This is a genomic window from Acidobacteriota bacterium, assembly GCA_026707545.1.
GTDB lineage: Bacteria > Acidobacteriota > Thermoanaerobaculia > Multivoradales > Multivoraceae > Multivorans.
On sequence record JAPOWR010000003.1, the window covers coordinates 1 to 115,343 of the forward strand.

Here is a 115,343-nt window from a genome sequence, read left to right on the forward strand (position 1 = left end):
GGCGTTGGTGCTGGTGGGGTCGTCGGCGGTGGAGTCGGCGGAGGCGCCGGCGAAGTCGGAGGCGAAGAGGAGCGGGGGGCCTTGGGTGAGTTCGACGGGTGCGGGGGTGGTGGCGAAGGTTGCCGGGGGGTCGAAGTCGGTTGTGTAGACGAGGCCGCGGCTGACGCGGAACTCGTCGAGGAGGCCGGTGAGGCGGTGGTTCCAGAGGGCATCGGTGCCCAGGGCGAAGTAGGCCTCTTCGCCTTCGGGGAGGGCTACGAGGGTGGTGGGTGGTGGGAGCGGCTGGAGGGTGCCGTCGACGTAGTGGCGGAGCTGGTCGGCGGTGGCGTTGTACGTGAAGGCGTAGTGGTGCCAGGTGGGGGTGGCGTCGGCGGTGGTGGCGGTCGGGATGTCGATGGAGGCGCCGGCGGGTTGGTTGACGAGGATGAAGTGCGAGCGGTCGGCGGACCAGGTGAGTCGGGTAACGACGTCGTTCTCGCCGCGCGGGCCGGTGCCGATCTCGAAGACCACGGCTTCGCCTGCGGTCGGGACGTCGGCCGCCGTGTCGGTGCGCCGGCCTTCTGGCCGGCTCCCGCCGAAGGCGGCATCGCCCGGCGAGTGCCAGAACTCCACCGTCCAATCGAAGTCGCCAAGGTTGAGCGCACTGGTCGTCGGGTTCTTGTGGCCGACCTGCTTGCGAAGGTGATTCTCGCCCGAGGTCATCAGCGCCGCGAAGTGGGCCGTGAACCAGCTCAGGGGCTCGACGGTGCGGCCTTCCGGCACCGGCAGCCGGGCGAGCCCGAACTCGCCGGGCTTCTCTTCGGCCGGCGGCACGTCGAGCGGCGGGTCGAGCGGAGCAAGGAGGAGCGCATTGCCGTAGCGGCCGGGTGCGACCTGGGCGCCGAGGCCGAGGGTGAGGACCATGTCGTTGTCCGACATGTCGTCGAGCGTGTGGCTCGGATAGAGGCCGGCAGGTTCGTCGAAGAGCCAGAGGGCTGTGGTTTGGATCGCGTCGGCGCCCGGAGCGGTGGTGGGGTCCGTGCACCCCGCTAGCGCAAAGACAAAGAGGGTTGCAGTAAAGAAACCCGCCAAGGCGCCGGCCGTTCTCTGGGTGCGCGGACCTTCTGGTCCGCTCTCGGGTGAAGCCGCGAAGCGGCGCAGCCCGGACAAAGCAGCCGCCGGCCAAAGGCCGGCGACGATCTTCCCGCCGCCTGCGGCGGCAGCGGACCAGAAGGTCCGCGCACCCAGAGAATGGGCGTTGCCTAAGGCGCCGTTCTTTGCTGGTATCGGTACGTCCACGGGCTAACTCCCCACCCTGAGGTCGGAGTGCGGAATCACCAGAGTCTCAATCAACTCATCATCAATCGAGTAGATCTCGTAAGTCACCCGCGGCTCCTCCACCGCCGTCTCAAACGTCAGCAGACCAAACGAGTCCTTCAGGTTGTAGCTGAACAGCGCACCCGGTTCCACCGGGTGCGTGTGAATGTTCGTCAACTGCCCGCTCAGGAGGTCGTGAAACGCGTACCCGCTGTCACGCTCGATCGCCCACGCTTCCGATCGGTGACGGTCGGACGAGAGCAGCACCACACCGGTGACGTCGTTCTCCTCAACGAACCGGAAGATCTCCTCCCGCTCCTCCGGGAAGCCCGACCAGGTGTCGCGGCTCCCCGGCTTGGCGCCGTCGGCCCAGGCCACCGGGCTGGCGATCACCTTGAACGTAGCCTCGGAAGCGCTTAGCCCGTCGAGCAGCCAGGCCTTCTGCATCGGGCCCAGCATGGTGCGCTCTTCGACGAAGGGGTTCGTCCGGTAGGTGCGGCCGTCGAGCAGGAAGAAGTCGACGTCCCCGAGGGAGAACCGGAACCAGACGCCAGGGTGGGACGCGGAGCCGTAGGCCGGGTTGTTCCAGTTGCGGCGGAAGTGCTCCACCATCGGTTGCTTCCAGGCCGGGCGGTCGACGTAGGGGCCGAGCCAGATGTCGTCGAAGGCCGCGTCGTGGTCGTCCCAGACGGCGTAGACCGGGGTCGCGCTCACCAGGCGCCGGAACTCGGGGCGCGACTGGCGCTGGTAGTAGGTGTAGTCGTGGAACAGGCCGGGCTGCTCAGGCAGATCGATGTAGACGTTGTCGCCGAGCAGGAGCAGCGCCTGCGGGGAGTGGGCGGCGATCGTGTCCCACATGCGTTCGTTGGCGGGCGTGTAGCCGGCGCAGCCGCCGAAGGCGATGGTGACGGTGCCTGGGGTTCCGGGGGGAGGCGCGGTGCGGAGGGTGTAGCTGGGTGCCTGGGACGGCGGCTGCGAGTGCGGCTGGGGCCCTGGCGCCGTGCCGGCGCCGACGAGGATCCGGTAGCTGTAGGTGGTGTCCGGCGAGAGGCCGGCGAGGGTGGCCGTGCCGGTGTAGTCCTGATCGACGGTCGTGGTGCCGGAGGCGCTGTAGCGGTCGCCGCCGGCTGTGGCGACGACTTCGAAGCCGGTCGCGTCGGCGGTGCGGACCCAGACGCTGGCCGTCGTGCCGGTGACGGCGCCGAGCATCGGGCCGTGGACGATCTCGTTGTTCGGGCTCGCCACGTGCAGCGCGAAGGTCGCAGTTGCGGCGAGCGGGGCGAGTAGATCCCGCGGGCCGGCCAGGAAACGGCCGAAGGGCATGCCGGCGTCGAGGGCCGCTTGCATGGCGGCTTCGGCTTCGTCGATCTGGTCGAGTCGGGTCAGAGCCACGGCGCGGATGAAGTGCGATTCAGCGTCGGCGGGGTCGGCGGCTAGGCGGGCGTCGGCGAGTTCGAGCGCCCGGGTTGGGTTGCCGTCCAGGATCTCGAGGAGCTGCCGCTGGCCGCGGCGCTTGTAGTAGAGGTCGGCCGAGCGCTCGTCGAACATGCGGCGGCTCCACTCGTTCTCGGCGCCGTAGAACGGGTGCGGGGAGTCGCCTTCGTAGGCGTCCGGCGGACCGAACTCGCCGTAGTTCTCGCCGCCGGGGTTGCCGGCTTCGCGGGCGGCTAGTTCGTCGGTGCGGTCGTCGGTTCGTTCGGCGGTGGGCGCGGCACAGCCGACCAGTGCCAGCAGGGCAGTCAAGAACGCAACGCCCGTTCTCTGGGTGCGCGGACCTTCTGGTCCGCTCCCGGGCGAAGCCGCGAAGCGGCGCAGCCCGAAGAAAGCGGCCGCCGGCCGAAGGCCGGCGACGTTGTTTCCGCCGCCTTCGGCGGCAGCGGACCAGAAGGTCCGCGCACCCAGAGCACCGCTACGGCGTGGCCGCTTCTCTACAAGCAGATGGCATGACGCACCCACCAATCACCGATCCACGAACGCGCCATCTTCCGTCGTCAGGGTGCTCCAGTTCTTCGGCTCGTAGGGGAACTTCGCGGCGACTTCCTCGTCGAGGTCGATGCCGAGGCCGGGGCGGCTGGGGAGCTTCGCGAAGCCGCGGTCGTAGGAGAAGTGGCCGCCGTGGAAGAGGTCCTGCCAGAAGGGGTCCTGGCCGCTGCCGATCTCGAGGATGGTGCAGTTCGGGGTGCAGGCGCAGACGTGCATGGAGGCGAGCGTGCTGACCTCGCTCTGCGGGTTGTGCGGCGACACGTCGACGCGGAAGCCCTCCGCCATGATCGCGATCTTGCGCAGCTCGGAGATGCCGCCGACGTGGACGACGTCCGGCATGATCACGTCGACGAGCCGCTCCGAGCACAGCGGCACGAAGTGGTAGCGCGAGGTGAGTCGCTCGCCGGTGGCCAGCGGCACGCGGGTCTGGGCGCGGATCTGGCGGACCTCCTCGATCACCTCGTGCTCGAGCTGGGTGACCTCCTCGACCCAGAACGGCCGGTACTCCTCCACCCGGTTGCAGAACTCGACGGCGGAGAGCGGCGTCGGCTTGCCGTGCGCCTCGACGATGATGTCGAAGTCCGGCCCGACGATCTCGCGCACCCGGGCGAGGTGCTCGAGGCCGCGCCGGATCGACACGCGGTGGTTGATCGGCCGGCCGCCCGGGTAGAAGCCGCCCTTGACGCAGGTCCAGCCGGCTTCCTTCTTCTGGCGCCAGAGGTCGAGCTCCTCCTCGTAGTCGGCGGCGCGGCGCTTCTGGCGATGGCTGATCCGTTCGAGGTAGCCCTCGTGGCAGTAGAGCCGCACCCTGTCGCGGGCCTTGCCGCCGAGGAGCTGCCAGATCGGCTGGCCGAGGGCCTGGCCGAGGATGTCCCACATGGCGATCTCGACTGCGGAAAGCGCCGACATGAGCACCGGGCCGCCGCGGTAGCGCGGGCCGATGAACATGCCGCGCCAGTGCCGCTCGATCTCGGTCGGGTCCTTGCCGACGAGGTAGCGCTTGTGGTTCTCGATCGCGGCGGCGACGACTTCGCCCTTGTTGGCGAGGGTGCCTTCGCCGAGGCCGGTGATCCCCTGGTTCGTGTAGAGCTTGACGAAGACGAAATTCTCGTCGTTGCCGGCGTCGACGAGGAAGGTCTTGAGGTCAGTGATGCGGAGGTTGAGGGGTTTGGCGTATTCGAACGTGCGTTCGAGGGGGCCGGGTTGTTGTTGCGCGCGCAGGGGGCGGGCGGCGGCTCCCGCGGCGAGGCCGAGGGCGGCGAGGAGGGCGTCTCTGCGGCTGAGGCGTTTCGTTGGCTCGCGCTCGCCGCTTCGCGGCATCGCGTCTGATGCCGGCCAGAAGGCCGGCGCACCGACACTTCCCCGCTTCATCTTGCGTCGCCTCCGTGTTCGTCGACGAAGCGCCAGTCGTGGCGGGCCTTCTCGTAGCCGGGGTTGACGGTCATTTCGCCGGCGCCGATCTCCTGGCGCCAGGCGGCGAGCTGCTGGAGGAGGCTGTCGGCTAGCTCGGGCTTGTCGGTGGCTAGATCGGTCGTTTCGCCCGGGTCGTCCACGAGGTTGAAGAGGCTGACGGCGGGGCCGATGCCGGCGATCGTGCCTTCGAACCACTCGATCAGTTTGTGGTCGCCCTGGCGGATGGCGCCAGCCGGCATGTAGCCGAGGTGGTGGTAGTGCGGGTAGTGGAAGTAGAGCGTGTCGCGGTCGAGCGCGCCGCTTCCGTCGAGCACCGGCAGGAGGCTCAGGCCGTCGATGTCGGCGGGGAGTTCCTCGACGCCGAGGATGCCGGCGATTGTCGGGAAGAAGTCGTCCGAGGTGATCAGGTCGTCGCTGGCGCTGCCGGGCTCGACGACGCCCGGCCACTTGACGGCCAGCGGCACGCGAATGCCGCCTTCCCAGATCATCGCCTTGCCGCCGCGGAACGGGTCCTGCGCCTGGAGCTGCTCGAAGCCGCCGTTGTCGGAGTAGAAGATGACGATCGTGCGCTCGGTCAGGCCGTGCTCCTCGATCCGGTCGAGGATCTGCCCGAAGCCGGTGTCCATCGTCTCGATCATCGCGCCCATGATCGGGTTGTTCACGGGGTCGTCGGCGTCTGGCTTCGCCTCGTACTTGGCGATCAGCTTCGGGTCCTCGAGCAGCGGGCGGTGGACGACGTGGTGGGTGACGTAGAGGAAGAACGGGTTGTCCCGGTTCGCGTCGAGGAAGGCGAGCGACCGATCGGTGATCTCGCGGGCGTGGTGGGCGTCGGCCAGTGGGTCGTCCTCGTACTCGGGCTTGACGGTTGTCAGGACGTCGTCGAAGCCCTGGGAGGCCGGGTCCATCGGCCGGCCGGGGACGTACTCCTTGTCGACGTTCAGGTGCCACTTGCCGAAGTGGCCGGTCGCGTAGCCCTGGGACTTGAACAGCTCGGCGAGCGTGACCTCTTCGAGCGGTAGTCCCGGGACTTCCGCGGGTCTGAGGAGCCGGGCGTAAGGGTACGGGCTGCCGGGGATGTAGTCGGTGATCTGGAGGCGCGCGGGGTTCTTGCCGGTCATCAGGCTGGCGCGGGTGGGCGAGCAGACGGGGTTCGCCGAGTAGGCGTTGGAGAACGTCATGCCGGCCGCGGCGACGGCGTCGATGGTCGGGGTCTCGTAGAACGTCGTTCCGTGGTAGCCGACCTGGTTCCAGGCGAGGTCGTCGGCGAGAAAGAGGACTACGTTCCAGGGGGTTTGGGGAGTGGTGACGGTCGCTGTGTCTTCGGTGGTTTCCGGAGCCGCGCCGCAGGCTGCCAGTAGGAGGGCCGCTACGACTGCAGTAGAGAAACCGGCCACGCCGACGCCCGTTCTCTGGGTGCGCGGACCTTCTGGTCCGCTCTCGGGCGGAGCCGCGGAGCGGCGTAGCCCGAAGAACATGGTCGCCGGCTTCGCCGGCGGCGATTCTGAAGCCGCCTTCGGCGGCAAGCGGACCGGAAGGTCCGCGCACCCAGAGAACGGGCGGTGCAGGCGGCTCGCTTCTCTACGCAACTCAAAGGTCATCGTCTGTTCGCCTCCTTACCCCGCACTCCGCTTTCGGTCCTTCCAACCAGCATAGGTCAGGTTCCTGTCCACGTCCCGCGCGGGGAAGAAGTAGCTCGCCGCCCAGGCGACGCCGAACAGGACGATGTGGCTGTAGACGCCGAGCATGTAGTTGTGCTGCGTGTAGTTGAGCGGGCCCAGATCGAGCCAGATGCGCGCCTCGCCGCCGAGGCTGAACTCGGTCGAGGTGAGCAGGGCCGCGGCGGTGAACAGCACGCAGACGCCGATGCCGACGTAGAGCCCCTCCTTGTTGACGCGCGGCACGAAGATGCCGAGCAGGAACATCCCGGCGATGCCGCCCGAGAAGATCGCGTAGAGCGCGAACACGGTCGCCAGCACGCCGGCGTCGCCGGCGGCGACGTAGATCAGCGCGACGACGATCGAGCCGAGACCCGACAGCGTGACGACGATCTTCCCCACGCGCACCCGCTGGAGCTCGGTGCTCCGCGGCCGCAGCTTCTTGTAGTAGTCGTCGACGGCGACCGCGGCCAGGCAGTTGAGGTCCGAGTCGAGCGACGAGATCGCGGCGGCGAGCAGCGCCGCGATGATCAGTCCGATGACGCCCACCGGCATCTCGTTCAGGATGAAGTGCGGGAACACCGCGTCGGCGCGCAGGCCGTCGGGCAGCGACGCCTGGCCCTGGTAGAAGGCGTAGAGCGCCGTGCCGATGAACATGAACAGCACCCACACCGGCACGACCATCAGCACGCCGCCGATCGACGCCCGGATCGCCTCCCGGTCCGACCTGGCCGTCAGGTAGCGCTGCACCATCGTCTGGTCCGTGCCGTACTTCTGGACGGCGTAGAAGATGCCGTTGATCGCCATCACCCAGAACGTCAGCTCGACCAGGTTCCAGTCGAACGAACCGAGGCTCACCTTGTTCTCGGCCGCCGCGATCGTGAACACCTGGCCGAGCCCGCCGTCGATCTTGACCGCGATGACGAGCAGGGTGACGAGTCCGCCCAGGATGAGGAGCACGCCCTGGATCACGTCGAGCCAGATGACCGCCTCCATGCCGCCCACCAAGGTCACGACGGTCACCACCAGGCCGAGCACCAGGATCACCGTGACGACGCCGATGCCGGTCATGCTGGAGACCGCCAGCGCCAGCAGGAAGAACACCGAGCCCATGCCGGCGAACTGCGCCAGCACGAACGCGAGCGAGGCGTAGAGCCGGGCGAGGTAGCCGAAGCGGCGCTCGAAGTACTCGTAGGCGCTCAAGCCGATGACCTTCCGGTACATCGGCACGATGAAGCCGATCCCTAGCAGCACGACGATCGGCACCATCAGCCCCTGCACCAGGCGCACCCAGTTGCCGGCGAAGCCGTCGCCCGGGTAGGCCAGGAAGGTGATGCTGCTGATCAGCGTCGCGAAGATCGACAGGCCGATCGCCCACACCGGCACGTTGCGACCGGCCGCGAAGTACTTCGATGTTGTGGACTGGGCCTTCGCGAAGCGGACGCCGACCCCGACCGACAGGACGAGGCTCGCCCCGATGATCAGGTAGTCGAGTAGGTGGAGGGACGGGGTGTCCATGGGCTAGGCGGAGGTCAGCGGAGCCGGCCGAAGGCCGGCGACCTTCTTCCACCCCCCAACCAACACGCCGCAGCTACCTCAGAACGCCCACCTCATGCCGACGTTGAAGGTCCGGCCGGTGATGTCCTGCTGGGAAGCCCGGCTTGCGATGCCCCGGTAGAGATAGACGATCTCTTCCGTCAGGTTGTTGGCCTGCAGGAACAACTCGAGACCACTGTCGAAGAGATAGGTGAACGAGTAGTCGAGGTACATCGCCGAGTCGGCCCATTCGTCCGTGCCGGCCTCGTCGCCGACCTCGCTCAGCCACCGGTCGCTCAGGTTTAGGGCGAGCCGGGTCAGGACCCGGTTCTTCTCGTAGATGAGCGCGAGGTTGCCCACGTTCTCTCTCTGTTCGGGCAGCACGTTGATGTCGTCCCGGTCGGTCTGTTCGCCCAGGTCGATGCTCATCACATTGGTGTACGTGTAGTTCGCGTAGATGCCGAAACCCGAATCCCAGTGCTGCTGCCAGGCGACCTCGATGCCCATCAGGTCCGCGTTGCCGCCGTTGACCGGTTCCTCCACGTCGTAGCCGTCGAACTCGCCGCCGCGCTGAGTCGTCGCGGTGACGAAGTTGAAGTCGTCGACGCTCTTGAAGAACACGCCGCCGGAGATGATGCCGACGTTGTCCAGGAACCGTTCGACCAGGAAGTCGAGGTTGTTGGCCAGCGCCGGATCGAGATACGGATTGCCGCGGATGATCTCCTCGTCGTCCGTGTGGGTGTACGAGAACGGCATCGAATCCCAGAAGTTGGGCCGCGCCATGCTGCGCGTGAACGCGGCTCGCACGAGAGTCTCGTCCGACACGGCGTAGCGGAACTGCAGGTTGGGATAGACGAAGTCGTAGGACCGCGACACGCTTTCCTGCGTGTTTCTGAGCACGTCGTCGTCGTTGACCACGAGGTTCGCTGCCGAGTAGTCGAGGTCGTTGAACTCGGCCCGCACGCCCAGCAGCATCGTCAGCTTTCCGTACTCCTGGGTGGTCATCGCGTAGACGCTGTTGATGTCCTCCTCGGCGTTGTACGGCTCGCCCAGGTTGACGTCGTTGCGCACTTCCTCGACGAACCCGTTCGGGCCCTGGTTGCCGTAGAAGAAGGAGCGGAAACCCGAGCGGTTGTACTGCTGGCCGAGGTTGTAGCCGCCCTCGGTCATGTTCGTACCCCCGGCCTCGAACTGGTCGAGGAACAGGTTGTCGCCCTTCCACTTCCACTTCGAGCGGAGGTCGGCGCGATCCTTCTGCAGCGCGCGGACCTTCACGCCCAGCTTGAACTCGCCGGTATCGCTGCCCCACTGCATCGGCCGGGTCAGATCGACCTTGGCGGTGTCGATCGTGCTGGTCGTGTTCTCGAACTTCTCGTCCACGGCGTCGAACTCGAAGATGCCGCTGTTGTGAATGTCCTGCCTGGTCGAATCCCAACCCGGCGCCTTGCTACCGATGTTGGTCACGTTCAGGTCGAACCCGCGGGCCTGGAACTCCGGCTTGAGCTGCCCTTCCGGCTTCTTGGTGAAGGCGGAACTCGTGGACAGGCTGAAGTCGAGCACGGACAGCCCCAACCGATGCTCCCCGCTGACGCTGTAGGCCGTGATCTCCTGCTCCTCGAGCCGGTCGTGCAGGGACTTCACCAGCCGCAGGCCCTCGACCTCCGTCGGGCTGAGGTACTTGCCCTTGTCCCAGCGAATCCGCGTGATCTGACGGTCCTGGTCGTCTTCGCGGTAGTTCTGCACCACGGCGAAGTCCAGCTTGTGGTTGTCGTTGATCCGCACCTCGAGGCGCGCGTTGGCGCCGTAGCGGTCGCGCTCGTTGGCCGAGAACTGCGCCTCCGTGTTGGTCAGCGCGTAGGGGATCTCGACGCCGCCGACGGTGTCCTCGCTCCCCCACTTGTGCTCGTTGTTGTGGCGTTCGGCCGCGGTGCGCGCGAAGTTCACGCCGATCGAGAACCCGAGGTTGTCGTTCGCGCCCCCCACGGTCGAGTAGTTGAACGCCGAGCGCGAGTGCGTGCCGTCGGCGATCGAGTTGTCGCCGAAGCCCAAGGTGAAGTTGGTCACGCCGTCCGGCTGGTCGAACGCGCTGCGCGTCTTCAGGTTGACCGCTCCGCCGACCGAGTCGGCGTCCATGTCCGGCGTCAGGACCTTCGTCACCTCGATGCCGGTCAACTGGGCGGCCGAGATGACGTCGAGCTCGACCATGCGATTCGCACTGTTCGAGTACGCCACCTGCTGGCCGTTGATCGTGATGTTCGTCATCGCCGACGGCGTGCCGCGCATGGAGACAAACCGGCCTTCACCGTTGTCCCGCTGAATGGCGACGCCGCTGACGCGCTGCAGGACTTCCGCCGTGTTCAGATCCGGGAAGCTCTGGATCTGCTCTTCGGACAGAACGGTCTTGATGTTGATCGCCTGCTTCTGCTCGTTGAGCGCCTTGCTCTGCCCGAACCGGACCGCCTGAACGACGATCTCCTCGGCGAACTCGTAGCGGGCGTCCAGCTCGATCGCCAGGGAGACCGTCTCCCCGGCCGCGACCGTGACGCTGGCCTCGAAGTCCTCGAACCCGACGTAGTTCACGTCGAGCGTGTAGTCGCCGGCCGGCACGCCGTCGAGCCGGTAGCGGCCGTCACTGCCCGACAGGGTGCGGTGGGGAGTGTCTCGTAGCGACACCTCCGCGCCCGGGAGCAGGGCTCCGGATTCCTTCTCGGTGATCGTCCCCTGGACGGACGGTCCGTTCTGCGCCCAGGCGGCCCCGGCGCAGACGAGGACAGCCAGGGCCGCGACACCGGTGTACGTCAAGCGAACCGTGGATCTCTGTCTCATGGCGCAATCTCCCTCCGAGATGGTGAAAAGAACACTCACCCGCGCTCGAAAGCGGGGTGCTAGCTGTTAGGACGCCGTAACGTCTAACGCTGTTCCAACAAGCTAGCACAAGCACCCGTCCCGGGAGCCGGGAAGGCGATGGGATCCAAGGGGTTGGATGCTGGGTGGTGTACTTTGAAAGCGGCGCTCTGCGCCGGATGCCGGCCAGAACCCGGCTGGCGCGTCCTCGCGCCAGCCGCGTCACAGTCCGAGCGCCCGTCATCGGGCGGTCGGATGTCAGGCCGGCGCACCCAGTGGCAGAAGCCGGCGTGCCCAGTCAGGGAGCGAGCGACCTCGCGACGCGGAAGCCGATGAAGTAGCTGCGGAACTGGGAGTAGATCTTGAGCCGCATCGCGGAGCGCAGGTAGGCGGGGCCACCGTTGTAGGCACCGCCGCGGGTGACGCGGCCGACGCAGTCGCCGTCGAGCCAGGCGCTGCCGTCCGCCGGGGCTCCGTCGTAGCTGTCGTTCCAGCAGTCGGCGGTCCACTCCCAGACGTTGCCGTGCGCGTCATGCAGCCCGAACGGGTTCGGCGCGAACGACCCGGTCGGCGCCGTGTAGCGGTGGCCGTCGTCGGGCCAGCCGTGGTCCTGCTCCCCGTTGGCATGCGCGGCGCTCGGTTCGTCGCCCCAGCTATAGCGGGTCGAGGTCCCCGCGCGGGCCGCGTACTCCCACTCGGCCTCGCTGGGCAGGCGGTAGGCCTCGCCGGTGACGGCGGTCAGCCAGAAGACGTAGGCCCGGGCATTGTCCCAGTTCGCGTTGAGCACCGGCCGGCCGCCGCGGCCGCGGCCCTCGTCGCCGGCATCGTAGCCCTCGCAGCCGCCCGCCGCGACGCAAGCGTCCCATTCCTCGAAGGTCACCTCGCGGACGCCGATGGCGAAGGGTGCGGCGATCGTCACCTCGTGCGCCGGGCCTTCGTCCTCGTAGCGGCCGGGTTCGTCCGCCGGCGAGCCCATGACGAAGGAGCCAGCCGGCACGACGACCATCTCGGGGCAGACGTCGCAGTCGCGGAAGGTGGTGCCGGGGTCGGGTTGGGCCTGGGCTGTGACCATTGGACAGCCTGCGGTCAACGCCGCTGCCACAAACAGAAGGTTACCAATTGACTTAGTCATGGACTTAGTCTATCTTCCCTCGTCATGAAGCAGGTGACCGTACACGCAGCGAAGACGCACCTCTCGCGGCTTCTCCGGGAAGTAGCCGCCGGCCAGGACGTTGTGATCACGCGCTCCGGTCAACCGGTCGCGAAGCTCGTCAGCATGGAGGAAGAGCGGCCGATCTTCGGCATCGACAAGGGTCGGTTCGTCGTGCCGGACGACTTCGACGCCCCTCTCGATGAGGACCTGCTGCGCGCGTTCGAAGGCCGGAGCTAAGGCGCCACCAAGTCGCCAGTGAACTACCTCCTCGACACACACTGCTGGCTCTGGATGCAGACCGAACCGGAGCGCTTCGACGCCCACCTCCTCGCCGCCTTGGAGTCGTCCGCGTCGTCGAAGTTCCTGTCTGCCGCCAGCGCATGGGAGATCGCCATCAAGTACGCAATCGGAAGGCTACCTCTGCCAGAACCGCCGGCTGAGTACGTACCGGAGCGAATGCGTCTGAACCAGGTGAGAGCTCTCCCCATCACGCCATCTCATGCCTTGGCGGTAGCCGCGCTTCCAATGCACTACAGGGATCCGTTCGACCGCATCCTCGTGGCCCAGGCTCGAATCGAGGGCCTGACGCTGATTACCGCCGACAGGGTCCTCGAACAGTACGACGCGCCCGTTCTTCGCGTCGGAGCTTGAACATGTCGATCAAGTCCTTCGCCTCGAAGCAGTTCTCCACCCATCTCCTCGACGAGCGCAGGCGCGACAAGGCCAGGGCGCGCGCGGAGCGGGAACGCAGGCGCAAGGGGGAGCCACACCGGATCGAGTTCTTCCACCAGGTCGACGATCCGTACTCGCATCTGCTGGCGCAGGCGCTGGTGAAGGTCCAGGACCGCTACGACGTGGAGGTGGTGACCTGGTTGGTCGAGCCGCCGGAGGACTGGGCGGCGCCGGCGCGGGCGCTGCTGGAGTCGTATTCGCTCGTGGACGCGCGGCGGTTGGCTGAGAAGGCGGGGTTTCATGCGACGTCGGAGACACCGCCGAGGTCTGAGAAGGTGCTGGAGGTTCAGCGGGAACTGGCCGCGACGCTGCCGGCGCCGGGGGAGCCGGGAGCGCGGGCGACGCTGGAAGCGGCTGTGATGTTGGCCAAGGGGCTGTGGGAGATGGCGTCGGCCGCTAGCGATTCGCTGGGACCTGATGCGGCCGCCTCTGGCGACCCGTCCGGAAGCCGGCCAGAAGGCCGGCGCACCCAGTGGGTCGAGGATGCGACGACCGACGCGGCACTCCAGGTCGCGCTTCGCGCCGGCACGGAACGGCGCGCGGAACTCGGCCACTACCTCGGCGGCACCTGCTTCTACGGTGGTGAGTGGACCTGGGGGATCGATCGGCTTGCGTACCTGGAGGAGCGGCTTGCCGATCTGGGGGCGCGGCGGTCAGCAGGCGACCCGGATGCCGGTACCGCGGGCCAGAAGGCCCGCGCCACGGCCGGCGCACCAACAGCAGTCGCGCCGATCTACGAGCAGCCGCGGCTGCTCGAGGAGCCGGTTCCGGTCGACGGTCTCGAAGCAGCGAACCTTCCCGACCTCCACTTCTTCGCTTCCTTCCGGAGCCCGTACACCTGGATCTCGACCGAGCGTGTGATTCGCCTGGCCGAGGCATTCGGCGTCAACCTGCGGATCCGCTTCGTCCTGCCGATGGTCATGCGCGGCCTGCCGGTGAAGCGGTCGAAGCGCGTCTACATCCTGCTCGACGCGGCGCGCGAGGCGCGGCGGAACGGCGTTCCGTTCGGTCCCATCTCCGATCCGGTCGGCAAGCCGGTGGAGCGCGGCTACTCGCTGCTGCCCTGGGCGATCGAGCAGGGGAAGGGCATCGAGTACTTCCGGTCGTTCATGACGCTGGCGTTCTCACAGGCGGTCGATGCGGGGTCGGACCGGGGGTTGCGGCGGATCGTTGAAGAGGCCGGGCTGGACTGGAGCGAGGGCCGCGGCTACCTGGACGATCCGGCGTGGCGGGAGGAGGCGGAGCGGAACCGGGAGGAGTTGTTCGATCTTGGGCTGTGGGGTGTGCCGTCGTTTCGGGTGGGGTCGGTAGCGGCCTGGGGGCAGGATCGGTTGTGGGTGCTGGAGGACGAGTATCGGCGGCTCGCGCTTCGCCGCGAGTAGTGGAGGCTCGCGCTCGCCGCTTCGCGGCATCGCGCTTGATGCGGACCAGAAGGTCCGCGCACCCAGAGTAACGGGCGTGGGGTTCTGCGGGATGCCCTGCTGCAGTTGGGTTGCGCCCGCAGCGGCGTCATGTCAACCGCATGTAGAGAAGCGAGCCACACCGAAGCGGCTCTCTGGGTGCGCGGACCTTCTGGTCCGCTTGCCGCCGAAGGCGGCCAGAACACGCCGCCGGCCAACGGCCGGCGACCGCTACCGCCCCCACCTGTAGTTCAACCGGGCGTAGTAGTACCCGCCGCTGAGGCCCCACGGGGTCACCGGGCTGTACCGCGAACCCAGCACGTCGACCAGCGGTGCCGGCGCGGACGCCAGGACATCGAACATGTTCTGAGCGCCGACGGAAACAGTCGTGTCCGCGACGACCGGGATCGTGGCCTCGAAGTCGAAGATGAAGGCCGAATCCTGGACCGGCGGCGCCGCGTCGGCCCATAGCCGCGTGTAGTAGTAGTCGATCCAGGAGCCGTAGTAGCTCAGCCGTCCCAGCAGGCCGACCGGGCCCACCTGCTGGCCCACCGCGACGTTCCAGCGCAGGCGCGGCACGCCGCGTTCGATGGAGACCACGTCGGCGGGGCTCAGCAGGTCGGAGTCCTTCGTGACCTCGGTGTCGGTGTAGTTCAGGGTGAAGCTGACCTCGGTGTCGCCGTCGAAGGCGACCGGAATCCAGGTCGAGACGAGGTCGATGCCCTGCGTGCGGGTCGAGAAGTCGTTGATGAAGAAGCGGAAGAAGGACAGGTTGCGCGCCGAGGTGATGCTCTGCGAGAGCAGCAGTTCGCGCTCGTCCTCGGTGAGCGTGAGGACCTGCGAGAGCGACAGCCGGTCGTCGATGTCGACGTTGAACAGGTCGGCGGTCAGTGTGAACGGCCCGTTGTCGATCACCAGGCCGGCCGTCGCGTGGACCGACTCCTCGGGCTCGAGCGGCTTGCCTCCGCGCAGTTCCGCCGCGATGAAGGTGGAGGGCACCGTGGCGCTGTCGACGAGTTCCAGGGTCACCGAGTCGATCGTCGTCTGCACGTTGAGCGCGTTCTGCTGCCCCGGCGTCGGCGCGCGGAAGCCGGTGCTGACGCCGCCGCGGATCGCGGCTGTCTCGCTCAGTTCCCGGCGAAACGAGAGCTTGCCGTTCGTCGTGTTGCCGAAGACGTCGTAGTCCTCGACCCGGAGAGCTGCGCCCAGGCCCCACTGGTCGTCCTCGCCGTGCAGCTCGACGTCGCCGTAGACGGCCACGTTCTCGCGGCTCCAGGTCCCGGCCGTGTAGTCGGGGAAACCGGGAAAGCCGTTCGAAGCGGGAATGAAGCCCTGCTCCGCGTAGGGACCGACCTCCCAGGACGGCCTCCCCCCGGCGCCGACGGTGAAGCTCTCGTCGCGCCACTCGGCGCCGGCGGCGACGCTGAGCCGGTGCGACACGGAGTAGGAGACGTCGAAGTTCAGGTTGACGTCTTCCTGCTCGTACAGGCCGGGGTCGAAGTCGCGCGGCGTGTCCGGGCCGAGCGACGCGTTGACGGTGTTCATGAAGAAGAAGTCGGACTCGTGCGAGCCGAGGCTGGCGGACAGGTCCCAGGTGAAGCCGTTGTCCAGCTCCTTCCGGAAGCCCGCGACGATCGAACGGTCGGTGATCCAGCCGCCGAACTGCGGGGTGAAGCCGCCCGGGGCGATCTCCTGGAAGGAGAAGCAGTTCGGGTCGGCGAAGACCTGGGCGAGAGCGGCCGGGTCGGGCACGTTGTTCGTCACCGTGACCGTCGGGCAGTTCGCCGAGCCCATGCCGTTGGCGCGGAGGACGTCGCCGATCAGCAGCGTCTCGCCGCCGTCGAGGCTGTAGATGCTCTGCCGCGAGTTCGGATTGCGGAAGAAGAAGCCCTCCGTCATCTTCTTCTCCGCGTAGTTGGCGAAGCCGTAGAACTCCAGGCCGCCGTCGGAGCGGTGGCCGATGTTGGCGAACAGCTTCACGTCGTCCTCGATCTCGGGGTTGCCCCAGATCTGCACCGGCTGCAGGACGTCGTGGTTGCCGGCGGCGATCAGCGCGGCCGCATCCTGGCGCTGCACGCTGCGGCTGGTCGGGTCCGCCTCGCCGTACTCGAAGCTCAGGTTGGCGAAGCCGTTCTCACCCATCGGCAATCCGAAGTTGCCCGCCACGCTGTAGCCCGCGCCGTCGCCGGCGATGTAGCTGCCGCTGTTCAGTTCGATGCCGCCGCCCGAGGCGTCGTCCTTGAGCAGGAAGTTGATGACGCCCGCGATCGCGTCCGAGCCGTACTGGGCCGACGCGCCGTCGCGCAGCACCTCGACCCGCTGCAGGGCGATCGCCGGGATCGTCGAGATGTCGGGCCCCTGGGCACCGTCCGTCACGCCGCCGAACCAGGCGACGACGGACGACCGGTGGCGCCGCTTGCCGTTGACCAGGATCAGCGTGTGGTCGTGGGCCAGGTTGCGCAGGCTGGACGGCCGCACGAGCGTCGCCGCGTCGCTGATCGGGTGGGTCGCGACGTTGAAGGAGGGAATCAGGTTCCGCAACTGGTAGTCGAGCGCGGCGGCGCCCTGGCGCGTGATGTCCTCGACCGGGATCGCGTCGATGGGGACCTGCGATTCGGTCACCGAGCGGGCGTGCGCGCGGCTGCCGAGGACGACGATCTCTTCGTCGAACTCGTGCTCGTGGGCGTGCTCGTCTTCCTCCGCGTGAGCGTGTTCCTCTTCGGCGGCTTCCGCCTCCTGGGCCGTCGCGGCGGCTGGTGCGAGCAGTAGTGACGTGGCGGCAACGGCCGCCGCCAGCGGCCAGTGTCTCGTCGTCCGGGTCATGGACGCTCCTTTCGTGGGATCGCTCGCGGTTACAGAGCGGCGTTCATCAGCGCCTTAGTGTACGGCTCGCGCGGCGCGTCGAAGAGCTGGCCGGCCGGCCCCTGCTCGACGATGCGGCCGTCCTTCATGACGGCGATCTCGTCGCACAGGGCGCGCACGACCTTCAGGTCGTGGCTGATGAAGAGGTAGGTGAGCCCCTGGCGTTGCTGGAGGTCGAGCAACAGCTCCACGATCTGCGCCTGGACCGTCATGTCGAGCGAAGACGTCGGCTCGTCCAGCACGACGAAGCGCGGTCGGAGGATCATCGCGCGGGCGACGGCGATCCGCTGGCGCTGGCCGCCGGAGAACTCGTGCGGGTAGCGGCGCCCGATCTCCGGATCGAGGCCGACTTCGGTCAGGACTTCGGCGACCCGGTCGCGGCGCTCGCCCGCGCTCATGCCCGGTTCGTGGATCGCCAGCCCCTCGGAGACGATCTCCTCGACGGTCAGGCGGGGCGACAGGCTGCCGTACGGGTCCTGGAAGACGATCTGCATCGACCGGCGGAGCGGCTTGAGCTGCCTGAAGCCCAGCTCGTGGATCGCTTCGCCGTCGAAGAGGATCCCGCCGCGGCTCGAGATCAGGCGCACCATCGCCATCGCCAGGGTCGTCTTGCCGCTGCCTGATTCGCCGACGACGCCGAGGCTGTGTCCCCGCCGCACGCTGAGGCACACGTCGTCGACGGCCACCAGGGTCTTCTTCCGCGGCCAGCCCCGCAGCGGGAACTCCACGGTCAGGTTCTTCGTTTCGACCAGGGCCGACGCGTCGTCCTCGGCGATCGGGGAGACGCTTCGCGGCTCGGCGTCGATCAGCTTGCGCGTGTAGGCATGCCGCGGTCGCTCGAAGACCTCGGCCGTCGGGCCGTCCTCTACGACGCGGCCCCGCTCCATCACGTACACCCGATCCGCCATGAAGCGGACGATCCCGAGGTCGTGGGTGATCAGCAGCAGCGCCATCCCGAGCCGCTCCTGCAGCTCCTTGATCAGGGCCAGCATCTGGGCCTGGACGGTGACGTCGAGCGCCGTCGTCGGCTCGTCGGCGATGAGCAGGTCCGGGTCGCCCGCGATCGCCATCGCGATCATCACCCGCTGCCGCTGGCCGCCGGAGAGCTGGTGCGGGTAGGAGTCCAGCCGCTCGCGTGCTTCCTGCAGGCCCACGAGTTCGAGCAGTTCCACGGTGCGTTCCCTAGCGGCGGGTCCGCTCAGACCCGCATGCACCGCCAGCACCTCCTCGACCTGCTTCCTGATCGTGTGGAGCGGATTCAGCGAGGTCATCGGCTCCTGGAAGACCATGGAGATCCGGCCGGCGCGGAGTGGACGCATGTCCTTCTCGTCGGCACCGACGACTTCTTCGCCGTCCACGAGGATCGAGCCGGTCGGATGCGAGGCGCGGGGATAGGAAAGCAGTTGAAGGACCGACAGCGCCGTGACCGACTTGCCAGAGCCGGACTCGCCGACCAGGGCGACGGACTCGCCCCGGTCGAGCCGCAGGTCGAGCCCGTGGACGACCTCAACGCCGTCGAAGGCGACGGCGAGGTCGGCGATCTCGAGAAACGGAGGCGCCGTCACGACTGCATCCCGGTCCGGCGCGGGTCGAAGGCGTCGCGCAGCGCTTCGCCGATGAAGATGACCAGCGTCAAGAGCGTGGCCAGGGTGAAGAAGGACATGACGCCCAGCCACGGGGCGTGCAGGTTGGCGCGTCCCTGGGCGAGCAGCCGGCCGAGCGAAGGCGCGTCGGCGGGCAGGCCGAAGCCGAGGAAGTCGAGCGACGTCAGGAGCGTGATCGACCCGGTGAGGATGAACGGCAGGAAGGTGAAGGTCGCGACCATCGCGTTGGGCAGGACATGCCGGCGGACGATCCGCCGATCCCCCGCTCCCAGGGCCCGCGCGGCCGTCACGTACTGGAAGTTCCGCGCCCGCAGAACCTCGGCCCGCACCACGCCCACGAGCGCCATCCAACTGAACGCGACCAGGATGCCGAGAAGCCAGAACACGTTCGACTCGACGATGCTGGAGAGAATGATCAGGACGAAGAGGATCGGGAGACCGGCCCAGATCTCGATCAGGCGCTGGCCGAACAGATCCACCTTGCCTCCCAGGTAGCCCTGGACGGCGCCCGCCAGCACGCCGATGATCGAGCTCAGGGCCGTGAGCACGAGCCCGAACAGGAAGGACAGCCGGATGCCGTAGATGAGGCCCGCGAGCACGTCCTTGCCGACGTCGTCCGTGCCCAGCCAGTGCCGGGCGGACGGCGGATAGGGGGCCGGGCCGGGCAGCTCGTAGTCGATCGTGTCGTGCGCGTAGGGAATCGGCGGCCAGATCATCCAGCCGCCGCCGTCCCGCACGAGGTCCTTGACGAACTCCTCGCGGTAGTCGGCCTCCGTCTCGAACACGCCGCCGAACTCGGTCTCGGCATACGTCGCGACGATCGGAAAGTAGAACCGGCCCTCGTGACGAACGACCAGGGGCTTGTCGTCGGCGAGCACCTCGGCGAACAGCGTGGCGCCGAAGATGACGAGGAAGATCCGGAGCGACCAGTAGCCGCGCCGGTTCGCCTTGAAAGCGGCCCATCTCCTCTGCGCCAAGCTGCTCACACGTCCCGCCTCTCGAAGTCGATCCGCGGATCCGTCAACGTGTACGTCACGTCCGTCAGGAGTTGCAGCACGAGCGCCAGCAGGGTCGAGATGTAGAGCGTCCCGAAGATGATCGGGTAGTCCCGGGTGACGATCGCCTCGAAGCCGAGGAGGCCCAGTCCGTCGAGCGAGAAGATGATCTCGGCGAGGAGCACGCCGGTGAACAGCGCCCCGACCAGGGCCCTCGGGAACCCGGCGATGACGATCAGCATCGCGTTGCGGAACACGTGGCCGTAGAGCACTCGGCGCGTCCGCAGACCCTTCGCCTTGGCCGTCAGCACGTACTGCTTGTGGATCTCGTCCAGGAACGAGTTCTTGGTCAGCATCGTGAGGGTCGCGAAGCTCCCGGCGACCAGGGCCGAGATCGGCAGCACCAGGTGCCAGAAGTAGTCCTTCACCTGGGCCCAGAGACCCAGATCACCGAAGTCCTCGGACACCAGGCCGCGCAGCGGGAAGTACTCGATCATCCCGCCGCGCGCGAACAGGACGATCAGCAGCACGGCGAGGATGAAGGCGGGGATCGCGTAGCCGACCAGGATCACGACGCTCGTCCAGATGTCGAACGGGGAACCGTCGGCGGTCGCCTTGCGGATGCCGAGAGGAATCGACACCGAGTAGACGATAAGCAGGGTCCAGAGGCCCAGCGACATCGACACGGGAAGCCGGTCCAGGACGAGGTCGATGACCGGCACATCCTGGTAGAAGCTCTCGCCCAGGTCGAAGCGCAGGTAGTCGCGCAGCATGATGCCGAAACGCACGTGCGCCGGCCTGTCGAAGCCGAACTGGCGCTCGAGCTCCTCGATCAGCGCCGGGTCGATGCCGCCGGTGGCGGTGAGCTCGGTCTCCAGGGTCGCGCCCGCCCCGCCGCCGAGGAGCCCGACCCCCGCGTCGAGGCCGGTGCCCTGGAGCCGGGCGATCGCCTGGTCCACCGGTCCCCCGGGCGCCGCCTGGATGATGACGAAGTTGATCAGCAGCACGCCGACCAGCGTCGGCACCATGAGGAGGATGCGGCGCAGGACGTAGAGGAGCATGCGGGGCGTCCGGCGGCGTTGACGACCCGGGCCCTAGCGGGTCTCGCCCAGGGCGGCGTCGACCCGGGCGCTCTTCTCCGCGTCGAACCACCAGAGGTGCGGGAAGCCGGTCCAGTTCATGTGCTCGCGCCCGAGCGGCGGATGGCCGAAGCGATCCCAGTAGAGGAGGTGGCGACCCTTGGGAGCGCCCTCCGGGATGACGTAGAAGCTCCACAGGAGCACCCGGTCGAGCGCCCGCCCCGCGATGTTCATCTCCTCCTCGGTCTCGGCCCCGATCACCCTCTCCACCAGGGCGTCCACGGCCGGACTGTCGATCCCCGCGTAGTTGAGCAGGTTCGGTAGCTCGGCGCCGTCCGACCGCATGAGGTTGCGCATGAGCGTCGGCCGCGGGACTCGGTGCGTGTAGATCTTCTGCATCGTCATGTCGAACTCGTAGCGCCGCGCACGATTCGTGTGGATGTTCGCCTCGACGCGGCGGACGGTCGCCTGGATGCCTAGCCGTTTCAGGTTCTCCACGTACGGCACGAGCATGCGCTCGTGCTCCCTCAACTGGACCATGATCTCGAACCGGAGCCGCTCTCCCGTCGCCTCGTTGACGCGCCGGAAGTCGCGCACGACCCAGCCGGCCTCGTCCAGCAACTCCCCGGCACGCAGGAGCGCCTCCCGGTTGCGGCCGTAGCCGTCGGTCTCGGGAAGGACGAACTCCTGCGTGAACACGCGCTCGGGGACGTGCTCGCGCAGCGGTTCGAGCAGCGCCAGCTCTTCGGGCGACGGCAGACCGCACGACGCCATCCCCGAACCCAGGAAGAACGTGCTGTTTCGCCGCAGGGCGCCGTACTGAAGGGTCCGGTTGCCCCAGTCGAAGTTGTAGGCGAGGGTCAGCGCCTCGCGGACGCGGATGTCCGCGAACAGCGGCAGGCGGGAGTTGAAGACGACCGACCAGTGCATCCCGTAGGTCTCCGCCATCCGGTAGGTCTCCTTGTTGAAGAGCCCCGTGTCGACCTCAGCAAAGTCGTAGGCCGTGGCGAACTCGCGCTCGTCCTGGTCGCGGTAGTAATCGACAACGCGGGCCTTGAGCGCCTGGATGCCCGCCTTGATGTCACGGAAGTAGAGGACGCCGAAGCGATCGAAGTTGTGGTACCCGCGCTTGAAGTTCAGGTCCTTCGCCCAGTAGTCGGGGACGCGCTCGAAGACGATCCGCCGGCCGGTGTCGACCTCGCCGATGCGGTAGGCGCCGTTGCCGAGCGGCGGCTCCATGGTGGTCGCCGTGAAGTCCCGGTCCTGCCAGTAGTGCTTCGGCATCGGGAAGAAGGCGGCGGCCTCCATCACCGATCTGCGGTTCCTCCTGTCGGCGGCGAAGAGGAAGCGAAACGAGCGCTCCCCCAACGCCTCGATGCCCTCCACGTGACGCCAGGTGGCCTTGAAGCTGACCGTACCGTCGGTCTTGAGCGTCTCGAAGGTCCACACGACATCGTCCACCGTGACCGGCATGCCGTCGTGCCATCGCGCCTCGGGCCGGAGTGTGAAGGCCACCCAACTGTAGTCCTCCGCGATCTCGACCGTCGCGCACAGCAGGCAGTAGAGGCTCGAGAGCTCGTCCTCGGACTGCATCATCAGCCGATCGAGGGTGATCGTCGAGCGCCGCCACCAGTTGAAGAGCTCGGGGCGGCCCTTGTCCGAGTACGGGTGCAGGTTGTTGAACGTGCCCGGGAGAAAGAGCCGCACTTCGCCGCCCTTGGGCGCATCCGGGTTGACGTAATCGAAGTGGGGAACGTCCGCGGCGTACTTCGGTTCGCCGAAGTAGGCGATCGCGTGAGTCGGGCCTTCCTGGGCCAGAAGCACGGCGGTGCCCAGGAACCCAAGGGCCCCGAGAAGCGCCATCGCGACCGGACCCGCGGCGGCGACGCGAGTCCGTGAGCCGGTCGAGGCGGAACAGGCTCCGTGCACGGCTCGCCACGATAGCGAAGCCAGTCCACGCGCCGGCGCCGCGCGGGTCAACGCCGTTCGAGGAGGAGGGCGAGCAGGGCGTCGCGGACTTCGTTGCGGAAGTCGAGTTCGTTCTGATTGAACTGGACCGCGACCGCGATACCGGAGGCCGGGTGGTAGTACATCGTGGAGCGCCAGCCGGGAAACCAGCCGCCGTGGCCGATGAGTTCGCCGTGCGGACTGTCAGCCCGGTAGACGCCGAGGCCGTAGGTTGAGCCCGCGTCTTCGCCGCGGTAGCCGGAGTTCAGCATCTCCTCCAGGTACGGTCCCTCGAGGGCGCGTTCTTCATAGAGGATCTTCGCCCAGCGGGCCAGGTCGCGTGAGTTGGACACGTAGCCGCCGCCGGTCCACTCCGTTTGAGGGCTGAAGGCCATCACGTCGCCCTCGGCGGTCCTGGCCGGAAGCGAGAAGGGGTTGTCCTCGCCGACGTGGCCGGGGGCAAGGTCGGGGAACGTGCGGCCGATCTGCTCCACCGTGCGAGGGAGATCGTGACGGTCGAGCACGCGGCGCCTGGCCTCGTCGTGATACGCGCCGCCGGAGGCCGCCTCCATGATGAGGCCCGCGACGATGTAGCCGGTGTCGGTGTAGGCGTAGCCCTCGCCGGCCGGGAACAGGGGTTCCTTGTCGAGGACGTACTGGACCAGATCCCGCGGCTCGAACCAGGCGTCGGGGTCGCCGGCCGGGCCGCGCCGGGACCGCGCCTCGCGGCGCCAGGCCTCGTCGTAGACGTGGTCGGTGAGCCCGCTCGAGTGGCTGAGCAGGTGGCGGAGGGTCATCGTCTCGTGGTTGGGCAGGCGGGTCCACCACGGTTCGTCGCCGAGCCAGCGCGAGGCCAGATCGTCGAGGCCGAGCAGGCCCTCGTTCACCATGCTGAGCGCCGTGGTGGCGGCGATCGTCTTGCCGATGCTGCCTCCCGGCATGCGGTGCGCAGGATCCATCGGCAGGTTGTTCTCCGGGTCAGCGTAGCCAGTCGCGGCGACGCCTTCGCTGCCGTCCGGGAGGACGAAGGCGGCGGTGGCGCCGATGAAGCCGAGTTCCGCGCGGAGTTCGTCGAGGCGCTGCTGGAAGAGCTGCTCGGTTTCGGTCAACGTCATGTCGGGGGCCGGTGGCGCGGCGCAGGCCGCGGCCAGGAGGGCCGCGGCGAGGACGCCGCTAGTCCCAGCCGTAGGCGGCGCGGATTCTGGTCGGCAGCTCGATGAAGATGACCGGGTTGGCAACACTGCCGCTGGCCAGGATGACATAGCCGTTACCTCCTTCGAGCGAACCGACGAAGTTGCCGCGGAAGCCCCAGTTGCCGCCGGTGTGTCCGAAGAAGCGGTCCGCTTCTCCGGGCGGCGCGGGACGATGCGGAGTCTCCGAGCCGGTGGTGAAGCCGAGAGCGTAGTGGCCCACGCCTCCGGGTGTCACCATCCTGCGGGTGAACTCGGGGGTGAGGATGCGGTTCGAGCGCCCCTCCAGGGAAAGCTGCACCTCGATCAGGAACTTCGCCAGGTCCGACGGCGTCGTCCAGAGCCCGGCGGCGTAGAGCTCCGGGTAGACGTGCCAGGGCGCGCGGGGCTTGCGGTCGTTCGCGGCACTGCCGGTCGTCGACCCACCGGCCCGCGCCGCGTGGCCGTGGAGTGCCTCCGGCAGGGGCTGGCAGAAGCAACTACGGGTCATGCCAAGCGGGTCGAGGACGGTCTCCTGGAGGATCTGCTCAAACGGCTTGGCCCGAACGTCGCTCAGGGCGAGCTGCAGGATCGTGGAACCGCCTCCCGAGTACTGGTAGCGGGTTCCGGGCTGCCAGCCGACGACGACCGGGTCGGTGTTCGCTGGCGTGTCCTCGCCCTTGCGCCCGAGGACCTCGGGAACGGTCGGCAGTTCGACGCCGGGCTTGTAGCCGGGGAATCCCGAAACTGTGGTGCCGGCCGTCATGCTCAGCAGCATCCGCGGCGTCACCGGGGTCTCGGCTAGCAGCTCGGCATCCTCCTCCAGTCGCCAGGAACGGAGGATCGAGTTGATGTCGTCGTCCAGGCCGAAGAGTCCGTCCTGCACCGCCCGGAGCACCGCCATCGCCGACACCGGCTTGCTGATCGAGGCGGCCTGGAAGAGCGTGTCCGTTTCGGCGAGCGCGCCGGTCGATTCGTCCGCGACGCCCCAGGCCCTGGCCCAGTGCAGCCGGTAGTCCTCGACGACGGCGACGCTGAGCGCGGAGATGCCGTGCTTCTCCATCAGCTCGGCGAGGCTCTTGCCGGCGTCGTCGCTCGACTCAGCCTCGCGCGGCGCCTCGATCCTCGCGATCAGCTCCGCCGGGGCGTCCGTCGCCGCGCCGGGCGGCTGCGCCTGGAGGGGTACGGCGAGAAGGCAAGCCAGCAGGAGGCCGGCGTCCCAACCGGGTAGAACGCGATTCACACGCGGCAGGTTAGCTAAACCGGGCGCCGCAGAGGTCCGGAAGCCGGCCAGAGGGCCGGCGCGCCGACAGATCCCAAATTGAGACACTGTTACAAGTTCGGTACACTGGCGGCCGGAACGAGGGAGGATCGGATGGAGCTTCGAGCGATCTCACGGTCGGCCCTGGCGGCTGCGCTGCTCGCGACGACGGCGCAGTCCGCGGCGGTGGCTCAGGACGCCTGCATCCCCGGCGGCAAGGCGCAGACGATGCCGGAGACGGCGTCCGAGTACGCCGCGATGTGCCTGCCGCACGTCGGCGTGCCGCCGACGGTCGACTGCGGCACGGGCGTGCGCATCCCGATCCACGTCGACGGGGTCGAGGTCTTCGAGAGCCCTGGCTACCGCCAGTGCGACACACCTGACTTCAAGGGCAACTGCAACGTCGGCTCGCGGATCGGCAGGGCGCAGGGAAAGGCGGCCGACGGCAGCCCGCTGGAAGACGTCGTCTGGGCCTGGTTCTGCCGCTCGGCCGGCCGGGAGCTCTTCGAGAGGGGCATCTCCTCCGTCCAGATGATCGGACACAACAAGACGACGGGCGCGACCTGCTTCTTCGAGTCGCCGGACGGGAAGGGCGACCTCATACAGGCCAGGGAGTACCTTCACATGGACGACCGGGGCCTGCTGGCCGGGAAACTGCCCGGTCCCGAGGACGACGACTTCGACCGTGCCTGGATTCCGCCGCCGCCCGGCGTCCAATGCGCCCAGTGCCACCAGAACAACGCCTTCCTGCACGACCCCTGGATCGACGGCGCCAGGCTGCCGTCCAACCCCAGCGAAACCGTCCTCCCCGGATGGGTGGATCCTGACGCGCCCTACTGGGTGGTCGGCGGAACGCACTGGGACCTGCGGACGCCCTACATCGAAGGCAACGCCTGTCTCGACTGCCACCGGGCGCCGACCAGGACGGCCCGCCTGCTGGAGGGCGGCCAGGTCCACGTGAACGGCTTCATGCCGCCGCGCCGGCCAGGCAGCCTGAAGGACGACTACGCGGCGCTGCTCGCCTGCCACGACGACGGCCCAGGGAACACGCCCGGCTGCGACTGGCTGATCCCGCCGGGCGGGGGCTGCGAAGCGCGCATCGTTCCCGGAACGCCCGGAGACGGCGCGGGCGGCGGCATCACGACCGGGAGAGTGAAGGAATGACCAAGCTCGACCTGACGGATCGCGTCGCTATCGTCACCGGCGGCGCCGGCGGCATCGGCACCTGTATCGCCAAGATCTACGCCGAGGCGGGGGCGAGGGTCGTCGTCGCGTCGCGCAAGAAGGAGAACCTGGACGGCGTCGTCGGCGAGATCGAGTCGGCCGGCGGAACCGCCATGGCCGTCGGCTGCGACATCACGGTCCCTGACCAGGTCGACGCGTTGATCGCGGAGACCGTCGGCGCCTTCGGGCGGCTCGACGTCATGGTCAACAACGCCGGCGGGGGCGCCACGCCGCGCATGCCCGAGGACACGCCCTACGACGAGTGGCAGCGCATCGTCGACCTGAACCTGACCGGCACCTGGCTCTGCTGCATCGCCGCCGGCAAGCAGATGATCGAGCAGCAAAGCGGCAACATCATCAACATCTCGTCCGTGGCCGGCACCAAGGGCCACCCCGGCATGCTCCACTACTCGGCGGCCAAGGCGGGCGTGATCAGCCTGAGCAACAACCTGGCCTTCCAGTGGGCGAAGCACAACATCCGCGTCAACTGCGTGGCGCCCGGGTTGATCGCGACGCCCGCGATGGTGAAGTGGGGCGTCATCCAGCCGGCCGAGAAGGAAGACGGCACGCCCGTGCCCCGCCTCGAGCGACCGCCCGACCCCGAAGACGTCGCCGACCTCTGTCTCTTCCTGGCCTCGCCGGCCTCGGACCTGCTCACCGGCGAGGTGATCCCGATCCGGTCCTGGACGCGGCTGGACCGCTTCTGGAACTGAGATCGATGGACCAGCTCTCCGCCACGGCCGCATCCTTCGTCCGGCCGCTCGACACCTGCGACGACGACCTCGACCTCCTGGGCGGCAAGGGCCGCTCGCTGGCGCGGGCGGCGAACGCCGGCTTCGCGGTGCCGGGCGGCTTCCAGGTCACGACAGCCGCGTACCGGGAATTTGTCGCGGCGAACGGTCTGCAGCAACGGATCGTCGAGTTGGCCAAGCCCGAACTCGTGAACGGCGCCGTCTCGTTCGACCGGGCGTCGGCGGCGATCCAGGAACTCCTGGCCTCGCCGGCCCTCTCCGACCTCGCGGCCGCCGAGATCGCCGCCGCCTACCGAGGTCTGGGAGCTTGCGCCGCAGAACGCAGCGAAGCGAGTTCGCGGCGAAAGCTCCCGGGCCAGGACGGGATGGGCCGAAACACCGAGCCTGCGAGGGATTTCGGGGCGCTCAAGCCCGCGAACCCGCCGGTCGCGGTGCGCTCGTCCGCCAACGCCGAGGACCTGCCGGAGGCGTCCTTCGCCGGCCAGCAGGACACCTACCTCAACGTGCGCGGCGAGGACGCCGTCGTCCAGGCGGTGCGCGACTGCTGGGCGTCGCTGTGGACCCCCCGCGCGATCGCCTACCGCCACCAGATGGGCATCGACCAGGGCAAGGTGGCGATGGCGGTCGTCGTCCAGATCATGGTGCCGTCGGAGGTCTCGGGCATCCTGTTCACGGCGAATCCGGCTACGGGCGAGCGCTCCGAGGCGATCGTCAACGCCAGCTTCGGCCTCGGCGAGGCGGTCGTCGGCGGACAGGTGACGCCCGACACCTACGTCGTCGACCGCGCGAGCGGCGAAGCCACCGAGACGATCATCGGCACCAAGGAACTGCGGATCGTCCAGGACGGCGACCAGGGAACGCGTCTCGAAGAGATCGACGAGGCCGACCGCGGTCGTTCGTCCTTGTCGCCGGACGCCATCCGCGAACTGGTCGAGCTGGGCGGCCAGGTAGAGGCGCGGTTCGACGGCGTGCCCCAGGACATCGAGTGGGCGATCTCCGGCGGCACGCTCTATCTGCTGCAGTCGCGGCCGATCACGAACCTGCCGCCGCAGCCGATCGAGGTCGAATGGGAGCCGACTCCTCCGGCCCGCATCCTGACGCGCCGCCAGATCGTCGAGAACATGCCGGACCCGATCTGTCCGCTGTTCGAGGAGCTCTACCTGACTGTGGGTCTCGAGAAGGCCCGCGGCGGCAAGAGCATGATGGTGGGCGGCGGTCCGGTGTTCGTCACGATGCACGGATTCGCCTACCAGCGCGGGGACTGGCAAATGCTCTTCCCGGACGGCGACAACACGGAGATCAGGAAGCCGACCGAGGACGAGCTGGAGGCCGCCGAACGCGCCATGGCCGAGCGGCGCAAGGACTCCCCCGCGGAGAACCTCGAGATGGCGGAGCACGACCTGAAGCTGTTTCGGGATGCGCTCGGCGACGAGGACAGCCGCGCCTTCGACGCCTGGGCAGCCTCAGCCGAACTCGGCGAGTCCCTGGCGCAGCGGGTGACCATGCCCGAGAGCCGGAACCCGACCTACGTCGCCTTCAATCGCACCCAGTGGAACGAGGGCGTGCTCAGGAAGTGGAGGGAGAAGACGATGCCGCGCCTGGTCCGGATCACCGGCGAATGGCGCCAGGTCGATCCGGCCACCGCCTCCGACGAGACCCTGCTCCAGGGCATCGTCGACCTGGGCGTGGCCGAGGGCGACTACTGGTCGAACGACACCGGCCACACCTTCGGCGTCGCCAAGTCGACCGACGACCAGCTCCAGTGCTTCCTGCGCGAGACGCTGCCGGACCACCACTTCACGAGCGGCCAGTTCCTGAGCGGCTTCAAGTCGAAGACGATGGAAGCGAACGACGCGATCTTCGAGGTCGCCAGGCGCATCCGGGCCGACGAGTCGCTGTGGGAACTCGTGATGGTGACCCCGGCCTCACGCCTCATGGCCGCGCTCGAGGAGCATCCGGCGAGCGGCCCGGCGCTCGAGGCGATCGACGACTACCTCCAGACCTTCGGGCACCAGGGCTACACGCTCGACTTCGTGGAGCCGCCGCAGAGCGAGGATCCGACCGCCTTCTTCGCCACGCTGAAGACGATGGTCGCCAACCGCGACTACAGCCCGGAGCGGCACGACATCGATGCGCGCCGCAAGAAGGAAGAGGCGCTCGCCCGGATCGAAGAGCTGCTCGACGGCCTGGAGTACTGGCAGTTCCGCTTCCGCCTCTGGTTTACCTACCTCTTCTACCCGATCCGCGAGGAGACGATGTTCTACCTCGGCAGCGCCTGGCCCGTGCTGCGCCCGCTGGCGGCGGAGCTGGGGCGGCGCCTGGTCGAGGCCGGTACCTTCACGCGGCCGGACGACATCTACTTCTGCGTCACGGACGAGATCCGCGAGGCGATCGAGGCCCGCGCGCGCAGCGAAGCCAGGCCCGATCTCGGCGCGCTCGCCGCCGAACGCCGGGAGCTTCGGGAAGCGCGTAAGCGTCTTCACCCGCCGGGCACCGTGCCGCCGGAGGCGAGCGAGCATCCGTCGATCGCCTTCAAGGAGACCCAGGCCCGCAACGACCCGAACAGCTCCACGCTGCGCGGCGTCCCCGTGAGTCCCGGCACCGTCACCGCGCCGGCGAGCCTGATCAAGTCGCCGCCCGAGTTCGACCGGATGCGATCCGGCTCCATCCTCGTGTGCCCGATGACGAACCCCGCCTGGACGCCGCTGTTCGCTCACGCCTCGGGCCTGGTCACCGACATCGGCGGCATTCTGGGGCATGGCTCGATCGTCGCGCGGGAGTACGGCATTCCTGCGGTTGTGGGGACGGGCAACATCACCCAGCGGGTGGCACCTGGGCAGGAGATCAGCGTCGATGGCGATGCGGGGGTCGTGACGCTGCACGAGGAGAGCTGAGGGTCTAGAGCGGTCGCCGCTTCGAAGCTGTGCCCGCGCCTCAAGGCGGTGCCGGCCTTTGGCCGGCCGATCTTTCTGGCCGCCTTCGGCGGCGAGCGGACCAGAAGGTCCGCGCACCCAGAGAGCCGCCCCGATCTCGTGGACTTCTCTACATGCGGATGACATGGCGTCACTGCGAACAATGGGCCTGCAGTAGAGAGTCCCCCACCGGGCAAGGCCGTGCTCTGGGTGCGCGGACCTTCTGGTCCGCTTCCGAGAGACACTGCCGCCGGCCAAAGGCCGGCGACGACCCAGCGATACGCTTCGCCGGATGAAACGTCCTGCCACCCTCGGCGTGCTCTTCCTGCTGCTCTCCGCGAACGGCGCCGCCCACGCACGACAGGAACCCGCGCCAGACACCTTCGCCGAGACGATCGACGTGCGCGTCGTCAACGTCGACGTGTGGGTGTCCGATCGCGACGGCAATCCGGTGACGGGCCTGACGGCCGACGACTTCGAGGTGCGGGAGGACGGCCGCCCGGTGGAACTGTCGAACTTCTTCGAGTTCACGGACGGCCTGGACGCGACCGCGCGGGAGCGGGCGGCGGCCACCTCCCGGGACCGCCGGCCCCGGGAGAGCGACCTGGACCGCTTCATCCCGGCCGAGCCACCGCCGCCGGAGCACCGGCTGAGCCTGATGGTCTACGTCGACAACAACAACCTGACGCCGACGGACCGCAACCGGCTGCTGCCCTTCCTGCGCAACTTCCTGAGCGTCCAGCTCAGCCCGTACGACCGCGCGATGCTCGCCGTCTACGACGCGGGCAGGTTCGAGGTCGCGCTCCCCTTCACCACCGAGGCCTGGCGCGTTGCAGAGGCGACCCACGAGGTCGCGAGGGTCGTCGGCAGCCGCGACCGCATCGAATCGCAGCGCCTGGACATCCTGCGCGAACTCAACCGGGACGACAAGGTTCCGCCCCGCTACAGCGCGGTGGTGGAGCTGATCCGCGACTTCGCCGCGATGATCAGAAGCGAGGTCGACGCCTCGATCGTGAACCTGGAGAACGCAATCCGGACGATGGCGGGCCTGCCGGGGCGCAAGGCCATCCTGTACATCAGCAACGGACTGCCCATGCGGCCGGCGGAGGATCTGTTCCGGGCGCTCGAGGAGAGGTTCGACGATCGGCGCGGGCGTTGGCGCTCCACCAACCAGTCGCCCTTCCGAGACGTCGATCTGTATAGGGACACAAGAGGCATTGACGCCGCGAACGCCTCCCTCGAGGCCTACCAGTACGACCTCTCCCGGCGATTCGACGAACTCGCCTCGCTCGCCAACGCCAACGGCGTGACCTTCCACAGCGTGGCCGCCGCCGGGGCGCGCGTCAGCGGCATGAACACCGCGGATCTCCGCTTCTCCACCAGCATCGAGTTCACGCGTGCCAACAATCTCGAGGAGCCGCTGCTCCGCCTGGCCGATCGCACCGGTGGCCGGGCGATCGTCAACACGCGGAACTTCGCGGGCGGCTTCGACCGCATCGCCAGCGACCTCCAGAACCGCTATTCGCTCGGCTACTCGCCGACCCACATCGAGCGGGGCCGCACCCACCGCGTTGAGGTCCAACTGACCGACGAGGCGAAGCGGCGCTACCGCGGGCGCCTGTCGATTCGCCACCGCGACAGCTACGTCGACAAGCCCATCTCAGCCGAGATGGCGGACCTGACGCTGGCGGCCCTCTCAATGGGAGAGGCCGCCAATCCCATGGCGGTCCGGATCACGCAGGTCCGCCGCCCGGGTAGCGAAGTCCTCCTCGACGGCGGCGACGTTCAGTCGCGGATGCTGGTCACGATCCCGATCGGCCCGCTGACCCTGGCCCCGGTCGCCGACGGTCACGAAGCCCGGGTCCGCCTGTGGGTCCAGGTGATCGACGGAGAGGGCCGCTTTTCCGAGGTGACGGAGCATCCCGTGCCCGTCCTGGTGAAGGAGGGGGAGATCGAAGGGGCGCGGCAACTCTCCTGGCCGTTCGCGGTCGACGTGGTCACGGCGCCCGGGCCGCATCGCGTCGCGGTCGGCGTGCGCGACGACCTCGCCGCCACGACCTCCGTCGTCACGTTCGACCTGGACGCCGGCAACGCCCTGACCGTGGCAGAGGCCGAGGACGACTTCCGCCGCGCGATCGCGGTCATGGACGACGAGGAGTCGCTTGCGCCGCGCTACCGCCTCGCCAGGTTCCTGGTCGACTCCGGCCGCTCGGAAGAGGGCGTCGCCGAGGCCAGGAGCATCCTGGCGATCTCGCCGGAAGGGCCGATCCCGGACCGGGCGAGGATCCTCGTCTGCCACTCGCGCGGTGCGGCAGGGGAGGAGGCCACGAACCCGGCCGAGGACGCCGCGGCCAACTCAGGCCGCAGGCCGGGCGAGATGATCTACCAGGTCGCCCACAAGTACACCGACGACGCGATCCAGGCGGGCGTCGAGGGCGTGGTTGGCCTCGGGGTCAGCATCGACGAGGAAGGTTGCGTCGTCGACGTCGAGGTGCTGGAACGGTTGCCCCACGGTCTCACCGAGAACGCCGTCGCGGCGATGCGACGAGCGGTTTTCCGGCCGGCGATGGAGAACGGCGAACCGGTGGGGTCTATGTACAGGACGGCGGTGCGCTTCGCCCTAGATGCCGAGGAGCTCTAGGAAGCGCCGCTTCTGCTCCTCGCTCATCGCCTCGAAATCCGGCACCGCCATGTCGGTCGTGGGAAAGTCCGCGAACTCCGGGGAGGACATCTGGAGGCTGGCGGCGATGTTGTGCAGGCCGCCGCCTTCCTCCATGCCCTTGCCGAGCGCCATGCCGACTTCCCGGGGCCAGACATGCTTGGGGCCGCCTCCCAGCCCGAGGGGATTCGGCCGCCCGACGAACTCCTCGATCTGCTGGAACATGACCTTCTCCTGGGCCGACCGCCGCATCTGACCCTCGCGGCCGTACCTGGTGCGCGACTGGTTGCAGATCGAGGCCCAGGGGAGCTTGACGTGGAATCCCGGCAGCTCCCGGCACTCCTCCGGGGCGCCGTCGCCACCGGTGATCCGGCCGTCCTTGACCATCAGGTAGTACGCCGCCATCTCGCGGCCATTCTCCAGCAACCGCTCCGGCGCATGGGTGTAGATCTCGGTGGTCGCCGTATCATTAAAAAAAAAAAGATCGCCGTCTTCGAGGAGCTGCACGCCGTACCTGGCGCAGGCCTCGCACCAGGCTTTCGAGCCGAACTCCCCGACCGGCTTCAGTTCGGCTGCGTTGATATCGGTCACTCTCGTTCTCCCTGGCTTCCCGCCGCCACCGCGGCAAACTTGAAACAGTGTAACGTGTTCGGGTGCGCCGACAGACGCGCGTATCATCTCCGGAACTGCCAAGACATGACGAACCCTGAAGCCAAGAATCCCCGGGCCGGCGCAACCATGGGCCGGCGCGAGGCCAACGTAGCGGCGCGCCGCCAGCGCATCCTGGAGTCCGCCCGCTCCCTCCTTCAGGAAGCGGGACCCGAGGGCCTGTCCATGCGCAAGCTGGCCCGTCAGGCCGGACTGAGCGTGACCACCCTCTACAACCTCCTGGGATCCCGCGAGCAGATCCTGCAGGCGTTGATCAAGGACTCGGTGCAGCGTCTCGAGGAACCTGCTCCCGATGCTCGCGCTACGCGCGACCCCCTGCGACGCGCCGTGAGGGCCATGGAGGGCATTCTCCAGTACGTCATCGACAACGGTGACCTGCTGCGGCCGCTCATCGTGGCCGACTTCAGGACCGGCTCCTGGTCGAGACTCGCCCAGCAGGACGAGGCAGCGCACTTCAAGTCGTCCAAGGAAGCGGTCCGCGCCGCGATCACCGAGGCGCTGCACAACGGTCAACTACGGAACGTGGTTGGCCTGGAGTTCCTCGAGGTGCAGCTCCACGTGGGCTGGGAACTGGCCCTCGATCTGTGGGCATTCGGCGTTCTCGACGACGAGGCCTTCCGGCTCAAGAGCCTCAGCGGCTTCTACGTGACCCTGCTCGCCTTCGCCGAGCCGCATGTGCGCCCTGGCATCGAGAAAGAGCTTCGTCGTCTCGAACGCAAGCACTCCTCGGTGGGCGCGCGCCGCAAGCCCGGCGAGTAGCCAGGTTGCCGGGTAGACAGGTTTGAAAGGCCGCCTGGACGTCGTCGGCCTATGGAAGAAGAACTGTTCCTGCGGCGGATACGGGAGGAGTTCCCCGACGTCACCTGGACGTCGCACCGCTGCCTGACGCACGGCTGGGACCATACCGTCCTCGTCCTCGACGAGGCGCTTGTCTTTCGGTCGCCCAAGGCCCAGGCGTACCGGGATGCGCTGGCGAACGAAATCAGGCTCCTTCGCTACCTCCGGCCGGGGGTCGACGTCGGCATTCCCGACTACGTCTACGAGTCCGCGGACGGCTCCTTCGCCGGCTACCCGCTTCTCGCCGGCCGCGAGCTCGACGTCGACACCTTCGGCGGCCTCTCCGACACGGAGAGAGAACGGATAGCGGAACAGCTCGCCACGTTCCTCACCGCGCTCCACGAGACCCCGAAGTCGGTCGTCCGCGAGTGTGGCGTGTCCCTGCAGGACCCGCAGAAGGACCTCGAAGACCTCCGTCGCGACACCGAGGCGCTCGTGCTACCGCGCCTTGCGCCGCGCGAAGTCCGAGTCGTCAGAGCATTCCTCGCCGAACTGGCCGGCGAACTGCGGTCAACGCCTCCGACGTGCCTCGTCCATGGAGACCTGAGCGGAGAACACATTCTCTGGGACGCGGAGAGCCAGCAGGTCAACATCATCGACTTCAGCGACCGCTCCATCGGGGACCACGCCCTCGATTTCGTTGGACCGATGGGGTACGGGCACGACTTCGCCGGACGCGTGCTGGAGCTGTATCGCGGGCGGAAGGACGACGGGTTGCTGAGAAGAGCGCACCTGTACTTCCGCCGCGGGCCACTGGAGACGATGGCTGACGCACTTCAGGGCTATCCGTGCACGTTCGACGAGGGCTACGCGGAGTTCAGGGCGCGGTTCAACATGGAAGACTGACCCCCCTTGTCGAAGGAGGAGTCGCGGGCGAGGAGCTGCAGCTACACGTAGCCCTCTCGCGCAAACCGTGTCCACGGCTCCCGCTCACCGATCCCGTAGCCGCCGAGCAACGCCTTCTTCAGCCACTCCCGGAACTCCGGAAACCCGTCGAGCGGCCGAATGTCGGCGAGCGCTTCGAGCCACGGGCCCGGGTCGTAGTCCACCTGGCAGTGCCGGAAGACGCCGTCCTCGATCAACCCGTAGCAGGCCACCCGCCGGCCGCAGCGCGGCTGGCCGACGCTGCCGGGGTTGATGAACTCCTGGCCACCGATCGACCGGCAGAACTGGATGTGGGAGTGACCGAAGAGCACCATCGGGCAATCCGTGCCCCCTGCCAGGGCGCCCAACCGCTCGTCGGGGGTGTCGGGCAGCGCCTGCCGGGGCTCGTCGGGTAGCACGCCGTGGTGCAGGAACACCCGTTGGCCGCCGACTTCGTACTCACCCTCGGACTTCAGACCACGGAGCAGCTCCCAACCCGCCGGTTCCAGCGTGTCGAGAATCCAGTTCGTGTAGGCCCGCCAAGGAGCCGGCCAGCCCTCGAAGCGCTCCGGCCCGAACATCTCCACGTCGTGATTGCCCTCGATGAGGATCCCGTCGAGATCCGCGAGCAGCGCCATCGTCTCGTTCGGCTGCGGGCCTGAGAGCACGGTGTCGCCGAGGAAGATCGTCGCGTCAACGTCGCTTTCCTTCTCGAGCACCGCCGCGAGCGCCTCGGCGTTCCCGTGCACGTCGGCGAAGACCAGGATCTTCAGGGGCGGTACCAGATCGGCGACGACCAGGCCCGCTCCTGGATCGTGGACGGCATGTCCCGGCGCGGCTCGACGCCCTCTCGCAGCGCATCCCAGGTCGACCAGCGGCAGGTCGGGTTCTCGAGCACCCGCACATAGTAGAAGGCCCGGTGCGCCGGGTTGAAGTCGGGGTCGGTCCACACGCCCCTGAGTTCGTTGGCCCCGACGTCCGCGCTGATGGCGCAGGTGGCGAGATCGACGCTCGCCCCGTTGTCCGGGCAGCGGTGGGTGGCGGGGTCGACGGCCGCGCCGTCCGAACAGGCGACGTCGTAGACCATCTCCTCGCTGTTGCCATCCTCCGACCATCCCTTGATGATCTGCAGCCGGTCGAGCGGAGCGGCGAGAGGATCGCGCAGCGCCCAGGCCGCGAAGGTTGGTGCGGCCCCGTTCGGGGTGGACAGGTCGCCACCCATCGGTACGCCTTCCGCGTAGGCCTTGGGAAGGAAGTCGGGATCCTCGAGATCGGCGCTCGTGGTCCCCGCCCGGGAGAAGAAGCGCACCCGAATGCGCGGACCCGATGTGGCGAAGACCTCCTTGCGCCGAAGGGCCTGGAAGATCGCCTCGCGCGTGTTCTCCTCCGCCCAGACGCCGGCGAGGCCCGATGCGCCCCAGGTGTGGTAGTAGGTGTCGCGGTAGGTCCGGCCGGAGCCGTCGCTGGTGCGCGTGGAGGATCCGGACCGCTCCGAGGGATCGCCGTAGCTGGCGATCACGCCCGTGCCCGGCACCGAACCGCGCAACCGCGGCGTGGCGTCCAGAATGCCCGTCTTGGACCAGTAGTTGTCCTCCTCGAAGGAGCCCCCCGCGACATGGCTGTCGCTCGACCCGATCAGGCCGAATTCGTACGGGTTCGCGACGCCGCCGTCCGCGATCGCAAGGCCCCGTCGATAGGCGTCACGCACGTAGCTGCCTTCCAGCGGCAGACTGAGGACCACGGACCCGATCCTGTACGGCATGATCTCGAATTCGGCCCACTCATCATTGCGCGACAGCGCCGGATGGGTGTCGGAGGTTCCCTTGACCTGGGTGATCTCGACCACCGGCTCGTTGCGCGAGCGCAACTCCGAGTAGGCATCGTCGATCGCACCACCGTCGTAGTACTCGAGCTCGAACATGCGACCCCCTGAGGCGTTCGAGTTGTGCGGAATGGCCAGCGAGTCGATGCCCCGGGCGCGCCACCCGTCCATTGCGGCCCAGAGATCTTCAGGGTTGGAGGAGTCGACGCGGTTGAAGGGAAGTACGGGAGCCGCGGCGCCGCGGAAGATCACGTTGCGGTGCAGGTTGTTTCCCCCTTCGCCGGCAGAGGTGTACTCGTAGCCGATGAAGGCGGTGAAGGTCCCCGGATCGTTGTGCCGGTTGGCGGCCGCCTGGATCTCCTCCCAGGCGTCGCGCACGATCTCCATGTTCAGGTGCTCTTCGGTGCCCGGTTCCGCGTTCCAGTAGGGGCCTACGGCCATGAAGTTGCCGCGTCTCTCATCGGCGGAGCGTGCATTGCGCACGCCCTCGGCGATGGGGTGATCGTAGGCAGGTGAAGAGGGATCGGTCATCGCCGCGAGCATGCCGAGATACCAGCCGTGATCGGCCACGGCCTGAAAGTCGAGTGGCCGGTCGAGTTTCATCTCGAAGCCAGCCGGATGCAGGATCGCGCCGCCCTTGGCGAACTCGTAGGCCGCGTTGGGATCCGCCGTGGTGCCGAAGATGAAGCCGTCGAGGGAGTAGCGCGTGTGGACGTGGAGATCGCCGAAGTAGGCGTTCCGCGTCGGATTGGGTGTCGGGGCTGCGGCGTCGGGCGTGGAGTCCGCCGCCGGCGCCTCGGCTGCCGGCTCCTCGCCGGGGCCGCAGCCGATGAGTAGAAGGGCCGCCGTCAGCAGACCCAACATGCATCTCATGGCCACCCCTGGATTCGTCAGTACCCCAGTTTCTTGTCGATCACGTTACGCAGCGGACGGCCGTTGACGAAACGCTCGATGTTGTCGCGGAAGAGAATGACCCGCCGCTCGATCGAGTGATCGGACACCGTCGCAATGTGTGGCGTGATGACCACGTTGGGCATCGACCAGAGGGGATGACCGTCGGGCAGGGGCTCGGGGTCGGTCACGTCGAGACCCGCCCCACGCACCTTGCCGGAGCGGAGCGCCGCCACGAGAGCGTCGGTGTCGACGATCGCGCCGCGTGACACGTTGACGATGTAGACCCCGTCCTTCATCAGCGCGAACTGCTCCTTGCCGAGCATGCCGCGGGAGGCCGGCGTGTGCGGAACGCTGCTGAAGACGACGTCGGCCTCCGGCAGGAGCTCGTCGAGCTGGTCCGGCGTACCGACATAGTCAAGATCCCGGCCCATGGGAATGTCCTTCGGATCGACCGCGATGACGCGCATCTCGAAGGCCGCCGCGCGCTGCGCGATCTGGCTACCGATGCCCCCCAGGCCGATGATCAGAGCCGTCTTGCCCCGCAGCTCGATGATGGGAAGAGGGTTTGCGCGGTTCCATGTCTCCTGCTTGTTGAAGAAGCGGATGTCGCGAGTGAGAGTCAGGAGCAGGGCAAAGGCGTGATCGGCGATCTCAGGCCCCTGGAGGATCTTTGTGTTCGTCAACACGATGTCCGAAGCCACGAGCTCCTCGAAGCGCACCAGTCTCTCGACCCCGGCGCTCGCGGTCTGCAGCCAGCGCAGGCGCGACCCGGCACGGAGAACCTCGTCGAGGCCGGTTGGTGCCATGGCGATGACGGCATCGCACTGCGCCACTCTCTCCACGAGCTCCGCGTGATCACCGAAACGAATCATGTGCGCGCCGTCCTGCTGCGCGACCACATCGGCCACCTGATCAGCGAATCGCTCGGAAATGCAGAGTCCGATGTCTTGCGCGAGGGCGGGCGTCTGCACACAGAACCCGAGTGCAACAAGGCAGAGGCCTACGGACCTCACGGTCGGAAACACGTTCATCGTTGCTCTCCTCCTCATTGTTGCTCTCCTCCTCATTGACCCCCTGCGCCTTGTTGGGCAGACACTCTGCGCTCAGGCAGAGCGAAGACGAAGAGGGTGTTGCTCGAGCTCGGGCGCAGCTCGGGGGTGAGCGGCGAGCCAAGCGCCGCCGACCCAGGGCCGGTCGAAGCGACGACATACTGCCGTCCGTCGACCCCATAGCTGATCGGAAAGCCGGAGACCGCCGAGCCGAGATTGATCTCCCACAGGACGTCGCCGGTTTCCTGGTCCAGAGCCTTGAAACGCCCGTTCGCATCGCCCACGAAGACCAGTCCGCCGCCGCTCGCGAACAGCGCCTGGGTTCCGGCCCGCTGCTCGTGAGTCCAGACGATCTTTCCGGTCTTCACCGAAACGGCGTAGACGCTACCCAGTTGGTCGGTGCCGGGGGCGATCTGGTCATCCACGTTCAGAGCGTAGAGGGCGAGACGTTCCTCCAGGCTGGCGGTCATCTGCGCGCAGGTGTTGCGCAGGGGGAAGAACATGTTGCCGGTCAGCGGGCTGTAGGCGCCGGCCTGCCAATCCCTGCCGCCGAAGTAGCTCGGACAGACGAGGATGGTCTGGCCGAGCTCGGTGAACACCGTCTCGACGTTCTCGGTCACCTCTCCGGTGGCGCCGTCGATGTCGCTGATCACGTTCTGCGTCACGGTGGGAGTGGCCCAGAGAAACTCTCCGGTCTCGCGGTCGAGGGTGTAGACCACGCCGGTCTTGCCTGGAATCCCGGTCGTCACCTTGCGCACTTCTCCCGGCTCGAGACGGGGGTTGATCCACGGCACCTCGCTCGGGTCGGGCGCGACCGCCGTGTCGACCAGGATGCGTTCGAAGGGATGGTCGAGATCCCAGTGGTCGATGAGATGCTGGTAGTACCAGGCGATCTCGCCGGTGGCCACCTCGAGCGCCAGGGTGGAGTTGTGGTAGAGGTGCCTGTTCTTCGCGCCGCCGAGGAGGAACTTCGGCGCCGGCGAGGTCACCGACGTTCCGATGTAGAGGAGCTCGAGGGCGGGATCGTAGCTCGGCACCATCCAGGTGCCGACGTGCCTGCGATCCGCGAAGGGCACCCCACCCCAGCTCTCGTCTCCCGGCTCGCCGGGCGCGGGAATCGTGCGCCGGCGCCACAGTTCTCTGCCGGTGTGCGGATCGTGGGCGGTGACGACACACGCCTCAGGCCCGGCGAGTCGCCGGCAACTGCGCCCGGAGATCACCTTGCCGTCGGCGATGATGGGACCGGAACCCTGGATCGCCGGATGCGTCCGGTAGTCGAGGATCTCCGTGTCCCAGACCAACTCGCCCGTCGTCGCGTCGAGGGCGAAGATGTGCTCGTCGTAACTGGTATCGATGATCAACCTGTCGTAGATGGCCAGATTGCGGTTGTTGGCGCCGAGGCTGCCGACGTAGCTGGCAACGTCGTCGGGAAGGTCGCGGCGATGCTCCCAGATCAGGTCGCCGCTCACCGCATCGATCGCCTGAATGACGTCCTTCGGGTTGGGCAGGTAGATCACTCCGTCGTAGACCAGCGGAGTCCCCTGCTGGCGACCCTCGCTCATCCCGCGTGACCAGACGAGGCGCAGCTCGTTCACATTCTGGCGGTCGATCTGGTCGAGCGGGCTGTAGCCCCAGCCGTCCAGGGTCCGGCGCCACATGAGCCAGTCGTCATCGCTGGGGTCCTGCAGCATCTCGTCGGTGACGGCGATGAACTCGTCCGCCGCCCGGACCTGGGCGGTGACGGACAAGAACCCCACCAGGAGGAGCGAAACTGTGGCTAACTTGCTGGCCTGTCCAGCACCGCGCTGACTACAGCCGGATGTCCAGGACATCGTTGAGGTATTGGACGTTGTGGTCCACGTAGTCGGCCACGCTTCCTTCCTCTGGGCGTGGTCTGCCGTAGTCGAGGCTCACCCAGCCACTGAACTTCTTTTCCCGAAGGATCTTCGTGAACGCCACGAAATCCACACCGCCCGCACCCATCCTCTTGTAGAGGCCGACCCGGCGGTGCTCCTCGCGAGAAGGTGAGGGACCCTGGTACCCGTGGTACTTCGCCGGTATGTCCTTGAAGTGGATGGCCGCTACGCGGTCATAGTGCTCGCTGAGGAACTTGACCGGGTCCATACCGGCAAGTGTCAGATGCGCCGTATCCGCGGTCAGGTAGACGTATCGCGGGTCCGTCAGCTCCAGGACGCGATCGACCTCCTCCTGCCGTTCAAAGGGTGACCAGAGGTGAGGGTGAGGGGCCAGCCTGACTCCAACCTCGGCGGTGCGCTTGCCCAGCTCGTTCAGGGCCTTCGCCATCGTCCGCAGTTGCTCGTCGCCGATCGTCCCTCCCTCACGTTGGGGACCCACGTTGATCTTGAAATGCGAACAACCGAAGTGGGCAAGGAAATCACGCGCAAACGTGGCGTGTGCGGCGATCGTCTCCTCCACCTTGGAAGGATCGGTGAAGTTGTCGGCCATCGATGCGCCGCCATTGGAGCATGTCGCCATGCGAATGCCGGCCGCATCCAGCAGCTCCGTGAGGGCCTGCGGCCGGTCGACGTACTTGACGATGCTGCCCATGTAGGGCTCGATGCCCTCGAAGCCCAGGCGACCGCACTCGCGTATCGCTTCCTCAACGCTGTCGGGCCAGATGTTTCCAACGTGGGCGACGCGGAACGTTCTCCCCGAGTCTGGGCGAGCAAGCACCCTTCCCGGTGCGGAGTGGAGAACCGTCGCCGCCAGGCCCGAGGCCAGGAACTCTCTTCGGTTCATCATGTTGGCGCCTCCCCTTAGTCGGAATCGCCGGCGGGGCTCTCGCCCACCCAAAAGGGGCTCGACCACGCCATCGCGCCGTCAACCTGGCGCACCCGCACATAGTAGTAGTCGCCGGCCTGCGGATTGTCAAGATCCGCGTATCGAAAGTCCTGATCGAAGTCGCCCTGGTCGCTGACCACCTGGACCGAGAGGGCATCGGTGTGATCCAGCACTCGAAGCTCCCGTCGGTCGACCTGACCGCCGAGGCTTCCGAGCCGAAAGGCCTCGACCCGGGCGGGAATCCGCTGCGGCTCGCGCTGGTCGCTTCCCGTTCCGCGCAACTCCTGCGTCGACTCCATGTCCACGATCACGCGCGTGTCGGCGTCGGCGGCGCGCAGCCGAAGCAGAATCGCCGTACTGCGCCCTCGGGTGAGCATTCTGAACCGGATCTCGTTTCCCGTCCGCTCCGTGGCGTAGGAACCCGGATGGCGGAACCAGGGGTCCCGGTGACCGATGACCTCCGCGCCCTCGACGCGAATGACGCCTAGCCACGGCCGACCGCCCCGAGGGCCCCGGCGCTCGCCCACGACCTCTGTCGACGCCTCGAAGCTCACCTGCACGACCGCGGCGCTCGTCACATCAGCTTCGAGGTACCGCCGCGAATACACGATGCGGCCGTTCTTGACCACATCGATGGCGTCGATCGGAGCCGTGCCGTACACCCGGCATTCCAGCTCTCTCCGGTTCGTGGCGGGTTGCTCCTGTCCCATGGGGACTCCATTGAGCCACGCGTCAAGGACGATGCGTTCGCCGGTGGTCGCATACGTCGCCCGACTGCGCAGCGCGTTGAAGATCGCTTCACCCGTGTTCTCCGCCGCCAGGACCGCGGCGAGCCCCCCCAGTTGCGTACCCGAAGACTGTCCGGGCCCGCCCATGAAGCCGTAGCCCGGATGGCCGGTGTGGTTGTCCGACGCGCCGACGAACCCGATCCGGAACCCGTTCTGCAGGTACCGGTTTCCGAACCAGTCGAATGTGCCGTGGCTGGACTGGATCTCGACCAGCTTCTGCATCTCGGCGTCGCTGCGGGTCCAGTCGCCCGGCTGGTGGGCGTGCGGAATGATCAGCACGTCGTCACTCCGGTTCGCCGCTCGCAGTTCCGCGTAGAGCTCGTCGAGCAGAGGCTTTTCCTGCGTGCCGACGCGTCGTCGTCCAGGCACGTCGCGGAAGAAGACGTTGTGGTGTCCGCCGTCGGCCATCTGATTCGTCCACTCGAACCCGAGAATCGGCGTGAATCGCCCTGGCGCGCGGTATTCCTCGGCAAGCTCCTGCAGCGTCCGCCATTCGCCGTCGTCGAGCCAGCGGTCGTGCTCGGACAATGTGAGAAAGTCGAGCCGGGCCGCGTCACGCCCGAAGCGGAAGTAGCCTTCGGCGGAACCCTGTCCCTCCGCCATCCCGGTGTGACCGTGCGTCTCTCCCCAGTAGATGCGCCGAGCCGGATTCCTCTCGACGAGGACGGGGTTGCTGACCCCCTGCAAGGTCCCGTCGGCGGTGCGCACCGCGAACCGATGGACGCCCTCGGAGCGGATGGCGACGTTCTCGATCTGCATCAGCGCTTCCGACTCGGCCGAGAGTGTCCGGAAGGGCTCGCCGTCCAGCAGCACCTCCAGTTCGCCCGGACCGGCTGACGCAACGTTGCGAAAGCGGTCCTCGGCGCGAATCGTCAGGGTGAATTCCTCGCCCGGTTTGACCACCGACGGCACAATCGCGTTAAGAGAGCTCGCTCTCTCCTCTCCGACGACCTCGAACGACGGCCAGTCGGGCCAGAGGAGCACGCCGTCTCCGTCCAGATCCACCAGGAACGGAAGGGGGACTTCGTCGTTGGACCATTCCTGCAGCTTCATGCCCGGCCCGCCGCCGGATCGATCCCCGTACGTCACGGTCACCGTGTCGTCCTCTTGCAGCGCGACGCCGCTTAGACGGAATCCGATCGAGGTTCCGGTGAGTCCAACCGGGTAGGGCGTCCAGGGCTCGACGGCGGAGAACCGGGCGTTCGGATTCGAAGAGCGGACGGTGACGAAGTCGGCGTCCGTGGCGCGCGTGGACAAGGCGCCGTTCCGCCGCCCCTTGCCAAGGATCAGCCCGCCGCCTTCGGCGATCGGCCGGTCCCCGACGGTGTAGGTCTGCGTGACCGTGGCGTACCCTCCCGCTGAAAAGGGCCCCTCGGAAGAGATCGTCAGGCTGCCCAAGGCTCCAGGGGCCTCGTCCAGGACCTGGAGTTGCCGGACCATGTAGCCGATGAGATCCGAAACGCGGTCGACCGGGATGGGTTGACCGGCACGCCCACGCAAGGCCGGGTTCAGGTAGGACGCGTTCTGAGGGAAGTCATCAGGGATGCGGCCGCGCTCTCGCGCGTATGCGTTCCCCCATTCCCAGAGAGTCCGGAACCTGGAGGTCAGTTCGTCGATGTCGCCGGTCGGAACAGAGGCCTCTTCCACCAGCGCGTCCACTCGGGCGCGTAGCTCTTGCGACAGGTAGTCGCCCGAGCCGCGCCGATCCTGAGCCGCTACGACCCCGGCAAGAAGAGCCAGAACGGTGATGGACGCGACGCGAACGAATCTCATGAGCGCTGACTGCTCCGATAGGGTACTAGCTGAAAGCCAGCCAACTCCGCCCATCTGGAGGATCTCAGATGAGCCACCAAGCCGAGACCAGGATCGCCCCGCTCCTCGTGGTCGTCGTGGCCGCGGTTGGGGTCGCCTCCGCGAGCGAGATCCCTCGAACCGCCAGCGGCAAGCCCGATCTGTCGGGGAACTACGACATCGGCACCCTGACGCCGCTGCAGAGGAGTCCCGAATTCGGAAACCGCCTCTTTCTCACCCCCGCCGAGGCCGAAGAGATCAGACGGAGCGCGGCCGAGAGAACGGCTCAGCGCTCTCGCCCCAGCGATCCGAATCGCCCACCCCCGCCTTTCACCGGCCGGCTAGGCGGCTACAACGAGTTCTTTCATGATCGCGGCACCGAGGCGGTTGCGGTCCACGGCAAGTACCGCACATCGCTCCTTACCGATCCGCCCGACGGCCGCCTTCCACCCCTCACCGAGAGGGGGCGCGAGCGTCGCGAGGGCCTCTACGTACGTCGGAGTCTGGCGGACAGGAACGCGAGCCCCGCCTGGTGGCGCGATCTCCAGGCCGGCCCCTACGACGGGCCTGAGTCACTGTCGATCGCCGATCGCTGCATCTTCACGCTCGAGGCAACGATCCCGGTGCTGCCGAAGAACTACAACAACCTCAAGACGATCGTGCAGACCGAGAATCACGTGATGATCCTCATCGAGTGGATGCACGAAGCGCGCGTCATTCGACTCAGCCCTTCGCGGGCCGAAGCCAGGCATCTGCCGCCGGAGATTCGCTCACGCAGCGGCGATTCGGTCGGCTGGTGGGAGGGTGACACGCTGGTCGTAGAGACGACCAACTTCCTGGAGGAGAACTGGGGGACGGTCACCCTCTTCGGCGAGCCCTCCCCCCCGCACGATCAGCACGTCGTCGAGCGCTTCTCTCTCACCGACGAGAACACTCTTCTCTACGAATTCACCGTGAAGAGCGGTGACTGGGAGACGCCCTACAGCGGCGAGTACACCTGGCCCGCCACGAACGACAAGCTGTACGAGTTCGCCTGCCACGAAGCCAACTACTCGATGGGCAACACTCTCCGCGGCGCCCGCTTCCAGGAGAGGGAGGTCGCGGCGCAGACGAGAGCCAGCCGGTAGCGTCCGCAGCCTGGCTGCGGGCCAGAATCCGCGCGGGGTCTGGCCCGACTCTCCAACAAGGATTGAAGATCAAACAGGATTGGCGCTACACTGCTAGTTGCGCGGGGCCTCTGACAGCGCCCGCGGAGACCGAGGAGGAGAGACAGACCAAGGAGGGACCAGCCCTGACCACCAGCACTTCCAGGACCTGCATCTGGATTCTCGCCGTGAGCCTGTGTGCTCCGTTGCCGCTATGGGCCGACGGCCCGCAGACGGGGACGATCGACGGCCGCGTTCTCGACGCCGAGGGGGAGGGCCTGCCCGGGGCCACGGTGACCCTCGAGGGTCCTCAGAGAACGACGACCACCATCTCCGATGCCGAGGGGCGCTATCGCTTCGCGCTGCTGCAGGCGGGTGACTTCACCGTCAGCGCCGTGCTCGAGGGGCTGGGAACGGCCGAGCTTGCGACAACGCTCAATCCGGGTGAGCGCCGGGGAGTCGACCTGACCCTGCAAGGGGGCACCGTGGAAGAGATCACGGTCCTCGGCGAGGCGCCGCTGGTGTCGAAGTACGAGACCGGCGCGATCAGCGCCCTCAAGTCGGAAGTGGTCGAGAACGCCGCCTTCGCCACCCGCGCCTACAATGCCACCATCCGCGCGCTGCCGGGAGTGGTGAACATCGGTCAGTTCGACACTTCTCCCGCGATCAACGGCGGCATTCAGAACGAGACGCAGGTCCTGGTCGATGGCGTGGACACCTCGAACACCAGGCGGCTTGGGGAGGCGCGCCTGATCATGCCGGCGTCGGCGTTGTCGGAGACCAGTGTCGAATCGATGGGCTTCGGCGCCGAGTACGGCCGGGCCTCCGGCGGCATCATCAACTCGACCGTCAAAACCGGCACCAACGAGTTTCACGGCGATGCTCTCTACGTCGGCCAGAATCCGAAGTGGAGAGCGGTGAACCAGTTCGGGCTGGAGCGGCCGGACGAGCAGATCCCCAGCTACGAGGCGTCGCTGGGCGGGCCCATTTTCCGCGAAAAGGCGTGGTTCTTCGCCGCTCACGCCGAGCTGAGCGACAACCTGCTGGACCAACTGGCGAGCGGCGAAATAGCCGACATCAGTCGCACATCGGTGCCGCGCATCCTCAAGCTCAACTACCAGCCCAACGATCGGCACCAGTTGGCGGGGACGTGGATCGATTCGCGCGGCGAGGGCATCGCGGCACCTTTTCGCACCGGTGACCTCAGAGCCATCACGAACCGTCCCCTCTACGCCAACGTACTGACTGCGAGCTGGAGCTTCGCCGCGACGAGCTCGACCTTCATCGAGGTCAAGGTGTCCGAGCGCAAGGATCTCTTCCCTCGCACTCTCAAGTACCCCAAGGATCCGGACGACCTCTGCCCCGAATGCTCCGACAATCCGGTCGACAACAACTTCCGCTACCGCGATCTGGCGCATGCTCGCGCCGCTCGCTTCAATGGCGTGACGAGCGGGAACGGAATCGGCTTCAACGACTTCCCTCGCGACACGGCCCATGGCTCGGCGACTCTTTTCAAGGGGCGCAACGAGATCAAGTTCGGCATCGACATCCAGGACATCGCGTTCACCAACTACGGCAACGTGGGCAAGGAGTATCGAGGCCGGAACTTCTGTCTTGAGTGCCCCGGAGGCTACGTGACACCGCAGCGCGTGCGGATCTTCCAGGAGTCCCTGCCGTCCCACAGCGAGGGTGTCGAGAGCTCGGCCTATGTGCAGGACCGGCTCGACGTCGGTGATCGCTGGAGCCTCCACATGGGCGTGCGCTACGACGCCGAGACAATCGACAACGACGTCAGCACGCGGGTCCACGATTCCGACAACCTGGCGCCGCGTCTGACGGTGGTCTACGACGTCAATGCCGACGGCACGCTGCTGGTTCGCGGCAGCGTCGGACGCTACTACCAGAACATCGGCCTGGACTTCGCCTTTCGCGAGTTCAGTGTGCTACCCACCGGGCAGCAGAGCTTCGACGAGTACAACTGGAATCCCGCCACCCAGCGCTACGACCGCTTCCGCCTGAGCAGGAGGCCGGCGGGCGAGACCCAGACCCTGCAGCCGGTCGACCACCCGTACAAGGATCAGGTTGCGTTGGGCGTGGACTGGCAGATCTCGAGCAACTGGGTCTTCAAGTCGAACGTGGTGATGCACGAGACCAAGGACATCTTCTTTGGCAACGACCAGTTCACCGCTGACGGCATGGACGTCGTGCGCGTGGTGCGCAACTGGCCCGGCGCCTTCCGCGAATACGAAGCCCTCAGTCTCGAGCTCAATCGCAGATTCCGCAACGGTTGGGCGCTTCGCTCCAACCTGACCATCGGCGAGGCCACAGGAAACGCGGCAAACGCAAACTCCGCCAACAACCTCTTCGAGGGCCTCGGCGGTATCGAGCTGCCGAATCAAGAGGTGCAGGACGCGGGTATCCCACCTGGCGGAACCGACGTCACCACCAGATTCCGGGATGGGCGGCTGAGTCACGATGTCGATCGGATGAACATCGTCGCCATGAAACGCCTGGATTTCGGCAATCACGCCCTGACACTGGGTGGCTTCCTGGCAACGACCACCGGCAGGTACTTCGGCCGGTCTGCTTCCACTACCGTTGCGCATCCGGTGACCGGTGTCGAGATCGACACCGTGACATTCACCACGCCGCGGGACGGCCAGCAGTTGGGGGACATCTTTACTCTCGACCTGTCGGCCATGTGGTCTTTCCCGATTCGTGGCCAATGGGAAGGGCAGCTCGGCTTCGAGGTCGCCAACGTCACCGACGAGCAGAAGGTGCTCGAGATCGATACGAATACCCTCGAGCCCATCAACTCGCTCGCGGCCTGGCAGTTGCCGCGCGAGCTTCGAGTCAAGGTGGGGTTCCGCTTCTGAGCGCGTCGAGGGACAGTGGGCTTCGTTGAGATTCCCAGACACCGGCGGCCCAGCCGCCGGTGTCTTTCTTTTGGACAAGTGCTTTCTCGACGAGAAGTGCTCAAGCGCCTGGGGCTCGGCGCCCTGGCCGCGGGCTGTGCAGGCGGTGAAGAGCCGCGTCCTGGAGGCCCGAACGTCCTCATGATCTCGATCGACGACCTGAACGACTGGATCGGCGTCCTCGACGGTCACCCGCAGACGCTCACGCCGAACATCGACGCGCTCGCCGGGCGCGGCGTCACCTTCCGGCGAGCCTACTGCCAGGCGCCCGTCTGCAACCCCTCCCGGGCGAGTCTGATGACCGGCAGGCGCCCGACGACATCGGGGTGTTATCGCAACGGAGACGTCTGGCGCGACGCCATGCCGCGGGCCGTGACTCTGCCGCAGCACTTCATGCAGCACGGCTACGAAGCGATCGGCGGGGGCAAGACGTTTCACCAATCGCAGAATGACGCCGCGTCGTGGCACTACTACAACAGCTTCCGTGGCTTTCTGTGGGCCCCCGGCTACCCCGTGAGCGGGCTCGACCGCCTCAACCTCGACTGGGGCGCCCTCGACGTCGACGACGAAGAGACGACCGATACCCAGCTCGCCAACTGGGCGGCTGAGTACCTGTCGAGAGATCACTCCAGGCCGTTCTTCCTCGCCTGCGGTTTCTATCGCCCGCACCTGCCGTTCTACGCGCCAAGGAAGTACTTCGACAAGTTCCCCGAGGCCGAGATCGAGCTGCCGCCCTATCTCGAGAACGACCTCGACGACGTGCCTGAGTCCGCGCCCTCGGAACTCGGATTGGGCCACCACGAACTGGTGACGGCGGCCGGGCAGTGGAAGCGCGCCGTGGCGGCCTATCTGGCGTGCATCAACTACGCCGACGCGAACGTGGGGCGCGTGCTGAAGGCGCTCGACGAAGGGCCGCACGCCGAGAACACGGTCATCGTCCTGTGGACCGACCACGGCTGGCAGCTCGGCGAGAAGAACCACTGGAGCAAGTTCACACTATGGGAGCGCTCCTGCCGGGTGCCGATCATCTTCGCCGGCCCCGGGGTCGAGGCCAGGGGAGAATTCTGCGACCGGACCGCCGAGCTGCTGGACATCTACCCCACCCTGGCGGATCTCGCCGGGCTGCCCGAACGCGAGGAGCTGGACGGCGAGAGCCTGCGGCCGCTGCTCGAGGATCCCGAAGCGGAGCGGGATCGCCCCGCGATCACCTCCGAGGCGCCGGACAGGAGCTCGATTCGCACCGAGCGCTGGCGCTACACCACTTATCCCGACGGTGAAGAGCTCTACGACCACGACCACGATCCGAACGAGTGGCGCAATCTGGCGAACGTCCCCGAGCACGCCGGCACGAAGCAGCGGCTGCGGGCCATGCTGCCGCGGAACCCTTCCCGCAAGAAGGTGCTGCAGGTCGTCGACCTGCCCGAGGAGCAGCGTCGCTTCACCGAACTCCTGCCGGGTCGCCTCGACAGGCTCCCGGGTCGCTCCCAAAGGGCAGGCGCGGCGAACGACGTCGGGCTCGAACCCGCGCCGCCCTAGCGCGGCAGGAAACTGGGTGCGCCGGCCTAACATCCGACCGCCCGAAGACGGGCGCTCGGACTGTGACGCGGCTGGCGCGAGGACGCGCCAGCCGGGTTCTGGCCGGCATTCGGCGCACCGCGCCGGCTTCTGGACTCCTGCCGCGCCGCCCTAGCGCGGCTTGCCTGGTCTAGCCGACGTCGGCGGCGCAGCGAAAGCCCATGTGTCCCGCCGCGCTGTCGGGCGTGTTGTGGGTGCGGGCCGACAGGCGGTAGCGACTGCAGTAGGAGACATGGCAGAGGTACGACCCGCCCCGGGTGACGCGTGCCGTGCCGGCAGCAGGACCTCGCGGATTGCGAGTGCCCGGCGCGGCGGAACTGGGGCTCCACCAGTCGGCGCACCAGTCCCAGACGTTGCCGCAGACGTTGTAGAGACCGAAGCCGTTGGGCTCGAACGCATCGACCGGGCAGGTGCCGCGATGGCCGTCGAGCCCGAGATCGCGTTTCGGAAAGCTGCCCTGCCAGACGTTGCAGCGATGCTCGCCATCGGGCTCGAGCTCGTCGCCCCAGGGCTGAGCGGTCTGCTCCACTCCTCCGCGAGCCGCGAACTCCCACTCCGCCTCGGTCGGGAGCCGGCATCCCGCCCACGCGCAGTACGCCACAGCGTCGTGATGCGACACCTGGACGACGGGATGGTCCTGACGCCGGGCGATCGACGATCCCGGTCCCTCGGGATGACGCCAGTCGGCGCCGCTGATCTTGCACCACCAGCCGGCGCCCGGCAGACGGTCCTCGATCGCCGTGCGTCGGAGCCTGCGCGACAGGCGACCCTCGAAGACGAAGGACCAGCCCAGCCGCTCGCTGTCGGTCCGGTAGCCGGTCGCGTCGACGAAGGCGGCGAAGTCGGCGTTGGAGACGGCGCAGGCGTCGATGCGGAACGGATCGACGAAGATCTCGCGGACCGGGGTCTCGCCGTCGCCCGGTATGGCATCGGCCGAGTCGGTGCCCATGAGGAACCGGCCGCCGTCGAGACGGACCATGTCGCGGCCGTTCGGTCCCGCGGTCGGCGCCGGTCCCGAGGCCGGCGCCGCGCCGCGGGCCGGCCGCTCGGAATCACGCGACGGAGCGCAGCAGGTCATGGAGCCCGCACGATTCGGAGCTCCCTCAACCAGCGTAGAGGCGCTCGGCGACGGCGGTCAGCTCCCTGACGATGCCCGAGTTGCCGGTGTCGTCGATCACGTTGTGGAACTCTCCCGGATCGGCCTCGAGGTCGTACAACTCCGAGCGCGCCCAGCTCAGGTAGTTGAGCTTCCACTTGCCGGTGCGCACCATCAGGATAGGCGGCTTGCCGACGTAGCGGTCGTCCTCCGTGAAGCTGCGATGGCAGAAGTAGTACTCCGAGTAGGCGTGCTCACGCGGCGTGTACGCCCCGCCCTGGACCAGGGACGCGAAGCTCCGGCCGTCGATCCCGGAGGAGGGGCTCCCCAGCCCGCACAGCTCCGTGAGGGTCGGGAGCAGATCGGTGTGCTCGATGAGCTGAGTGCGGGCCGTTCCGGCTTCCATCCGGTCCGGCATCCGCACGATCAGCGGCACGCTGACGCTCTGCTCGTACATGTTGTGCTTGGTCCACGTGCGGTGCGCGCCGGCCATCTCACCGTGGTCCGAGGTGTAGACGACCACCGTGTTCTTGTCGAGCCCCAGCTCGCGCAACGTGTCGAACACCCGCCCGACGTTGGCGTCCGTCTGGGAAATGTTGCCGTAGTAGCCGCGGATCGCGTCACGCAGGTCGTCGTCCTTTTGGTCGTACCAGCCACGCTGCCTGGAGCGAATCAGGTGCCCCTCGAAGCCGTCCTCCAGCTCCCGGTCCGAACGCTCCGGCAGACTGAGAGTGATTCCGTCGTACATGTCCCAGTACTGCTTCGCCGGAACCAAGGGCGTATGCGGCATGTAGAACGACGTCCACAGGCAGAAGGGGCGGTCCTTGTTCTCGCGCAGGAAGGCGACCGACTCCTCGGCGAAGAAGGTGTCGGGGAAGTACCGCTCCGGCAGGGTCGAGGCGGAGCCGCTCAGCCCGGTCGCGTACCCGCCGTCCGCGGGGTAGCCCACGTATTGATCATCTCGAAACGCCTGCTGCTCGGCCTGGGTAAGCCGTTTGTCGTGATCGGGGCGATGGAGCCTGTGGTCGAAGCCGTGCCGCCGGGTCTCGTCGACGAAGTGCATCTTGCCGATCGCGCCGGTGACGTAGCCGTGATCCTTGAAGTAGTGGGCGACCGTGCGCGCCTCGTTGGGCAGCGGGTCCCGCAGGATCCTCGCCCCGTGCCTGCAGGGGTGAAGACCGGTGACGATCGACCCGCGGGAGGGGACGCAGACGGGCGCGTTGCAGTAGGCGCGGTCGAAGCGGACGCCGTCCGAGGCGATCTCGTCGATGTGGGGCGTCTGCGCTTCGCCGCTGCCGTAGCAGCCGGTCGCGGCGGTCTGGTGCTGATCGGAGCACAGGAAAAGCAGATTCGCCCGGTTCGTCTTCGCGAAGCTGAAGGCGGCCCCCACGGCGGACCCCACCGACGCTGCGGCGACGCTCTTGACTGCCTGTCGTCGTGTGATCATGATGGTCAGAATCCTAACGCAGATGGAGAAACGGGCCATGACGACGCACCGCTTCGGGACCGCCGCCCTCGCTGTCGCCCTGGGAGCGCTGACGTCGCTTCCGGTGCAGGCAGCGGAGCCGCCGAACATCCTCTGGATCATCGTCGACGACATGTCGGCCAATCTCTCTTCCTACGGAGAGACGGCGATCGAGACGCCGCATCTCGATCGCCTGGCAAGCCGGGGAGTGCGATTCACGAATGCGTACGTCACGGCGCCGGTCTGTTCGCCCAACCGCTCGGCGTTCATTACCGGGATGTACCAGACTTCCATCGGCGCTCATCACCACAACAGCAGCCAGGGGGAGCTGAAGATCCACCTGCCTCCCGGCATCCGGCCGATCCCCGAGCTGTTCCAGGAAGCCGGCTACTACACCGCGATCACCGGCTGGCCCAACACGGATCGAGCCACCATAGGAAAGACGCACTACAACTTCGAGTGGGACCCGGCCATCTACGACGGTCCCGACTGGAGTCAGCGTCAACCCGGCCAGCCCTTCTTCGCCCAGGTTCACCTCCCCGGCGGAAAACACCGCGGCCGATCGCTCGAGTCGTTCCGGCAGATCAGCGATCGGGTCGAGAAGCTGCTGGGGAGCAGGACCGATCCCTCCATGGTGGAGCTTCCCCCGTACTACCCGAACGATCCGGTCCTGCTGGCGGACTGGGCGGCCTACCTCGACTCGGTTCGGCTGACGGACAAGTTCGTCGGCGACGTCATCGAACGGCTCGAAGACGAGGGCGACCTCGAGGACACGGTCGTTCTCTTCATGACCGACCACGGAATCAGCCATGCCAGGGGGAAGCAGTTCCTCTACGACGAAGGGCTGCACGTGCCCCTGGTCATCGCCGGACCGACGATCGAGCCCGGGCAGGTTCGCGACGACCTCGTGGAGCACATCGACATCGCGGCCCTTTCGCTCGCACTCGCCGGAATCGAGATTCCCGACCACATGCACGCGCGCGACATCCTCGCCCGGGACTACCAGAAGCGGACAGCGATCTTCGCCGCCCGCGACCGCTGCGACGAGACGGTCGACTACATCAGAGCGCTGCGGACGACGCGCTTCAAGTACATCCGCAACTTCCTGCCCAACCGCCCCCATCTGCAACCCAACCTCTACAAGGACGGAAAGAGCATTGTCATCGCGCTGCGGGAGGCTCATGCTGCCGGGACGTTGAACGAGACGCAGCAGCTTCTCTTCGCTCCCACTCGTCCCGCGGAGGAGCTCTATGACCTGTCGGACGACCCGTTCGAAGTCCGGAACCTGGCCGGCGATCCGAAGCACCAGGCGCAACTGAAGAAACTCAGGAAGCGCATGGACGATTGGATCGAGCGCACGAACGACCATGGCGCGGAATCAGCAGCCATGTACGACAGCGAAATGGCCGCGTACTCCGCGCGCGTGAGCGCGAACCCCGAATCGGCTGCCATCCTCAGCCGCAACATCGCCCTGATGAAGCGCTGGGCGGCCGAGGGCAGGTAACTCAGTCGAACAGGCCGCTGGGCGAAGTCTTCGCGCCCGTGAAGTCCGGCCCTTCTTCACGCCAGCCGTTGAAGATCTTCTCTCCCATCAGGCGGGCAAACCGGGGCTCGTCGGCATAGCGCTCGAACACCTCGGGATACCGGGTATCGCCGCGTCGCTCCTGTGTCGAGAGGTGAGGCCGGCAGAAATAGGCTGCGAGATTGATCCGCGCGCCAGGCAACTCGCGTCGCCAGCCGCCGTGCCACGAGTTGCCATGCCAGATCGCGGCATCTCCCGGATTGAGGTCCATGGTTACGGCGCCTCGCGGCACCGTCCACTCGAGGGCGTCCAGCTCTTCCCGATCGAGCTTCTTCGCCATGATCGCCGGAACGGTCTCATTGCCCGCCATCCAGTTCTCGTGAGCCGTGGGCTGGCGCTGCTTTCGATGGCTGCCCGGGAAGAGCACCAGCGCGCCCGCTTCCCGGCTGTAGGGCGTCAGCGCGTAGTTGCAGTTGGCGACCAGGGACGTCTCGGTCATGCCGACCCGAACCCCATCGGCGTGCACCGACAAAGGCATGCCGCCGGGCCCACGAAAGTGACTCCCCATGGAAGACAACACGCAACTCTCACCAAGCAGATACGTGATCATCGCGAGCGGCTTCGGCTCCAGCAGGATCTCGGGGAAGACCGGATCCTCGAAGATCAGGTAGTGCTGATACGCCATGCCGCTGAAGTCGTCGGACGTGGCCGTGTCGGGATCGATTCTCTTGCCCGTCGTCCTTTCGACGCGCCGCAGGATGGCCGCCTTGGCGCGCTCGATCCGGTCTTCGGACAGCACGCCAGGGAGCACCGTGTACCCCTTGGTCTCGAGCTCGAGCAGGTTCTCGTTGAGACCGAGCTCCGCGATGTTTGCCAGCACGCGCTCGCGTGCCTCGTCGTCCTTGCCGGTCATATGGGCGACTCTACAACTGCTACGGTGTGAAGGAGGAGGAGCCAATGAGAGAGAAGTTCGTAGCCCTTCTGCTCGCCACTGTCGTGTCCTCCCCGGCAGTCTCGGAATCCCCCAACATCGTCATCCTGCTCGCCGACGACCTCGGCTGGACGGGGACCTCGGTGCAGATGGACGAGCGCGTCCCCGGCTCGAAGAGCGACCTCTACCGCACACCCAATCTCGAGCGCCTGGCGTCGCAGGGCATGCGTTTCTCCAACGCCTACTCTCCGGCGCCGAACTGCTCGCCGACCCGCATGTCGATTCAAACGGGGAAGACCGCTGCACGGCTCGGAGCCACCGACATCATCGACGTCGTGCCCGACGAGACCGGGCGCGCGGTGTACCAGTTCTTCTACGACGACTTCTACCGCAACAAGCCGATGCACGTGCCGCTCCCGATCTCCGATCTGGCCGATGAGGAGCTGACGATCGCAGAGTTTCTCAAGCAACAGGACTCGCGTTACGTCGCAGGCCACATCGGCAAGTGGCACATGGGCGGCGGCTCGCCGGCTCGTCATGGCTACGACGAGCACGACGGCCTCACGACGAACGCGCCCGGAAGGCAGGGCATGCCCGACCCCAAGCGCACCGGTGAGATCACCGAACGATCTCTCGCCTTTCTGGAGAAGCACGGGGCGTCTGGGCACCCTTTTCTACTGCAGATCTCCTACTACGCTGTCCACACGCCCGTCCTGGCGAAGCCGGAGACGGTTTCGCGCTATCACGGCTATTCGAGCGTCATTCACTCGAACAACACCTACGGCGCAATGACGGACGAGCTGGACCAGAGCGTCGGCAGGATCCTCGACAGGATCGAAGCTCTCGGCATCGCCGACGATACCTATGTCATCTTCACCTCCGACAACGGCGGCGAATCCGACCGCCCCGTGACCAGCAACGTGCCGCTGTCGATGGGCAAGACGCATGTGTGGGAAGGCGGCATTCGAGTACCGCTCATCGTGCGGGGTCCCGGTATCGCCGCGGGTAGCCAGAGTCACGTGCCGGCCATCGGCTACGACTTCCTGCCGACGATCGCCGAGTGGCTGGGTGCGGGAGATCGGCTTCCCGACCAGCTCGATGGCGGCAGTCTGGCCGGCGTGCTGGCAAACGAAGGAGTCGGCGAGGTCGATCGGCGTACGGAGCCTCTCATCTGGTACTACGGCGCCTATCGCAACATGAAGCACGTCACGCCTCAGACAGCGATCCGTCTCGACCAACACAAGCTGATCCGCGAGCTGGAGTCCGGGCGCGAGGTCCTCTACGACCTCGATCTGGATCTCGCGGAGACCACCGACCTCAGCCGGTTTCGTCCCGAGGTCGCCCGCCGGCTCTCCCGCTTGCTCGACGACTATCTCGCCAGCGTGGATCTCGAGCTGCCAACGCCGAATCCCGAGTACGATCCAGCCAGGGACACGGGACTGATCTCGGTTGGCGGGACCGGCTCGCCTTGAGCGGCGAGCGGCTCTCGCGACGGGAACTGCTCGGGGGCCTGGGGCTCGGCGCCCTGGCCGCGGGCTGCGCGGGCAGTCGAGAGCCGCGCGCCGCTGGCCCGAACGTCCTGATGATCTCGATCGACGATCTGAACGACTGGATCGGCATTCTCGACGGACACCCGCAGACGCTCACGCCGAACATCGACGCGCTCGCCGGGCGCGGCGTCACCTTCCGGCGGGCCTACTGCCAGACGCCCGCCTGCAACCCCTCCCGGGCGAGCCTGATGACCGGCCGGCGCCCGACCACCTCGGGCTGCTACGGCAACGGGGACGTCTGGCGCGACGCCATGCCGCTGGCCGTCACCCTGCCGCAGCACTTCATGCAGCACGGCTACGAAGCGATCGGCGGCGGCAAGACGTTTCACCAGAGCCAGAACGAGACCGCGTCGTGGCACTACTACCACAGCTTCCGCGGCTTCCTGTGGGCCTCCGGCTACCCCGTGAACGAGCTCGACCGCGGTGGCTTCGACTGGGGTTCCCTCGACGTCGACGACGAAGAGACGACCGACACCCAACTCGCCAACTGGGCGGCTGAGTACCTGTCGAGAGATCATTCCAGGCCGTTCTTCCTGGCCTGCGGCTTCTATCGCCCGCACCTGCCGTTCTACGCCCCGAAGAAGTACTTCGACAAGTTCCCCGAGGCCGAGATCGAGCTGCCGCCTTACCTCGCGAACGACCTCGACGACGTGCCGGAGTCCGCGCCCACGGAGCGCGGTCTGGAAGACCACGAGCTGGTGACGGCGACGGGGCAGTGGCGGCGCGCCGTGGCGGCCTATCTCGCGTGCATCAACTTCGCCGATGCGAACGTGGGGCGGGTGCTGAAAGCACTCGACGAGGGGCCGCACGCCGGGAACACGGTCATCGTCCTGTGGACCGACCACGGCTGGCAGCTAGGCGAGAAGAACCAGTGGCGCAAGTACACGCTCTGGGAGCGCTCCTGCCGCGTGCCGATCATCTTCGCCGGCCCCGGGATCGAGACGAAGGGAGAATTCTGCGACCGGACCGCCGAGCTGCTCGACATCTACCCCACCCTGGCGGACCTCGCCGGGCTCCCCGGGCGCGAGGACCTCGACGGCGAGAGCCTGCGGCCACTGCTCGAGAATCCCGAGGCCGTGTGGGATCACCCCGCGATCACCTCCGACGCGCCGGACAGAAGCTCGATCCGCACCGAGCGCTGGCGTTACACCACCTATCCCGACGGCGAAGAGCTCTACGACCACGACAGCGATCCGAACGAGTGGCGCAACCTGGCGAACCTCCCGGAGCACGCCGAAACGAAGCAGCGGCTACGGGCCATGCTGCCGCGGAACCCTTCGCGCAAGGAGGTGCTGCAGGTCTCCGATCAGCCCGAGGAAGAGCGCCGCCTCACCGAGCTCCTGCCGGGCCGCTCCCACCGGGCCGGCGCGGCGAACGACGTCGGGCTCGATCCGGCCCCGCCCTACTAGCGCGGCAGGAACTGGGTGCGCCGGCCTGACATCCGACCGCCCGAAGACGAGCGCTCCTGCCCCTGGGCAGGTGACAGCGGCGCTACCGCGGTGAGAGTCCCCAGGATCGCCGGGAGAAGGAGTCGAGGAGGTCGCACGGTCACTCGTAGTCTGCCTGGTTCAACGACACGGAGATCATCTCCTCGTCGTTTCTGATGTAGATGTGCTTGTTGGCGTAGGCCGGGTGAACCCAGCTCACGTAACGCAGTTCCCGCCGGTTGCCGGGTCTCGACGTGGGGGTGATGAGGTGCGTTCGGCTGATCTCTTCGTAGCCGGCAGGGCTCAGTCTGGCGATGATCAGGTCGCCGCGATCGTTGTTGATGAAGACCCGGTCGCCGTTCTGGACGAGGAACCCGGAGACCCAGCGCCGTCGTTCTCCGGTCGCTTCCTGCGTTTCCCAGAGACGCTCGCCGGTCTCGGCGTTCAGGCCGCGCAACTGGCCGTAGCTGCAGATACCGTAGATGGTCCCTCCATCGATGATCGGCGTCGCCAGCACGGCGTGCAACCCGTCGGTCTGAATCTCGCTGTTGCTCGAGCCCTTCCAGGCGACGGTGGCGCCGGGCCTGTCCTGGTCGAGCGTCAGCATCAGGGGTCCGTCGTAAAACGTTGTGAAGAACAGTTGAGACCCGACCTGCACCGGTGTCGCGACGGTCATCGCGCCGCCGACCGTGTAGGGCTGCCGCCAGTAGAACTCGCCGTTGGTCGGATCGAGGGAGACGACTTCTTCCGGGTTCCAGACGATGAGCTGACGCGCTCCGCCGGCCTCGACGATGATCGGTTGCGCGACGCCAAGGTCCGCTTCGCTGTCCAGCGCGCGCCAGAGCTCCTCACCGGTCATCTTGTCGAACGCGACGACCCGCGCGTTCTCCGGGCCGCCGACGAAGCAGATGAGCCGCGGGCCATCGACCAGCGGCGCGCTGGCGAAGCCCCAGTCGAACCCCCACTGCAAGCGGTCGACGCCGTAGTCCTCGGCGTAGTCCTTTCGCCAGAGGAGCGCGCCGGTTTCGACGTCGAACGCCGACAGGACGCCCGTGCGCCCCAGGGTGTAGACGCGGTCTCCATCGACCGTCGGGGTCGCGCCGGGGCCTGTTTCCCACTGGATCCCCGCGTAGTCGGCCTCCCATGCTTGACTCCACAGGATGCGACCGGTCGCCTCATCGAGCGCGAGCGCCCGCTCGGTTCCGCGCATGCCGTGCGTGGCTTCGAAGTCGGTGATGAAGACGCGGCCGTCGGCCACGGCGGGGCCCGCGAACCCTGCCTTGATCGGGGTCCGCCAGAGCGCCTTCAGGCCATCGGCGGGGAACTCATCCAGGATCCCGGTCTCGTGCCAGACGCCGAGGCGGCCCTTGCCTCGGAACTCCGGCCAGTCGTCGGCACGTAGCTCCGTCGCACCCACCAGGATGGATGCGACGCACGCAAGCGCGACCGTGAGTCTTCTGGCCATACGCGGCTCCCTACCTGTTCGCCAGTTCGTCATAGATCGCTTCGACGTTCGCTCTCGCGTGTTCCATGCCGTAGTCCTTGTAGCGCTCAGGCAACTCGAGGGTCGCCGCCGCTTCCTCGACGCTCAGGCCGGCTCGGAATGCTCTTTCCGCCGCCGCCAGAAAGTCGCGGTTGAAGTCGGCGTACTCCTTGAGATCGTCCCACGTCATGAACCCCGCCCAGGGACGGTTCACACCTGTCTCCCGGCGACCCCGCCCGGCGTACGTCACGGGAGGCTGGCCGTGGCCGGTGATCACGATCCTCACGCCCGGGATCCCGGCGACCGCCTTCGCCAACGTGTCGGGAAAGGCCACGCCGCTCCCGCCGTTCTGCGTATCGATGACCGGCGTCGCTTTCGAAGGAAACAGGCCTCCCAGGTACGCCACTCCCTTGGCGGGGAAGACGACGATGACATCGCCATCGGTGTGGGCCGGGCCGAAGTGGTACAGCTCGATGCGATCGATGTCCTCGAGCAGCGAGAACCGGTCGGTGAACGTCTTTGTGGGCAACCCCGCCGCGTCCGCACTCGAGTAGAGGTCCATCCGGGCCATGTTCGCCCGGGTGTTCTCGTGCGCCACGATCAAGGCGGCGGCCCCGAACTCGCCGTTGCTGCCGGCGTGATCCGGATGCGCGTGGGTGTTGATGATCGTCGTCACCGGGAGATCCGTCACCCCGTCGAGGGCGTCGCGCACCGGCTGGCCCCAGCCCGGGGGCTTCGTGTCGATCAACACCACGCCGCCGTTGATCTCATCGATGAGCGCCAGCGAGTTGGCGCCGCCGCCCGACAGGTGGTAGAGGGTGTCCATCACGCCCAGGGTGTCGATCCGGACCGTCTTCGGCTCCTGCGCCCTACCGGCCCCTGGGACTGCCGCAAGTGCCGCCAGTGACAGAGCCACGAGCCTCACGTCCCGTCTCACGCACCGTTTCATCAGCTTCCTCCCCAGGGTAGGTGTGGCAAGGTAGCAAATGATGTCCACAGACAGCTCGATGGATCGGCGCCGCTTCCTGGAAGGAGCGGTGGTGACGGCGGGCGCTTGCCTGGGAGTGGGTTCGGCGCGGGCGGCGACAGGCGCCGACATCGTGTCGCCCTCCGACTTCGCCCACCTGGCGGTGAGAGTCGGCGACCTGAAGGAGGCAGTGGCCTTCTACGACACCGTCCTTCGTTGCCGTCCCCACCACGTCGCCAGCCGGCCGGACGCGCCTTCGCGCGGCGGCGCCTGGTGCTCCTACGACATCGAGCACCATCGCGTCTCGATCTTCGGGCGAGGCGGCAAGCCCGTGCCCGAAACCGGTCTTCTCGGCTGGGACCGCTTCACCTTCAGCTACGACTCCCTCACCGAACTCGGCGCGAACTACCACGCGCTGAAGGCAGGGGGAATCGAGCCACGCGCGGCCAGACGCTACGGCGACAGCGTTTCACTCCTCTACACCGACCCCAGCGGCAATCGCATCGAGATGCTCCTCGACCGATTCGATCGAATCGAGGACCTCGAGCCCTACCTGGGGGAAGCGGCAGGTCCGGAGAAAGCCGCCGGAGTCGACTTCGATCCGGCCAGTCTGCCGGCTCCGGGCGGTGCGGCGTCCGCGGAGACCGAAACCGTCGCACCCTCCGAACTTGTCCACACCGTCATTCGCACCAGGCAACTGGAGCCCATGGTCGACTGGTACGTGCGGGCGCTCGGCTGCGAGGTCGCCGAACGCAGCGAGACGCTGGCCCTGCTCCGCTTCGACCACCGCCTTCTGCGCATCCTGCTCGTCGAAGACAGGAAGCGAGAGCGCGGCGCCGGCAACCAGGGCTACGACCACTTCGCCTTCGAGTACAGAACCATGGACGAACTCGTCGTGCGTACCTATGCCCGACTCAAAGAGAGTGGCGTCAAACCCTACTGGTGCACCAACCACGGCATGACCACCTCGATCTACTACACCGACCCCGACGGCAACAGGGTCGAGACGCAGGTGGACAACTTCCCCACGAAGGCAGAGGGGCTGGCCTACATCAGGGGCCCCGACTTCGCCCGCAACCCGGTCGGCATCGACTTCGACCCCGACGAGATGGTCGACAAGGTACGCGGCGGCGCGTCCTACGAAGAGATGCACCATCGCGTCGAAGGACCACGCACGACCCCGCCGCCGCGTCCCCAAGAGGGCGTGCACTACTAGGAGCCAGCCCAGAAACGTGCGCGCCCTAGGTCAGGATTGCAGCGAGACGCGCCAGGACCTCATCCATGGTCTGCTCGGGGACGGATTCGAGGCGTTTCCCGTTCCGGGCGGCGAGATCCAGGGTGCGCGGCTGGTCGCAACGGATCACTCCGACCGTTCGTGTACCCGCGTCGTCGAGCGAGACCGCAAAGCCGCGCTGGCGCGCGAAGTTCCCACCTGTAGTGATCGGAAGAACGACCGGCGTCCTGGTCAGCGCGTTGAAGCGCGCGGGCGACACGATCAGAACCGGTCTCGTCCCCCGCTGTTCATGCCCCGCGGTGGGATCCAGGCTGACGAGCCAGATCTCACCGCGGCGCATTACAACAGTTCATTGCCGACAGGCGAGCCATCAAGCCACGCGCGATCTCCATCGTCGACCGGAGCGGTCTCGTCGCACATCGCCAGCAACTCGTCGAGCGAGTAGCTTGGGCGGCTCCGGGGCGCAACGATCAGGCGGTCGCCCTCGACACCGATGTCCACCTTGGCCCCAACAGCCAGGTTCAGGAGATCGAGAAGCACCGGCGGTACTGCGAGCATGACCGAGCCGCCTACCTTGCGGAGATTCGTGGTGTGCATATCCGCGAGTTATACCACGATATAACCTTGGGCGGAACACGTCGCTGTTGCCCCGATGCGGCAGAATCGGCCGGGATCTCCAACAGGGAGGGAGCATATGCAGGCTACACACCTGAGGCTCGGCATCGCATGCACACTGCTGATCGGCGCTTGCGCAACCGCCCCGGAAGGCGGGACTGAGCCTGGATCTGAAACAGAAACGGCTTCGGCAGCGGAACCCGTTCCAAGCTACTCGCCCGAGTCGCGCGATCTCGCCCAGGCGGACATCGAGCGCATGATGGAGGAGCTCTCCAACTGGGGCCGCTGGGGCGACGACGACCAGCTCGGGGCGGCCAACCTGATCACCCGCGAGAAGCGCCTCGAAGCGCTGGCCCTGGCGACGGAGGGCATCTCCGTCTCACTCGCCCATCCGCTGATCATCGAGCAGGCCGTCGACGTGCCACTGCCGTTCGAGCGCGCGATCCTGGCGCTTCCCGATCCCGACGAGGAGCCCGCGTTCCGCGGCGGCGTCAGCGATCGCTACGAGATCAGCTACCACGGCTACTCGCACAGCCACATCGACGCCCTGTGTCACATCCTCTACAAGGGGAAGATGTACAACGGCTACTCGCAGGACACGGTCACCGAGGAGGGCTGCACGCGGTCTTCGATCTTCAACCTCCGGGGCGGCATCGTCACGAGGGGCATCGTGTTCGACATCCCCCGCCTGAAGGGCGTGCCGTATCTCGAGCCGGGGACGCCGATCTACACCGAAGACCTCGAAGCTTTCGAGGAGATGGCCGGGCTCCGCGTCCGTGCCGGCGACGCCGTCTTCATCCGCACCGGCCGCTGGGCACGGCGCGCCGAACTCGGACCCTGGGCCGTGTCGCAGAACGCGGCCGGCCTCCATGCCTCGACGATGCCCTGGGTTCGCTCGCGCGACATCTCCTTCATCGGCTCCGATGCCGCGCTCGACGTCGTCCCATCGCAGGTGGAGGGCGTCGACCTTCCGGTTCACACCCTCACGATCGTCGCCATGGGCATCGACATCTTCGACAACCAGGACCTCGAGGCCGTCGCCGAAACGGCGGCCGAGCTGGGTCGCTGGGAGTTTCTGCTCGTGGCGGGGCCGCTGGCCGTCGAGACCGGAACCGGCTCGCCGCTCAACGCACTGGCGATCTTTTGACCACAGGAAGGAAAGAGGAAAGACGATGATCGATTTCGAGATTCCAGCAGAGACCAAGGCGGTGCGCGCCAAGGTGCGCGACTTCGTTCAGAACGAGTGCATCCCGGCCGAAGGGGGATGCACTCCCGAGAACTTCGACGAAGTGCTGGCCGAGCTGCGCAAGAAGGCGAGGTCGCAGGGGCTGTGGTGCCCCTTCATTCCGGAGGAACACGGCGGCATGGGTCTGAAGCCGCTGGCCAATGCGCTGGTCCAGATGGAGCTCGGCGAGAGCTTCCTCGGAGCGCTCTCCCTCAACACGCAGGGTCCCGACGATGCGACCATGCTGACGTTGCTCGAGAACGGCACCGAGGACCAGAAGGAGCGCTTCCTGAAGCCGCTGTTGGCGGGCGAGAAGCGCATCTGCTACTCGATGACCGAGCGAGCCGCCGGCGCGGACGCCACGGGCATGCAGACCTCGGCCGTACTCGACGGTGACAACTATGTGCTGAACGGCGAGAAGTGGTTCAGCTCCTCCGCGAGCGTCGCCGACGTCGCCCTGGTCATGGCGAAGACCGATCCCGACGTCGCCCGCCACCGGCAGTTCTCGACCTTTCTCGTCGAGCTGCCGAACCCCGGCTACAGGATCATCCGCGACATCGAGACGATGCAGCCGCACACCGAACTCGGCCTGAAACTCGGAGGCTCGCACTCGGAGATCCGCATCGAGAACCTGATCGTCCCGAAGGAGAACCTCCTCGGTGGCCGCGGCCAGGGCTTCGCGATGGGCCAGCATCGCCTCGCCTACGGGCGGCTGCGACACGGCATGCACAACGTGGCGAGGGCGCAGCGCGCACTCGATCTCGCCGTCGGCCACGCCGTGAAGCGGGTGACCTTCGGCAAGCGCCTCGCCGACCGCCAGGGGGTTCGCTGGATGCTCGCCGACTGCGCCGCCGAGCTCTACAAGGCCCGGCTCATGCTGCTCCACATCGCCTACAAGGCGGAGAACGGCATGGACCTGCGCAACGAGAACGGCATCGCCAAGGTCTTCCTCGCCAACATGGTGCACCAGGTGGTCGACACCGCGCTCCAGCTCCACGGCGCCCTGGGCTACAGCATGGACACGCCGCTGGCCGGCTGGTATCGCGCCGTCCGCGCGCAGCGTCTGGTCGACGGGCCGGACGAGGTCCATCGCTGGCGCACCGGCAAGAACGTCGTGCAGGCGTTCGAGGCGCACGGCACCTGCGCTTCGGCCTGCGGCGGCGATCTGCTTTGATCCTGACCGCTCTTGCCCTCTCGTCACTCGCCTGGGCGGAGACCACCGAGTGGTCGCGATTCCGGGGGCCGAACGGCGGGGGCGCCATCGAGGCGGGCGCCCTGCCGGTCGAAGTGGGCCCCGACCGCAACCTCCTCTGGCGGACCGAACTCCCGGCCGGCGACTCGTCGCCGGTCCTGAGCGCGGACCGGATCTTCCTGACCGCCGCGGAAGGCGAAGCGCTCTACACGATCGCCCTCGACCGCGAGACCGGATCGGAGCTCTGGCGGCGCGAGGCGCCGAGGCCGCGGACCGAGACGCTCGACAACCGCAACGGACCGGCGTCGCCGTCGCCCGTCACGGACGGCGAGCGCGTCTGGGTCTTCTTCGGCGACTTCGGCCTGCTCTGCTACACGGTCGACGGCGAAGAGCTCTGGCGCCATCCTCTCGGTCCCTTCGACAACATCTACGGCATGGGCGCCTCTCCGATCCTCGCCGCGGGCAACGTGGTCCTCGTGGTCGACCAGCAGCAGGGCTCCCACGTCCTGGCCGTGAACGCCGGGTCCGGCGAACTGGCATGGCGCACCGAGCGGCCTGCCGCCACAAGCGGCCATTCGACGCCCGTCCTCCACCATCCCGACGGCGGCGAACTCCAGGTCGTCGTGCCGGGTTCGTTCTTTCTCACCAGCTATTCGGCCGAGACGGGCGAGCGGCTCTGGTGGGTGCGCGGTCTCTCGTTCGAGATGAAATCGACCCCGGCGATCGAGGATGGCGTCCTCTTCATCAACGGCTACGCCATGCCCCTGAACGAAGAAGGGCGTCACGTCCAACTCGAGCCCTTCCCGGACATCGTCGCCGCGCACGACGGCGACGGGGACGGGATGATCTCCAGGGAGGAGGCGCCGGAGGGCCTGGTTCGCAGCTCCCTCTCCTTCTTCGATCTGGGGCGCGACGGCCGCCTCGACGAAGACGACTGGACGTACTTCCAGGCGGCGCTCGACAGCCGCAACGGAATCCTCGCCGTCGAGCTACCGAAGGCTGGCCTGCGAGGGGATCTCACGGCCAGTCACGTACGGTGGACCTATCACCGCAAGATCCCCCAGCTCCCGTCGCCCATCGTCGACGACGGAGTTCTCCTCATGGTCGACGACAGTGGCATCACGACGACGCTCCGCTCCGCGACGGGAGAGGTGATCGAGCAGAGCCGCCTCAAGGGAGCCGTTGACAGCTTCTACGCCTCGCCGATCGTGGCCGACGACAAGTTCTACCTGCTGTCGAGATCTGGCAAGCTCGTCGTGCTGCCGAACGATGGCTCTCTCGAGCCGCTGGCCGTCTCGGATCTCGACGACCTGGCGACGGCAACGCCGGCGATCGACGGAACGACGATGTACCTCCGCACACGGAGCGCACTATGGGCCTTTCAAGCGACTCAGTAGCGGCGCCGACTCGGGCGCAACACGCGGCCGGCATGGCGGCATACCAGGAAGAGGGGCTGCGCCTCGCCGCCGAGATCGGCAACCGCGGGCCGATTCGGCTGACCGACGGCGGCAGGCTCCATCCGGACATCCTGGGGGCGTTCTGGAAGCACGGATTCTACGTCTTCGAAGGAGTCATCGACGGCGACGAGTTGGCCGAGCTGCGCCGCGACGCCAACGAGATGCTGGAGCGCGCGCCGGTGGGTCCGGACGCGGAAGTGGACGCGCGAGGGCGTCCGGCCTTGGGGCTCGACTACGCCCGCCGGCCGTATCTCTTCACCAAGCCTCTGGCCGACCCCTGGGGCGGCACCGAGCTTCTCGGTGGACGCCACCCGACGCAGATGACACAGCCCCGACCTGCGGAGGACGCACCCGCGGAGGTGGTCTTCCTGATGGGTTCCATGTGCCAGGCGATGCCCTCCGGGCTGCGGCTCTATGGCCACCCGCACCTCCTCGCCATCGCCGCGGCGATCAACGGCGACGACTTCGTGCCCTTCAACGATGCGATCTTCGTCAAGCAGCCGGGTCTCGGCGGTTCCGTGTCGTGGCACCAGGACGGCGTCACCCACTGGGGTTCTCCGGACTGGGACGAAGGCATCCACGGCTTCAACTTCCAGGTGCAGCTCTATCCCACGACTCCGGCGAGCTGTCTCTGGATCGTGCCCGGCACGCACAAGCTCGGGAAGATCGACATCAAGGCGCGGGTCGAAGCGAACGGACGAAGCGAGAAGCTCCCCGGCGCCCTTCCGCTCGTCTGCAGCGCCGGCGACGTCACGATCGTCAACCGCCAGATGCTCCACGCCTCGTTCGCCAACACTTCGGCGGACCTCCGCATCTCGCTCACCTTCGGCTTCCACCGCCGCAAGTCGGTCGAGGGGCAGAAGGGCGCTCTCGGCGTCGAGGCCGACGAGGTCGTCTACGACGCCCAGCGCATCTTCGATCGCTCGTCGGTCATCGCCGTGGCGATCGACGCCCGCCGCCAGCACCGGCCCGGGGAGCCGTCGTTCGTCTACGAGCCGTTCGCCGGTCTCGAGGACGACTTCCGCTTCAACGACGAGACGTTCGAGCGGGTGATCCGCGACTACAATCTGAACGATCTGGCGATCTAGGGAGGAGGAAGCGATGTCGAAGACGATCGTGATCTACGTTGTGGGATGCGTACTGCTGCTAGGCGGCGTAGCACTCATGGTGGGAACGGGCTACATTGCCGTATCACTGGGAGTGGAGAGCCCCGTACCGGCGATCGGTGCGACCGATTTGACAGCCTTCATGGAGTTCTTCCGGCAGCTTACGTTCATTCGCATGTTCGCAGTAGCCGCGATCGGCTTCTCGGCCATCTGCTTCTGGGCCGGAAGTCAGCTCACGCCGACTCAGCAGACTTCTTTCCTGGGCCTCCTGGTTGGGGTCTTCGCGGTGATGGGCGCGATGGCGGTCGCGCAGCAGGTCGCCATCTGGAATCGTGGAACTGGATGGGCCCTCGTGGGAGTCCTGTGTGCTCTGCTGCTCACGAGCCTTGCCGCTGTCGTCTACGAGAAGGCCACGAGGCGCCGTCTAGCAAGCGCCTGAACCAACCGGCGATCTAGCCGTCCGCCGCGACGTAGTCGACGAGGCCGTTCAGCATCTCGTCGGTGGACTCCAAGCCCCAGGTGACATCGACCGTCGGGTCGGGGTTCTCGGGGTTGCCGGCCGAGTTGTCGAAGGAGGCCTTCACACGGACTCGCGTCCCGGCCGGTAGCCGGATCGGCTCGGCCAACTGGTAGGTCGTCTGCCAGTGGAAGTCGTAGTGGCTGACCCCGAGCAGGTCCCTGGTGCTGCCGTCAGGAAGCTCCGCGCTGAAGAACATGGACTTTCCGCGGTAGTGCATGTGCGGCGTGAACGCGTGAAGCAGGACGTCTTCCTCGAAAACACGGCTCGCCTCCGCTTCGTAGTTCGGGTCGCCCGCCGGGATGTTGATGCCGGCGTTCCAGACCGGCAGCGTGACCAGTTCCTTCTCGACTTCCTCGGGTTCGGCGAACCAAAGACCGATGCGGGTCCTGTCGGTCGCCGCCTCGCCCCTCGGGTGGTAGTGGAAGTCGCCGATCATCTTGCGGTCCTTCTGCAGCAGGCGGGCGGACCCCGCCGGGAACTGGTAGGGCTTGGCGCCCGCCGTCCAGGCCGCCATCCAGCTTTCCTGGTAGGCCGCGCCTTCGGCGGCCCGCCAGAGAATGAAGTGATGGAGCACCTTGCGGTCTCCCGGCTGAATCTCGATCGCGCGGATCCAGCGATCCTCCTCGAAGCCGGTCGTGATGGGCACGTCCCGAAACTCGTCCTGTCCGGCCGGCGCCACCTCGTAGGGATCGAACTCAAGCACCCAGTCCGGTTCGCCGAACGTCCACTCACCCGCGGCCTTCGGCTGCTCGTAGGCCGGTTCGTCGCCCTCGCCGCGGGGCGCGCCGTTCGTTGCCCATCGGGTGATCGCCGCGATCTCGTCGTCGCTCAGGCTGATGTCGTTGGACCACGGCCCGTAACCCGGGTCGGCGTCCCAGGGCGGCATGTCCCGGCTCTCGACCGCGCGGGCGATGGACCGGGCCCACGGCCGAACCTCGCGGTACGTGCGCAGCGACATCGGCCCGATCTCGTCGGGCTGGTGGCAGGAGACGCACCTGGCGTGGAGGATCGGCGCCACGTCGTCGACGAAGGTGGGCTGATCGATGTTGGGGCCGGCCGCGACGGCCGGCGCCACGAAGAGAATGGCGGCCGCAGCCGCCACGAGGCGGACCACGCGCGTGGCTTGGTGCATCAAGCGCTCTCCGAAGGTGTTCGGAAGGGTGGAGCTTGGGAGTGCTCAGGACAATCCTACCCCGGGGCGCGCGCCCACGCTGCTCCTGGCCTGCAGTCAGCGATACGACTTGACCGGGGGCAGCCGCGCCCCCGTCTCGCCCGGCGGCTTCTCGCCGGCGACGACCACACTTCCGCCGACGTTGCTTCGTAGTACAGTGTTTGAGACTTCCAACAGGGTTTTCCGTGCCCTCCGCTCCCGATCAAGGCGAGAGCGCACGTTTGGCCTAGCAGTTTCCATCACGCGGCCCGGCGGCGGCCCTAACAGGAAACGCCGATCAACGGGTCGCAGACTCTGGAGGGGAGAATCGTGAGAGCCACCGCCATCAGGTCCTCCATCTGGACCTTCGCCATCGCCATCTGCACATGGCCGCTTCTGGCCGACGGACCGCAGACATCGACCATCGACGGCACGATAACCGACGCCCAGGGTGACGGCCTGCCCGGTGTCACCGTGACCCTGACCGGCCCTCAGAACACGAGGAGCGAGATCACCGATGCCAACGGCGACTATCGCTTCGCCCTTCTCCAGTCGGGTAGCTACATGGTCACCGCCGACCTCGAGGGCCTGGGCTCGGTCGAGCGCGCCGTCGTCCTCGAGCTGGGGAAGCGCGAGGACGTCGACCTCACTCTCGGGGCCACGGCGGAGGAGATCACCGTCACCTCAGAGGCGGCGCTGGTCACGAAGTACGACACCGGCGCCGTCACCGCCCTCGGGGAAGAGGCGCTCGAGCACATCCCCCAAGCCACGCGGAATTACTGGTCGAACATGAAGCTGATGGCCGGTGTCGTGTCTTACAGGCAGGAGTTCGATCAGGGACCCGGGGTCAACGGCGGCATCGCCCAGGAGAACGTCGTCTTCATCGACGGCGTCGACATCTCCCACAATCGGCGCGGCGGCGAAATGAGCTTCTACATGCCGTCGACCGTGATCACCGAGAACCGCATGGAGTCCGCCGGGTTCAGCGCCGAGTACGGCCGGGGGGTCAGCGGGGTGATGAACACGACGATCAAGACCGGCACCAACGAATTCCACGGCGACTTCCTCTACATCGGCCAGAACCCGGCGTGGCGCGCCGAGAACTGGCTCGAGATCGAGCGCCCGGACTCCATGATCAGCAGCTACGAGAGCGGTCTCGGCGGGCCGCTCTTCCGGAACAAGGCCTGGTTCTACGGATCCCTCAGCGAGATGAACGACAACGCGCTCGACCGGACTCGCGAGGGCGATCTGGTCGACGTCAACCGCGAGGCGAAGCCGCTCGTTGCCAAGGTCAACACCCAGCCCAACGACCGCCACCAGCTTGCGTTGACCTGGATCGACTCCCCGTCAGGCCGCCTCAACCCGCCCGGCACCGCGGCCGACGTCTACTCGATCACCAGGAACAGTTGGAACAACAGAATCCAGACCCTGACCTGGAGCTTCGCCCTGACCGGCTCGGCATTCCTCGAGGTCAAGGCCGCCAACCGCGAGCTCACGACCGCGCGCATCGGTTCCCCGCCGGCCCCGATCCTTCCCGACGCGCTTCCCGACGATCCCGACGGCAACGACTTTCGCTACCGCGACCTTGCCGACGGTCTGCGCTACAACGCTCCCGTGCAGCGCCTGGGCGCTGGAGGAAACGACTTCCCGCGCGATCAGGCGAATGCCTCGCTGACCTTCTTCAGAGGCAAGCACGAGTTCAAGGCCGGCATCGACGTCCAGGACGTCACCTTTGCGACGATCACGAGTATCGGCACGGAGTACCGCGGCCGCGGCTACAGCCGTTCGTTGCCGGGCGGCTACGCGACCCCGATCAACAAGCGGGTCTTCGACTGCCCCGTTCCCTGCAACACCGCTTTCACCAGCGGCATAGGTGCCGCCTATGTCCAGGACCGGATCACGGTCGGTGACCACCTCACCGTCAGCCTCGGCCTGCGCCAGGACACCCAGGACATCAACAACAACCTCGACCAGGAAGTCATGGACTACCAGAAGGTGGCGCCCCGCCTGTCGGCGGTCTACGACCTCAACGCCGACGGCAGGATGCTGGTCAAGGCATCCGCCGGCCGCTACTACGACTACATCGGCCTCGGTGTCGTCTTCACGGAGTTCACGGCCGGCGCCAATGGTGAGAACGCCTACACGCAGTACGGGTGGAATCCGGAGACGGGGCTCTACGACGTCTTCCAGCGCCGCGTCGAGCCCCGTGACCCCCTGGCCTCCTCCGTCGAGCCCTACTACAAGGACGAGATCTCGGTGGGCTTCGACTGGCAGTTCTCGAACAACTGGGTCTTCAAGTCGCGCGTGACCTCGTGGGAGATGGAGAACATGTTCCACAGCACTCTGCAGTTCGACGAGCAGGGCGCGGTCGTTCGCGACCTGAGAAACTGGCCGCAGAACAGACGCCAGTACGAGGGCATCCTGCTCCAGCTCAACCGCGCGTTTCGCAACGACTGGTCGTTGCAGATGAACTACGCGAGGGACTGGAACGAAGGTAACAACGAGTCCCGCAACGACAACGACGACCACCTGGAAGGCTTTGGCGGCATTGAGGTTTCAACCGGGATTCTCAATCCCACCAGTGGCCCCAACTGGTTCGGACCCATCAGCTACCAGCGGGACTACCTCGTCAACGTCATTGGCATGAAGGTCTGGAGGTTCGGCCGCCATGACCTGATGACCAGTCTCAGCGCGCACCTGGCCGACGGCGAGCCGTGGGGATTGCAGCCCGCCACCCAGGTCAGGCACCCGGTGTCCGGCCAGACGATCACCACGACGACCCTCCGCGAGACGAGGGGCACGAACAAGCTCGACGACTTCTTCACGCTCAACGTGAACGCCACCTACCAGTTCCCGATCCGGGGTGGAGTGCAAGGCATCATCGGCGGCGAGGTTGCCAACGTCACGAACGAGCAGGCTCTCGTTCTGATCAACACGAGGAACGGGCGGCCCCACACCAGCCTCTCCACCTACCAGTTGACGCGGGAGTTCCGCCTCAAGGTCGGCGTCCGCTTCTAGGCAGGCGGTCGGCCGGAAACAAGAATAGAGAACTGTCGATCCGGGTCGTTCTGGGGAACGGCCCGGTAGCCGCCGGCGCTCCCGTCAGGCTCCATGCGGCGCGCCCCGTCGGGGGCGAGCTGAACGATGTAGGCCTTCCGGACCTCGGAGGTGAGATTCGGCCCGGTGGCATGCGGAGTGAGTGAGGAGAAGACGACGATGCTGCCGGCTCTCGCCGGCGCGGCGAGCCCTTCGGCGTCCTCGTCCGCGCAGCAGTAGCCGAGGTCGGTGGTCCAGTGCTCGAGGGTGCCGTGGCGATGCAGTCCCGGGAGCACCCGGGGGCAGCCGTTGCTGGTGGTGGCATCGGTCAGTGCGATCCAGCAGGTGAGATAGGCCTGCGGATCGAGGAAGCCGTAGCCGTTGTCCTGGTGCCACGGAAAGGGGGCTGGAACGCTCGGCTTCTTGTAGACCGCCTGGTCCCAGTAGAGCCGGACGTCGGGGCCCACGAGGTCCCATCCGAGATCGCGAAAGAGAGGCCCGGCACAGAAGTCGCGCAGGAGAGTCGAGCGCAGCACGAGGTGGACGGTGAAGGTGATCTCGTCGGCGCGAGCGATGAAGCGACGCCCCTGCGGCAGCTCGCGCAGCGCCGCTTCGGCTTTGGCCTCCCAGGGGTCGATCTCGGCGATCAGGCGCTCGAGCGTGGCGGGCTCGACCGCGTCCTCGAGCACGAAGAAGCCCTGCTCGCTCCACTGGCGGGCCTGCGCGGAGGAGATGCGCCTGTAGGGACCGTCTCTGGGCTCCCAGCGAAAGTCCTCGTTGAGCGGATGGAGCTTCGGCGTCATGTGGCCGCCACGATCAGACCGCGAAGAGGAGGGCTTTCATTGGCACATGAAGGCTACTCCGAGGCTCAGGAGCTGCGCCGGGGCGTGCGTTCCCGAAGTGTACTCCGAGATAGTTCAACTATTTCGGAGTACACTCCGAGATCGGAGGCCAACCGTGTACGCCCGCGAACTCAAGATCGAACTGCCTCCCGGCCAGTCGGCCTTCCTCTGGGGAGCCAGGAAGACCGGAAAGTCCACGCTGATCCAGCGGCAGTTCCCGGAGTCGATTTGCTTCGACCTGCTCGACACGCGCCTGATGCTCGAGTTCACCCGCGCGCCCTGGACCCTCGGTGAACGCATAGCGGCGGCAGAGGGCGCGAGACGCGAACTGCCGATCCTGATCGACGAGGTCCAAAAGGCACCTGCCCTCCTCGACGAAGTGCATCGCCTCATCGAGGCGGAGCGCCTCAGCTTCGTGCTGTGCAGCTCCAGCGCCCGCAAGCTGAAGCGCGGGAGCGCGAACCTGCTCGGCGGCCGCGCTTGGCGCTTCGCGCTTCATCCGCTGACCTGGTGTGAGATTCCCGACTTCGACCTGCTGACCGCCCTGAACCGCGGGCTCGTCCCCGAGCACTACGACTCGGCGCATCATCGCCGCGCGCTGGCCGGGTACGTGGACGACTACCTCAAGGAGGAAGTGTTCGACGAGGGACTGACCCGCAACGCCCCGGCCTTCTCGCGGTTCTTCGAGGCGCTCGCGTTCTGCAACGGCGAAATGCTGAACTACAGCAACGTCGCCCGGGACTGCGGCGTCAGTTCCAAGACCGTCAAGGAGTACTTCCAGATCCTGGTCGACACCCTGCTCGGCGTCCTGGTCGAGCCCTTCAGCCAGCGGCCTTCGCGATCCGTGATCACCGCCGCGCCGAAGTTCTACCTGTTCGACGTGGGCGTAGCGAACCACATCGCGGGCCGGCGCATCGAAAGGGCCGCAGGACCCGAGTTCGGGCGCGCCCTGGAGCACTTCGTCCTGATGGAGCTGCTGGCCTACCGCTCCTACCGCGAGCGCGACTTCCTCATCCGGTTCTGGCGCACGAGGTCCGGCCGCGAGTGCGACTTCGTCCTGGGCCGCGACGGGGACGTGGCGCTCGAAGTGAAGGGTGCCAGCCGGGTACGGCGCACGGACCTCAAGGGCCTGCGAGCGTTCGTCGAGGAGCACGGCCCACGGACGGCCATCGTCGTCTGCAACGAGGACTCGGTCAGACGGACGGACGACGGGATCTGGATTCTGCCGTGGGAGCGTTTCCTGGAGCGCCTCTGGGAGGACGAGGTGGTCGGCGGAGGCGACTTCGTCTCCTCCATGCGCCTCCTGAACTCGTAGATTGACCGGTAGTCAGCCAGCCTTGTAAGCCCTTACGGGCAGCTCTTGAGTCTCCAGGGTCGCCAGCTCAAGGCGTTCGGCGGCATGATCGATGTCAAAGCCGACGACGTTGCCGCTCGCGTCGAAATCCACGTTGAGACCGTCAGCGATCTCCCGGGTTTCCACGCTCGGTTCGCGCCTGAACTCCACGTAGAGGCTGTCCGTGTCGGGGTAGTAGTGCAACTTCATTGCCTGTCCTCACGGTAGCTGCGATCGAGAAACGCGTTGTGGATGGTCTCACCGTCCTCCAAGGTCACGACGCGGAGAATTCGGTCAGCGACCTCGCCGGACAGCCTGATTCTGCCCCAGAAGCGTATGCGGCCGTCCTCCTGGCGTTCGCTCCGCAGCGGGGAGGCGACCACGGCACGGCACAAGTCCACGTCGACGTAGGGGCGCTTGCGCGACACCTGTTCGTCGAAGTAGCGAGTCGTCTTCATCGAAGCTACCCCTGCTGCTCGATCCACCAGTCGATGTGCTCTTCCAGCACCACCATCGGCATGGCGCCGCTGCCGATGACGGCGGCGTGGAAGGCCTTGATGTCGAAGCGGTCGCCGAGTGCCTCCTCGGCCTTCCGGCGCAGGCGGAGGATCTCCAGGTTGCCGATCCGGTAGGCCAGCGCCTGGCCGTGGATGTCGGCTGAGTAGCGCAGGAGTTCCGTGGCGACCTCCACGTCGGAGTAGACGACCCGCGCGCTCATGTACTCGCGGGCGCGCTCCAGGTCCCACCCGAAGTAGTTCATGCCGGTGTCGAGCACCAGGCGGCAGGAGATGAACATCTCCATGACCAGGCGGCCGTAGAGGTCGTAGGCGTTCTCGTACACGCCCATCTCCTTGCCCAGGTTGGCGGCGTACTCGGCCCAGCCCTCGGTGAAGGCGCCGTAGCCGATCGTCTCGCGGCGGAAGCGGGGCAGGTCCTCGCGCTCGTTGGCCAGCGCGAGCTGGAAATGATGGCCCGGGATCAGCTCGTGGTAGATCAGCCCCTGGGCCGAGAACAGGGACCGGTTCTCGAGGTCGGAACCGTTGTAGCGGTACTCGCCCCGCGGGTTGACGGACGTCGGAAGCTGGTAGACGCCGAAGGTCATCGTCGCCTCGGACGTCGGATCGAGACGGCGGACGCCGTACGGCGCCTCCGGCAGCACGTCGAAGTAGTCGGCGATGTGGGGCTCGATCTTCTCGATGTAGCCCATGTAGCGCTCCTCGACCTCTTCGGGCGACGCAGCGATGAAGCGCGGGTCGGCGCGGACCTGGTCCAGGAACTCCTTCATCGCGGTCTCTTCGGACGCGGCCTCGAAACCGATCTCCTCGCGCAGCGCGGCGAGTTCCGCTTCGATCTGCGCCACCTGGTCCAGGCCGAGCTCGTGGATCTCCTCGGGCGTGAGGTCGGTCGTCGTGTGCAGCCGCACCCGGTGGACGTAGAGGTCGCGGCCGCCGGGCACCGTGCCGAGCCCGACCTGCTCCGGCGCCGCCTCCAGGTAGTCGTCGCCGAGCTCGGCGACCAGGCGGGCGAACTGTGCGTCAATTCCCGTCCCGACCGCCTCGCGGACCTGGTCCAGGAAGTCGCCGGCCCCGTCGCCGGCGCGCTCGGCGGCCGGCACGAAGAGCTCTTCGAGGCGACCCCGGTAGCCCTCGAACATCCCGACCACGGCCGGGACCTGGGCCTTGGGCAGGTAGATGCCCCGCTCCTTCTGGCCGGCGACCTTGTCGGCGAGTTGCCCGATTCCCTGGGCGTACTCGTCGAGCAGATGGAGATAGTGGGCGCGCTCCTCATCGCTTCCGACCGGAGCGGCGCCGAGCACCTGGTGGAGGATGTTCAGGCTGAAGCCACCGGCCGCGTAGGGCGTGATGTTGAAGTCCGCCCAGTAGTGCTCCGGCGCCTCGACCAGCATGCCGAGGTTCCAGCGCAGCAGCCGGAGGGAGATCCAGTCCTCGTGGTCGACCGCCTCCTCGGCGACCCCAGCCAGCCGGTCGAGCAGGTCCTGGCCGAAGGCCGCGTCCGCCTCGGCTGCTTCGAGCGTCCAGTCCGGGAAGTCCTCCACCTTCTCCCCGCGCCGGAACTTGAGGTACGGGTCGCGGGCGGCGACGAACTCGAGGTACTCGTCGCCGGCGGCGGCGATGAGGTCCGCGTCGGAGGCGCCGTCGACGGTGATCTCGACGTTGCAGGCGGCGAGCAGGGGGAGGACGAGGACGGCGGCGGCCAGGCGACTCATGACCGTCTAGCGTAGAGCACCGGCACCACGACGAGGTTCAGGAACGTCGACGTCAACAGTCCGCCGAGGATGACCTGGGCCATCGGGCTCAGGATCTCGTTGCCCGGCTCGCCCGCGCCGAGCACCAGCGGCACCAGCGCCAGCCCGGCCGTCAGCGCGGTCATCAGGATCGGCGCCATCCGCTCCTCCGAACCGCGCCGCACGGCTTCCTGAAGCGGCAGCCCCTCGCCGAGCAGCCGTCGATAGTTGCTGACCAGCAGGACCCCGTTGCGGGTCGCGATCCCGAACAGGGTGACGAAGCCGACCACGGTCGCCAGCGACAGGACGCCGCCTCCCAGCGCCACCGCGACGACGCCGCCGACTAGGGCCAGCGGCACGTTGACGAGCATCGCCAGGGTGTCGCGGTGGCTGCCGAACTCGATGTAGAGCAGGCCGTACATCCCGACCAGGATCAGCACGACCAGCAGGCCCATCGTGTAGACGCGGCGGCCGGCCTCCTCGAACTGCCCGCCGAAGGTCACCAGGTAGCCGGCCGGCAGGTCGACTTCGGCGGCGACCGCGGCCTCGGCCCGCTCCACCGTGCCAACGAGGTCGGCGCCTTCCACGTTGGCGGTCACCATCGCCACCCGCTGGGCGTTCTCCCGCCGGATGAGGGACGGACCGAGCGCGTGCCGCACCTCGGCGACCGCGCCAAGTCGAATCAGATCCCCGGCCGGCGTCGAGACCGGCAGGGCGGCGACCCGGTCCGCTTCGGCCCGCAGGCCCGGCGGCAGCCGGACGGCGACGTCGGACGCCAGGCCCTCCTCCACGATCTCGCCGACGACGACGCCCTGAAACAGCGCCTCCACCGCCTCGCCGACGTCCGCGAGGCTCAAACCGTACCGGGCCATCGCCGTGCGATCGAAGTCGACGACCATCTGGGGCACCGGCGACTGCTCCTGGTTCGACAGGTCGACGATGCCGGTCACGGCCGCGAGGACCTGTTCGATCCGTGCGGCCAGCGTCCGCAACACCGCCAGATCGGGTCCTTCGACCTTCACCGCCAGGTTGGTTCGGGAGCCCGAGATCATGTGGTCGATCCGGTGGCTGATCGGCTGCCCGAAGGAGACGGTGACCGCGGGTATCCCGGCCACCGCGCGGCGCATCCCGGCGACCAGCTCGTCCTTCGAGCGGCCGTCTTCGAGCGGCGCCAGCACGACCTCCATCTCGGAGGCGTTGACCCCCTGGACGTGCTCGTCCTTCTCGGCGCGGCCCGTCCGCCGGCTGGTCGAGACGACCTCCGGGAAGGCGAGCAGCGCCTCCTCGACCCGGCTGCCCAGCCGATCGCTCTCGGCGAGCGGGATGCCGGGCGGGCTGACCACGGACACGGTGAGCGACCCCTCGTTGAAGGCCGGCAGGAAGCTGCGGCCCAGGCCAGGCAGAAGCGCCGCCGCGACGACCACCAGCAGGGCCGCCGAAGACAGCACTACCCAGCGATGCGAGAAGCACCAGTCGAGGGTCGGCGAGTAGGCCCACTGGAAGGCGCGCAGCAGCCAAGGCGGGCGCGACCTCAGCGCCCGCGCCCGGCCCAGGAACAGCACGGCGAGCACTGGCGTGACGGTCAGCGCCACCACCAGCGAGGCGGCGAGCGCCGCGATGAAGGCGAGGCCGAGCGGCCGCAGCAGGCGGCCCTCCAGCCCCGGCAGGAAGAAGATCGGCACGAAGACGAGGACGACGATCAGGGTGGCCAGGAGGATCGGGCTCAGCACCTCCCGGGTGGCGGCCGCGACGACCTCTTCGGACGGCCGGCGCTCGCCCTCCGGCAGGCGTCGCTCGTCCCTCATCCGGCGGAAGATGTTCTCGATCGCGATGATCGCGTCGTCCACCAGCAGGCCGATGGCGATCGACAGGCCGCCCAGCGTCATCGTGTCGATCTGCAGGCCGAAGGCCGCGATCACGAGAATCCCGGTGACCAGGGAGAGCGGGATCGCGAACGCTGAAATGAACGTGGTGCGGACGCTGCCGAGGAAGAGCGCCAGGATGACGATGACGAGGATCGCCCCGTCGCGAAGCGCCTCGGCGACGTTGCCGATCGCCACCTCGATGAAGTCCGCCTGGCGGAAGTTCTCGCTTTCGAGCACCACGCCCCGCGGCAGCACCGGCTGCAGCCGGGCGAGCGTGTCATCGATGGCGCGGGTCAGGTCCAGCGTGTTCGCGCCCGGCTGCTTCTGCACGGAGAGGATGACCGCCGGCCGGTTGCGGTAGGAGCCGGTCCCGCGCGCCGGCGCCGGCCCCCACTCGACCTCCGCCACGTCGCCGACCCGCAGCGGGATCCCGCCGTCGACCCGCACGACGGCCGCGGCCACTTCGTCCGGAGTGCGGGCCCGGCTGCGCACGCGGACGATGTGCTCCTCGCCGGCCTCCACGTGAAAGCCGGCCGCCAGGCCGCGGCTGGACTTCGCCACGGCGTCGACGACATCGGCGAGCGGGAGGCCGTTCTGTGCCAAGGCGGTCGGCCGCACCGTGACCTGAAGCTGCCGCCGTTCGCCGCCGATGGGGACCACCTGGGACACGCCCGGGATCGACAGGAGGTTGCGGCGGATGACCGTTTCGGCGACTCGCCGCAACTCCATGGCGCTGACGCCGCCTTCCTCCACCGGCGCGGTCGTCATCGCGATGAACGTGATCTCGCCCATGATCGAGGAGATCGGCCCGAGTTCCGGCCTCTCCGCCTGCGCCGGGAGGTCGACGCGCTGCAGCCGCTCGCTGACGACCTGACGGGCGCGGTAGATGTCCGTGCCCCACTCGAACTCGACCCAGGCCACCGAGATCCCGTCGGCCGAGATCGAACGCAGCCGCCGCACGCCCGGCGACCCGTTGATCGCGGACTCGACCGCGTACGTCACCAGGAGCTCGACCTCCTCCGCGGCCATCCCCGGGGCCTCCGTGATCACGGTCACGGTGGGCGCCGAGAGATCGGGGAAGATGTCGACCGGCAGGTTCAGGATCCACGCCGCACCGACCACGGTCAGGAGCGCGGCCCCCGCGACCACCAGCAGGCGGTGCCGCAGGGAGAACCGAAGCAGTCGTTCGAGGGGTCCCACTCCGCCGCCTTCAGTGCACGTGGCCGTGAGCTTCGCCGCTCGCCATGAGGGACGAGCGACGGATGGCGTCCCCGCCGCGGGTCACCAGGCGCTGGCCGGGGGCCAGACCGCTCACCAGCACCCGGTCCCCCTGCCGGCCGAGCACGGTCACCGTCTGCCGCTGGAAGTCCTCGCCCGACAGTTGCAGGAAGACGACCGGCACGCCGCCGTCGTCGACCAGGGCCGAGGCGGGCACGACGATGCCGCTCTCCTCGCCCGCCATCAGCACCTGCGCCGCGGCCGTCGATCCAAGGGCGAAGCCGGTGCCGGCGATGCCCGGGGCCTCGATCAGAACGGTGACGGTGCCGGTGCGCGGCGAGAGTTCCGGCGAGATCGAGACGAGGGAGAGGTCGCCTTCGACCCGCACCGGGCCGCTCTCCGGGTCGTCGAGCACCAGGCCGCGCAGGCCCGCGTCCATGAGCCGCCGTGCATCCTGCGGGGGCAGGGCGATCTCGATCCACACGACGTCCGTCCGCACGAGCCGGGCGAGAGAGTCCCCGGCGGAGACCGTCGCCCCGGGCGTCGTCGTCACGGCGGCTATCCGGCCGGAGAACGGGGCCCGCGGCGAGATGCCGGCGCTGTCCGCCCCGCCTTCGCGCGAGGTACGGGCCGACTCGAGGTCCCGTTCCGCCGCCCGGTGCCGCGCCTCGAGCGTTCGGGCGCGGACGCCCGCCTCCTCTACCTCCCGCTCGCTGACCGCTTCGAGAGCCAGGAGTTCCCGGAGCCGCGAGTTGCGCGACCGCGCGCTTTCCAACTCCGTCGCCAGCGCCTCAAGCTCCCCTTCGAGGGTCGCCAGACTGCGCTCGGACGCGACCAGCGGTACGACGCGAAACAGGGCATCGTTCCGGTCGACGCGGCGGCCGACGAACGGCCAGGACCGGGCTCCCGCTGGTGGCTGGACGACCCCGTCCACCTGCGCGGTGATCGTGCTCTCGCCGCCGGCCGGTGGGCGGAAGGAGGCGACGCCGGCGACGCTCCGGGCGAGGCGGCCCTCCCGCACCCAGGCGGCCGCGAAGCTGCCCTGCCACTGCTGTTCCTTGCCGAACGAGACGGGCTCGCCCCCGTCGGACCCGGCGGGGAGCGATGGCGTCCGCACGAGGCCTTCCGGGTGGTCTGCCGTGCCGACGAGGACACGGCCTCCCGGGATCTCCTCGACCCCGTTGCCGTCGTCGATCCGGAAGAGCAGGTCCGCCTCGCCGGCACGTTGCGGCGTCAGCTCGATGTCGAAGACCCCGGGAGCGGCGGGCTGGTCCGCGCGGAAGACCTGCTCTCCGGACCCATCGACAAGGACGATCTCGACGGCTCCCTGTACCAGTGGTGCGAAGTCGGTCAGGCGCGTGACATGAGTGTGGGCCGTCGCCGTGTGGCCTTCCGCCAGAGCGTCGATCTCCGGGAAGACCTCGAACCGTTCGCCGAGAGCCGTGACCGTCCAGCTCTCGTGGGAATGACCGTGCTCCTCGACCGGCGGAGCACTGACACACCCCACGAGCAACAGCACCGCCACACACTGGGTCCGCCGGCGTCCTCGCCGGCTGGTCGGGGTGAGACGCTCTCGTCTGCAGTAAAGAGTCACCCCACGGCAACGCCGTCTCTCTGGGTGCGCGGACCCTCTGGTCCGCTGCCGCCGAAGGCGGCCAGCAGTATCGCCGCCGGCCTCCGGCCGGCGTCCGCTTCGTCCGAGACCCCGCCTCATGACCCCGGCCCTCCCTCTCCGCTAGCCGCCAGCCGTTCCAGCTCCCGGTGCGCCGCCAGCGCCGCCTCGTGCAGGTCGAGCACCGCCAGTTCCGCCTCGGTCACGGAACGGTGAGTCTCGAGCAAGTCGGTCAGCCCGGCCTCGCCCTGGCGGAACGCCGCCTCCGCGCCGTCCAGCATCAGCTCCGTGGCGCCGAGTTCTTCGCGGGCCTCGGCGAGGGCGGCTGCGAACCGGGCGAAGTTCGTGCTTGCCGCGTTCCGCGCGGCCGCGGATTCGCGCTCCGCGAGTTCAAGCCTCGCCCCGGCGGCCGCCAGGGCCGCGCCGGCGTTCTGCCGCGCCGCCTGCCGGCGGTCGAAGAGCGGGACGGACCAGGCGACACCGAAGATCGGCCCGTCGACGGCGCCAGGCGTCAGGTCCTGCCGCCGCCAGCCCAGTGTGACTTCGGGCGAGGCCACGATCGGCCGGGTCGCAAGCCGGGCCAGTTCGGCCGCCGCCAGGTCCGCCTCCGCGGCGCGCACGCGGCTGTCCACACCATCCAGCGACGGCGCGTTCGGAAGTTCAGGCAGAACCGGCCGCGCGTCCGCCGGCAGGCCTGGGTGCCAGGCTGCCGCCTCAGCCTTCGCCCGCTCGCTCGCCCCATCCGCGAGGACAACGCGGGACCGGAGCGTGGCGGCGGCCAGGCGGAGCCGGCGGGCCTCGAGACCCGAGGCTTCGCCCCTCTCCGCGCGGGCCGCCTCACGCTGCGCAAGCGACCCGACCCGCTCAGCCTGGAGCGTCAGTCGTTGCTGCCGCGCGTCGGCCACAGCCCAACCGGCGTAGGCCTCCCTCATCGCCAGGCGATAGCCCAGCAGGTCGTACGCCAGGCGACCACGGGCAGCGCCGATCTCGCCTTCGCGGGCCTCGATCTCCGGGGCGCGCGCGGCGTCCGGCATCTTCCAGGAAACGAGAACGTCCGTCTGGCCGATCGGACCGGCAGGGTCCTCGCGCACAGCCTCGACGACGGGATTGTCGAACGTCCGGGCCGCCACCAACCGAGCCTCCGCGGACGCCACGGCCCCGGCGCTCTCACGAACGGCGGGGTGCGTCTCGTCGAGGACCGAGAGGAACTCGGCCTCGGTGATGACGGACCGGTCCTGTGCCGCGCCGGCGACGGCGAAGAAGCCTCCGAGGAGACCGATCAGGGTAAAGCGATGCATGCTGACTCCTTTCCGCGTCCAGGTTCCGGGTACGAACCGCACCCGGGCCTAAGGCCGCGGATCAGAGCAGCAGCGCGCAGTGAGACCGGAAGAGTGGCGCCGGCGGTCCGCGTCGGGAAGCCGCGTCGAAGGGCGACCCCTCGGCGACCGTGACCGACGACGAAAGCGGCGCGGCAAGCACAGCCCACGACGACGCGGCGGGCCGTAAAAGGTCGGCCTCGGCGTCCAGCGTGACGTCATGGTCGTGGTCGGGCACCAGTTCGTCGTCGTGGTGATGCCCGTGCGTCGCGGACCTCGCCAGGGCCGCGGTGTCGTGCTCGTGCCCTGGCGCGAAGAGATGAGCCGCCAGGTCCAGCCCGGCAGCCAGCGCAAACGTACCCGGCGTCTGGCATCCGAGCAGGACGGCGACGGCGACGACACGCTTGAGCGGAGTGCTCACGCTGATCACTGTGCCAGACACGCCGCGGTTGGTCAACGAGACGGGCGGGCGGCGACAGGCGATACGCTTGCCCCTTGCCTGAGCCGAAGCCGCACTCCCAGGTCCTGGCCGCCCTGCTTGTCCTGGGCCTCGCGGCCTGCGGCGGGGACTACCCGCCACCGCCCGAGACGGAGCAGATTCTCTTCACGGAGACGCTCCACGGAGTCGAGTTCGAGGATCCCTACCGGTGGCTGGAGGACCAGGACAGCCCGGAGACCCGCGCATTCATCGACCGGCAGAACGAGTACGCCGAGCTCATCGTCGGTGAGCCGCCGGGACGGGACTGGGCGCGGCGGCGGTTGAGTGAGCTGATCGACACGCCTTCCGTCGGCTCGCCGAACAAGGCCGGCGAGTACGAATTCTTCACCCTGCGCCGGTCGGGCGAGGAGCTGGCGTCCATCGTACGTCGTCCGGCGCCCGAGGATGCCGAGGCCGGACCCGCGAAGATCGACCCGGCCGGCGAGTACGAGGTCGTGATCGACCCGGCGGAAGTCGGCAGCGAGTACGCGCACCTCGGGATCGTCTCCGTCTCTCCCGACGGGAAGTCCCTGCTCTACAACATCCGTATCGGCGGCGAGGACGAAACGGCCGTCCAACTACGGGACCTCGAACAGAACGTCGACCTCGACTTCGAGATGCCCCGGGCGTTGAACGACCAGGCGTTCTTCGCGAAGGACGGCAGCGGCATCTACTACACCGTCCGCGACCGTGTCGAAGGTCCGCGTATCCGCTTCCACCGGTTCGGCACCGATCGGGCGGAGGACGCCCTTGTGTTCGGCGAGGGGATCGGGCCGCGGGCCTTCGTTCGCGCCGAGCAGCTCGACGACACGAAGTTGCTCGTCGGAGTCCAGCACGGATGGGCGCGTAGCGACGTGTACCTGGTCGAGGTCGGCACCTGGCGGGTCACGCCGATCGTCGAAGGCATGGAGGCCCGCTTCAACACCCACCACAGCAATGGCCGCTTGTTCGTGCGCACGAACCTGGACGCGCCGCTCAACCGGCTGATGGAGGTCGATCTCGACCGGCCGGAGGTCGCTGACTGGCGAGAAGTGGTGCCGGAAGCCGACGATGTCCTCCAGGGCGTGTCGGTGATCGGCGGCAAGCTCTACCTGGCCTACCTGCACCACGTGGCGAGCCGGATCCGGGTCTTCGAGCTCGACGGCACGCCGGCCGGCGAGATCGAGGTGCCCGAGCACCACAACGCCAGCATCCGGGGGGCCGGCGAAGGCAAGGCGCTCCTGTCGCTCGTCTCCTACCTGCAGCCGCCCGTGACCTGGCTGCTCGACCTCGAGGCGGGCACGCGCGAGGTCTTCAGGGAAGCTCAGGCGCTCTTCTCCGGCGACGGCTACGTGCTGAAGCAGGTGCGCTACACGTCGAAGGACGGCACCTCCGCGCCGATGTACATCGCCCACCGGGAGGACTTCGAGCCCGACGGCACGACCCCCGCCCTGCTCAACGGCTACGGCGGCTTCAACGTCTCCCTGACCCCGCGGTTCAACCCGCTGGCGGCTCTGTGGCTCGAGGCCGGCGGCGTCTACGCGGTCGCCACGCTCCGCGGCGGCAGCGAGTACGGCGAGGAGTGGCACCAGGCCGGAATGCTCCACAACAAGCAGACCGTCTTCGACGACTTCATCTCCGCCGGCGAATGGCTGGTCGCGGAGGGCTACAGCGACCCCGAGCGCCTGGCGATCCACGGCGCCAGCAACGGCGGACTGCTGGTCGGCGCCTCCCTGACCCAGCGCCCAGACCTCTACCGCGCCGTCCTCTGCGGTTTCCCCGAGCTCGACCTGATCCGCTTCTACACCTTCACCGAGACGAACAACATGCCGGCGCTGCTCGAGTACGGCGACGGCGAGATCCCCGACCAGTTCGAGTCGCTGCGCGGCTTCTCGCCCTACCAGGCGATCCGCGACGGCGTTGCCTACCCCGCCGTCATGCTGACCCAGGGCGACCTCGACACCCGTGTGCCGCCGCTCCAGGCGCGCAAGGTCGCCGCCCGATTGCAGGCGGCGACCTCATCGGGGCTGCCGGTCATCATGCGGTACCACCCGTATGCCGGCCATGCCGCGAGCCGCGGTCTGCCGATGTCGGAGCGGCTCGAGTTCGTCGCCGCGGAGGCGACCTTTCTGCTGACTCAGACGGGGCTGACGGCGCCGGCGGCCGAGAGTTGACAGAAGCCGACTCTCAGAAGTTGTAGCTCACGCCGACGCCAACCCTGCGCCCGCGGGCAATCGTGCTTGCCGGAGCATTGAACACGATGCCGGACATGTAGATGTCCTCGTCCAGCAGATTGTCGCCCCAGAAGTAGATCTCGCGCGGGCCCATCCCGAGACCCACACGCAGACCCACTCTGTCGTATGCGTCGAACAAGAGACGGTTGGCCGGGTCCGCGAACCGTTCCCCCAGGTGGTTGTAATTGAGGTGGCTCCGAAGCTCCAGGCCACCCGAGCGGGCCGAACCCAGCGGCTGGATGTGCGTGAGTGCCAGTGAACCGCTGAAGTGGGCGCTGTTTGGCACCCTGCTTCCGACGGGCACCCGCGCGAAGCTGTTCGCCGGCACGCCCGTGATCTCCGCCTCCGTGTAGTTGAGGCCGGACCGCAGAGTCAGCGTGTTCGTGATTCTCCAATCCAGCTCCAGTTCGGCTCCGCTCGTCTCAGTGTCGAAGTTCTCGGGCGCCGTCTCCTGGGTGAAGAAGTTGAAGGTGAAGATGTGGTCGTCCTTGACGTCGTTGAAGTACACGGCTCCAGTCAGGAGGACGTCGCCGCTCCCCAGGCCGCTCTTGAATCCGACCTCGTAGGAGTTCACCTTGGATGGCGCATACGGCGCGTCCAACCGGCCCCGCGTGACGTTGGCGCCTCGGTCGGCAAAGCCACCGGCCTTGTAACCCCGGCTGTAGATCCCGTACAACGACACACGTTCACTGACGTGCAGGTTGAGGCCGGTACGTCCGGTGAGGTAGTCGTCGCTCAGGTCCTGCTCCAGCTCGACGAAGCGAAGCGGGTTCGGATTGAACCGGTTGGGCGCCCAGACGATGTGGAAGTCCTTCTTCTCCCAGGTGTGGCGAACGCCGGCTGTCAACTCCAGTCGATCCGTCAACGGATACGTCATCTCGCCGAAGACGGCGTTCGTCGTCGTATTGAAGTCACGCTCGTTGATGTCCGCATTCAGGGCGACAAAGGGGAAGAAGAACGGGTCCTCGTAGTCGAACGACGCTGACTTGCTGGTGTCGTCGTAGTAGTGCGCGCCTGCCACCCAGAACAGGTCGCTCGTTCCCCTTGAGTTCAAACGGAACTCCTGGTTGAAGAACTCGCGTTCGAAGCTGTTGTTGACGACGCCGTAGTTGGCGGGGACGAAGCCCAACTGGGGCAGGAAGATCCTGCCTTCGTAGAGAATCCCGGTCGATCGATTGTCGGTCTCGTCGTACGCCGAGATCGAGGTGAAGTCGAACCCGCCAAGGTTGGCGGTCACCCTCATCGTCCACTGATCGACGTCCTTGTCGCCATCGACGGCGCCGGGAGGGGCATCCATCTGCGGCGGGTCGGTCTGAGGATGGAGCGAGTAGATGAAGGGGGAGTCGCGCAGGCGGGCGTGGCTGCTCGTCAGATTGAGCGCAACCCTGTCGGTCACGTCCCAGCGGAGTTTCCCTCGGGCATTCAGACTGCTCGGCTTGGTGATCGGCTCCGAATCGTTCGGGTTGATGATGTGGTTGTCCTCGCTTCGGTAGTTTCCGGCGAAGCGCATGGCCACCCTGTCGGAGACCGCGACGTTGAACGCGCCTTCCAGCCGGTACTGGGCCTCCTCCCCGTACTCGGCGCGGGCATAGCCTCCATTCTCGAAAACCGCCGGATTCGTCACGATCTGGATCGCCCCGGCCTCACTGTTGCGACCGAACAGGGTGCCCTGCGGACCCTTGAGGACCTCGGCGGATTCGAAGTCCAGCGTGCCGAGCGTCGAAGTGCCGATCGGCTGCGGCACTCCATCGATGTAGATCACCACGGAACTGTCGTCACGACTCGTCTTGTTGATGGCGCCCACGCCGCGGATTCGGACGTTGGCATTCGAGGTGTCGTTGAAGCTCGTGATCTCCACTCCCGGCACACTGAGGAACAGATCCTCGAGAGACAGGAGGCGGTTGAGCCGGATCTCCTCCGCATCGACGACGTTCACCGTGAAGGGGACGTCGCTGATGTCCTCTTCGACGAACCGGGCCGTCACGACGATGTCATCGAACACGACGACGTCCTCCGGGGACGCGGCATCGTCTTCCGGAGCCGTCGCGGTGTCATTTTCCGGCGAAGCCGCGGCATCGCCATCGCTCGCGGACAGTTGAGCGGCCGGGAACCACGAGAAAAGGAGAGCAAATACAAGAGAAGCGAGAGCGACACGTCGAGGCTTGGAGGTCATGGTTCTCGGAGTTTCCTTTCTTCGTCCGCTACGGGAACGGGGAGTATCTGTTCCCCGGACGACCCAGGGCTACGAACAGACAGAGGCACGCGACAAGAAAGGCCACCGGTATGGAGATCTGCCCAAGGACCGTGGCCGGACTGCTCGACTTGAATTCGAATCCCGAGAGCGTCGCGAAGTCCTCAGTCGACATGCGGTTGCTCGCGAGAATGACCGGCCGCAGTTCGTCGTTGAGATTGGTCAGCGCGGCACGAGCCTGCGTCAGGAACGACAGCGTCCGGTCGAAGTCGGAGCCAGCGATTCTGAACAGGGCGCGCTGCGCGACAATCGCAGGAGATGTGAACTGCAGTCTGTCGACGAACGCGGATCTGCGGGCGTGACTTTCTTCGAAGGCCGCGACGATCGGCGCCGTGCTCTCGATCTCCATCACGTTCGCCAGGAAGTAGGCGTGAGCGAACTCCGGCGCTTCCTGCTCGTTGGCGACCAGCTCGGGATGGTCGCTCAGATACCTGGCAGTCAGCTCAGGGCGACGCTTCCAGGCATCGTTCTGCGCCACTCGCGCATCCGACAGATAGTCGAGATTCGAGGGAAGCGGATACAAGGCTTCACCCGCACTGTTGGCCAGAGCCGGTGCGGCGAAGGTGAACAGGGCCCACAGGCTGACGAGAACGGCGGCCGAGGTTTCGCTGCGCTTCGTTCTGCCCACGACCAGGTAGATGAGTCCGATCCAGAAGAGGCTGTAGGCGAGGAACACGAGAGACCAGAGCAGGCCGAACGCCGCGGCGCCATCGGGCGCCATCGCGATGCCGAGGACGACGGCGAGCGCGACAATGCCAACCAGGATTCCGTTGCGAACCAGCAATCTCGTCGCGATGACTCGCTGCTTGCTGGCCCGGCTGGCGAGAAGAAGGCTGATCGTGCCGCGCGACCGATCGGCGGCAATCACGTCGAATGACAGCGCGATCATCAGGAGCGGGAGCACGACGACGATGAGGAATGCCAGGTCGAACCTGCCGAGGGTCAGCGTCGTCGGGTTCTCGAACCCATAGCGCTCCACCATCAGGTTCTGGTTCTTCAGAGGCCCGATGTTCGCGCGCGCCGGCAGCAGCTCCGCGCTGCCCACCGCCAGATGTCCCAGCGGCCCCACGGGGTGGGTCGCGGCGAACTCGACCTGGGAGGGGCGCGCGTCGAAGGGCGTGGCGAAGCGCTCCCCGGACTCGATGGCAGCGAGCGTCTCGAGCCAGACGTCCATCTTCGACTCGATCGCAGCCTCGTAGGCGACGAGGGACGCGGAATGAGACTCTCGCCAGGAGACTCCCGACCACACGGAGTAGAAGGACGCGAAGAGTGCGAAGGCCAGGATGGCCCACGCGGCCCTGGATCGACGGAGCCGCAAGAGCTCGAGCTTGACCAGGGCGCCGGTCATACTGCGGTCTCCATGTTCGCGGCCCGAAACGCCGCCCAACGTGCGAACAGGAAGGCTCCGCTCGCCCAGAGCACCATGACGAGCAGATAGGGGAGATAGCTCCCCGTGAAGTTCGTCAGCGGCGGCGGACCGGCGTGGTAGTCGGCAACCTCGCCCCAGAAGCTGGTCGGCGACTCGTAGACCATCGGATCGGCGCCGGAGTTGTAGAGCAGGTCTTCGTTGAGCTGCCTGATCACGACCCGCCGGTGTTCTTCAGCGCTCTTGACGAAGTCGTAGTGGTGGAGGCGGTCGGAGCCGGAGAGACCTGAGGAAAGCGCCATGACCGAGATCGTCGGCGACAGCGCAGTGAGCCAGAACCGGGTGTCCTCCTGGCGGCCGTACCGGTCGTTCAGGCCGGCGTAGTAGGCGTCGTAGAGCGGGTCGGAGTACTCCTCGCTCGCCTGCAGCTCCCAGGCGCTCCACGGCACCGGCGCGTCTTCCACGTTGGCAACCTGGAACTTCTCGAGAAAGCGGGCCATTTCCCGTTTTCTGATGTCGGTGAGCGGAATCCCGAAGGCGGGAATGACGCCCCAGTACTCGGCCTTGATCTCCTCGAGGTCCTTCCACGTCTGGTAGCTGTCGGGTTGAGGCGTCGAGGTGACCGCGGCATCGTTGGCGAAGCGCGGCAGGAGCACGGTGACCAGACACCAGATGGCGAGAAGCGAGACGGCCGCGGAACGCCGACTCGGGCTAAGCGCCGAGACGCCGATGGTGAGCATCGCGAATGCAAAGAGGTAGATCCCGTAGATGCCGACGATCCCGAGAAGACGTACCGGCAGGTCTTCCTGCGGATAGCCCCTGTCGAAGACGAAGACCGCAATGGTGATCAAAGCGAACACCGGCAGGAGCAGTTTCAGCAGCGCTGACGACGCTCCTCGCAACTTGCCTTTGAAGACCGAGCCCGGAGAGACGCCGTAGCTCATGACCTGACGCAGGGTCCCGTCTTCTCTCTCCCCTGCGTAGGACCCGAACAGGAGGAGGATGACGATCAGCGGCATGATGACCTGCAGCACCCATGCCGGGCTGAGCCCGACAAACCTCGACAGGTCGCCCGTACTCTCCGCGCGCCTGAACCTGGACGGATTCTGGATGTGTGCTTCCATCCAGACGGCGATGCCGGCGAAGTCGATCGCGCCGGGATCGAAACTCGCCAGGGTAGGAATCGGCTTGAATACGTATCTTGAGAAGTGTGCTGCCTTGTGCGGGTTCCTGACGCCCTGGTCCAGCCACACCGCCTTGTCGTTCTCCGCGGCAGCGGCGCGCTCCGTTTCGAAGGTTGCCGTCCGGTTGAGCCCGATCGCCATCGAGGCGACCATGACGGCAATCACGCCAAAACTCAGGGCCCAGAGTCGCTTGCCCCTGCGGGCAACGAGTGCCTCCTTCGCTGCAATGACCCTTGCTTTCATGCCGCGTCCTCCCTGCCTTCGTGCATGTGTTCGAGATAGAGCGTCTCGAGCTGCGCCGCCGTCACGTCCGCGGCGGCAATCACGTCGATCAGGCGCCCGTCCCTCAGGATTCCGATCCGGCTCGCGACTTCACGAGCCCGGAACAGGTCATGTGTGGCCATCAAGCCGGCCACGCCCTGATTCCGCATCTCTCTGAGCAGAGAGCAGAACTCGTTGGCCGCCTTGGGGTCCAGCCCGGCCAGTGGCTCGTCGAGGAGCAGGATCTCCGCGCTCTTCGCGAGTGCACAGGCAATCCCGACCTTCTGCTGCATGCCCTTGGAGTAGGTTGAAGCAAGCTTGTGGTTGGCATCACGGGGCAACCCCGCGGTGTCCAAGCACTCCAGGAGTTCGCTCTCTCCCAGACGCTTCCCGGCAAGCTCGGCGAAGAACCTCAGATTCTCGTAACCGGAGAGGTCAGGGTAGAGCGCCACTCTCTCCGGGATGTAGGCCACGTGTTCACGGGCGGAGACCGGATCGGAGCGGACGCTCTTCCCCTTGACCAGCGCCTCTCCCCTCGTTGGCTCGAGAAAGCCCAGGAAGAGGTTGATGGCGGTTGTCTTCCCGGCGCCATTTGCGCCGAGGAAACAGAGGATCTCGCCCTCCTGGACCTCGACATTCAGGCCGTCGAGTGCGACGACGCCGTTGAACGACTTCGACAGTTCTCTTGCTTCGAGCATTGAAAGTCCCTTTCGGTTTCTTCGCGGCCTGGCTCGGAGACCGTTGCCCGTGGGGAGATCGGGCGGCTCGCGATCCCCGCTCCCCATGAGCGGTGGACCCGTTACAGGCCAAAGGGTCGAGCTTCGGCCGCGCGGCCAGGCCCTGGCTACAGGCAGCGAACCCAGGATGGCCGAGCCGCTCCCGACCTCCGCGTGCCAGCGAAGAGGCTCAGGTGCTCAGCAGGGCGCTACGAACGGCAGGCGCTTGGTTGATCGTGCGACAGAATCGCGCGAGCGTCCTGTGAGACTGGCTCGCTGGATCGAGAGGCGGCCTAGGCGCGTGACGGCGGACCGCGGGGCGGCGCAGGCAGGTAAGGCCGATCGACAACCGGACTGTCGGGCCCTGTGGCGCCGCAAGATGCTCCCAAGCGGTCAAGGACGAGCGTCGGAGCATCGTTCCCCTGGAAGCACTGCGTCTGCTGGAGGTGACAGGTGACGCAGTCGTGTTCACTGACCTCGAGCTGATCGTGTCCGTGCCCGACCGCCAGGACCGAGCCGAGCAGTACGAGGCAGACCAGAAGGACGGAGATGCACTGGCGACGGCCAGCCTCGGTCGGAATGGTCTTTGATCGGATCACATGCTTGCCTTGGGGCTACGATCAAGCATGTCGGGGCAATTGACTCGTTGTCAAGCCCCTCAGATGGTCGTCGGCGTGGCGGTCTACACACTCGGGGAGCGGGCCGACGAACTCATGACAAAGACGAAACCTATGCCCCTGGGCGAACCCAGGCAGCTCCTTGCACCGCTCGTCCACCAAGCCTGGCAGGCGTTCGACCGCGCCGGTGTTTTGCCCTCGCGCGTCGCACCGGCCGCACCGATTCTGTTCTTCGGTGACCTCGATGCACACCTGAACTCACCCTTGCGCGTGCTGACGGTCGGCCTGAATCCCTCGCTTCACGAGTTCCCGTCGAATGATGCCTTCAGTCGCTTTCCGCTGATTCAGGGCAATGGCGAACGGGAGCCCGCCCGCTATCTCGATGCGATGTCGGCCTACTTCCGTACCAAGCCCTACAGAGGCTGGTTCAGCTCCTATGAAGCGGTCCTCGATGGCGCGAGATCGAGCTACTACGCCGGGAAGCGCTCGACGGCGCTCCACACCGACATCTGCACACCCGTCGCAACCGACCCGACCTGGAGCAGTTTGGGGCCGGATCGCCCGGAACTCCAAGCAGCCGGCGTCCCGCTCTGGCACGAACTGCTGAAAGTGCTCCGTCCTCAGATTGTGCTGCTCTCGGTGGCGCAGTGGCACCTGAACCACATCCGGTTCCAAGCCATAGGTCCGTGGCAGACTCTCAGAGTCTTCGACCGAACGGGCCAGGGCGACCTCCGGAAGCGCCCGTACGAGGTGCGGGCGCGATGGTACGAAGTCGCCAGCGAACGGTCCCTGTTCGCTTGGGGACGAGCAGCTCAGAAGCCGTTCGGGCACTTGGCAAACATCCAGAAACGCGAGGCGGGCGCCATCATGGTTGAGGCATACGAAGATGGCCGGTAGCCGTTGCTTCGTTCAGCTCTCGCACCCCGGACGTGAGCACCAACCCGACCGCGGCCTGGAGAAGACCTGGAACACGCAAAAGCACGGCCATGCACGGAAGTTCATGCTGTTGCACGGCCAGTGGATCGACGAGAACCGCAATCGACAGACCGGTGATCTGTACGCCTGGGGCGAGTGGGAGCCGGAGTCCGAGCTGGTCCGTGCCCTCGATCCACCGGACGGCGACTGGCTGCATCCGCGGTGCCTGTGGCGCCCGTACTATGTCCCGAAGACCAGCTATGAGGGACTGCACAACACCGATCCCTTCATCTTCGGGCCTCGATTCCTGTACTCCAATTGCTTCCAACCGAGCAAGCCCGGCCTAAGACAGCTAGACGAAGGGTCCGTCATTGCGTTCGGGAGCAGCAAGAAGATAGACGGCGAGTGGCAGTGGATGCTCGACACTGTGCTCGTCGTCAGAGACTTCAAGGACTACCACGGGTTCGAGGCACACACCACACTCCGGGACTGGACTTCGTGCACGTTCCTCGATGTGACCATCCGGCCCTTGACCGGTGACTCGCCGCAGCCGAATGCCTGCGCATCGGCCCGCGATCGGCTCCGGCTCTACCGGGGTGCGACCACCGACGATCCCGTCGGAGGGATGTTCAGCTTCTTCCCCGCAAGTCCCGAATGCGGTGATTCGGGCTTCAAGCGACCGGCTATCGATCTGCCGGTCGAGTACATCAACCCCCGCGCCTTTCGAGCCCCGAGGGGGTTCCGACGTGATCGAACGCCCGACGAACTCCGGGGAGTGTGGGACCTGTTAGTCGAGCAAGTGCGCGACGCAGGACTCGTTCTGGGGACGTTCGCCGAGTTGCCGGAGCGGCGCTGATCGTCGCCGCTTCGCGGCGCGGCTTTCCAGCCGCCTACGGCGGCAGCGGACCAGAGGGTCCGCGCACCCAGAGAACGGCTGTCGGTGCAGCGTTGTGCTCTGCTGTAATCGGCCGGTTCCTCCAGCCGGCTACGGCAGCGGGAACTCCTCCAGGTAGTGCTCGTAGCCGGGCTCCACGTCGATCTCCAGCGATCGGAGCATCCGCACGACTGCGTTGTAGTACGAGACAATGATCGTCAGCTCGACCAGGAGTTCGTCGTCCAGGTGACGTCGTAGAGCGTCGAAGGTCTCGGTGCTGATGCTGAGACCCTTGGTCGCTTCGTCGGCGGCGGTGAGAACGAGGCGTTCGAGTTCCGGCAACGACTCGGCTTCCGGCCCCGCGATGACGGCGCGGATGTCGTCGTCGGACATGCCGAACTGGCGGCCGAGTTCGATGTGGTGGCTGTACTCGTAGTCGGTGCGGGTGATGACACCGATTCGCAGGATGGCCATCTCGCGCAGCCGCGTGTCGAAGCGCGACTTGTGGCGGATCCAGGCGCCCGTGTGACGGAAGGCGCGGGTTCCGGAGGGGCTGTGCGCAAGCATCCGCGCCAGGTTGATCGGCCGGTCGAGCAGCTCCCGGTCTTCGGGGGCGAGATCGTCCACATCGAGGTAGGGGAGTCGAGCCATCGCGATCCTCTCTTCCGGGTCGGCATCGTCAGCGCCGGCGGCGCCAGTCAGCGGACGGGAGAGAGTACCGTCACGCCGCCGTCGACGACCAGCGCCTGGCCCGTGATGTAGCGCGCGTGTTCGGAGGCGAGGAACACGACCGCGCGGCCGACGTCCCAGCCGGTCCCTTCAATCCGCAGTGCCGAGGCGTTCTTGCGCCGCTCGCGGATCTCGGGCGTCATCGTCGGGCGCTGGACCATCGGCGTCCAGACCGGGCCCGGGAGCACGGCGTTGACGCGGATCCCGTCCTCGGCGTGATCGACGGCCATCGCCCGGGTCAGCGAAATGACCGCTCCTTTCGACGCCGAGTAAGGGGTGAGGCCCTTGGGGCGGATCGCGGAGATCGAGCTGATGTTGACGATCGAGCCGCCGCCGGCCTCGTGCATCGACGGAATCAGGGCGCGGGACGCCTGGACCATCGACCGGACGTTGACCTTCATCACACGGTCCCAGAGTTCCGACTCGGTGTCGAGGACCGTGCCGGGCGCTCCGATGCCGACGTTGTTGATCAGCACGGTGGCTGGCGCGGAGCCTTCCCGCGCGAAGGACGCCAGGGCCGCGCAGTCCTCGTCGCTGGTCACGTCGCCGATGAAGAGCCGGGCGGCGCCGCCCTCGTTCCCGATCATCTCGACGGTGCCGCGGGCGGCTTCCTCGTTGAGGTCCACGACGATGACCTCGGCGCCGGCACGCGCCAGGAGAATCGCGGCGGCCCGGCCGTTACCGATCCCGTCGTCTCTCGCTCCGCCGCCCGTTACGACGGCGGTCCGGCCGCTGAAGTCGATTCGATCCCCCGCTGAGGGAACCTGCTCCAAAGGCGCGTTCATCGATCCAGCACCTGCTCCCTGCACTCGAAGCTCCCCGCGTCCTTCGGGTCACCGTTGCCCGAATAGATCGCGGCTTTCGGGTAACGGCAGATGGGCCGCGATTCAAGCCCGGTGCCCAGCGTGTCGGGTGCCACGCCCTCCTCCACCCAGCGGACGACCGCGGCGAAGGGATTCTCGGGGGTGATGCCGGGCATGTCGCGGCAGTGCCTGGCGCCCGGCACCATGAACAGGCGCAGGAAGTCGCCGGTGTGGCCCATACGGTCTTCGACGCCTTCGAACCAGTCGACCGTGCCCTGTGCGTAGATCAGGGGGTCGGACCAGCCGTGCCAGACGACCGCCTTGCCGCCGCGGTCGCGGAAGCCGGAGAGATCGGTGCGGTCCGTGCCGAACACGCGCCCGAACTCCTCGACCGACTGGTCCCAGTAGTGCTCGTAAGAGGCGGGGGTGAGGCCGGTCCAGTCGAAATCCGGGTCGCGGGCGAGGAAGTAGCGGAACCAGTCGAGGGTGATCCGCATCGGCCGGCCCGCGGGCGGGTCGCCGGCCGTCCCGTTCAGAGCCATGAAGTCGGTCCCCGGCGCCAGGCCGTACCAGAGGAAGGAGCCGTCACGCCGCCGGGGGCCCTCAAGGATCTTCCGGAGGACGGCGACGTCGTCCTCGGTGACCAATCCACAACCTTCGCCCTCGGCGCCGAGGAGTTCGGTGGGGTTGAACGGACATTGGCGGGGCTCGGGGATCACGCCATCGGCGACGCCGTCCTGGAGGTCGCAGGCTTCGACAGCCTGGGCCTGGGCGAGGCGGAAGGTGCACGGACGCACGAAGTGGCCCGCCTCCAGCATGACGAGCTGACCCCACATCTGGGCGAGGTGCAGGCGGTCCCAGTTGATCGCCGGTGCGCCGGAGAGGACGCCGTCGTAGTCGTCGGGGTAGCGCTGGACCTCCATCAGCCCCTGGCGGCCTCCGGTCGAGCAGCCGCGGAAGTAGGAGTACCTGGGTTGCCGGCCGTAGAAGGCCGCCGTGAGTTCCTTGCCCACCCGGGTCATCGCGTGGATGCCGAGGTAGGCGTTGTCGCGGATCAGCATCCACTCGAGGGCGCCGTCGGGGCCGAGGGCGAAGCTGCCGCTGTTCTGTTCGTGGCCAGTGTCCGTGGCGGCCGCCGCGAAGCCTTCCTGCACGGCAGCAGGGAGCGTCCGCGGACTGCCGCCCGAGAAGCCGCCGCCGCCGGTGCCGAGGAAGCGGCCGTTCCAGTTCTCGGTGGGCAGGGCAACCCAGATCGTGATGCGGTCGTTGGCTGGCGTGTGGGTGGCGATGGCGGTTACGCGGCAGTAGGGGGGGCCGGTGGGGCCGGCGGTTGCGAGGGTGGCCGATTCGACGGTGGCGTCGGCGAGGTCGACGGTGGTCAGGCTCTCGCAGGTGCGGGCCGGTTCGACGTAGTCGTGAAGAGGTGGCGGCGGCCATTGCGCGGCCGCGGGAGCGGTGACGGCGAACAGGACGGTGCCTGTGATCAGGGAGAACTTCACGGGCCGGTCTCGGACTCCGCAGTATGGTCGCCGCTTCGCGGCGCGTCTAGTTGGCCGCCTTCGGCGGCAGCGGACCAGAGGGTCCGCGCACCCAGAGCACGGTCTTTCCCGTTGCGACAGTCTCTACTGCAAGCCAACCATGCGCGGTGGCGGCGATCTTGCCCTCGCCACCACCACTACCCGCGCGCAGAGGGTAACGTCCGCGTGCTACCTGCATCGGCATCGCACTCAAGGAGAGTCCCCATGAAGAGATTGAGCCCTCGAATCCTGCCGGCCGTTGCGCCGGCCTTGACCCTGGCACTCGTGTTCACCGTTGCCGTCGGGCAGCCCGCAACAGCTCAGCAGTCTGGCGCATCAGGCTCCTGGACCATCGGCGAGCGCATCGTCCCGGCGCCGGCAGGAGCCAGCGAGGAGCTTCGGGCCGCGCTCGCCGCGATGCCTGCTCCCAACGTGGCTGCCTCCCAGGCGGGGGCTCCTCAGACCGAGGAGCAGTGGCTGGCGATCCAGAACGCGACGGCCAACGCGAATCTCGAGCAGATGGCCGAGGCGTACGGCCTCTCGATCGAAAAGGACGAAATCGAGGGCGTGACGGTTTACCGTGTGACGCCGGACAAGGTCGATCCGCGGCACACCGGCCACCTGTTTCTGCATGTCCATGGCGGCGCCTACGTCCTCAACGGAGGCGACAACTCCGCCACCGAGGCAGCGCTGGTCGCGGCCCGGGCCGGCATCCCGGCGCTCTCCGTCGACTACCGCATGCCGCCGAAACACCCCTTTCCGGCCGCGGTCGAGGACGTGGTCACGGTCTACCGGCACCTGCTCGAGAGCCGTTCCGCCAAGTCGATCGCCATCGGCGGCACCTCGACGGGTGGCGGGTTGTCGCTGGCGTCCGTTCACAAGTTCCGCGACCTGGGCCTCGAGCTACCCGGAGCCATCTACGCCGGCACACCCTGGGCAGACCTGACGAAGACCGGCGATTCTCTGTTCACCAACGAAGGGCTGGACCGCGTCCTGGTGACCTACGACGGGCTCCTCAAGGGCGCGGCGCTCCTCTACGCGGACGGCCACGACCTCAAGGATCCGCTGATCTCGCCCGTCTACGGCGACTTCGAGGGCTTCCCGCCGACGTACCTGATCACGGGTACCCGCGACATGTTCCTGAGCGACACGGCGCGGACCCACCGAAAGCTACGGGCGGCTGGAGTCGTTGCGGACCTACACGTCTACGAGGGGGTGGCGCACGCCGACTACCTGATCCTCGTCGATTCGCCGGAGTCGAAGGACATGTTCCAGGAGGTCGGCGCGTTCTTCAAAAAGCACCTGGAGTAGGCCGGCGCGAACCCGTGTGGCGCGATCCCGCGCCACGCGCGAACCAGTCCGTGCGCCCGTCAGCGGGCGCACGGATGGCACCCCGGCGCACCCAGTGCGACTACTTGCTGCGGGTCGCTGTGAAGGCGCGCTCGCCGCGGGGAGTGATCATCTTTCCGGTCATCGTGTCGCCGTCGACCGTCGCCTCGAAGTTGAGGTTGAAGGTCTGGCCGCCCCTTCCGAGCTCCCGGCCGAACTTGAGCGTCTCGCCGTCCCAGGACACGTTCTTCAGATCGCCGTTCCGGCGGGGGTTGGTCCAGGTGCCCTTGAGCTCGCCGTCGACTTCCTTGAACTCGTAGACGACCTCGAAGGTGCCCTGCGGCGTTTCGGTGGCCGATGCCCACTTGCCGAGGACGGGGGCGTTGTCTGCGGCCAGCGCCGCAGGGGCGAGCGCCAAGGCGACCGCTGCGGCGATCAGGATGAACTGTCTCATGGGGGCTCCTCAGTTGAGTTCAGAATGCTCGTACACTGCTTTGATGACAAGGACGACCGCCGTTGCCGTTTTGTTCCTGCTCGGCTGGGGTTGCGCCGGGGATAGTGACGAGGTCACGGGTGCGTCCGTAAACCAACCGAATCCGAAACCAGCCGGAGAGCTAGCAATGAAGATCGATCACTTCATGTACGCAGTTGCCGATCTCGACGAGGGAATGGCATGGGCCGAGGAGGCCTTCGGCGTGGCGCCGGTGTTCGGCGGCTCCCACGAGGGGCTGGGAACGCGTAACGCACTGCTGAGCCTGGACGACACGTACCTCGAGATCATCGCGCGGGATCCGGCGCAGTCGGTCGAGAGCCAGATGGTCACGGGCATGGCCGCGATGAGCGCCGGGGGGCTCGTGACCTGGGCGGCGCAGGGCGATCTCGTCGTCACGAAGGGGTTGCTGGAGGAGGCCGGGGTCTCTTCCGCGGGTCCCGTGGAGACACGGCGGCGCACGGCGGACGGGGGTCTACTCGTGTGGGATCTGCTGTTTCCGCAGGGGGGCGGCTACGGGATGCCCTTCTTCATCGATTGGCGGGAGTCGCCGCACCCGGCGGCGACGACGCCGGTTGGTGGGGAGTTGGTGTCGTTCGGAATCTCGACGCCCGATGCGGGGGAGCTCGGCGCGGTGCTGGCGGGTCTTGGGCTGGATGTGCGCGTGTCGGGCGGAGAGCCGGAGATGACGGTGGTGATCGAGGGCACGAAGGGTCCCGTGACGCTGGTGTCCACGGAGGAGAGCCGGGGGTTGCAGCCGTCTTCGCGACGATAGGGTTGGCCGTCACACACTTGGGAAAGAGGAACGATGACCGAGAAGACAACAAAGAACCGTATGCGTCTGGCCTGCCGTTGCCTCGTGATCGCGGCGCTCGCCGCCGCCATCCCGGCCGCGGCCCAGCTCGACATCGACGCCTGGGCAAACCAGGCAGGCGAACAGATCGTCTGGCACCAGACGCAGTTGAGCGACACGGTCTACCTGCTGCTGCCCGAGCCGGGACTGGCCGGGAACCTGGCGGTCTCCGCGGGCGACGACGGCATCCTGATCGTCGACGACGCGATGATGCCGGTGGTGCCGAAGATCAAGGCGGCGGTGGCGAAGATCCAGGAGGGCAGGATCGACTTCGTCGTCAACTCGCACTACCACTTCGACCACGCGGGCGGCAACGCGGGCTTCGGGGCCGACTCGGCGATCGTGGCGCACGCGAACGTGCGTAAGCGCCTGCTGGAGAACCGGCATGCCGGGGCCAACTTCTCGGCGACGCCGTTCCCGGCCGAGGCACTGCCGATCGTGACGTTCAACGAGAGTGTCACCCTGCATTGGAACGGCGAGGCGATCGACGTGATCCACTTCGGCAACCCGGCCCACACGGACGGCGACGCGGCGATCTTCTTCCGCGACTCGAACGTGGTCCACGCCGGCGACCAGTTCCCGAACCTCGGCGGCTACCCGTACATCGACCGCGACGTCGGCGGCAGCGCGCTCGGCCTGCGCGACAACATGGCTCAGCTTCTCGACATCGTCGACGACGAGACGAAGATCATTCCCGGCCACGGGCCGCTGGCGACGAAGGCCGACCTGCAGAAGTACCACGACTACGTCGCGGAGACGATCGACTACATCGACAAGCAGAAGAGCGCCGGCAAGTCGCTCCAGGACGTCCAGAAGGACGGCCTGCCCGAGAAGTACGCGCCCTACGGCAACGGTCCGTTGTCGCCGGAGCCGGTCTGGATCGGCTACGTCTGGGCCAGCCTCGACGACTGAGACCGCGGCCGCGGCGATGGCCAACGACGTCGTCATCGACGTCCGGGACCTGCGCAAGAGCTACGGGGAACTCGTAGCCGTCGACGGGGTCTCGTTCCAGGTCCATCGCGGCGAGATCTTCGGCATGCTCGGCCCCAACGGGGCCGGCAAGACGACCACGGTCGAGATCCTGGAGGGACTCCGCCAGGCGGACGGCGGCGAGGCGTTCATCGACGGCGTCGGCGTGAAGAAGAACCGGCGGCGGGTCAAGAGCATGATCGGCGTCCAGCTCCAGCAGAACGCCTTCTTCGACAACCTGACGCTCCGCGAAACGGTCCAGCTGTTCGCGACGCTCTACGGCTCGGACGCTTCGGCGGACGAGATGCTGGCCAGAGTCGACCTGGCGGACCGGGCGAAGTCCCGCTACAAGCATCTGTCCGGGGGCCAACGGCAGCGGTTCTCCATCGCGGTCGCCATGGTCAACGAGCCGGTCGCGATGTTCCTGGACGAACCGACGACCGGGCTCGACCCCCAGGCCCGCCGCAGGATGTGGAAGCTGATCGACGGCCTGCGCTCCGACGGCATGGCGATCATGCTGACCACCCACTACATGGAAGAGGCGGAGGTTCTCTGCGATCGTGTCGCGGTCATCGACCGCGGCTCGATCGTCACCGTGGATGCGCCACAGGCGCTGATCGAGCAGTTGGCGAACCGCGGCGGCCAGTCGGTCCGCAGGGACGGCGCCCTGACGCTGGAAGACGTCTTCCTCGATCTGACCGGGCACCAGCTCGTCGAGTAGGGATCCCGCCGTGAAGATCTACCTGGCATTCATCGGCGCCGAGCTGAAGATGTTCTTCCGCGACCGGGCGGCGCTCTTCTGGTCGCTGGCCTTCCCGACCGTCATGATGGTCGTCTTCGGCCTCTTCGACTTCGGCAGCTTCGCCCCGCCGCAGGTGGGCATCGTCGACCAGGCGAAGAACCAGGCATCGACCCTGCTGGTGTCCGTACTGAAGGGCGATCTCGGCGGCGAACCGCTGTTCAACGTCCCGGAGTCCGACGATGCCGACCACCTGCAGGCCGAGGTCCTGGCCGGCGACATCACGGCCTTCCTGGCGATTCCGGAGGGCTTCGGCGAACTCGGCGTCTCATCGACCATCGATCTGACGTTCGACGGCAGGAAGGCGCAGGAGGCGCAGGCGGCCCGATCCATCCTCGAGCAGGTCCTCGAAGGCGTGTTCAAGTCGGTCGCCAACATCCCGGCGGAGTACCGGGTCGAGAACTGGGCGACGATCTCTCCCACGGAAGTCGCGGGCCGCGGCCAGGGCTACAAGGGGTTCATCGTGCCAGGGATCGTCTCGCTGGCGATCATGCAGAGCGCGCTCTTCGGCGTCGTCTTCACGCTGGTGCGGCTGCGCAACCAGGGCGTGCTGAAGCGCCTCTACGCCACGCCCATCGGCCCGAACCACTTCCTGGTCGGATCGCTGACGACCCGGCTCCTGCTGCTGGTGATGCAGACGAACGTGCTCCTGCTCGTCGGCATCCTCGTGTCCCGCGTCGAGGTGGCCCCGGGCTACCCGCTGTTCTGGCTGGAGGTCATCCCGCTCATCTTCCTCGGCGGCCTCGTGTTCGCCTCACTGGGCCTGGCGATCTCCGGCATCGCGAAGACGGAGAACACCGCGGCGCCGCTCGCGAACATCGTGTCGCTGCCGCTGATGTTCCTGTCGGGCGTGTTCTTCCCCCAGAACGTGCTGCCGGACTGGCTCCTCGCGTTCGCGAAGTGGCTGCCACTGACCTTCCTGGCCGACGCGATGCGGGCGATGGTGAACAGCGGCGAACCGCTGCTCACCCAAGGCGGACCGATCCTGGGGCTGGCCGCGTGGGCCGTCCTCTGCTTCGGGCTCGCGGTGTGGGCGTTCCGGTGGGAGTGAGGTCGCCGCTTCGTGGCGCGTCTGAGTTGGCACGAGTCACGAGACTCGCGCCAAAGCCGGCCAGAGGGCCGGCGCACCCAGTGATCTACTCTCCGCCGGAACTCTGGGGCTGGTCGTACTCCGATTCGAGCAGGCGGGCGCCGCGCAGGACGTTGCCCATCGCGTAGTTGCCTTCGTGGCAGGCGTACTCGTAGACCCGGCTGTCCTTGGCCTTCCAGGTGTACTCGCCCGCCCAGGGCTCCGTCCATGAGTTCGGGTCGTCGACCCGGAAGTGGTAGAGCAGATTGCCGTCCTCGGTGCGGCTGAAGCGCTCCTCCACCACCATCGTCTCACTGCCTCCGGGGAGACCGGTCTGGTTGCGGAAGTGGCGGGTGGTAACGACCAGAGTGTCGCCATCCCAATGTCCGATACCGTCGCCGAGCCACGAGTCGACGCCCTCGGGACCGTGCTCCCCGTCGATCGGCACGATCCTCGCGTCGTGGACCATCTCGGCCATGATGACGACATGATTCTCGGTCTGCATGATCCGCGCGTAGTTGTTGTACAGGCTGGGCAGCAGCGGGGGTCCGCCGACGAAGCCGAGCAGGCAGCGCTCGGCCAGAGCCAGCGTCTCGGGACCGTCGAACGGCCCAGGGCCCTCCTTGTCGAGCCAGGACGCGGTGCCGTCGTTGTCGTACGTGAATGACGCGAAGTTCGTCATCAACCGGCGCATGGCTGCCGGCGTCATCGCGGGCCGCCGACCGTTCTTCGGCTCGTAGATGATCGAGGTGCGGAACTTGCCATCGACCACGACGGCCTCGGAGCCAGGGTCGATCCAGAACGCGTTGTAGCCGCCGACGCCGCCGCCGCCGAAGCGGTTGTCGCCGTCGCCGCCCTTGACGGGCGCGGTCCGGTCCGCGCCGCCGCCCTTCCGGTCCTCTTCCAGGGACCGCCAGAGTCTGTCCCGTTCCTCTTCCATCTCCTTCGCCTGCTCCGGCGTCAGGTAGAGGTTGTCGCCGTACTGCGGCGGGCGATCGACTGGAGTGATCGTGCCTGCATCGTAGACGCCCGAAAGGTCGGGCTTGCCGTTGGGCATCCTCTTGATGCCGTCGCCCTCCGCGGCGAGCGCCGGGAGGCCGACGAGGAACAGGGCGAGGGAGGCGAGGGTGAGCTTGCGCATGGCTTGAGTCCTTGTTCGGAGAGAATGGACCGAATGCTTGAAGGGACTGGAATCCTAGCACCGGTCGGCGTCTGCTTTCTGCTCACAGCAGTCCCTGCTGCGGCTCAATCGGAGGACCCGGCAGTCGAGCAAGTCGAACTGAACGGCATCGTCTACGACGTGCCGCCGCCCTGGCGGGGCAACCGCATCGAAGAGGCCGCGGACCCGGCCAAGCTGGCCAGAGTGCCGAGCGAACTGACGGGAGAGCTCGGCATCTACGTGACCCCGGAAACGCGCGACGCCGTCGTCGCGATGGCGGCAGCCGCTCAGGAGCAGGGAATCCCGCTGGAGGTGGACTCGGGTTTTCGCAGCTACGGCTTTCAGAAGAGGGTCCTGGAAGGCCTCCTGGCCGGCGGACGACCGTTCCTCAACGCCGTCCGCTGGACGGCGCCGCCCGGCTACTCCGAGCACATCACGGGCCGCGCGCTCGACTTCGTGCCCAGCGACGCCGACTTCAAGGACACGCCGGCATACGAGTGGCTGAAACGCTACGCCGCGGACTTCTGCTTCACCGAGAGCTACCCGCTGGGCAACGCCGGCGGCTTCGACTGGGAACCCTGGCACTGGCGCTACGACGACTGCGACGAGTAGATGGTCAACACTCTGCAGCAATCTGTCGGTCCTACGTGGCGCCTCCCCTAGTAGGCTGCACAGCAGGAGAACGCAGCCATGAGAACGATCGAGCACCACGTCAACGGCAACACCCTTCCGGCCGGCTCTGGCAGGACCCATCCGGTCTTCAACCCGGCCACCGGCGAGCAGACCGCGGCCGTCGGTCTGGCGAGCACGAGCGAAGTCGACGCCGCGGTGGCGGCCGCAAAGGACGCGTTCGCCGACTGGCGGCGTACTTCGCTGGCGGTGCGGACGAAGCTGATGTACGCCTTCCGGAACCTGGTCGAGGCGCACACGGACGAACTCGCCCGGCTGCTGACCGCCGAGCACGGCAAGGTGCTGGCTGACGCCGCCGGCGAGGTGGCCCGGGGAATCGAGAACATCGAGTACGCCTGCGGACTCGCCGACCTGCTGAAGGGGAGCTACAACTCCCAGGCCTCGACCGGCGTCGACGTCTACTCGGTGCGGGAGCCGCTCGGCGTCGTCGCCGGCATCACGCCGTTCAACTTCCCAGCCATGGTGCCGCTGTGGATGTTCCCGAATGCGGTCGCCTGCGGTAACACGTTCGTGCTCAAGCCGTCGGAGCGGGACCCGTCCGCGCCGCTGCTGCTGGCTGAACTATTCGACCAGGCGGGCTTCCCGCCCGGCGTGTTCAACGTCGTCAACGGCGACAAGGTGGCGGTCGACCGCCTGTTGACTCACGCGGACGTCGCGGCTGTCAGCTTCGTCGGTTCGACGCCGATCGCCCGCTACGTCTACGAGACGGGGACCGGCGCCGGCAAGCGGGTGCAGGCACTCGGTGGCGCGAAGAACCACATGGTCGTGCTTCCCGACGCGGACGTCGACCTCGCAGCCGACGCCGCGGTCTCCGCCGCCTACGGCTCGGCCGGCGAGCGCTGCATGGCGGTGTCGGTGGTCGTCGCGGTCGGCGGCGTCGCCGATCCGCTGGTCGGCGCAATCCAGGAGCGGATGGGGAAGCTCTTCATCGGCCCCGGCATGGACGGGAAGTCGGAGATGGGCCCGCTGATCACCCGCGAGCACCGCGACCGGGTGGCCGGCTACATCGGCACCGGCGCCGAAGAGGGCGCCACCGTGGTCGTCGACGGCCGCAACGCGACCTTCGACGGCGACGGCTTCTTCCTCGGCGTCTCGCTGCTCGACAACGTGACGCCCGAGATGACGGTGTATCGCGACGAGATCTTCGGCCCGGTCCTATGCGTCGTCCGCGCCGACAGCTACCAGGAGGCGGTCGAGCTCGTCGAGCAGAACCCCTGGGGCAACGGCACCGCGATCTTCACCCGCGACGGCGGCGCGGCGCGCCAGTTCCAGGAAGACGCCGACGCCGGCATGGTCGGCGTCAACGTGCCGATTCCGGTGCCGGTCGGCTACCACTCCTTCGGCGGCTGGAAGCAGTCCCTCTTCGGCGACACTCACATGTACGGCCCCGAGGGGGTCCACTTCTACACGAAGGCGAAGGTGGTGACGGCGCGCTGGCCGGACCCGGCGGAGAGCCAGGTGGATCTGGGGTTCCCGCGGAACCGGTAGCTAGCGGCTCGCGCGCGCCGCTTCGCGGCTGCGCGCCTGATGCCGGCGGGGACGCCGGCGCACCCAGTGGTTCAGTCGAAGGTCCACTCCCGGGGCTCCTTGCCCTCTTCGGGCTGGGCCTCGCGGACGACGATCGGCGGGGTCTCGCCCTGTTGGTACGTGAAGACGTACTTCAGGGCCTTGCGGTTCTCTTCGGGTACCGGGTCGACGTGGGTGGCGAGCTCCGGGCCGTCGAAGACGTTGATCTTGCAGAACTCCTCGGCCTGGCAGACGAACCTGGCCATCTGGACCCAAGCCTCCATCTGCGTGTCGGGCTCGACCCAGGCGCCGAACGAAAGGCCGGTCAGGCCGATGATGTTCAGCGGCGGCGGAGCGTCGCCTCGCTGCTGCGCCGGGGCCACGGCGGGGACGGAGAGGAGGAAGGCGATGGCGATCGCAACGGGCGCGCGTCGATTCATGGCTGGGTCACCTCGAAGAAACGGTCCCATAATGCCATGCGGTCCCGGTGGAGGTGGCTGCCGGTCTCGATCGTCGAGCCGAACTCGAGGTGGCGGGCCGTGTCCGGCCTGAACTCCGGCCACGCCGGCAGATCCGGGCCGCCCGGCGGGTTCGGATCGCCGGTGGAGGCGAAGGCGATCCAGTAGCCGGACATCGCCTCGGCGAGTTCGTGGTCCTCCTCCGCGTACTCGTAGTCCAGCTTGTCCAGGTTGTCGAACGCGTAGGCGATCTCGGCCGCGTGGTAGGCGCCGTAGAAGTCCTTCTCGGGGTGCGGCGGAGCGTGGCTGAAGAAGTAGAGCCAGGCCGGCGAGGACACGGTCTCCGAGAGGGTCGCCCAGGTCTTCATGTGCCAGGCGAAGACGCGGTCGGAGAACGCGTCGATGAAGGCCCTCCTCGCGTCCGCGTCGGTGGCCACCGGATAAGCCTCGAAGAACTCGTCGGCCACGTCGGGGAACTGGCTCTTGACCAGGAACTCGACCCCGGACCTGTTGGAGGGCAGCATCCTGCCCATCAGGCTGGTCGCCTCGTCGCGGTTCGATCCGACCAGCACCGGCACGTCGGCCTGCTCGCCGGACCGGTAGATCTCGGCGATCTGCTTCGGCAGCACCCAGCCGTCGACGTTCGGTCTCGTCGCGAAGGCGCCCTGCTTCGAGGCCTCGGCGTGGATCGCCTCCGCGTCCAGTGCGCGCAGGCGGGCGGCCGCGTCTTCGCCCTCGATGCCGAGTCGCTTGGCGAAGGCCTCGCCGGCGCTCTCGGCCGAGCCGTCCTCGGACGAGCGAAGCACCGGCAGGCCGTCGAAGAAGCCCCCGCTCTGGCCGATCGCCCGCTGGAACAGGCCCCGGGCCAGGGGCGAAGCCTGCAGCACGTTGACGCTCCAGGCGCCCGCCGATTCGCCGAAGATCGTCACCCGGTCCGGGTCGCCGCCGAAGGTCGCGATGTTCTCCCGCACCCACTGCAGGGCGAAGATCTGGTCGAGGATGCCGTAGTTGCCGGAGACGCCCTGGTCGGACTCGGCCGACAGGGCCGGGTGGGCGAGATAGCCGAAGGCGCCCAGCCGGTAGTTCACCGTCACCACGACGACACCCTTCCGCGCCAGCGCCGTCCCGTCGTAGAGCGGCAGCGAGCCCGAGCCGCGGGTCAGCGCGCCGCCATGGATCCAGACCATGACCGGCAGACGGTCGTTGTCGGACTCGGCCGCGGTCCAGAGGTTGAGGTAGAGACAGTCCTCGCTTACGTCGACCAGGGGCGAGGCGTAGAAAGAACCCTCCCGGTAGGGCGCCTGCATGCAGGACGGCGGCTCGAAGAGAGCGTCGATGGGCAGTCGCGTGGGGGTCGCCGGCTGGGGCGGCCTGAAGCGAAGGTCCCCGACCGGCGGTTCGGCGTAGGGAACGCCGAGGAAGACCCGGACGGACTCGTCGTCCTCGGAGACGTAGCCGATGACGTAGCCGCTCGACGTCAGCTTCACCAGTTGCGGCAGGGCGTCCTGGGCGCCGGCAGCGGCGACGGCCAGCAGCATCGTGCAGGCCAGAACCCATGCGGGACGGCCGCGTATCGAAACACTCATCGGTCCGAGTCTCCTTGCCACGCTACTTCGCGACGTCATAAGAGGTCAGCGACTCCTGGTCGCGGATGTAGAACGCTCCATTGGCGACCACCGGGTGGGCCCAGGAGGGGCCGCCACGATCCTCGATCTCGAACCGGCCCCGCTCCTGGTAGCCCTCCGGCGTGGCGACCGCCAGACCGACCTTGTGGTGCTCGCTCAGCAGGAAGAGCTTGCCGTCGGCCATGACCAGGGAACCCTTGCCGACGCTCCGGGCTCGCCAATGGACCTCTCCCGTCCTGGCGTCGACCGCGGTCAGCGCCGGACCGAAGAAGCTGTAGAGAGTCCCCTCGTGAGCGATGACCCCGCCGTGATGATTCTGCAGGCGGGTTCCGAAGTACGCCTCCTCGCTGTGGAAGGACCCGCCCTCGTCCTCGGCGGTGATCGCGAGCGCTCCCCCGCCGATTCCGTACGACGCCGTGTAAAAGACCAGGTTGCCCTCCAGCACCGGAGTCGTGATGTTGATGGCGTTCACGGTCGACGGCCTCTCGTAGCGCCAGAGCAAGCCCCCGTTGTCGGCTCGGACGCCGACCCCGGCCTCCCCCGTGAACCCGAGGAGTACCTCGGTGCCCTCGATCCGACGCAGGATGAGGGACGAGTACGAGGCCACGTCGCCGAGTTCGCTGGAACGCCAGATCGTGCTGCCGTCGGCCGCCGAGAGTGCGGCGATCGCACCCTCTCTGCCGCCCGGCATGACGAAGACACGATCGCGCACGACCAGGGGGGACTCGCTGATGCCCCAGTGCGTGTTCGGGCTGCGGAAGCGGTCCAGCATGTTGAACTGCCAGATCACCTCACCGGTGTCCTTCGCGATCTTCGCCACTTCGCCCATGCCATTGAGGACGAAGAGCGAGTCGCCATGGACGGTCGGCACCGAACGCGGCCCGTCGCCCCTGTCCGGGTGGTCGTAGAGGGGGCCCAGCTTCCGCATCCACACTTCACCGCCGTCACTCGCACGCAGGCGGAAGACCGCGCTCTCCCCGTCGCGGGTGCCCTGAACGTAGATCGCATCGCCCTCGACGGCGACCGTCCCATAGCCCTGGCCCAGCGTCTCGATCTGCCAGTTGACGGCGGGGCCCTCCGGCGGCCACTCGTCGAGCAGGCCGGTCTCGGTCGAGATCCCGGCGCGGTCCGGCCCGCGCCACTGCAGCCAGTCGTCGGCATACGCCGAACCGCCGAATCCCGCCGCGAGCATGGTTGTCGCGAGCAGACGGACTCCTTCTCTGAACATCGGTCGCATGGTCGCCCCTTCCTTTACTGGCTGACGGACCAGCATTGTACTCGCGAGCCGGGCAGGAGGCGGATGGTACTCGAGACGCGTGGGCGTTCGGGATGGTCAAGCGGTATCGTGCGCGCTCACCGGATTGAGCAGGAAGGAGAACGGCCATGGAGTTCTGGACCGCAACCGTCGCCGCGCCGACCCGTAGCGCCGAGTTCGCCCTCGAGGCGGAGGACCGGGGCTGGGACGGCATGAACGTCGTCGATTCGCAGAACCTCTCGGGCGATCCGTACGTCTGCCTCGCGCTGGCCGCGACGACGACACGGAGGCTGCGGCTCGCGACATCGGTGACGAACCCGGTCACGCGCCACCCGGCGACGACGGCCTCCTCGGCGCTCTCCGTACAACGCGTCTCGCGCGGCCGCGCGGTGTTGGGGATCGGACGCGGCGACAGTGCGCTGGCCCACCTGGGCCGCGCGCCGGCCCACCTCGGCTGGTTCGAGGACTACCTCGTCAACCTACAGGCCTACCTGCGCGGCGAAGATGTGGACTTTGAGAACACTGGCGTTTCGGACGATGCCGCGCCGCTCGCGGAGAAGCTCGGGCTTGCCCACGGGCCTTCCGCGAGCAGCATCCGCTGGATCGGCGACGGTCCGAAGGTCCCCGTCGAGGTCGCGGCCACCGGGCCCAAAGTGATCGGAATCGCCGCGAGACAGGCCGACCGGGTCATGCTCGCCGTCGGCGCCGACCCGAAGCGCGTCGCGTGGGGCATCGAGACGGCGCGCCAGGCCGCGGCCGAGGCTGGCCGCGATCCGGAGTCGCTCAAGTTCGGCGCCTACGTGAACGTCGTCTGCTGCGACGATCCCCGGGTCGGCCGTGAGCTCGGCCGCGCCTCCACCGGCCTGTTCGCCCGTTTCTCGGTCATGTACGGCGAGATCGCCGGACCCGCCGACGAGGGGCAGGCCGACGTGTTCCACAAGCTCCACGACAGCTACGACATGAACGCCCACGGCCGCGAAGGCGGCCAGCAGACCGCCGCGCTCACCGACGATTTCATCGACGACTACGCGATCGTCGGCAACCCGGAGCACTGCGCGGCACGGATCGAGGCATTGCTAGATCTGGGTATCGAGAAGCTCGCGGTCACCGGACCCAACTTCGCCTCGCCGAGCCCCCCGGCACGCGAGGCCGCGGAGCGGTTCACGGACGACGTCCTGCCGCTGCTGCGGGGATAGAGGAGACGACACATGGAGCTGGCCGGTACGTCGGCAGTCATCACCGGCGGCGGCAACGGCATCGGCCGCGCCATCGCCATCGCCCTGGCGCGGGACGGCGCGAACGTCGCGGTCGCCGACCTGGAGCAGGATGCCGCGGAGAGCGTCGCCCGCGAAGCGGAAGCCCTCGGCGTGGGAGCTCTCGCGGCACGCGTCGACGTGACGCGCGAGGAAGACCTGGAGCGCCTGGCCGACGACGCCTGGGCGGCGTTCGGGTCCGTCGAACTGCTGTTCAACAACGCCGGCGTCGGCGCGGGCCGGGCGCCGGCCTACGGGTTCAGCGCCGACGACGTGCGCTGGATCCTCAGCGTGAACGTCGAGGGCGTGCTGAACGGCATCCGCGTGTTCGCGCCCCGCTTCATCGAGGGGGGCAGGGAATCCCGCATCGTGAACACGGGTTCCGAGCACAGTCTCGGCATCCCCTTCCCCGGTTCCGCGGTCTACACCGCCTCGAAGCATGCGGTGCTCGCCATCTCCGACGTACTACGGGCCGAACTACCGGACCACGTCGGCGTCAGCGTCTTCTGCCCGGGCTGGGTGGCGACGAGCATCTGGCGTTCCTCGGAACGCCGGCCCGAGCACCTCGGCGGACCTAAGGAAGCCAATCCCGTGGCCGGCAAGCTCAGCGCGGAACACGCCATGTCCGCGGAGGAGGCGGCCGCCATGGTGCTACAGCAGATCCGCGAGGGCCGCTTCTACCTGCTGACCCATCCCCACGTCATCGAGTACGCGCAAACCCGGTGGAACGACGTCGAGTCCGCATTCGCCGAACAGGCGCCCCGCTATGAGGGCGATGACAGGTACGACGTGGCCAAGGCGATTGCGCGGATCCGGGCGCAGCGGGCCGAGTAGCTAGGGGCGCTCGCGCCACCAGCCCGGACCGACCCGCGACGGCCAGCCCTCGGGCGGTGTCGGCCACAGAAGGATCGTGCCCATCGGGCCGAGTTCCACACCGCGGATGTCGTTGTTGAACACCCAGAGGAAGCTGACGTGGAACAGGAACAGGACCGGCTGGTCCTTGTACACCTCGCGGTGGATCTCCCGGTAGATCGCGGCGCGCCTCTCGCTGTCCTGCTCCCGCTTGCCCAGGTCGAAGAGTTCGTCGACCCTGGGGTTCGAGTAGCCGCCGCTGTTGCGGCCGCCGTCGTAGGCGTCGGTGGCGAGCTGGTTGCGGAGGGCGTTCGGATCCTGGGTCGTGCCGACGATCGTCCCGAGCGCCTGGAACTCGTGGGCGAGCCGCCTCTCGTTGAGCGAAGCGCTCTCGTAGGCGCGGGTCACCATCTCGACCCCGAGCCGCCGGAAGTCCTCGCGCAGGATGTCGAGCGTCGGCGGCACGTAGGTCAGGCCGGCGGTGTACGACAACTCGAAGCTGAAGCGGACCCGCTCGCCGTCGATCTCCTTGTAGCGCCAACCGGTGTCGGGGTCGGCGAGCCAGCCGGCCTGGTCGAGGAGTTCGGCGGCGCGCTCCAGGTCGTAGTCGAGCGCCTGCTCGAGGATCGCCGGCTCGTAGTCCCAGCCGCGTTCTTCCACCATGAAGCCGTAGGAACGCCGGTACAGGCCGTGGCCGACGCGGCGCAGCACCGTCTCCGCGTCGTAGGCGTGGGCGAGCGCCCGGCGCACCAGGGGGTCGGTGAAGAAGGGATTGCTGCCGTCCATGTTCCACAGGAGGCTGAGCAGCAGCGCCGACGCGTGCCGACCCTTCACGCCTCTCTCTGCGAACAATTCCCCTTTCGCCTGCCGGGCGAAGATGTTCGCGTCGACGTAGATCTGGTCGTACTCTCCTCCCAGGAACTGCAGGAAGGCGAGGTTCCGGTCGGGCTGGAACTTGAAGATCATCGTCTTCGCGGCCGGCGGCGCCCGGTCGAAGAGGTAGTGGTCTTCCCACCGTTCGAGGACGACGCGGTCGTTGTTGCGCCATTCCACGAAGCGGAACGGGCCGCTGCCGATCACCGCCTCGCGGCCGTAGCGGTTGTAGTAGGGCGAAGACCGCAGGGTCGGATCGGCTGCGCGCTCGGCGGCGTCGCCCACGATGTGGAGCGGCATGATGGGAAAGGCGAGCGCCTCCAGCCGCAACTGCGGGGCCAGAAGGCCGGCGAAGTCGAAGCGCACCCGGTGCTCGCTCTCCGCCGTGGCCCCGGCGATGAGGTCGCGCGCCGTCGGCCAGAAGCTCACCGGCACCCGTTCGTCGCGCAGGGCTTCGAGCGAGAACACGACGTCATGCGCCGTCCAGGGCTCGCCGTCGTGCCAGCGGAGCTCGGGATTCAACTCCAGGGTGACGGAGTGCAGATCCTCCGACGGTTTCACCGCGAGGACGACGTTCGAGTTCCAGTCGTAGTTGGCCGGGCTGCCGTGACGGATGACGAGCCACTCGAAGAGCATCCCGAACATCGTCCAGGCGGACGCCGCGCCGGACGGAAAGAGCGGATTGAGCGTCGCCGGCTGCGAGAAGTCGTGGCGGACGATCGTCGTCGCCGTGTCGGCGCGTTGCGGCTCGGCGACCGGGTACAGCTCGTGCAACGACGGCGGATCGACGAGAGGATCGGCCAGCGGGTCGTAATCGCCGCCGGTCTCGACCACGGGCAGCGGATTGCCGCAGGCGCCGGCCAGAAGGCCGGCCGCCACCGCCAGCCGCCGCGCCCGGGCGTTCACGCGTTGCGCTTGATATCCCGGAACGGACCCTGGTCGGCGCGGTAGCCCTTCGGCATCCCCAGCACGCGCTCGGAGATGATGTTGCGCTGAATCTCGTCCGTGCCGCCGGCGATCGAGATGGCCGGTACCGAAACCAGGATCTCCGCGATGATCCCGTCCGCGGCCGACTCGGGACCGCTCAGCATGGAGTCGGCGCCCGAGATCATCGTGTGGACCAGCGACGCCTGGCGCGCGATGACGCTGGCCGCCAGCTTGCCGATGGAGCCTTCGGGGATGATGTCCGTCGTGCCGGCCTTGCGCTTGGCCTCCGCGCTGTCGGAGGCGAGCTTCGCCCCCGTGTGCATGCAGATCAGCTTCGCGATCTCCTGCCGCGTCGCAGGATCGGCGATCGCTCCGGTCTCCCGGGCGCGCGGCACGACGAGATCGACCCGGCCCTCGCGCTGCGGGTACCAGGTGTAGGGCTCGGCGGCGATCCGGAGTTCCTCTTCGTACTCCTCGTAGATGGGCCCCTGCTTCGGTCCGTCGAGCGTGGACCCGCGAACGCGGCGGCTGAAGCCCCTCCGTTCGAAGGAGAGCGTGGTCTTCGCGACGTGCCAGCCGTTGCCCTCGCCGCCGATCAGGTCCTCCGGCGGTACGACCGCGTTCGTCATGAAGACCTCGTTGAACGACTGATGTCCGTTCATCTGCCGGAGCGGCCGCGCCTCGACGCCGGACTGCCGCATGTCGAGCAGGAAGTAGCTGATCCCCTGGTGCTTCGGCACGTCCCAGTCGCTGCGCGCGACCAGCAGCCCGAAGTCCGCGTGGTGGGCGCTCGTGTTCCAGACCTTCTGACCGTTGATGATCCAGTTGCCGTCCTTGAACTCGGCCCGGGTGCTCAGGCCGGCGAGATCGGACCCGCTGCCTGGCTCGCTGAAGAGCTGGCACCAGGTGTGTTCGCCGGTCAGGATCGGCCGGAGGAAGCGTCGCTTCTGATCGTCCGAGCCGCACGCCAGGATCGTCTCCGACGCCAGGCCCCGCGGACCCACCTGCGCGGCCGGAACCGCGGCCTTCTCCCTGAAGACCTCGACTACGACGACGGTCTGCTCGAGCGTGAAGCCGCGCCCGTACCACTCCTCGGGCCAGTGCGGCGCCGCCCAGCCGGCCTCGAGCAGGAGGTTCCGCCATTCGATCAGGGGACGGTCGACGCGCCAGTGCGCGTCGAGCCAGGCCGAGACCTCGCGCCGGATTTGGTCCGGTGTCATGCCGCGCCCTCGAGCATCGTCATCATCCGTTCGCGATGGATCGCCGGCGTGCCGAACAGCACCTCCGATCCCTTCGCGCGCTTGAACCAGAGGTGGGTGTCGTTCTCCCAGGTGAAGCCGATCCCGCCCCGCAACTGGATCGCCGCTCGCGCCGCGCTCATGTAGGCGTCGGCGGCGGCCGCCTTCGCCATGCTGGCGGCGTAGGGCTCGCCCTCTCCCGCGTCCAGGCCGCGCGCGGAATGGTAGGTGACCGCCCGCGCCAGCTCGATCTCCAGGAGCAGGTCGGCGCAACGGTGCTTGAGGGCCTGGAAGGAGCCGATCGGCCTGCCGAACTGGAAGCGCTGCTTCGTGTACGCGACGGTGGACTCGAACAGGTGCTGCGCGCCGCCGATCATCTCGTGGGCCAGAGCCGAACAGACCCTGTCCCAAAGCCGGTTCAGCGACTGCCGGGTCAGTTGGCCGATCGCGCGACTCGGCGTGCCGCCGAAGGTCACTCGGGAGAGCTTGCGGGTCTGGTCCACTACCTCGAGCGGTGCGATGTCGAGACCGGCGGCGTCCGCTTCCGCCGCGTAGAGTCCCAGGCTCGAGCCGGTTCTGGCGACCACCAGCAGCAGGTCCGCCACGTGGGCATCGACGACCATCGCCGCCGTGCCGGACAGCGCTCCATCCGCTGTTGCCGCGATCGAAGCGCCGACGCCGGCCGGGCTGTTCACGTCGTCGAGGACCAGGGTCGCGATCGTCGAACCCGTCGCGATTCCCGGCAGAAGCTCTGTCCGGTCCGCTTCGTTTGCCGCCTCCAGCAGCGCGCCGCCGGCCATCACGGCGGAGGCCAGGAACGGCCCGCAGAACAACGTTCGCCCCATCTCCTCGGCGACGATGCCGAGCTCGACCGCGCCGCCGCCGGCACCGCCGTAGGCCTCGGGAACGTGGACGCCGACAAGCCCCGCATCGCCGCAGAGTTCCTGCCAGATCTCCGGGTCATAGCCCCGGTCGGAGGCCATTCGCTCCCGGACGGCCGTGGTCGGCGACTTCTCGCGGAGCGCCCGCGACACGATGTCGCGAAGTAGCTGTTGCTCGGGCGAGAACTCGATCTGCAAGGCGCTCCTCCAGACGGCCGGCGATAGAGTCGGCGTTGGGCCGAACCTTGGCCGCACTCCTCCTGGGTCGCCAAGCACAACCCTACCTAAAGCCCCTACGCATGACGCAGTCGAGCCGATCGGATTCGGGGAGTGACCCGGGCACCCGGCGTCCGCGCCGCACCCAGGCCGAACGTCGCGCCGAGTCCGAGCGCGAGATCCTCCGCGCGGCCGCGCTGCTGTTCGGCCGCCAGGGCTACACCGCGACGACGCTGGAGCAGATCGGCAAGGAGGCCGGCGACTCCAGCGCTCTCGTGTCGCTGCGCTACGGCTCCAAGGAGGGAATCGTCGAAGCGATCCTCGCCCGTTCGCAGACCCGCGTCGGCAGCGAAGTGTTCGAGCCCGAAGAAGGAGTCACCGGGCTCGCCAGCCTGAGCCGCATCTTCACCGGTTACTCCGAACTGCTACGCGACGCCGAACACTGGATGCGAGCACTGTTCATGCTGATGGCGGATTCCCTCGGGCCCCTGAACGCGAAGATCGACCTGTTTCGGGCCAGCAACGACCGTTTCGCGGCGGCGATCGAACAGGCCATTCGCGAGGGCCAGGAGGCCGGCGAGATCAGGACCGACCTCGACTCGGCCGGGACGGCGTTCGAGATACTCGCTGCGGTGCGAGGCACGACTCTCCTCTGGCTGCTCGACCCCGACAACATCGATCTCGTCGCGGCGATCGAAGACCTCCGCGTCAGCGTCGAGGATCGACTCTCAGCCTGACCCCAGCAGGGCGTGATGGTGCACCCTGGAGGAGTCGAACCCCCAACCTTCGGATCCGTAGTCCGACGCTCTATCCAGTTGAGCTAAGGGTGCACAGCGCCGCCGCTCCGCGCGAGTGCGGAACCCTAGCAGCTTGTCGGTCCAAGGGGGATTATAGCGCTGTTTAGCCGAGCCGGACCCTGGTACTCGGTACGGAACGGATCGAG

At 67.5% G+C, this 115,343-nt stretch carries 89 protein-coding genes and 1 tRNA gene; 37 read left to right on the forward strand and 53 right to left on the reverse strand.

Going from position 1 to position 115,343, the window contains the following annotated elements:
* From OXG83_14390 to OXG83_14420, 7 genes are all read right to left on the reverse strand, one after another.
* Window positions 1-1,071 (reverse strand): hypothetical protein (locus tag OXG83_14390; GenBank protein ID MCY3966221.1); only part of this gene is annotated, 1,071 nt, incomplete at its 3' end.
* Between the two features lie 210 nt (window positions 1,072-1,281).
* The gene (locus OXG83_14395) at window positions 1,282-3,039 is read right to left on the reverse strand and encodes an alkaline phosphatase D family protein (GenBank protein MCY3966222.1); all 1,758 of its coding nucleotides are present in this window, start codon (window positions 3,037-3,039) and stop codon (window positions 1,282-1,284) included.
* 216 nt (window positions 3,040-3,255) lie between these two features.
* Window positions 3,256-4,650: a hypothetical protein gene (locus OXG83_14400; protein ID MCY3966223.1), complete on the reverse strand. Its 1,395-nt coding sequence runs from the start codon at window positions 4,648-4,650 to the stop codon at window positions 3,256-3,258.
* Window positions 4,647-6,086, reverse strand: coding sequence for a sulfatase (locus OXG83_14405; protein ID MCY3966224.1), 1,440 nt, complete (start codon window positions 6,084-6,086; stop codon window positions 4,647-4,649). The genes OXG83_14400 and OXG83_14405 overlap by 4 nt, the downstream gene beginning before the upstream one ends.
* A 219-nt stretch (window positions 6,087-6,305) precedes the next feature.
* Entirely contained in the window at window positions 6,306-7,865 is a 1,560-nt protein-coding gene (locus tag OXG83_14410) for a sodium:solute symporter (protein ID MCY3966225.1), read from the reverse strand.
* 78 nt (window positions 7,866-7,943) lie between these two features.
* Complete coding sequence (locus tag OXG83_14415; GenBank protein ID MCY3966226.1) at window positions 7,944-10,709, reverse strand: TonB-dependent receptor; 2,766 nt, start codon at window positions 10,707-10,709, stop codon at window positions 7,944-7,946.
* A gap of 316 nt (window positions 10,710-11,025) precedes the next feature.
* Window positions 11,026-11,799 carry a formylglycine-generating enzyme family protein gene (locus OXG83_14420; protein ID MCY3966227.1) on the reverse strand — a complete coding sequence of 258 codons (774 nt, stop codon included), beginning with the start codon at window positions 11,797-11,799 and terminating at the stop codon, window positions 11,026-11,028.
* 84 nt (window positions 11,800-11,883) lie between these two features.
* Here OXG83_14420 and OXG83_14425 point away from each other — a divergent pair, with 84 nt between their 5' ends.
* From OXG83_14425 to OXG83_14435, 3 genes are read left to right on the forward strand one after another with little or no spacing between them, the layout of a single operon-like run.
* Entirely contained in the window at window positions 11,884-12,117 is a 234-nt protein-coding gene (locus tag OXG83_14425; protein MCY3966228.1) for a type II toxin-antitoxin system Phd/YefM family antitoxin, read from the forward strand.
* 18 nt (window positions 12,118-12,135) lie between these two features.
* Entirely contained in the window at window positions 12,136-12,531 is a 396-nt protein-coding gene (locus OXG83_14430; GenBank protein MCY3966229.1) for a type II toxin-antitoxin system VapC family toxin, read from the forward strand.
* Window positions 12,532-12,533: 2 nt separating this feature from the next.
* Window positions 12,534-13,994, forward strand: coding sequence for a DsbA family protein (locus tag OXG83_14435; protein MCY3966230.1), 1,461 nt, complete (start codon window positions 12,534-12,536; stop codon window positions 13,992-13,994).
* A 249-nt stretch (window positions 13,995-14,243) separates the two neighbouring features.
* Here OXG83_14435 and OXG83_14440 read toward each other — a convergent pair whose 3' ends face one another.
* From OXG83_14440 to OXG83_14470, 7 genes are all read right to left on the reverse strand, one after another.
* A complete protein-coding gene (locus OXG83_14440) occupies window positions 14,244-16,835 on the reverse strand; it encodes a TonB-dependent receptor (GenBank protein ID MCY3966231.1) in 2,592 nt (863 codons plus the stop codon).
* Between the two features lie 29 nt (window positions 16,836-16,864).
* Window positions 16,865-18,415 (reverse strand): ABC transporter ATP-binding protein, encoded by a 1,551-nt coding sequence (locus OXG83_14445; protein MCY3966232.1) that lies wholly within the window; start codon window positions 18,413-18,415, stop codon window positions 16,865-16,867.
* 20 nt (window positions 18,416-18,435) lie between these two features.
* Window positions 18,436-19,464: an ABC transporter permease gene (locus OXG83_14450; GenBank protein ID MCY3966233.1), complete on the reverse strand. Its 1,029-nt coding sequence runs from the start codon at window positions 19,462-19,464 to the stop codon at window positions 18,436-18,438.
* The gene (yejB, locus tag OXG83_14455; GenBank protein MCY3966234.1) at window positions 19,461-20,534 is read right to left on the reverse strand and encodes a microcin C ABC transporter permease YejB; all 1,074 of its coding nucleotides are present in this window, start codon (window positions 20,532-20,534) and stop codon (window positions 19,461-19,463) included. The genes OXG83_14450 and yejB overlap by 4 nt, the downstream gene beginning before the upstream one ends.
* A 33-nt stretch (window positions 20,535-20,567) precedes the next feature.
* Complete coding sequence (locus tag OXG83_14460) at window positions 20,568-22,415, reverse strand: extracellular solute-binding protein (GenBank protein MCY3966235.1); 1,848 nt, start codon at window positions 22,413-22,415, stop codon at window positions 20,568-20,570.
* A gap of 113 nt (window positions 22,416-22,528) precedes the next feature.
* Entirely contained in the window at window positions 22,529-23,614 is a 1,086-nt protein-coding gene (locus OXG83_14465) for a serine hydrolase (GenBank protein MCY3966236.1), read from the reverse strand.
* Window positions 23,615-23,672: 58 nt separating this feature from the next.
* On the reverse strand, window positions 23,673-24,911 hold the full coding sequence (locus tag OXG83_14470; protein ID MCY3966237.1) for a serine hydrolase: 1,239 nt from the start codon (window positions 24,909-24,911) through the stop codon (window positions 23,673-23,675).
* A gap of 132 nt (window positions 24,912-25,043) precedes the next feature.
* Here OXG83_14470 and OXG83_14475 point away from each other — a divergent pair, with 132 nt between their 5' ends.
* The 4 genes from OXG83_14475 (at window position 25,044) to OXG83_14490 (ending at window position 32,458) form a co-directional block, all read left to right on the forward strand.
* Window positions 25,044-26,093 (forward strand): hypothetical protein, encoded by a 1,050-nt coding sequence (locus tag OXG83_14475; GenBank protein MCY3966238.1) that lies wholly within the window; start codon window positions 25,044-25,046, stop codon window positions 26,091-26,093.
* Window positions 26,090-26,866 carry an SDR family NAD(P)-dependent oxidoreductase gene (locus tag OXG83_14480; GenBank protein ID MCY3966239.1) on the forward strand — a complete coding sequence of 259 codons (777 nt, stop codon included), beginning with the start codon at window positions 26,090-26,092 and terminating at the stop codon, window positions 26,864-26,866. The genes OXG83_14475 and OXG83_14480 overlap by 4 nt, the downstream gene beginning before the upstream one ends.
* Before the next feature lie 5 nt (window positions 26,867-26,871).
* Window positions 26,872-29,799: a PEP-utilizing enzyme gene (locus OXG83_14485; GenBank protein MCY3966240.1), complete on the forward strand. Its 2,928-nt coding sequence runs from the start codon at window positions 26,872-26,874 to the stop codon at window positions 29,797-29,799.
* Window positions 29,800-30,109: 310 nt separating this feature from the next.
* Window positions 30,110-32,458: a VWA domain-containing protein gene (locus OXG83_14490; GenBank protein ID MCY3966241.1), complete on the forward strand. Its 2,349-nt coding sequence runs from the start codon at window positions 30,110-30,112 to the stop codon at window positions 32,456-32,458.
* On the opposite strand, the gene OXG83_14495 is transcribed toward OXG83_14490, so the two are convergent.
* Window positions 32,438-33,067 carry a hypothetical protein gene (locus tag OXG83_14495; GenBank protein MCY3966242.1) on the reverse strand — a complete coding sequence of 210 codons (630 nt, stop codon included), beginning with the start codon at window positions 33,065-33,067 and terminating at the stop codon, window positions 32,438-32,440. The two genes, OXG83_14490 and OXG83_14495, sit on opposite strands and share 21 nt — an antisense overlap.
* A gap of 105 nt (window positions 33,068-33,172) precedes the next feature.
* Between OXG83_14495 and OXG83_14500 the strand changes: the two genes are divergently transcribed.
* Both OXG83_14500 and OXG83_14505 read left to right on the forward strand, forming a co-directional pair.
* Window positions 33,173-33,904: a TetR/AcrR family transcriptional regulator gene (locus OXG83_14500; GenBank protein MCY3966243.1), complete on the forward strand. Its 732-nt coding sequence runs from the start codon at window positions 33,173-33,175 to the stop codon at window positions 33,902-33,904.
* 51 nt (window positions 33,905-33,955) lie between these two features.
* Window positions 33,956-34,828, forward strand: coding sequence for an aminoglycoside phosphotransferase family protein (locus OXG83_14505; GenBank protein ID MCY3966244.1), 873 nt, complete (start codon window positions 33,956-33,958; stop codon window positions 34,826-34,828).
* Window positions 34,829-34,869: 41 nt separating this feature from the next.
* Here OXG83_14505 and OXG83_14510 read toward each other — a convergent pair whose 3' ends face one another.
* From OXG83_14510 to OXG83_14535, 6 genes are all read right to left on the reverse strand, one after another.
* On the reverse strand, window positions 34,870-35,727 hold the full coding sequence (locus tag OXG83_14510) for a metallophosphoesterase family protein (GenBank protein MCY3966245.1): 858 nt from the start codon (window positions 35,725-35,727) through the stop codon (window positions 34,870-34,872).
* Window positions 35,616-37,541, reverse strand: coding sequence for a DUF3604 domain-containing protein (locus OXG83_14515; protein ID MCY3966246.1), 1,926 nt, complete (start codon window positions 37,539-37,541; stop codon window positions 35,616-35,618). The genes OXG83_14510 and OXG83_14515 overlap by 112 nt, the downstream gene beginning before the upstream one ends.
* Before the next feature lie 17 nt (window positions 37,542-37,558).
* On the reverse strand, window positions 37,559-38,434 hold the full coding sequence (locus tag OXG83_14520; protein ID MCY3966247.1) for a D-2-hydroxyacid dehydrogenase: 876 nt from the start codon (window positions 38,432-38,434) through the stop codon (window positions 37,559-37,561).
* 191 nt (window positions 38,435-38,625) lie between these two features.
* Complete coding sequence (locus OXG83_14525; protein MCY3966248.1) at window positions 38,626-40,368, reverse strand: PQQ-binding-like beta-propeller repeat protein; 1,743 nt, start codon at window positions 40,366-40,368, stop codon at window positions 38,626-38,628.
* 52 nt (window positions 40,369-40,420) lie between these two features.
* Complete coding sequence (locus OXG83_14530; GenBank protein MCY3966249.1) at window positions 40,421-41,374, reverse strand: sugar phosphate isomerase/epimerase; 954 nt, start codon at window positions 41,372-41,374, stop codon at window positions 40,421-40,423.
* A 14-nt stretch (window positions 41,375-41,388) separates the two neighbouring features.
* Window positions 41,389-43,974, reverse strand: coding sequence for a DUF3604 domain-containing protein (locus OXG83_14535; protein MCY3966250.1), 2,586 nt, complete (start codon window positions 43,972-43,974; stop codon window positions 41,389-41,391).
* Window positions 43,975-44,042: 68 nt separating this feature from the next.
* On the opposite strand from OXG83_14535, the gene OXG83_14540 reads away from it, so the two are divergent.
* From OXG83_14540 to OXG83_14550, 3 genes are all read left to right on the forward strand, one after another.
* Window positions 44,043-45,119, forward strand: a complete 1,077-nt coding sequence (locus OXG83_14540; GenBank protein ID MCY3966251.1) for a hypothetical protein — start codon at window positions 44,043-44,045, stop codon at window positions 45,117-45,119.
* A gap of 206 nt (window positions 45,120-45,325) precedes the next feature.
* Window positions 45,326-48,013 (forward strand): TonB-dependent receptor, encoded by a 2,688-nt coding sequence (locus OXG83_14545; protein MCY3966252.1) that lies wholly within the window; start codon window positions 45,326-45,328, stop codon window positions 48,011-48,013.
* A 180-nt stretch (window positions 48,014-48,193) separates the two neighbouring features.
* Window positions 48,194-49,588: a sulfatase gene (locus OXG83_14550; GenBank protein MCY3966253.1), complete on the forward strand. Its 1,395-nt coding sequence runs from the start codon at window positions 48,194-48,196 to the stop codon at window positions 49,586-49,588.
* A gap of 169 nt (window positions 49,589-49,757) precedes the next feature.
* On the opposite strand, the gene OXG83_14555 is transcribed toward OXG83_14550, so the two are convergent.
* Window positions 49,758-50,705 (reverse strand): formylglycine-generating enzyme family protein, encoded by a 948-nt coding sequence (locus OXG83_14555; protein ID MCY3966254.1) that lies wholly within the window; start codon window positions 50,703-50,705, stop codon window positions 49,758-49,760.
* A gap of 25 nt (window positions 50,706-50,730) precedes the next feature.
* Window positions 50,731-52,170 (reverse strand): sulfatase-like hydrolase/transferase, encoded by a 1,440-nt coding sequence (locus OXG83_14560; protein ID MCY3966255.1) that lies wholly within the window; start codon window positions 52,168-52,170, stop codon window positions 50,731-50,733.
* Window positions 52,171-52,207: 37 nt separating this feature from the next.
* Here OXG83_14560 and OXG83_14565 point away from each other — a divergent pair, with 37 nt between their 5' ends.
* Window positions 52,208-53,692, forward strand: coding sequence for a sulfatase (locus OXG83_14565; GenBank protein ID MCY3966256.1), 1,485 nt, complete (start codon window positions 52,208-52,210; stop codon window positions 53,690-53,692).
* Between the two features lies 1 nt (window position 53,693).
* On the opposite strand, the gene OXG83_14570 is transcribed toward OXG83_14565, so the two are convergent.
* Entirely contained in the window at window positions 53,694-54,623 is a 930-nt protein-coding gene (locus OXG83_14570; protein ID MCY3966257.1) for a phytanoyl-CoA dioxygenase family protein, read from the reverse strand.
* 44 nt (window positions 54,624-54,667) lie between these two features.
* Here OXG83_14570 and OXG83_14575 point away from each other — a divergent pair, with 44 nt between their 5' ends.
* The gene (locus tag OXG83_14575) at window positions 54,668-56,113 is read left to right on the forward strand and encodes a sulfatase (protein MCY3966258.1); all 1,446 of its coding nucleotides are present in this window, start codon (window positions 54,668-54,670) and stop codon (window positions 56,111-56,113) included.
* Entirely contained in the window at window positions 56,110-57,600 is a 1,491-nt protein-coding gene (locus OXG83_14580; protein MCY3966259.1) for a sulfatase, read from the forward strand. Before OXG83_14575 ends, OXG83_14580 begins: the two co-directional genes overlap by 4 nt.
* A 139-nt stretch (window positions 57,601-57,739) precedes the next feature.
* Here the strand turns inward: OXG83_14580 and OXG83_14585 are convergent, their stop codons facing one another.
* Window positions 57,740-59,083, reverse strand: a complete 1,344-nt coding sequence (locus OXG83_14585; GenBank protein MCY3966260.1) for a PQQ-binding-like beta-propeller repeat protein — start codon at window positions 59,081-59,083, stop codon at window positions 57,740-57,742.
* Window positions 59,084-59,093: 10 nt separating this feature from the next.
* On the reverse strand, window positions 59,094-60,026 hold the full coding sequence (locus OXG83_14590; GenBank protein ID MCY3966261.1) for an MBL fold metallo-hydrolase: 933 nt from the start codon (window positions 60,024-60,026) through the stop codon (window positions 59,094-59,096).
* Between the two features lie 64 nt (window positions 60,027-60,090).
* Here OXG83_14590 and OXG83_14595 point away from each other — a divergent pair, with 64 nt between their 5' ends.
* The gene (locus tag OXG83_14595) at window positions 60,091-61,284 is read left to right on the forward strand and encodes a VOC family protein (protein MCY3966262.1); all 1,194 of its coding nucleotides are present in this window, start codon (window positions 60,091-60,093) and stop codon (window positions 61,282-61,284) included.
* Window positions 61,285-61,309: 25 nt separating this feature from the next.
* Here the strand turns inward: OXG83_14595 and OXG83_14600 are convergent, their stop codons facing one another.
* Window positions 61,310-61,642: a type II toxin-antitoxin system PemK/MazF family toxin gene (locus OXG83_14600; protein ID MCY3966263.1), complete on the reverse strand. Its 333-nt coding sequence runs from the start codon at window positions 61,640-61,642 to the stop codon at window positions 61,310-61,312.
* Window positions 61,642-61,899: an antitoxin gene (locus OXG83_14605; protein MCY3966264.1), complete on the reverse strand. Its 258-nt coding sequence runs from the start codon at window positions 61,897-61,899 to the stop codon at window positions 61,642-61,644. Before OXG83_14605 ends, OXG83_14600 begins: the two co-directional genes overlap by 1 nt.
* 97 nt (window positions 61,900-61,996) lie before the next feature.
* Here OXG83_14605 and OXG83_14610 point away from each other — a divergent pair, with 97 nt between their 5' ends.
* From OXG83_14610 to OXG83_14630, 5 genes are read left to right on the forward strand one after another with little or no spacing between them, the layout of a single operon-like run.
* The gene (locus OXG83_14610; protein ID MCY3966265.1) at window positions 61,997-63,064 is read left to right on the forward strand and encodes a cyclase family protein; all 1,068 of its coding nucleotides are present in this window, start codon (window positions 61,997-61,999) and stop codon (window positions 63,062-63,064) included.
* A 25-nt stretch (window positions 63,065-63,089) separates the two neighbouring features.
* On the forward strand, window positions 63,090-64,316 hold the full coding sequence (locus OXG83_14615) for an acyl-CoA dehydrogenase family protein (protein MCY3966266.1): 1,227 nt from the start codon (window positions 63,090-63,092) through the stop codon (window positions 64,314-64,316).
* Entirely contained in the window at window positions 64,313-65,731 is a 1,419-nt protein-coding gene (locus OXG83_14620; protein ID MCY3966267.1) for a PQQ-binding-like beta-propeller repeat protein, read from the forward strand. The genes OXG83_14615 and OXG83_14620 overlap by 4 nt, the downstream gene beginning before the upstream one ends.
* Window positions 65,732-65,763: 32 nt before the next feature.
* A complete protein-coding gene (locus OXG83_14625) occupies window positions 65,764-66,879 on the forward strand; it encodes a phytanoyl-CoA dioxygenase family protein (protein MCY3966268.1) in 1,116 nt (371 codons plus the stop codon).
* A 13-nt stretch (window positions 66,880-66,892) separates the two neighbouring features.
* On the forward strand, window positions 66,893-67,336 hold the full coding sequence (locus tag OXG83_14630; protein MCY3966269.1) for a hypothetical protein: 444 nt from the start codon (window positions 66,893-66,895) through the stop codon (window positions 67,334-67,336).
* Between the two features lie 13 nt (window positions 67,337-67,349).
* Here OXG83_14630 and OXG83_14635 read toward each other — a convergent pair whose 3' ends face one another.
* Complete coding sequence (locus OXG83_14635) at window positions 67,350-68,549, reverse strand: hypothetical protein (protein ID MCY3966270.1); 1,200 nt, start codon at window positions 68,547-68,549, stop codon at window positions 67,350-67,352.
* A 348-nt stretch (window positions 68,550-68,897) separates the two neighbouring features.
* Here OXG83_14635 and OXG83_14640 point away from each other — a divergent pair, with 348 nt between their 5' ends.
* The gene (locus OXG83_14640) at window positions 68,898-71,585 is read left to right on the forward strand and encodes a carboxypeptidase regulatory-like domain-containing protein (protein ID MCY3966271.1); all 2,688 of its coding nucleotides are present in this window, start codon (window positions 68,898-68,900) and stop codon (window positions 71,583-71,585) included.
* On the opposite strand, the gene OXG83_14645 is transcribed toward OXG83_14640, so the two are convergent.
* Window positions 71,582-72,406 carry a phytanoyl-CoA dioxygenase family protein gene (locus OXG83_14645; protein MCY3966272.1) on the reverse strand — a complete coding sequence of 275 codons (825 nt, stop codon included), beginning with the start codon at window positions 72,404-72,406 and terminating at the stop codon, window positions 71,582-71,584. The two genes, OXG83_14640 and OXG83_14645, sit on opposite strands and share 4 nt — an antisense overlap.
* A gap of 154 nt (window positions 72,407-72,560) precedes the next feature.
* Here OXG83_14645 and OXG83_14650 point away from each other — a divergent pair, with 154 nt between their 5' ends.
* Window positions 72,561-73,760 carry a DUF4143 domain-containing protein gene (locus OXG83_14650; protein MCY3966273.1) on the forward strand — a complete coding sequence of 400 codons (1,200 nt, stop codon included), beginning with the start codon at window positions 72,561-72,563 and terminating at the stop codon, window positions 73,758-73,760.
* A 12-nt stretch (window positions 73,761-73,772) separates the two neighbouring features.
* Here the strand turns inward: OXG83_14650 and OXG83_14655 are convergent, their stop codons facing one another.
* From OXG83_14655 to OXG83_14685, 7 genes are all read right to left on the reverse strand, one after another.
* Window positions 73,773-73,988 carry a DUF2283 domain-containing protein gene (locus OXG83_14655; protein ID MCY3966274.1) on the reverse strand — a complete coding sequence of 72 codons (216 nt, stop codon included), beginning with the start codon at window positions 73,986-73,988 and terminating at the stop codon, window positions 73,773-73,775.
* The gene (locus tag OXG83_14660; protein MCY3966275.1) at window positions 73,985-74,236 is read right to left on the reverse strand and encodes a hypothetical protein; all 252 of its coding nucleotides are present in this window, start codon (window positions 74,234-74,236) and stop codon (window positions 73,985-73,987) included. The genes OXG83_14655 and OXG83_14660 overlap by 4 nt, the downstream gene beginning before the upstream one ends.
* 5 nt (window positions 74,237-74,241) lie before the next feature.
* Window positions 74,242-76,005 (reverse strand): DUF885 domain-containing protein, encoded by a 1,764-nt coding sequence (locus tag OXG83_14665; GenBank protein ID MCY3966276.1) that lies wholly within the window; start codon window positions 76,003-76,005, stop codon window positions 74,242-74,244.
* Window positions 76,002-79,088: an efflux RND transporter permease subunit gene (locus OXG83_14670; protein ID MCY3966277.1), complete on the reverse strand. Its 3,087-nt coding sequence runs from the start codon at window positions 79,086-79,088 to the stop codon at window positions 76,002-76,004. Before OXG83_14670 ends, OXG83_14665 begins: the two co-directional genes overlap by 4 nt.
* Before the next feature lie 10 nt (window positions 79,089-79,098).
* Window positions 79,099-80,631: an efflux RND transporter periplasmic adaptor subunit gene (locus tag OXG83_14675; GenBank protein ID MCY3966278.1), complete on the reverse strand. Its 1,533-nt coding sequence runs from the start codon at window positions 80,629-80,631 to the stop codon at window positions 79,099-79,101.
* A gap of 185 nt (window positions 80,632-80,816) precedes the next feature.
* A complete protein-coding gene (locus OXG83_14680; GenBank protein ID MCY3966279.1) occupies window positions 80,817-82,016 on the reverse strand; it encodes a TolC family protein in 1,200 nt (399 codons plus the stop codon).
* A gap of 61 nt (window positions 82,017-82,077) precedes the next feature.
* On the reverse strand, window positions 82,078-82,455 hold the full coding sequence (locus OXG83_14685) for a hypothetical protein (GenBank protein ID MCY3966280.1): 378 nt from the start codon (window positions 82,453-82,455) through the stop codon (window positions 82,078-82,080).
* A gap of 74 nt (window positions 82,456-82,529) precedes the next feature.
* On the opposite strand from OXG83_14685, the gene OXG83_14690 reads away from it, so the two are divergent.
* Window positions 82,530-84,665 carry a prolyl oligopeptidase family serine peptidase gene (locus OXG83_14690; GenBank protein ID MCY3966281.1) on the forward strand — a complete coding sequence of 712 codons (2,136 nt, stop codon included), beginning with the start codon at window positions 82,530-82,532 and terminating at the stop codon, window positions 84,663-84,665.
* A gap of 13 nt (window positions 84,666-84,678) precedes the next feature.
* Here OXG83_14690 and OXG83_14695 read toward each other — a convergent pair whose 3' ends face one another.
* The 4 genes from OXG83_14695 to OXG83_14710 all read right to left on the reverse strand — a co-directional run bounded on the left by OXG83_14695 (window position 84,679) and on the right by OXG83_14710 (window position 90,485).
* The gene (locus OXG83_14695; protein MCY3966282.1) at window positions 84,679-86,727 is read right to left on the reverse strand and encodes a TonB-dependent receptor; all 2,049 of its coding nucleotides are present in this window, start codon (window positions 86,725-86,727) and stop codon (window positions 84,679-84,681) included.
* A 199-nt stretch (window positions 86,728-86,926) separates the two neighbouring features.
* On the reverse strand, window positions 86,927-88,324 hold the full coding sequence (locus OXG83_14700; protein MCY3966283.1) for a DUF3526 domain-containing protein: 1,398 nt from the start codon (window positions 88,322-88,324) through the stop codon (window positions 86,927-86,929).
* Entirely contained in the window at window positions 88,321-89,769 is a 1,449-nt protein-coding gene (locus tag OXG83_14705) for a DUF3526 domain-containing protein (protein MCY3966284.1), read from the reverse strand. The genes OXG83_14700 and OXG83_14705 overlap by 4 nt, the downstream gene beginning before the upstream one ends.
* The gene (locus tag OXG83_14710) at window positions 89,766-90,485 is read right to left on the reverse strand and encodes an ABC transporter ATP-binding protein (protein MCY3966285.1); all 720 of its coding nucleotides are present in this window, start codon (window positions 90,483-90,485) and stop codon (window positions 89,766-89,768) included. The genes OXG83_14705 and OXG83_14710 overlap by 4 nt, the downstream gene beginning before the upstream one ends.
* A gap of 482 nt (window positions 90,486-90,967) precedes the next feature.
* On the opposite strand from OXG83_14710, the gene OXG83_14715 reads away from it, so the two are divergent.
* From OXG83_14715 to OXG83_14725, 3 genes are read left to right on the forward strand one after another with little or no spacing between them, the layout of a single operon-like run.
* Window positions 90,968-91,093, forward strand: a complete 126-nt coding sequence (locus OXG83_14715) for a hypothetical protein (protein MCY3966286.1) — start codon at window positions 90,968-90,970, stop codon at window positions 91,091-91,093.
* Window positions 91,094-91,102: 9 nt separating this feature from the next.
* On the forward strand, window positions 91,103-92,017 hold the full coding sequence (locus OXG83_14720) for a hypothetical protein (GenBank protein ID MCY3966287.1): 915 nt from the start codon (window positions 91,103-91,105) through the stop codon (window positions 92,015-92,017).
* Window positions 92,007-92,891: a hypothetical protein gene (locus OXG83_14725; GenBank protein MCY3966288.1), complete on the forward strand. Its 885-nt coding sequence runs from the start codon at window positions 92,007-92,009 to the stop codon at window positions 92,889-92,891. The genes OXG83_14720 and OXG83_14725 overlap by 11 nt, the downstream gene beginning before the upstream one ends.
* A 129-nt stretch (window positions 92,892-93,020) precedes the next feature.
* Here OXG83_14725 and OXG83_14730 read toward each other — a convergent pair whose 3' ends face one another.
* Genes OXG83_14730 through OXG83_14740 form a run of 3 tightly spaced genes read right to left on the reverse strand, consistent with a single transcriptional unit; the run spans window position 93,021 to window position 95,940 of the window.
* A complete protein-coding gene (locus OXG83_14730; GenBank protein ID MCY3966289.1) occupies window positions 93,021-93,560 on the reverse strand; it encodes a carboxymuconolactone decarboxylase family protein in 540 nt (179 codons plus the stop codon).
* Window positions 93,561-93,607: 47 nt separating this feature from the next.
* Window positions 93,608-94,423: an SDR family oxidoreductase gene (locus tag OXG83_14735; GenBank protein MCY3966290.1), complete on the reverse strand. Its 816-nt coding sequence runs from the start codon at window positions 94,421-94,423 to the stop codon at window positions 93,608-93,610.
* Window positions 94,420-95,940 (reverse strand): tannase/feruloyl esterase family alpha/beta hydrolase, encoded by a 1,521-nt coding sequence (locus OXG83_14740; GenBank protein MCY3966291.1) that lies wholly within the window; start codon window positions 95,938-95,940, stop codon window positions 94,420-94,422. The genes OXG83_14735 and OXG83_14740 overlap by 4 nt, the downstream gene beginning before the upstream one ends.
* A 243-nt stretch (window positions 95,941-96,183) precedes the next feature.
* Between OXG83_14740 and OXG83_14745 the strand changes: the two genes are divergently transcribed.
* Complete coding sequence (locus tag OXG83_14745) at window positions 96,184-97,269, forward strand: alpha/beta hydrolase fold domain-containing protein (protein ID MCY3966292.1); 1,086 nt, start codon at window positions 96,184-96,186, stop codon at window positions 97,267-97,269.
* A 100-nt stretch (window positions 97,270-97,369) separates the two neighbouring features.
* On the opposite strand, the gene OXG83_14750 is transcribed toward OXG83_14745, so the two are convergent.
* A complete protein-coding gene (locus OXG83_14750; GenBank protein ID MCY3966293.1) occupies window positions 97,370-97,741 on the reverse strand; it encodes a hypothetical protein in 372 nt (123 codons plus the stop codon).
* Window positions 97,742-97,907: 166 nt separating this feature from the next.
* Between OXG83_14750 and OXG83_14755 the strand changes: the two genes are divergently transcribed.
* The 4 genes from OXG83_14755 to OXG83_14770 are packed head-to-tail and all read left to right on the forward strand — an operon-like array spanning window position 97,908 to window position 101,449.
* Window positions 97,908-98,552, forward strand: a complete 645-nt coding sequence (locus tag OXG83_14755; protein ID MCY3966294.1) for a VOC family protein — start codon at window positions 97,908-97,910, stop codon at window positions 98,550-98,552.
* Between the two features lie 33 nt (window positions 98,553-98,585).
* Window positions 98,586-99,542: an MBL fold metallo-hydrolase gene (locus tag OXG83_14760; protein MCY3966295.1), complete on the forward strand. Its 957-nt coding sequence runs from the start codon at window positions 98,586-98,588 to the stop codon at window positions 99,540-99,542.
* A 16-nt stretch (window positions 99,543-99,558) separates the two neighbouring features.
* Entirely contained in the window at window positions 99,559-100,320 is a 762-nt protein-coding gene (locus OXG83_14765; protein MCY3966296.1) for an ABC transporter ATP-binding protein, read from the forward strand.
* Window positions 100,321-100,330: 10 nt separating this feature from the next.
* On the forward strand, window positions 100,331-101,449 hold the full coding sequence (locus OXG83_14770) for an ABC transporter permease (GenBank protein MCY3966297.1): 1,119 nt from the start codon (window positions 100,331-100,333) through the stop codon (window positions 101,447-101,449).
* 85 nt (window positions 101,450-101,534) lie between these two features.
* On the opposite strand, the gene OXG83_14775 is transcribed toward OXG83_14770, so the two are convergent.
* Window positions 101,535-102,608, reverse strand: coding sequence for a hypothetical protein (locus tag OXG83_14775; GenBank protein ID MCY3966298.1), 1,074 nt, complete (start codon window positions 102,606-102,608; stop codon window positions 101,535-101,537).
* A 33-nt stretch (window positions 102,609-102,641) separates the two neighbouring features.
* On the opposite strand from OXG83_14775, the gene OXG83_14780 reads away from it, so the two are divergent.
* Window positions 102,642-103,238: a M15 family metallopeptidase gene (locus OXG83_14780; protein ID MCY3966299.1), complete on the forward strand. Its 597-nt coding sequence runs from the start codon at window positions 102,642-102,644 to the stop codon at window positions 103,236-103,238.
* A gap of 78 nt (window positions 103,239-103,316) precedes the next feature.
* Complete coding sequence (locus OXG83_14785; GenBank protein ID MCY3966300.1) at window positions 103,317-104,804, forward strand: CoA-acylating methylmalonate-semialdehyde dehydrogenase; 1,488 nt, start codon at window positions 103,317-103,319, stop codon at window positions 104,802-104,804.
* A 71-nt stretch (window positions 104,805-104,875) separates the two neighbouring features.
* On the opposite strand, the gene OXG83_14790 is transcribed toward OXG83_14785, so the two are convergent.
* From OXG83_14790 to OXG83_14800, 3 genes are read right to left on the reverse strand one after another with little or no spacing between them, the layout of a single operon-like run.
* Window positions 104,876-105,262 carry a hypothetical protein gene (locus tag OXG83_14790; GenBank protein ID MCY3966301.1) on the reverse strand — a complete coding sequence of 129 codons (387 nt, stop codon included), beginning with the start codon at window positions 105,260-105,262 and terminating at the stop codon, window positions 104,876-104,878.
* Window positions 105,259-106,866, reverse strand: a complete 1,608-nt coding sequence (locus tag OXG83_14795; protein ID MCY3966302.1) for a carboxylesterase family protein — start codon at window positions 106,864-106,866, stop codon at window positions 105,259-105,261. The genes OXG83_14790 and OXG83_14795 overlap by 4 nt, the downstream gene beginning before the upstream one ends.
* Before the next feature lie 22 nt (window positions 106,867-106,888).
* On the reverse strand, window positions 106,889-108,142 hold the full coding sequence (locus OXG83_14800; protein MCY3966303.1) for a PQQ-like beta-propeller repeat protein: 1,254 nt from the start codon (window positions 108,140-108,142) through the stop codon (window positions 106,889-106,891).
* 146 nt (window positions 108,143-108,288) lie between these two features.
* On the opposite strand from OXG83_14800, the gene OXG83_14805 reads away from it, so the two are divergent.
* Together OXG83_14805 and OXG83_14810 are read left to right on the forward strand one after the other, a co-directional pair.
* Window positions 108,289-109,356 (forward strand): LLM class flavin-dependent oxidoreductase, encoded by a 1,068-nt coding sequence (locus OXG83_14805; protein ID MCY3966304.1) that lies wholly within the window; start codon window positions 108,289-108,291, stop codon window positions 109,354-109,356.
* Between the two features lie 12 nt (window positions 109,357-109,368).
* Window positions 109,369-110,247: an SDR family NAD(P)-dependent oxidoreductase gene (locus tag OXG83_14810; GenBank protein MCY3966305.1), complete on the forward strand. Its 879-nt coding sequence runs from the start codon at window positions 109,369-109,371 to the stop codon at window positions 110,245-110,247.
* Here OXG83_14810 and OXG83_14815 read toward each other — a convergent pair whose 3' ends face one another.
* From OXG83_14815 to OXG83_14825, 3 genes are read right to left on the reverse strand one after another with little or no spacing between them, the layout of a single operon-like run.
* Window positions 110,248-112,044, reverse strand: a complete 1,797-nt coding sequence (locus tag OXG83_14815) for an ABC transporter substrate-binding protein (GenBank protein MCY3966306.1) — start codon at window positions 112,042-112,044, stop codon at window positions 110,248-110,250. It abuts the gene before it with no gap.
* Window positions 112,041-113,285, reverse strand: a complete 1,245-nt coding sequence (locus tag OXG83_14820; protein ID MCY3966307.1) for an acyl-CoA dehydrogenase family protein — start codon at window positions 113,283-113,285, stop codon at window positions 112,041-112,043. The genes OXG83_14815 and OXG83_14820 overlap by 4 nt, the downstream gene beginning before the upstream one ends.
* Window positions 113,282-114,382 carry an acyl-CoA/acyl-ACP dehydrogenase gene (locus OXG83_14825; GenBank protein ID MCY3966308.1) on the reverse strand — a complete coding sequence of 367 codons (1,101 nt, stop codon included), beginning with the start codon at window positions 114,380-114,382 and terminating at the stop codon, window positions 113,282-113,284. Before OXG83_14825 ends, OXG83_14820 begins: the two co-directional genes overlap by 4 nt.
* 101 nt (window positions 114,383-114,483) lie before the next feature.
* On the opposite strand from OXG83_14825, the gene OXG83_14830 reads away from it, so the two are divergent.
* Window positions 114,484-115,137 (forward strand): TetR/AcrR family transcriptional regulator, encoded by a 654-nt coding sequence (locus OXG83_14830; GenBank protein MCY3966309.1) that lies wholly within the window; start codon window positions 114,484-114,486, stop codon window positions 115,135-115,137.
* Between the two features lie 16 nt (window positions 115,138-115,153).
* On the opposite strand, the gene OXG83_14835 is transcribed toward OXG83_14830, so the two are convergent.
* Window positions 115,154-115,230: transfer RNA gene (locus tag OXG83_14835), tRNA-Arg, on the reverse strand.
* Between the last annotated feature and the right edge of the window lie 113 nt (window positions 115,231-115,343).

Excerpts from the sequence above, each read along its gene's own strand:
- OXG83_14555 (MCY3966254.1), bottom strand. The coding sequence starts at position 50,705 with ATGACCTGCTGCGCTCCGTCGCGTGATTCCGAGCGGCCGGCCCGCGGC.
- OXG83_14745 (MCY3966292.1), top strand. The coding sequence starts at position 96,184 with ATGAAGAGATTGAGCCCTCGAATCCTGCCGGCCGTTGCGCCGGCCTTG.
- OXG83_14820 (MCY3966307.1), bottom strand. The coding sequence starts at position 113,285 with ATGACACCGGACCAAATCCGGCGCGAGGTCTCGGCCTGGCTCGACGCG.
- OXG83_14475 (MCY3966238.1), top strand. The coding sequence starts at position 25,044 with ATGGAGCTTCGAGCGATCTCACGGTCGGCCCTGGCGGCTGCGCTGCTC.
- OXG83_14765 (MCY3966296.1), top strand. The coding sequence starts at position 99,559 with ATGGCCAACGACGTCGTCATCGACGTCCGGGACCTGCGCAAGAGCTAC.
- OXG83_14605 (MCY3966264.1), bottom strand. The coding sequence starts at position 61,899 with ATGCACACCACGAATCTCCGCAAGGTAGGCGGCTCGGTCATGCTCGCA.
- OXG83_14700 (MCY3966283.1), bottom strand. The coding sequence starts at position 88,324 with ATGACCGGCGCCCTGGTCAAGCTCGAGCTCTTGCGGCTCCGTCGATCC.
- OXG83_14575 (MCY3966258.1), top strand. The coding sequence starts at position 54,668 with ATGAGAGAGAAGTTCGTAGCCCTTCTGCTCGCCACTGTCGTGTCCTCC.
- OXG83_14505 (MCY3966244.1), top strand. The coding sequence starts at position 33,956 with ATGGAAGAAGAACTGTTCCTGCGGCGGATACGGGAGGAGTTCCCCGAC.
- OXG83_14560 (MCY3966255.1), bottom strand. The coding sequence starts at position 52,170 with ATGATCACACGACGACAGGCAGTCAAGAGCGTCGCCGCAGCGTCGGTG.
- OXG83_14490 (MCY3966241.1), top strand. The coding sequence starts at position 30,110 with ATGAAACGTCCTGCCACCCTCGGCGTGCTCTTCCTGCTGCTCTCCGCG.
- OXG83_14725 (MCY3966288.1), top strand. The coding sequence starts at position 92,007 with ATGGCCGGTAGCCGTTGCTTCGTTCAGCTCTCGCACCCCGGACGTGAG.
- OXG83_14565 (MCY3966256.1), top strand. The coding sequence starts at position 52,208 with ATGACGACGCACCGCTTCGGGACCGCCGCCCTCGCTGTCGCCCTGGGA.
- OXG83_14485 (MCY3966240.1), top strand. The coding sequence starts at position 26,872 with ATGGACCAGCTCTCCGCCACGGCCGCATCCTTCGTCCGGCCGCTCGAC.
- OXG83_14570 (MCY3966257.1), bottom strand. The coding sequence starts at position 54,623 with ATGACCGGCAAGGACGACGAGGCACGCGAGCGCGTGCTGGCAAACATC.
- OXG83_14625 (MCY3966268.1), top strand. The coding sequence starts at position 65,764 with ATGGCGGCATACCAGGAAGAGGGGCTGCGCCTCGCCGCCGAGATCGGC.
- OXG83_14460 (MCY3966235.1), bottom strand. The coding sequence starts at position 22,415 with ATGGCGCTTCTCGGGGCCCTTGGGTTCCTGGGCACCGCCGTGCTTCTG.
- OXG83_14615 (MCY3966266.1), top strand. The coding sequence starts at position 63,090 with ATGATCGATTTCGAGATTCCAGCAGAGACCAAGGCGGTGCGCGCCAAG.
- OXG83_14810 (MCY3966305.1), top strand. The coding sequence starts at position 109,369 with ATGGAGCTGGCCGGTACGTCGGCAGTCATCACCGGCGGCGGCAACGGC.
- OXG83_14630 (MCY3966269.1), top strand. The coding sequence starts at position 66,893 with ATGTCGAAGACGATCGTGATCTACGTTGTGGGATGCGTACTGCTGCTA.
- OXG83_14435 (MCY3966230.1), top strand. The coding sequence starts at position 12,534 with ATGTCGATCAAGTCCTTCGCCTCGAAGCAGTTCTCCACCCATCTCCTC.
- OXG83_14755 (MCY3966294.1), top strand. The coding sequence starts at position 97,908 with ATGAAGATCGATCACTTCATGTACGCAGTTGCCGATCTCGACGAGGGA.
- OXG83_14720 (MCY3966287.1), top strand. The coding sequence starts at position 91,103 with ATGCTTGCCTTGGGGCTACGATCAAGCATGTCGGGGCAATTGACTCGT.
- OXG83_14785 (MCY3966300.1), top strand. The coding sequence starts at position 103,317 with ATGAGAACGATCGAGCACCACGTCAACGGCAACACCCTTCCGGCCGGC.
- OXG83_14465 (MCY3966236.1), bottom strand. The coding sequence starts at position 23,614 with ATGACGTTGACCGAAACCGAGCAGCTCTTCCAGCAGCGCCTCGACGAA.
- OXG83_14635 (MCY3966270.1), bottom strand. The coding sequence starts at position 68,549 with ATGCACCAAGCCACGCGCGTGGTCCGCCTCGTGGCGGCTGCGGCCGCC.
- OXG83_14705 (MCY3966284.1), bottom strand. The coding sequence starts at position 89,769 with ATGAAAGCAAGGGTCATTGCAGCGAAGGAGGCACTCGTTGCCCGCAGG.
- OXG83_14530 (MCY3966249.1), bottom strand. The coding sequence starts at position 41,374 with ATGATGAACCGAAGAGAGTTCCTGGCCTCGGGCCTGGCGGCGACGGTT.
- OXG83_14425 (MCY3966228.1), top strand. The coding sequence starts at position 11,884 with ATGAAGCAGGTGACCGTACACGCAGCGAAGACGCACCTCTCGCGGCTT.
- OXG83_14600 (MCY3966263.1), bottom strand. The coding sequence starts at position 61,642 with ATGCGCCGCGGTGAGATCTGGCTCGTCAGCCTGGATCCCACCGCGGGG.
- OXG83_14760 (MCY3966295.1), top strand. The coding sequence starts at position 98,586 with ATGACCGAGAAGACAACAAAGAACCGTATGCGTCTGGCCTGCCGTTGC.
- OXG83_14520 (MCY3966247.1), bottom strand. The coding sequence starts at position 38,434 with ATGATTCGTTTCGGTGATCACGCGGAGCTCGTGGAGAGAGTGGCGCAG.
- OXG83_14585 (MCY3966260.1), bottom strand. The coding sequence starts at position 59,083 with ATGGCCAGAAGACTCACGGTCGCGCTTGCGTGCGTCGCATCCATCCTG.
- OXG83_14750 (MCY3966293.1), bottom strand. The coding sequence starts at position 97,741 with ATGAGACAGTTCATCCTGATCGCCGCAGCGGTCGCCTTGGCGCTCGCC.
- OXG83_14400 (MCY3966223.1), bottom strand. The coding sequence starts at position 4,650 with ATGAAGCGGGGAAGTGTCGGTGCGCCGGCCTTCTGGCCGGCATCAGAC.
- OXG83_14805 (MCY3966304.1), top strand. The coding sequence starts at position 108,289 with ATGGAGTTCTGGACCGCAACCGTCGCCGCGCCGACCCGTAGCGCCGAG.
- OXG83_14795 (MCY3966302.1), bottom strand. The coding sequence starts at position 106,866 with ATGAGTGTTTCGATACGCGGCCGTCCCGCATGGGTTCTGGCCTGCACG.
- OXG83_14730 (MCY3966289.1), bottom strand. The coding sequence starts at position 93,560 with ATGGCTCGACTCCCCTACCTCGATGTGGACGATCTCGCCCCCGAAGAC.
- OXG83_14790 (MCY3966301.1), bottom strand. The coding sequence starts at position 105,262 with ATGAATCGACGCGCGCCCGTTGCGATCGCCATCGCCTTCCTCCTCTCC.
- OXG83_14610 (MCY3966265.1), top strand. The coding sequence starts at position 61,997 with ATGCAGGCTACACACCTGAGGCTCGGCATCGCATGCACACTGCTGATC.
- OXG83_14680 (MCY3966279.1), bottom strand. The coding sequence starts at position 82,016 with ATGCATCGCTTTACCCTGATCGGTCTCCTCGGAGGCTTCTTCGCCGTC.
- OXG83_14735 (MCY3966290.1), bottom strand. The coding sequence starts at position 94,423 with ATGAACGCGCCTTTGGAGCAGGTTCCCTCAGCGGGGGATCGAATCGAC.
- OXG83_14500 (MCY3966243.1), top strand. The coding sequence starts at position 33,173 with ATGACGAACCCTGAAGCCAAGAATCCCCGGGCCGGCGCAACCATGGGC.
- OXG83_14830 (MCY3966309.1), top strand. The coding sequence starts at position 114,484 with ATGACGCAGTCGAGCCGATCGGATTCGGGGAGTGACCCGGGCACCCGG.
- OXG83_14655 (MCY3966274.1), bottom strand. The coding sequence starts at position 73,988 with ATGAAGTTGCACTACTACCCCGACACGGACAGCCTCTACGTGGAGTTC.
- OXG83_14540 (MCY3966251.1), top strand. The coding sequence starts at position 44,043 with ATGAGCCACCAAGCCGAGACCAGGATCGCCCCGCTCCTCGTGGTCGTC.
- OXG83_14645 (MCY3966272.1), bottom strand. The coding sequence starts at position 72,406 with ATGACGCCGAAGCTCCATCCGCTCAACGAGGACTTTCGCTGGGAGCCC.
- OXG83_14550 (MCY3966253.1), top strand. The coding sequence starts at position 48,194 with ATGATCTCGATCGACGACCTGAACGACTGGATCGGCGTCCTCGACGGT.
- OXG83_14440 (MCY3966231.1), bottom strand. The coding sequence starts at position 16,835 with ATGACCCGGACGACGAGACACTGGCCGCTGGCGGCGGCCGTTGCCGCC.
- OXG83_14515 (MCY3966246.1), bottom strand. The coding sequence starts at position 37,541 with ATGAGATGCATGTTGGGTCTGCTGACGGCGGCCCTTCTACTCATCGGC.
- yejB (MCY3966234.1), bottom strand. The coding sequence starts at position 20,534 with ATGCTCCTCTACGTCCTGCGCCGCATCCTCCTCATGGTGCCGACGCTG.
- OXG83_14410 (MCY3966225.1), bottom strand. The coding sequence starts at position 7,865 with ATGGACACCCCGTCCCTCCACCTACTCGACTACCTGATCATCGGGGCG.
- OXG83_14595 (MCY3966262.1), top strand. The coding sequence starts at position 60,091 with ATGTCCACAGACAGCTCGATGGATCGGCGCCGCTTCCTGGAAGGAGCG.
- OXG83_14665 (MCY3966276.1), bottom strand. The coding sequence starts at position 76,005 with ATGAGTCGCCTGGCCGCCGCCGTCCTCGTCCTCCCCCTGCTCGCCGCC.
- OXG83_14415 (MCY3966226.1), bottom strand. The coding sequence starts at position 10,709 with ATGAGACAGAGATCCACGGTTCGCTTGACGTACACCGGTGTCGCGGCC.
- OXG83_14800 (MCY3966303.1), bottom strand. The coding sequence starts at position 108,142 with ATGCGACCGATGTTCAGAGAAGGAGTCCGTCTGCTCGCGACAACCATG.
- OXG83_14775 (MCY3966298.1), bottom strand. The coding sequence starts at position 102,608 with ATGCGCAAGCTCACCCTCGCCTCCCTCGCCCTGTTCCTCGTCGGCCTC.
- OXG83_14780 (MCY3966299.1), top strand. The coding sequence starts at position 102,642 with ATGCTTGAAGGGACTGGAATCCTAGCACCGGTCGGCGTCTGCTTTCTG.
- OXG83_14710 (MCY3966285.1), bottom strand. The coding sequence starts at position 90,485 with ATGCTCGAAGCAAGAGAACTGTCGAAGTCGTTCAACGGCGTCGTCGCA.
- OXG83_14535 (MCY3966250.1), bottom strand. The coding sequence starts at position 43,974 with ATGAGATTCGTTCGCGTCGCGTCCATCACCGTTCTGGCTCTTCTTGCC.
- OXG83_14480 (MCY3966239.1), top strand. The coding sequence starts at position 26,090 with ATGACCAAGCTCGACCTGACGGATCGCGTCGCTATCGTCACCGGCGGC.
- OXG83_14420 (MCY3966227.1), bottom strand. The coding sequence starts at position 11,799 with ATGGTCACAGCCCAGGCCCAACCCGACCCCGGCACCACCTTCCGCGAC.
- OXG83_14660 (MCY3966275.1), bottom strand. The coding sequence starts at position 74,236 with ATGAAGACGACTCGCTACTTCGACGAACAGGTGTCGCGCAAGCGCCCC.